The 115,092-nt window shown below is 31.2% G+C and carries 123 protein-coding genes (1 of these 123 only partly in view); 52 read left to right on the plus strand and 71 right to left on the minus strand.

Annotation, left to right across the window (positions count from 1 at the left end; all coding sequences use genetic code 11):
- Positions 1-134: 134 nt before the first annotated feature.
- The 3 genes from KAR67_RS03655 to KAR67_RS03665 form a co-directional block, all read right to left on the minus strand.
- Complete coding sequence (locus KAR67_RS03655) at positions 135-1,772, minus strand: methyl-accepting chemotaxis protein (RefSeq protein WP_192801058.1); 1,638 nt, start codon at positions 1,770-1,772, stop codon at positions 135-137.
- A gap of 66 nt (positions 1,773-1,838) precedes the next feature.
- On the minus strand, positions 1,839-2,606 hold the full coding sequence (locus tag KAR67_RS03660) for a hypothetical protein (protein ID WP_002778424.1): 768 nt from the start codon (positions 2,604-2,606) through the stop codon (positions 1,839-1,841).
- Positions 2,575-3,798 (minus strand): glycosyltransferase family 39 protein, encoded by a 1,224-nt coding sequence (locus KAR67_RS03665; RefSeq protein ID WP_002783096.1) that lies wholly within the window; start codon positions 3,796-3,798, stop codon positions 2,575-2,577. The genes KAR67_RS03660 and KAR67_RS03665 overlap by 32 nt, the downstream gene beginning before the upstream one ends.
- Before the next feature lie 280 nt (positions 3,799-4,078).
- On the opposite strand from KAR67_RS03665, the gene KAR67_RS03670 reads away from it, so the two are divergent.
- Positions 4,079-4,663 (plus strand): YigZ family protein, encoded by a 585-nt coding sequence (locus tag KAR67_RS03670; protein ID WP_002778421.1) that lies wholly within the window; start codon positions 4,079-4,081, stop codon positions 4,661-4,663.
- Between the two features lie 31 nt (positions 4,664-4,694).
- On the opposite strand, the gene KAR67_RS03675 is transcribed toward KAR67_RS03670, so the two are convergent.
- From KAR67_RS03675 to KAR67_RS03700, 6 genes are all read right to left on the minus strand, one after another.
- The gene (locus KAR67_RS03675; protein ID WP_002778419.1) at positions 4,695-5,072 is read right to left on the minus strand and encodes a hypothetical protein; all 378 of its coding nucleotides are present in this window, start codon (positions 5,070-5,072) and stop codon (positions 4,695-4,697) included.
- A 50-nt stretch (positions 5,073-5,122) separates the two neighbouring features.
- Positions 5,123-5,458, minus strand: coding sequence for a hypothetical protein (locus tag KAR67_RS03680; protein ID WP_004284883.1), 336 nt, complete (start codon positions 5,456-5,458; stop codon positions 5,123-5,125).
- The gene (locus tag KAR67_RS03685; protein ID WP_192801059.1) at positions 5,448-7,025 is read right to left on the minus strand and encodes an ABC-F family ATP-binding cassette domain-containing protein; all 1,578 of its coding nucleotides are present in this window, start codon (positions 7,023-7,025) and stop codon (positions 5,448-5,450) included. Before KAR67_RS03685 ends, KAR67_RS03680 begins: the two co-directional genes overlap by 11 nt.
- 129 nt (positions 7,026-7,154) lie before the next feature.
- Entirely contained in the window at positions 7,155-7,571 is a 417-nt protein-coding gene (locus tag KAR67_RS03690; RefSeq protein ID WP_057040052.1) for a hypothetical protein, read from the minus strand.
- A gap of 12 nt (positions 7,572-7,583) precedes the next feature.
- Positions 7,584-8,216, minus strand: coding sequence for a toxin-antitoxin system YwqK family antitoxin (locus tag KAR67_RS03695; RefSeq protein WP_002818736.1), 633 nt, complete (start codon positions 8,214-8,216; stop codon positions 7,584-7,586).
- Between the two features lie 8 nt (positions 8,217-8,224).
- On the minus strand, positions 8,225-8,452 hold the full coding sequence (locus tag KAR67_RS03700; RefSeq protein ID WP_002809842.1) for a superinfection immunity protein: 228 nt from the start codon (positions 8,450-8,452) through the stop codon (positions 8,225-8,227).
- Between the two features lie 168 nt (positions 8,453-8,620).
- Between KAR67_RS03700 and KAR67_RS03705 the strand changes: the two genes are divergently transcribed.
- Both KAR67_RS03705 and KAR67_RS03710 read left to right on the plus strand, forming a co-directional pair.
- A complete protein-coding gene (locus KAR67_RS03705; RefSeq protein WP_002778401.1) occupies positions 8,621-8,830 on the plus strand; it encodes a transcriptional regulator in 210 nt (69 codons plus the stop codon).
- 60 nt (positions 8,831-8,890) lie between these two features.
- A complete protein-coding gene (locus KAR67_RS03710) occupies positions 8,891-9,847 on the plus strand; it encodes a membrane protein (RefSeq protein WP_002778400.1) in 957 nt (318 codons plus the stop codon).
- A gap of 4 nt (positions 9,848-9,851) precedes the next feature.
- Here the strand turns inward: KAR67_RS03710 and KAR67_RS03715 are convergent, their stop codons facing one another.
- Both KAR67_RS03715 and KAR67_RS03720 read right to left on the minus strand, forming a co-directional pair.
- A complete protein-coding gene (locus tag KAR67_RS03715) occupies positions 9,852-10,424 on the minus strand; it encodes a YceI family protein (RefSeq protein WP_002789646.1) in 573 nt (190 codons plus the stop codon).
- Positions 10,425-10,498: 74 nt separating this feature from the next.
- On the minus strand, positions 10,499-10,861 hold the full coding sequence (locus tag KAR67_RS03720; protein WP_002778398.1) for an HIT family protein: 363 nt from the start codon (positions 10,859-10,861) through the stop codon (positions 10,499-10,501).
- Positions 10,862-10,970: 109 nt separating this feature from the next.
- Here KAR67_RS03720 and KAR67_RS03725 point away from each other — a divergent pair, with 109 nt between their 5' ends.
- Positions 10,971-11,651: a putative metalloprotease CJM1_0395 family protein gene (locus KAR67_RS03725; protein ID WP_002780736.1), complete on the plus strand. Its 681-nt coding sequence runs from the start codon at positions 10,971-10,973 to the stop codon at positions 11,649-11,651.
- Positions 11,652-11,669: 18 nt separating this feature from the next.
- Here KAR67_RS03725 and KAR67_RS03730 read toward each other — a convergent pair whose 3' ends face one another.
- The 7 genes from KAR67_RS03730 to lgt form a co-directional block, all read right to left on the minus strand.
- Positions 11,670-12,374 carry a tetratricopeptide repeat protein gene (locus KAR67_RS03730; RefSeq protein ID WP_002780734.1) on the minus strand — a complete coding sequence of 235 codons (705 nt, stop codon included), beginning with the start codon at positions 12,372-12,374 and terminating at the stop codon, positions 11,670-11,672.
- Positions 12,371-14,203 carry a dynamin family protein gene (locus tag KAR67_RS03735; protein ID WP_131235553.1) on the minus strand — a complete coding sequence of 611 codons (1,833 nt, stop codon included), beginning with the start codon at positions 14,201-14,203 and terminating at the stop codon, positions 12,371-12,373. The genes KAR67_RS03730 and KAR67_RS03735 overlap by 4 nt, the downstream gene beginning before the upstream one ends.
- Positions 14,193-16,379, minus strand: coding sequence for a dynamin family protein (locus KAR67_RS03740; RefSeq protein WP_002834028.1), 2,187 nt, complete (start codon positions 16,377-16,379; stop codon positions 14,193-14,195). The genes KAR67_RS03735 and KAR67_RS03740 overlap by 11 nt, the downstream gene beginning before the upstream one ends.
- Positions 16,380-16,406: 27 nt before the next feature.
- Positions 16,407-17,132 (minus strand): fumarate reductase iron-sulfur subunit, encoded by a 726-nt coding sequence (locus tag KAR67_RS03745; RefSeq protein WP_002778387.1) that lies wholly within the window; start codon positions 17,130-17,132, stop codon positions 16,407-16,409.
- Positions 17,125-19,116, minus strand: coding sequence for a fumarate reductase flavoprotein subunit (locus KAR67_RS03750; protein ID WP_002783123.1), 1,992 nt, complete (start codon positions 19,114-19,116; stop codon positions 17,125-17,127). Before KAR67_RS03750 ends, KAR67_RS03745 begins: the two co-directional genes overlap by 8 nt.
- Positions 19,100-19,885, minus strand: coding sequence for a fumarate reductase cytochrome b subunit (locus tag KAR67_RS03755; protein WP_002778384.1), 786 nt, complete (start codon positions 19,883-19,885; stop codon positions 19,100-19,102). Before KAR67_RS03755 ends, KAR67_RS03750 begins: the two co-directional genes overlap by 17 nt.
- 67 nt (positions 19,886-19,952) lie before the next feature.
- Positions 19,953-20,768 (minus strand): prolipoprotein diacylglyceryl transferase, encoded by an 816-nt coding sequence (gene lgt, locus KAR67_RS03760; RefSeq protein WP_002778382.1) that lies wholly within the window; start codon positions 20,766-20,768, stop codon positions 19,953-19,955.
- A 90-nt stretch (positions 20,769-20,858) separates the two neighbouring features.
- Between lgt and KAR67_RS03765 the strand changes: the two genes are divergently transcribed.
- A complete protein-coding gene (locus KAR67_RS03765; protein ID WP_002778381.1) occupies positions 20,859-21,764 on the plus strand; it encodes a hypothetical protein in 906 nt (301 codons plus the stop codon).
- A gap of 72 nt (positions 21,765-21,836) precedes the next feature.
- On the opposite strand, the gene KAR67_RS03770 is transcribed toward KAR67_RS03765, so the two are convergent.
- The 8 genes from KAR67_RS03770 to gatC form a co-directional block, all read right to left on the minus strand.
- Positions 21,837-22,628 carry a shikimate dehydrogenase gene (locus tag KAR67_RS03770; RefSeq protein ID WP_002780722.1) on the minus strand — a complete coding sequence of 264 codons (792 nt, stop codon included), beginning with the start codon at positions 22,626-22,628 and terminating at the stop codon, positions 21,837-21,839.
- Positions 22,625-23,452, minus strand: coding sequence for an SPOR domain-containing protein (locus tag KAR67_RS03775; RefSeq protein ID WP_002778371.1), 828 nt, complete (start codon positions 23,450-23,452; stop codon positions 22,625-22,627). Before KAR67_RS03775 ends, KAR67_RS03770 begins: the two co-directional genes overlap by 4 nt.
- A 12-nt stretch (positions 23,453-23,464) precedes the next feature.
- Positions 23,465-24,010, minus strand: a complete 546-nt coding sequence (locus KAR67_RS03780; protein WP_002778362.1) for a DUF1882 domain-containing protein — start codon at positions 24,008-24,010, stop codon at positions 23,465-23,467.
- Entirely contained in the window at positions 24,007-25,251 is a 1,245-nt protein-coding gene (locus KAR67_RS03785) for a serine hydroxymethyltransferase (protein WP_002778360.1), read from the minus strand. The genes KAR67_RS03780 and KAR67_RS03785 overlap by 4 nt, the downstream gene beginning before the upstream one ends.
- Complete coding sequence (gene lysS / locus KAR67_RS03790) at positions 25,248-26,756, minus strand: lysine--tRNA ligase (RefSeq protein ID WP_002778358.1); 1,509 nt, start codon at positions 26,754-26,756, stop codon at positions 25,248-25,250. The genes KAR67_RS03785 and lysS overlap by 4 nt, the downstream gene beginning before the upstream one ends.
- Entirely contained in the window at positions 26,756-27,226 is a 471-nt protein-coding gene (locus tag KAR67_RS03795; protein WP_002778353.1) for a Fur family transcriptional regulator, read from the minus strand. The genes lysS and KAR67_RS03795 overlap by 1 nt, the downstream gene beginning before the upstream one ends.
- A 3-nt stretch (positions 27,227-27,229) precedes the next feature.
- Positions 27,230-27,790 (minus strand): CvpA family protein, encoded by a 561-nt coding sequence (locus KAR67_RS03800; RefSeq protein ID WP_002778351.1) that lies wholly within the window; start codon positions 27,788-27,790, stop codon positions 27,230-27,232.
- Positions 27,791-27,870: 80 nt separating this feature from the next.
- A complete protein-coding gene (gene gatC / locus KAR67_RS03805) occupies positions 27,871-28,158 on the minus strand; it encodes an Asp-tRNA(Asn)/Glu-tRNA(Gln) amidotransferase subunit GatC (protein ID WP_002778349.1) in 288 nt (95 codons plus the stop codon).
- Positions 28,159-28,289: 131 nt separating this feature from the next.
- On the opposite strand from gatC, the gene KAR67_RS03810 reads away from it, so the two are divergent.
- The 7 genes from KAR67_RS03810 to KAR67_RS03840 all read left to right on the plus strand — a co-directional run bounded on the left by KAR67_RS03810 (position 28,290) and on the right by KAR67_RS03840 (position 34,447).
- On the plus strand, positions 28,290-28,868 hold the full coding sequence (locus tag KAR67_RS03810) for a hypothetical protein (protein WP_002778347.1): 579 nt from the start codon (positions 28,290-28,292) through the stop codon (positions 28,866-28,868).
- Complete coding sequence (locus KAR67_RS03815; protein WP_002778342.1) at positions 28,865-29,863, plus strand: hypothetical protein; 999 nt, start codon at positions 28,865-28,867, stop codon at positions 29,861-29,863. Before KAR67_RS03810 ends, KAR67_RS03815 begins: the two co-directional genes overlap by 4 nt.
- Positions 29,860-30,147: a hypothetical protein gene (locus tag KAR67_RS03820; protein WP_002812302.1), complete on the plus strand. Its 288-nt coding sequence runs from the start codon at positions 29,860-29,862 to the stop codon at positions 30,145-30,147. The genes KAR67_RS03815 and KAR67_RS03820 overlap by 4 nt, the downstream gene beginning before the upstream one ends.
- A complete protein-coding gene (locus KAR67_RS03825; protein ID WP_002778333.1) occupies positions 30,134-30,763 on the plus strand; it encodes a type III pantothenate kinase in 630 nt (209 codons plus the stop codon). The genes KAR67_RS03820 and KAR67_RS03825 overlap by 14 nt, the downstream gene beginning before the upstream one ends.
- 125 nt (positions 30,764-30,888) lie before the next feature.
- The gene (locus tag KAR67_RS03830) at positions 30,889-32,235 is read left to right on the plus strand and encodes an FAD-dependent oxidoreductase (RefSeq protein ID WP_002778331.1); all 1,347 of its coding nucleotides are present in this window, start codon (positions 30,889-30,891) and stop codon (positions 32,233-32,235) included.
- 51 nt (positions 32,236-32,286) lie between these two features.
- A complete protein-coding gene (gene pyk, locus KAR67_RS03835; protein WP_002812304.1) occupies positions 32,287-33,729 on the plus strand; it encodes a pyruvate kinase in 1,443 nt (480 codons plus the stop codon).
- Positions 33,730-33,820: 91 nt separating this feature from the next.
- On the plus strand, positions 33,821-34,447 hold the full coding sequence (locus KAR67_RS03840; RefSeq protein WP_002780711.1) for a hypothetical protein: 627 nt from the start codon (positions 33,821-33,823) through the stop codon (positions 34,445-34,447).
- Positions 34,448-34,475: 28 nt separating this feature from the next.
- Here the strand turns inward: KAR67_RS03840 and KAR67_RS03845 are convergent, their stop codons facing one another.
- Genes KAR67_RS03845 through der form a run of 5 tightly spaced genes read right to left on the minus strand, consistent with a single transcriptional unit; the run spans position 34,476 to position 41,015 of the window.
- Positions 34,476-36,938, minus strand: a complete 2,463-nt coding sequence (locus tag KAR67_RS03845; RefSeq protein ID WP_002778326.1) for a tetratricopeptide repeat protein — start codon at positions 36,936-36,938, stop codon at positions 34,476-34,478.
- 9 nt (positions 36,939-36,947) lie between these two features.
- Complete coding sequence (serS, locus tag KAR67_RS03850) at positions 36,948-38,183, minus strand: serine--tRNA ligase (protein WP_002785304.1); 1,236 nt, start codon at positions 38,181-38,183, stop codon at positions 36,948-36,950.
- A 9-nt stretch (positions 38,184-38,192) separates the two neighbouring features.
- Positions 38,193-39,152 (minus strand): tryptophan--tRNA ligase, encoded by a 960-nt coding sequence (trpS, locus tag KAR67_RS03855; RefSeq protein WP_002778324.1) that lies wholly within the window; start codon positions 39,150-39,152, stop codon positions 38,193-38,195.
- Positions 39,149-39,643 carry a shikimate kinase gene (locus KAR67_RS03860; RefSeq protein ID WP_002778323.1) on the minus strand — a complete coding sequence of 165 codons (495 nt, stop codon included), beginning with the start codon at positions 39,641-39,643 and terminating at the stop codon, positions 39,149-39,151. The genes trpS and KAR67_RS03860 overlap by 4 nt, the downstream gene beginning before the upstream one ends.
- Complete coding sequence (der, locus tag KAR67_RS03865) at positions 39,633-41,015, minus strand: ribosome biogenesis GTPase Der (RefSeq protein ID WP_002778322.1); 1,383 nt, start codon at positions 41,013-41,015, stop codon at positions 39,633-39,635. The genes KAR67_RS03860 and der overlap by 11 nt, the downstream gene beginning before the upstream one ends.
- A 115-nt stretch (positions 41,016-41,130) precedes the next feature.
- Here der and KAR67_RS03870 point away from each other — a divergent pair, with 115 nt between their 5' ends.
- The 8 genes from KAR67_RS03870 to KAR67_RS03905 all read left to right on the plus strand — a co-directional run bounded on the left by KAR67_RS03870 (position 41,131) and on the right by KAR67_RS03905 (position 46,851).
- The gene (locus KAR67_RS03870) at positions 41,131-42,063 is read left to right on the plus strand and encodes a DMT family transporter (protein WP_002778321.1); all 933 of its coding nucleotides are present in this window, start codon (positions 41,131-41,133) and stop codon (positions 42,061-42,063) included.
- Complete coding sequence (kdsA, locus tag KAR67_RS03875; RefSeq protein ID WP_002778320.1) at positions 42,060-42,872, plus strand: 3-deoxy-8-phosphooctulonate synthase; 813 nt, start codon at positions 42,060-42,062, stop codon at positions 42,870-42,872. Before KAR67_RS03870 ends, kdsA begins: the two co-directional genes overlap by 4 nt.
- 1 nt (position 42,873) lies before the next feature.
- The gene (gene ribE, locus KAR67_RS03880; protein WP_002778318.1) at positions 42,874-43,338 is read left to right on the plus strand and encodes a 6,7-dimethyl-8-ribityllumazine synthase; all 465 of its coding nucleotides are present in this window, start codon (positions 42,874-42,876) and stop codon (positions 43,336-43,338) included.
- Positions 43,338-43,736, plus strand: a complete 399-nt coding sequence (gene nusB / locus KAR67_RS03885) for a transcription antitermination factor NusB (RefSeq protein ID WP_002778316.1) — start codon at positions 43,338-43,340, stop codon at positions 43,734-43,736. Before ribE ends, nusB begins: the two co-directional genes overlap by 1 nt.
- Positions 43,733-44,572: an orotidine-5'-phosphate decarboxylase gene (gene pyrF / locus KAR67_RS03890; protein WP_002778314.1), complete on the plus strand. Its 840-nt coding sequence runs from the start codon at positions 43,733-43,735 to the stop codon at positions 44,570-44,572. The genes nusB and pyrF overlap by 4 nt, the downstream gene beginning before the upstream one ends.
- Complete coding sequence (locus KAR67_RS03895) at positions 44,569-45,348, plus strand: hypothetical protein (protein WP_002789672.1); 780 nt, start codon at positions 44,569-44,571, stop codon at positions 45,346-45,348. Before pyrF ends, KAR67_RS03895 begins: the two co-directional genes overlap by 4 nt.
- 61 nt (positions 45,349-45,409) lie before the next feature.
- Positions 45,410-46,303 (plus strand): protein-methionine-sulfoxide reductase catalytic subunit MsrP, encoded by an 894-nt coding sequence (gene msrP, locus KAR67_RS03900; RefSeq protein WP_002778311.1) that lies wholly within the window; start codon positions 45,410-45,412, stop codon positions 46,301-46,303.
- Positions 46,303-46,851 (plus strand): ferric reductase-like transmembrane domain-containing protein, encoded by a 549-nt coding sequence (locus KAR67_RS03905; RefSeq protein WP_002778309.1) that lies wholly within the window; start codon positions 46,303-46,305, stop codon positions 46,849-46,851. Before msrP ends, KAR67_RS03905 begins: the two co-directional genes overlap by 1 nt.
- Here the strand turns inward: KAR67_RS03905 and KAR67_RS03910 are convergent.
- The 8 genes from KAR67_RS03910 to rpsU all read right to left on the minus strand — a co-directional run bounded on the left by KAR67_RS03910 (position 46,848) and on the right by rpsU (position 53,491).
- Positions 46,848-48,560 carry an ATP-binding protein gene (locus tag KAR67_RS03910; protein WP_002778307.1) on the minus strand — a complete coding sequence of 571 codons (1,713 nt, stop codon included), beginning with the start codon at positions 48,558-48,560 and terminating at the stop codon, positions 46,848-46,850. The genes KAR67_RS03905 and KAR67_RS03910 overlap by 4 nt on opposite strands.
- Position 48,561: 1 nt before the next feature.
- A complete protein-coding gene (locus KAR67_RS03915) occupies positions 48,562-49,383 on the minus strand; it encodes a hypothetical protein (RefSeq protein WP_002787529.1) in 822 nt (273 codons plus the stop codon).
- Positions 49,380-49,862 carry a hypothetical protein gene (locus KAR67_RS03920; protein ID WP_002787526.1) on the minus strand — a complete coding sequence of 161 codons (483 nt, stop codon included), beginning with the start codon at positions 49,860-49,862 and terminating at the stop codon, positions 49,380-49,382. The genes KAR67_RS03915 and KAR67_RS03920 overlap by 4 nt, the downstream gene beginning before the upstream one ends.
- Positions 49,863-49,872: 10 nt before the next feature.
- Positions 49,873-50,364, minus strand: coding sequence for a YajQ family cyclic di-GMP-binding protein (locus tag KAR67_RS03925; RefSeq protein ID WP_002778301.1), 492 nt, complete (start codon positions 50,362-50,364; stop codon positions 49,873-49,875).
- A complete protein-coding gene (locus KAR67_RS03930) occupies positions 50,354-51,289 on the minus strand; it encodes a D-2-hydroxyacid dehydrogenase (RefSeq protein WP_192801060.1) in 936 nt (311 codons plus the stop codon). The genes KAR67_RS03925 and KAR67_RS03930 overlap by 11 nt, the downstream gene beginning before the upstream one ends.
- Before the next feature lie 2 nt (positions 51,290-51,291).
- The gene (locus tag KAR67_RS03935; protein WP_002778292.1) at positions 51,292-52,461 is read right to left on the minus strand and encodes a glutathionylspermidine synthase family protein; all 1,170 of its coding nucleotides are present in this window, start codon (positions 52,459-52,461) and stop codon (positions 51,292-51,294) included.
- 9 nt (positions 52,462-52,470) lie between these two features.
- Complete coding sequence (locus KAR67_RS03940; RefSeq protein ID WP_002778291.1) at positions 52,471-53,076, minus strand: UPF0323 family lipoprotein; 606 nt, start codon at positions 53,074-53,076, stop codon at positions 52,471-52,473.
- 202 nt (positions 53,077-53,278) lie between these two features.
- Positions 53,279-53,491 (minus strand): 30S ribosomal protein S21, encoded by a 213-nt coding sequence (gene rpsU / locus KAR67_RS03945; protein WP_002780697.1) that lies wholly within the window; start codon positions 53,489-53,491, stop codon positions 53,279-53,281.
- Positions 53,492-53,636: 145 nt separating this feature from the next.
- On the opposite strand from rpsU, the gene ccoG reads away from it, so the two are divergent.
- The 5 genes from ccoG to cmeC all read left to right on the plus strand — a co-directional run bounded on the left by ccoG (position 53,637) and on the right by cmeC (position 61,439).
- Positions 53,637-55,013 carry a cytochrome c oxidase accessory protein CcoG gene (gene ccoG / locus KAR67_RS03950; protein ID WP_032685501.1) on the plus strand — a complete coding sequence of 459 codons (1,377 nt, stop codon included), beginning with the start codon at positions 53,637-53,639 and terminating at the stop codon, positions 55,011-55,013.
- On the plus strand, positions 55,000-55,635 hold the full coding sequence (cmeR, locus tag KAR67_RS03955; RefSeq protein ID WP_002778289.1) for a multidrug efflux system transcriptional regulator CmeR: 636 nt from the start codon (positions 55,000-55,002) through the stop codon (positions 55,633-55,635). Before ccoG ends, cmeR begins: the two co-directional genes overlap by 14 nt.
- 107 nt (positions 55,636-55,742) lie before the next feature.
- Positions 55,743-56,846, plus strand: coding sequence for an efflux RND transporter periplasmic adaptor subunit (locus KAR67_RS03960; RefSeq protein WP_044601062.1), 1,104 nt, complete (start codon positions 55,743-55,745; stop codon positions 56,844-56,846).
- Positions 56,846-59,968 carry a multidrug efflux RND transporter permease subunit CmeB gene (gene cmeB / locus KAR67_RS03965; RefSeq protein ID WP_192801061.1) on the plus strand — a complete coding sequence of 1,041 codons (3,123 nt, stop codon included), beginning with the start codon at positions 56,846-56,848 and terminating at the stop codon, positions 59,966-59,968. The genes KAR67_RS03960 and cmeB overlap by 1 nt, the downstream gene beginning before the upstream one ends.
- On the plus strand, positions 59,961-61,439 hold the full coding sequence (cmeC, locus tag KAR67_RS03970; protein ID WP_002778278.1) for a multidrug efflux transporter outer membrane subunit CmeC: 1,479 nt from the start codon (positions 59,961-59,963) through the stop codon (positions 61,437-61,439). Before cmeB ends, cmeC begins: the two co-directional genes overlap by 8 nt.
- A 28-nt stretch (positions 61,440-61,467) precedes the next feature.
- Here the strand turns inward: cmeC and cmeU are convergent, their stop codons facing one another.
- Positions 61,468-61,719: a CmeU family protein gene (gene cmeU / locus KAR67_RS03975; protein WP_002778275.1), complete on the minus strand. Its 252-nt coding sequence runs from the start codon at positions 61,717-61,719 to the stop codon at positions 61,468-61,470.
- Between the two features lie 124 nt (positions 61,720-61,843).
- Here cmeU and KAR67_RS03980 point away from each other — a divergent pair, with 124 nt between their 5' ends.
- Positions 61,844-63,154: a coproporphyrinogen III oxidase family protein gene (locus KAR67_RS03980; protein ID WP_002778274.1), complete on the plus strand. Its 1,311-nt coding sequence runs from the start codon at positions 61,844-61,846 to the stop codon at positions 63,152-63,154.
- Between the two features lie 33 nt (positions 63,155-63,187).
- On the opposite strand, the gene hemJ is transcribed toward KAR67_RS03980, so the two are convergent.
- From hemJ to KAR67_RS04000, 4 genes are all read right to left on the minus strand, one after another.
- The gene (hemJ, locus tag KAR67_RS03985) at positions 63,188-63,640 is read right to left on the minus strand and encodes a protoporphyrinogen oxidase HemJ (RefSeq protein WP_002778272.1); all 453 of its coding nucleotides are present in this window, start codon (positions 63,638-63,640) and stop codon (positions 63,188-63,190) included.
- Positions 63,624-64,094, minus strand: a complete 471-nt coding sequence (gene lspA, locus KAR67_RS03990) for a signal peptidase II (protein WP_002778269.1) — start codon at positions 64,092-64,094, stop codon at positions 63,624-63,626. Before lspA ends, hemJ begins: the two co-directional genes overlap by 17 nt.
- Complete coding sequence (gene glmM, locus KAR67_RS03995; protein ID WP_002780681.1) at positions 64,087-65,424, minus strand: phosphoglucosamine mutase; 1,338 nt, start codon at positions 65,422-65,424, stop codon at positions 64,087-64,089. Before glmM ends, lspA begins: the two co-directional genes overlap by 8 nt.
- A 95-nt stretch (positions 65,425-65,519) precedes the next feature.
- The gene (locus tag KAR67_RS04000; protein ID WP_002778252.1) at positions 65,520-66,545 is read right to left on the minus strand and encodes a cytochrome-c peroxidase; all 1,026 of its coding nucleotides are present in this window, start codon (positions 66,543-66,545) and stop codon (positions 65,520-65,522) included.
- A 179-nt stretch (positions 66,546-66,724) separates the two neighbouring features.
- Here KAR67_RS04000 and plsY point away from each other — a divergent pair, with 179 nt between their 5' ends.
- The 5 genes from plsY to KAR67_RS04025 all read left to right on the plus strand — a co-directional run bounded on the left by plsY (position 66,725) and on the right by KAR67_RS04025 (position 70,208).
- A complete protein-coding gene (gene plsY / locus KAR67_RS04005) occupies positions 66,725-67,336 on the plus strand; it encodes a glycerol-3-phosphate 1-O-acyltransferase PlsY (protein WP_002778250.1) in 612 nt (203 codons plus the stop codon).
- Positions 67,321-67,638: a dihydroneopterin aldolase gene (locus tag KAR67_RS04010; RefSeq protein ID WP_002780678.1), complete on the plus strand. Its 318-nt coding sequence runs from the start codon at positions 67,321-67,323 to the stop codon at positions 67,636-67,638. The genes plsY and KAR67_RS04010 overlap by 16 nt, the downstream gene beginning before the upstream one ends.
- Before the next feature lie 78 nt (positions 67,639-67,716).
- The gene (gene hsrA / locus KAR67_RS04015) at positions 67,717-68,388 is read left to right on the plus strand and encodes a homeostatic response regulator transcription factor HsrA (RefSeq protein ID WP_002778246.1); all 672 of its coding nucleotides are present in this window, start codon (positions 67,717-67,719) and stop codon (positions 68,386-68,388) included.
- A 114-nt stretch (positions 68,389-68,502) separates the two neighbouring features.
- Complete coding sequence (locus KAR67_RS04020) at positions 68,503-68,748, plus strand: YfhL family 4Fe-4S dicluster ferredoxin (RefSeq protein ID WP_002778244.1); 246 nt, start codon at positions 68,503-68,505, stop codon at positions 68,746-68,748.
- Positions 68,748-70,208, plus strand: coding sequence for a Ppx/GppA phosphatase family protein (locus KAR67_RS04025; RefSeq protein ID WP_002783176.1), 1,461 nt, complete (start codon positions 68,748-68,750; stop codon positions 70,206-70,208). Before KAR67_RS04020 ends, KAR67_RS04025 begins: the two co-directional genes overlap by 1 nt.
- Here KAR67_RS04025 and KAR67_RS04030 read toward each other — a convergent pair.
- The 8 genes from KAR67_RS04030 to KAR67_RS04065 form a co-directional block, all read right to left on the minus strand.
- Positions 70,205-70,996: a hypothetical protein gene (locus tag KAR67_RS04030; RefSeq protein ID WP_002783178.1), complete on the minus strand. Its 792-nt coding sequence runs from the start codon at positions 70,994-70,996 to the stop codon at positions 70,205-70,207. The two genes, KAR67_RS04025 and KAR67_RS04030, sit on opposite strands and share 4 nt — an antisense overlap.
- On the minus strand, positions 70,996-71,304 hold the full coding sequence (gene fliN, locus KAR67_RS04035; protein ID WP_002778241.1) for a flagellar motor switch protein FliN: 309 nt from the start codon (positions 71,302-71,304) through the stop codon (positions 70,996-70,998). The genes KAR67_RS04030 and fliN overlap by 1 nt, the downstream gene beginning before the upstream one ends.
- Positions 71,304-71,726 (minus strand): chemotaxis protein CheX, encoded by a 423-nt coding sequence (locus KAR67_RS04040; RefSeq protein ID WP_002778240.1) that lies wholly within the window; start codon positions 71,724-71,726, stop codon positions 71,304-71,306. Before KAR67_RS04040 ends, fliN begins: the two co-directional genes overlap by 1 nt.
- 69 nt (positions 71,727-71,795) lie before the next feature.
- Positions 71,796-72,545, minus strand: a complete 750-nt coding sequence (gene trpA, locus KAR67_RS04045) for a tryptophan synthase subunit alpha (protein WP_002778239.1) — start codon at positions 72,543-72,545, stop codon at positions 71,796-71,798.
- The gene (gene trpB / locus KAR67_RS04050) at positions 72,538-73,716 is read right to left on the minus strand and encodes a tryptophan synthase subunit beta (protein WP_002778237.1); all 1,179 of its coding nucleotides are present in this window, start codon (positions 73,714-73,716) and stop codon (positions 72,538-72,540) included. The genes trpA and trpB overlap by 8 nt, the downstream gene beginning before the upstream one ends.
- Complete coding sequence (locus KAR67_RS04055; RefSeq protein WP_002778236.1) at positions 73,713-74,312, minus strand: phosphoribosylanthranilate isomerase; 600 nt, start codon at positions 74,310-74,312, stop codon at positions 73,713-73,715. Before KAR67_RS04055 ends, trpB begins: the two co-directional genes overlap by 4 nt.
- Positions 74,299-75,891: an anthranilate phosphoribosyltransferase gene (gene trpD, locus KAR67_RS04060; protein ID WP_002778234.1), complete on the minus strand. Its 1,593-nt coding sequence runs from the start codon at positions 75,889-75,891 to the stop codon at positions 74,299-74,301. Before trpD ends, KAR67_RS04055 begins: the two co-directional genes overlap by 14 nt.
- Position 75,892: 1 nt before the next feature.
- Positions 75,893-77,134, minus strand: coding sequence for an anthranilate synthase component I family protein (locus tag KAR67_RS04065; protein ID WP_002778232.1), 1,242 nt, complete (start codon positions 77,132-77,134; stop codon positions 75,893-75,895).
- 383 nt (positions 77,135-77,517) lie between these two features.
- Here KAR67_RS04065 and KAR67_RS04070 point away from each other — a divergent pair, with 383 nt between their 5' ends.
- The 9 genes from KAR67_RS04070 to motB all read left to right on the plus strand — a co-directional run bounded on the left by KAR67_RS04070 (position 77,518) and on the right by motB (position 87,715).
- Positions 77,518-78,303, plus strand: coding sequence for a sulfite exporter TauE/SafE family protein (locus KAR67_RS04070; protein WP_002778230.1), 786 nt, complete (start codon positions 77,518-77,520; stop codon positions 78,301-78,303).
- Between the two features lie 87 nt (positions 78,304-78,390).
- On the plus strand, positions 78,391-81,213 hold the full coding sequence (gene uvrA / locus KAR67_RS04075) for an excinuclease ABC subunit UvrA (protein ID WP_002778228.1): 2,823 nt from the start codon (positions 78,391-78,393) through the stop codon (positions 81,211-81,213).
- Between the two features lies 1 nt (position 81,214).
- Positions 81,215-81,748 carry a hypothetical protein gene (locus KAR67_RS04080; protein ID WP_134162879.1) on the plus strand — a complete coding sequence of 178 codons (534 nt, stop codon included), beginning with the start codon at positions 81,215-81,217 and terminating at the stop codon, positions 81,746-81,748.
- 21 nt (positions 81,749-81,769) lie between these two features.
- Positions 81,770-82,447 (plus strand): hypothetical protein, encoded by a 678-nt coding sequence (locus KAR67_RS04085; RefSeq protein WP_002778226.1) that lies wholly within the window; start codon positions 81,770-81,772, stop codon positions 82,445-82,447.
- Positions 82,448-82,459: 12 nt separating this feature from the next.
- Positions 82,460-83,050, plus strand: coding sequence for a hypothetical protein (locus KAR67_RS04090; RefSeq protein WP_002778225.1), 591 nt, complete (start codon positions 82,460-82,462; stop codon positions 83,048-83,050).
- On the plus strand, positions 83,043-83,486 hold the full coding sequence (locus KAR67_RS04095) for a YqaA family protein (protein ID WP_002778224.1): 444 nt from the start codon (positions 83,043-83,045) through the stop codon (positions 83,484-83,486). The genes KAR67_RS04090 and KAR67_RS04095 overlap by 8 nt, the downstream gene beginning before the upstream one ends.
- A gap of 63 nt (positions 83,487-83,549) precedes the next feature.
- Positions 83,550-86,189, plus strand: a complete 2,640-nt coding sequence (gene polA / locus KAR67_RS04100) for a DNA polymerase I (protein ID WP_002780668.1) — start codon at positions 83,550-83,552, stop codon at positions 86,187-86,189.
- Positions 86,190-86,204: 15 nt separating this feature from the next.
- Positions 86,205-86,981 (plus strand): flagellar motor stator protein MotA, encoded by a 777-nt coding sequence (motA, locus tag KAR67_RS04105; protein ID WP_002778220.1) that lies wholly within the window; start codon positions 86,205-86,207, stop codon positions 86,979-86,981.
- Positions 86,982-86,983: 2 nt separating this feature from the next.
- Positions 86,984-87,715, plus strand: a complete 732-nt coding sequence (gene motB, locus KAR67_RS04110; RefSeq protein WP_002778217.1) for a flagellar motor protein MotB — start codon at positions 86,984-86,986, stop codon at positions 87,713-87,715.
- A 14-nt stretch (positions 87,716-87,729) separates the two neighbouring features.
- Here the strand turns inward: motB and flhB are convergent, their stop codons facing one another.
- Both flhB and KAR67_RS04120 read right to left on the minus strand, forming a co-directional pair.
- Positions 87,730-88,818, minus strand: coding sequence for a flagellar biosynthesis protein FlhB (gene flhB / locus KAR67_RS04115; protein ID WP_002778215.1), 1,089 nt, complete (start codon positions 88,816-88,818; stop codon positions 87,730-87,732).
- A gap of 121 nt (positions 88,819-88,939) precedes the next feature.
- Entirely contained in the window at positions 88,940-89,536 is a 597-nt protein-coding gene (locus KAR67_RS04120; RefSeq protein ID WP_002778213.1) for a peroxiredoxin, read from the minus strand.
- Positions 89,537-89,791: 255 nt separating this feature from the next.
- Between KAR67_RS04120 and KAR67_RS04125 the strand changes: the two genes are divergently transcribed.
- The 6 genes from KAR67_RS04125 to KAR67_RS04150 all read left to right on the plus strand — a co-directional run bounded on the left by KAR67_RS04125 (position 89,792) and on the right by KAR67_RS04150 (position 93,081).
- On the plus strand, positions 89,792-90,076 hold the full coding sequence (locus tag KAR67_RS04125) for a 4Fe-4S binding protein (protein WP_002778210.1): 285 nt from the start codon (positions 89,792-89,794) through the stop codon (positions 90,074-90,076).
- Positions 90,077-90,176: 100 nt separating this feature from the next.
- Positions 90,177-90,590, plus strand: coding sequence for a nucleoside-diphosphate kinase (gene ndk / locus KAR67_RS04130; RefSeq protein ID WP_002837749.1), 414 nt, complete (start codon positions 90,177-90,179; stop codon positions 90,588-90,590).
- The gene (locus KAR67_RS04135) at positions 90,590-90,949 is read left to right on the plus strand and encodes a hypothetical protein (RefSeq protein WP_002778207.1); all 360 of its coding nucleotides are present in this window, start codon (positions 90,590-90,592) and stop codon (positions 90,947-90,949) included. Before ndk ends, KAR67_RS04135 begins: the two co-directional genes overlap by 1 nt.
- Positions 90,950-90,972: 23 nt before the next feature.
- Positions 90,973-91,119 (plus strand): 50S ribosomal protein L32, encoded by a 147-nt coding sequence (rpmF, locus tag KAR67_RS04140; RefSeq protein WP_002778205.1) that lies wholly within the window; start codon positions 90,973-90,975, stop codon positions 91,117-91,119.
- A 5-nt stretch (positions 91,120-91,124) separates the two neighbouring features.
- Positions 91,125-92,111 (plus strand): phosphate acyltransferase PlsX, encoded by a 987-nt coding sequence (gene plsX / locus KAR67_RS04145; protein WP_002786211.1) that lies wholly within the window; start codon positions 91,125-91,127, stop codon positions 92,109-92,111.
- Complete coding sequence (locus KAR67_RS04150; RefSeq protein WP_002778202.1) at positions 92,104-93,081, plus strand: beta-ketoacyl-ACP synthase III; 978 nt, start codon at positions 92,104-92,106, stop codon at positions 93,079-93,081. Before plsX ends, KAR67_RS04150 begins: the two co-directional genes overlap by 8 nt.
- 227 nt (positions 93,082-93,308) lie before the next feature.
- Here KAR67_RS04150 and serC read toward each other — a convergent pair whose 3' ends face one another.
- Together serC and xseA are read right to left on the minus strand one after the other, a co-directional pair.
- A complete protein-coding gene (gene serC / locus KAR67_RS04155) occupies positions 93,309-94,385 on the minus strand; it encodes a phosphoserine transaminase (protein ID WP_002778200.1) in 1,077 nt (358 codons plus the stop codon).
- A gap of 9 nt (positions 94,386-94,394) precedes the next feature.
- Positions 94,395-95,558: an exodeoxyribonuclease VII large subunit gene (gene xseA / locus KAR67_RS04160; RefSeq protein WP_002778198.1), complete on the minus strand. Its 1,164-nt coding sequence runs from the start codon at positions 95,556-95,558 to the stop codon at positions 94,395-94,397.
- Between the two features lie 172 nt (positions 95,559-95,730).
- On the opposite strand from xseA, the gene KAR67_RS04165 reads away from it, so the two are divergent.
- From KAR67_RS04165 to KAR67_RS04175, 3 genes are read left to right on the plus strand one after another with little or no spacing between them, the layout of a single operon-like run.
- Positions 95,731-96,696, plus strand: coding sequence for a tripartite tricarboxylate transporter substrate binding protein (locus KAR67_RS04165; RefSeq protein ID WP_002787974.1), 966 nt, complete (start codon positions 95,731-95,733; stop codon positions 96,694-96,696).
- A 4-nt stretch (positions 96,697-96,700) separates the two neighbouring features.
- On the plus strand, positions 96,701-97,144 hold the full coding sequence (locus tag KAR67_RS04170) for a tripartite tricarboxylate transporter TctB family protein (RefSeq protein ID WP_002785338.1): 444 nt from the start codon (positions 96,701-96,703) through the stop codon (positions 97,142-97,144).
- Positions 97,145-97,157: 13 nt separating this feature from the next.
- A complete protein-coding gene (locus KAR67_RS04175; RefSeq protein ID WP_002794034.1) occupies positions 97,158-98,651 on the plus strand; it encodes a tripartite tricarboxylate transporter permease in 1,494 nt (497 codons plus the stop codon).
- Here the strand turns inward: KAR67_RS04175 and ubiE are convergent.
- The 14 genes from ubiE to KAR67_RS04245 form a co-directional block, all read right to left on the minus strand.
- Complete coding sequence (gene ubiE, locus KAR67_RS04180) at positions 98,648-99,355, minus strand: bifunctional demethylmenaquinone methyltransferase/2-methoxy-6-polyprenyl-1,4-benzoquinol methylase UbiE (protein ID WP_002787978.1); 708 nt, start codon at positions 99,353-99,355, stop codon at positions 98,648-98,650. The genes KAR67_RS04175 and ubiE overlap by 4 nt on opposite strands.
- The gene (locus KAR67_RS04185) at positions 99,355-100,557 is read right to left on the minus strand and encodes a hypothetical protein (protein ID WP_002787980.1); all 1,203 of its coding nucleotides are present in this window, start codon (positions 100,555-100,557) and stop codon (positions 99,355-99,357) included. Before KAR67_RS04185 ends, ubiE begins: the two co-directional genes overlap by 1 nt.
- Positions 100,558-100,602: 45 nt before the next feature.
- The gene (gene perR, locus KAR67_RS04190; protein WP_002778185.1) at positions 100,603-101,013 is read right to left on the minus strand and encodes a peroxide-responsive transcriptional repressor PerR; all 411 of its coding nucleotides are present in this window, start codon (positions 101,011-101,013) and stop codon (positions 100,603-100,605) included.
- Positions 101,014-101,149: 136 nt separating this feature from the next.
- Positions 101,150-103,027, minus strand: coding sequence for a 1-deoxy-D-xylulose-5-phosphate synthase (gene dxs, locus KAR67_RS04195; protein WP_052777547.1), 1,878 nt, complete (start codon positions 103,025-103,027; stop codon positions 101,150-101,152).
- Positions 103,020-103,850, minus strand: coding sequence for a flagellar assembly protein FliH (fliH, locus tag KAR67_RS04200; RefSeq protein ID WP_002778181.1), 831 nt, complete (start codon positions 103,848-103,850; stop codon positions 103,020-103,022). The genes dxs and fliH overlap by 8 nt, the downstream gene beginning before the upstream one ends.
- Before the next feature lie 7 nt (positions 103,851-103,857).
- Positions 103,858-104,886 (minus strand): flagellar motor switch protein FliG, encoded by a 1,029-nt coding sequence (fliG, locus tag KAR67_RS04205; protein ID WP_002778179.1) that lies wholly within the window; start codon positions 104,884-104,886, stop codon positions 103,858-103,860.
- Positions 104,886-106,568 (minus strand): flagellar basal-body MS-ring/collar protein FliF, encoded by a 1,683-nt coding sequence (fliF, locus tag KAR67_RS04210; protein WP_002778177.1) that lies wholly within the window; start codon positions 106,566-106,568, stop codon positions 104,886-104,888. The genes fliG and fliF overlap by 1 nt, the downstream gene beginning before the upstream one ends.
- 83 nt (positions 106,569-106,651) lie before the next feature.
- A complete protein-coding gene (gene hisC, locus KAR67_RS04215) occupies positions 106,652-107,746 on the minus strand; it encodes a histidinol-phosphate transaminase (protein ID WP_002794043.1) in 1,095 nt (364 codons plus the stop codon).
- A complete protein-coding gene (gene pheA / locus KAR67_RS04220; protein ID WP_002810738.1) occupies positions 107,733-108,809 on the minus strand; it encodes a prephenate dehydratase in 1,077 nt (358 codons plus the stop codon). Before pheA ends, hisC begins: the two co-directional genes overlap by 14 nt.
- A complete protein-coding gene (locus KAR67_RS04225) occupies positions 108,797-109,564 on the minus strand; it encodes an HAD-IIA family hydrolase (protein WP_131235559.1) in 768 nt (255 codons plus the stop codon). The genes pheA and KAR67_RS04225 overlap by 13 nt, the downstream gene beginning before the upstream one ends.
- A gap of 1 nt (position 109,565) precedes the next feature.
- Complete coding sequence (gene lysA, locus KAR67_RS04230; RefSeq protein WP_131235560.1) at positions 109,566-110,774, minus strand: diaminopimelate decarboxylase; 1,209 nt, start codon at positions 110,772-110,774, stop codon at positions 109,566-109,568.
- A gap of 41 nt (positions 110,775-110,815) precedes the next feature.
- The gene (locus KAR67_RS04235) at positions 110,816-111,874 is read right to left on the minus strand and encodes an LptF/LptG family permease (protein ID WP_002778162.1); all 1,059 of its coding nucleotides are present in this window, start codon (positions 111,872-111,874) and stop codon (positions 110,816-110,818) included.
- Position 111,875: 1 nt separating this feature from the next.
- Positions 111,876-112,418 carry an aminoacyl-tRNA hydrolase gene (pth, locus tag KAR67_RS04240; protein WP_002778160.1) on the minus strand — a complete coding sequence of 181 codons (543 nt, stop codon included), beginning with the start codon at positions 112,416-112,418 and terminating at the stop codon, positions 111,876-111,878.
- Positions 112,415-112,951, minus strand: a complete 537-nt coding sequence (locus tag KAR67_RS04245; protein WP_002778158.1) for a 50S ribosomal protein L25/general stress protein Ctc — start codon at positions 112,949-112,951, stop codon at positions 112,415-112,417. The genes pth and KAR67_RS04245 overlap by 4 nt, the downstream gene beginning before the upstream one ends.
- A gap of 117 nt (positions 112,952-113,068) precedes the next feature.
- Here KAR67_RS04245 and KAR67_RS04250 point away from each other — a divergent pair, with 117 nt between their 5' ends.
- Genes KAR67_RS04250 through bioD form a run of 3 tightly spaced genes read left to right on the plus strand, consistent with a single transcriptional unit; the run spans position 113,069 to position 114,342 of the window.
- A complete protein-coding gene (locus tag KAR67_RS04250; RefSeq protein WP_060787475.1) occupies positions 113,069-113,410 on the plus strand; it encodes a multidrug efflux SMR transporter in 342 nt (113 codons plus the stop codon).
- 2 nt (positions 113,411-113,412) lie between these two features.
- Positions 113,413-113,727, plus strand: coding sequence for a multidrug efflux SMR transporter (locus tag KAR67_RS04255; protein ID WP_002857436.1), 315 nt, complete (start codon positions 113,413-113,415; stop codon positions 113,725-113,727).
- Between the two features lie 9 nt (positions 113,728-113,736).
- Positions 113,737-114,342, plus strand: coding sequence for an ATP-dependent dethiobiotin synthetase BioD (gene bioD / locus KAR67_RS04260; RefSeq protein WP_052804227.1), 606 nt, complete (start codon positions 113,737-113,739; stop codon positions 114,340-114,342).
- Here bioD and KAR67_RS04265 read toward each other — a convergent pair.
- On the minus strand, positions 114,329-115,092 hold the 3' portion of the coding sequence (locus KAR67_RS04265) for an adenosylmethionine--8-amino-7-oxononanoate transaminase (RefSeq protein ID WP_002876220.1). It continues 520 nt past the right edge of the window; only the last 764 of its 1,284 coding nucleotides appear in the window; its start codon lies off the right edge, out of view — the gene reads right to left on this strand; its stop codon occupies positions 114,329-114,331. The two genes, bioD and KAR67_RS04265, sit on opposite strands and share 14 nt — an antisense overlap.

A 115,092-nucleotide genomic window follows, 5' to 3' on the forward strand; every position in this document is an offset into this window, starting at 1 on the left:
TTTAGACTATAATTTAAAGATCTTAAGTCCTTTTCTGAAAAAGGAAATGAAAGTATAACCAATTAAGCTTAAAGGAGGATTAAATAAGGCTAGAAATTTAGCCTTATTTTTGGGTGGTTGGGGGTTATAGGTGCTTAGAGCTTGAAAATAGCTATTTCAGCTTGAAGATTATCCGAAATATTTTTTAGTTCTGTCATTGCATTTTTATTTTCACTAACCGCTTGTTGAGTTTTAGAAGAAATATCTGCCACTGTTATAATTTTTTCTTCAATTTCTTCCATTAATTTTACTTGAGCGGCTACCTCTTGATTTACCTCTTGTGCTTTAAAAAGACTGTCATTAGCTTGTTTGTAGATTAAATCCACACTATCTCTTACCTCTTCACTTAAACTTTTACCTTGAGAAATCAATGGTATAGACTCTTCTATAACGCCTACTGTTGCTATCGTTTCTTCTTGAATTTGTTTGTTAATTATAGCAATTTGATCTGTTGCCCCGCCTGTTTTTTCAGCCAATTTACGAATTTCATCAGCAACGACGGCAAAACCTCTACCTACATCTCCCGCTCTAGCAGCTTCTATGGCTGCGTTTAGAGCAAGTAAATTAGTTTGATCTGTAATCTCGCTAATAAGTTCTGTACTTGTTCCTATATTCTTAGCATGTTCGCTAAGCAAGGCAATTTGCTGAGAAACTCTAGAAGAATTGCTTGCGATATATTCCATTTGAGAAGCTGTATCCTCGGCATATTTTTTATTATTCTGACAAACTTGAGTGGTATTTTTTGAATTTTCTTCTGTTTCTAGAGCCATTTTGGAAACATTTTGTGTTTTTTGACTGATTTCTCGAATTTTAAGAGCAGATTCTCTAGAAGTTTCGCCTTGAAAAATCACTGCCTTTTCAGTTTCACTTATACGACCTACCACCAAATCAGCTTTGTGGTTTAACTCATTAGAAATAGTAATCATTTTTTGGACTATATTTCGTAATTGATTTTGCATTCTAGAAATAGAATAAAGTATACTTTGTTTATATTCTATATGAATTGGCTGTGTTAAATTTCCATTAGCAACTTCGGTGATAATTCTATTTACATCTCTTGGTTCACCACCTACGGATTTTTTAATATATCTCACTATCAAATAAGCAATAACCATAGAAATAATTAAAGCAATTATAATGATACTCATCATGATAAATTGAAAAGATTTACTTTCTAAAAGTGCTATTTGAGTTAATTCTTGATTGGCTAACTCTTGATAATCAATCAATTTATTTGTTTGAGCCAACCATAAAATAAATTCTGGTCTAGCAGAATCTAAAACCATTTTAGTTGCTGATTGAATATCATTTTCTTTCACCACTGCGTCAATAATCTTTTGATAAATTTGCACGGTATTTTTCTTAGTTTTTGCAATATCCTCCATCATAGAGCGTACATTTGAATCACCACCACCCTTAGCTACAATATCATTTAAAATAAGCTCAGCTTCTTCATAATCTTTTTCCAATTTTTGTATTTGAGCTAAAGTTTTTCTTAAGTCCTCCTGATCTTGTACTAAAACGACATCACGAATTAAAATTGATCTATCATGGATACTTCCCCTAAAATTAATCGCTTGACGAGAAATCAAAGCGTTTTCCCCTGTTGCTGTTGTAAGAGTTTTATCTAAAAAATTCACTTTAGCTATTGAAAAAACAGCTATAAACAGCATAATAAAAATAATCAAAGCAAAACTGAAATACAATCTTGCTGAAATTCCTAATCGATTCATTATTTTCTCCTTTGTTTAATATTTGCATTCAAATTATAGCAAATTTATATTAAAAATTAAAGCATTCTAAATTTTAGAACATTGAGAAAGTACACCATTTATCATTATCATTTGCTTGTTAAAATCTTGAAATTTAGGTATGTAAGCAAAACCACTAAGCGGATTGACTATAATGCAAATTTGATTTGCCTGTATTGAGCTTAAGCGTATGACACAGTCTTGATTAGTTTTAGCTAAATTTTTATCATAAACACCTTGAGAAGTTCGCAAAGGAGAATATAATCTTCCTCTTTCATCAAAAACTATCCTTGTAGAACCCCTACACGAACCTTTAAATTCTACTTTTTTTATACCAAATTTTTTAAAAATATTAAATCTTTGAGTAGTCTTACTATCGCTCTTATCAATAACTCCACTTTGTCCTGAATTCATTAATTTTTTGGGGTTTATAATATCTACAGCAATTTCACGATCAATATTGATTTCAGTTTTTCCTAAATTAGCGTTTCCATCACCATTTTTATCTAAAAATATCGTATAAGTTTGCTCATAATTTGTTGCTGCTGAATTGATAAAATATAATTGCCATCTACTTTTATACCACTCTCTTTTTGCCACTGCTAATTCCAAATCCCTAAAACTCTCTTGAGTCATTGCTAAAGTTCTTACATAGCGTATGTCATTAAGAATTTGCTTTGCACCTTGCATGAGTCTATCTTGTTTTAGATTGATTTGTGCTATGGAAATCACAAGGCCTAAGATTAAAACAACTAAAACTAGCTCAAAAAGCGTAAAAGCATCACTAGTATCTTTGGATTTGATAAATTTTTTCAAATTTTCCTAGCTTTATTGTAATATTTTTTTTATTTTTATCAAGCTGGTCTTTATTTTTAATACTTTTTAGATAAAAAGTATTACTATCTTCAATACCATAGAATTTCAATCTTGGCTGCAAAGATGTGCCAACTCTTAATTTAAAAATTTCTTGTTTTTTAAGCTCTTTGCTTAATTCTTTAGCAAGGTGATAGTTATTAGCAAAATTATATTTTGGATCAGAAACAAAATAATATAAAATTTGATTTCCTATGATAACAAAATAACAAAATAGTAAAAAAATGATAGAGCATTCTATAAAAATTTTATATCTTAATCTAAATTGCGGTAAACGCACCCTATAACTTGCCATCAAGGTTTTAATAAGTAGCGGAGTGCAAATCACACAAAATGGCAAAAAATCCTCCAAATAAAGCTTTTGCCTCAAAGAAAGCAAGGAACAAAAAATAAAGGTTACGCTCATTAAAAACCATAGTAAACTTTTTTGCTCTTTAAAAGTTAAACGATAAACTACATAAAAAAAATAAATAAAAACAAGCGGCGAAAAACAAGCGGCGAAAATTCCCAAAGTATCCAAAAAATATCCTCTTGGACGCCCACCTGTATCAAAACCATAAAAGCTTATGCTCAAACCAAAAAGTACAAGGGCCAAAGTCAATAAAAAAGAATTTCTTTTATAAATTCCAAAAAAGAAAAAGGTTAAAAATAAAATATTAAAAGACTTATCTACAAATAAAGCTAAAATCAAAAGCGGATAAAAAATCCATTTTTTTTCATATTCATACGCACAAATTATAGCTAGCGTTAAAAAAATCACTATAGAGGCTTCATTTACCAACAAAGCACTTGCAACCGTTCCTGGCAACAATACAAAAAGCAAAAGAGATAAGAAGCTATCAAAATGAGTTTTTGTATATTTTAAAGCCAAAATATAAAGTAAAATACAACTTAAAAAATGAAAAAATAAAATAGGAATTCTTAAACCAAAGTCATTTTGTCCAAAAACAAAAGTTCCAAAATGTGTGAGATAATAAAGCAAACTATGATTAAAAAAAAGAAAACTTCCTTTTTCTTCAAAATAAATTTTAGCCTCATCAACACTAATGCTAAGGGTTGAAATTCCATAAAGCAAAGCAAGTAAATCAAAAGCAAGTAAAAGAATAATAAGCTTATAATTTTTGATTTTTTCCATAAATTTGATTTTACAAAATTAAACTTAAAATATCAACTGATGCAAATTTCAAAAAATAATCCCATGCCTAATGTATAAAATAAAAATATTTTTATAAAAAGCCAACCTTGTAACACCCCATTTTATTTCTTTTATAACTTTTGAATGAATTCATAAATTTTTGACTTGTTTTTGACATTTCTTTCCTTAATTTTTGTAAAATTATAGTATATTTTTAAAAATTTTATTAATACATTATATTTTACCTTATTTAATCATAATACCAAATAAAAAGGCGAAAATGCAAACAATTGATCAAATTTTTCAAGCACAAATTGAAATTAAAAAATCTACTTTTTTATCCTATCTTTGCCCTTTTAAAGATTTTAAAAATTTGCTTGTAAATTTAAAAAAAGAACACCCCAAAGCCGTTCATTTTGTTTATGCTTATCGAACTTTAAATGAATACAATCAAATCATAGAAGATAAAAGTGATGATGGCGAGCCTAAGGGCACTTCAGGCATACCTTCTTTAAATGTTTTAAGAGGGTATGATCTTGTCAACACTGCAGTCATCACTGTAAGATATTTTGGTGGCACCAAACTTGGGACAGGAGGACTTGTAAGAGCTTATAGTGACGCGGCAAATGCAGCGATTAACAATGCCTCCTTGCTAACTTTTGAATTTAAAAAAAATATCAAAATTGCCATAGATTTTAAAAATCTCAATCGCTTCGAACATTTTTTAAGAACTCACTCTTTGGAATTTGAGCGAGACTTTAAAAATGAAAAAGTGATTTTAAGCTTAAATTTAAACGAAGAGGAAGAGCAAAAGTTTGAAATCTTTTGCGCCCAATTTACACCTTTTGAAATAGAGAAATTATAATCTATCTTAAAGCCTCGTTTGAGGCTTTAATTTAAATCGCGTTAAGTAAATCACCTAAAAGACTACTGTCTTTATTTTGTCCATTTGCATTTTGATTTAAAAGATCATTATGCACACTCGCACTTTGAGCTTTTAAAGAAAGTTCGCCCTCGTTTTGCCTAAAACGATAAGCATACATGCTTGACATTTGTGCGTATTGAGAGGAATTAGAATTTGAACTTTGGGTATTGTTTTGTAAATTTTCTTCCGTACTAGAAATACCCGAATTTTCCTCTAATTTACTTAATATATCCATAAAATCAGAATCAGAAGTCGAAGAATAATCTTCTACTTGCTTATCCACCTGCTTATACTGACCACTAATCGCATCATATTCATATGAGCTAATAGTTTTATAACTTACTTGCATAGCTTTCTCCTTTCAAAATATGCAAAAACTATACAAGCAAAAAGTGTTCCTTAATCACCATGAGTTGGTAAATGCTCCACATCAAGTTCATTATCTCTTATAAATTCTTCTTTTGCTCTCTTGCAATTTTCATCGCGTATTTTACGATATTCATTGCGTATGGTGATTTCTTTGTCGCTTAAAGGTCTATCTTCTAAAAAACTGATATGAAAATAAGTATCATCGCTTTTTGAATAAGTATTGTAAAAATCTATATAATCAAAATAATCCTTACCATTGTCAAATTCCACTACTTCTTCTATATAAATAGTAGGTCCAAAGCCTTTATGATTTTGGGTAAAATGTCCAAAGCCTGCGCTATACTGAATTCTAAATTTAGCCATCATTTTCTCCTAAAAATTCTTGGTAAGTTCCACGAAAATCAGTCAGTTCTCCATCTTTTAAGTGCCAAATACGATTAGCAAAAGCAGAAACCAGCTCCCTATCGTGACTTATACAAAGTGCAACACCCTTGAAATTATATAAAGCTTCACCAAGGGCTATGATACTCTCAAGATCCAAATGGTTATCAGGCTCATCCAAAAGTAAAAAATTTGGGCGCTCTAGCATCAAACGCGAAAGCATTAAACGATGTTTTTCCCCTCCGCTTAAGCTCGCTGCCATTTTCTCTTGATCACTACCACTAAAAAGCATTCTACCTAAACACTTTCGAATTTCATCCAAATCTTTGAATTTTTCACTCATAAGCCATTCGTAAAGTTTCAAATTTTCACAAATTAAATTACTTGTATCTTGGGGAAAATATCCAAGTTCTATAGTCGCTCCAAGGTGTATAGAACCGCTATCAGGAGCAATAGCATTGGCAATGATTTTAGCCAAAGTTGACTTGCCTACACCATTTGCACCAATTAAAGCAATTTTGTCATTTTTTTCGATTTTTAATTCTAAATTTGAAAACAATTCTTTATCATAAGCCTTACTAATACCCTTAAGCTCTAAAACTTCATTTCCTATTTCACGATTTGTTCTAAAAACTATACTTGGATCCCTGCGACTTGAAATTTTAATCTCTTCAAGCTCCAATTTCTCCAAAGCCTTTGCACGACTTGTAGCTTGTTTTGCCTTAGAAGCATTCGCACTAAAACGGCGGATAAAATTTTCTAATTCTTCTCTTTCTTTTAAAGTTTTATCGCGCTTAAGTTCAGCTTGTTTTGCCAAAAGCGTTGAAGCCATATACCAATCATCGTAATTTCCCGCAAAATCACGAATTTGTTTAAAATCCACATCCAAAATTCTTGTACAAATTTTATTTAAAAAATGCCTATCATGAGAAATCACCACCAAGGTTCCCTCATGTCTTAAAAGCTCATTTTCAAGCCAAGAAATCGCTTCTAAGTCAAGGTTATTTGTAGGCTCATCTAAAAAAAGTACATCTGCTCCTAAAAACAATACTTGCGCAAGCAAGACTTTAAATTTGTCTGCGCTTTGCAAGGTGCTCATCAAAGCATCAAAATCTTTGATTTTTAAAGAGCTTAAAATTTTCTCACAACGCGTTTCACAATCATAATTAGGATCCTCTTCAGCCGTTATTATCTCAAGCTCACCTAAACACTCATTGATCTCATCAGTAAATTCCTCGCTCATATAAAGCTTTTCTTTTTCTTTTAAGGCCTCATATAAACGCTTATTTGCACACATCACTGCATCTTTGATGGTGTAGTTTTCAAAAGCAAATTGATCTTGTCCTAAAACTGCAATTTTTAAACCTTCATCAAATACTATTTCACCACTATTTGACTCAATTTCTCCTGAAAGAATTTTTAAAAAAGTCGATTTTCCCGCACCATTAGCACCGATAAGTCCGTATCTTTGTCCTCGAACAAGTTTTAAATTAACATTTTCAAATAAAAGCTGATTTGCAAAACGCATAGTAAGATTTTTTACTTCAACCATGATTTTCCTTAAATTTTTTACTTATAAAAATTTTTAAGAAATTGTATCAAAAAAAGACTTGAAATTAATTGAGTATAAAATATTAGTAAGTCATGAAATTAATTCTATTGACTTACTTTAATAAAAATATTATTGGAAATCTCCATTGATATAAGTTATATCTGTAATTTTCACTTGATTTATGTTAGAAACCTTATAAACAACACTCCAAAGACCTTTTCTCTGTTCCCCTTTTAATGCAGCATTAATCGTAGCCATACAAGAATCAAAATTAAGATCAAAATTTGAAATGGAATTAATTTCGATCATATCAGTGTAATTTACCATTCCATCATGCTTGGTTATTTCTTTGAGGCCTTTTGCATAATCTTCATAATCAATCCCTTGGGCTTTAAGTCCGGATAATTCATAAAGATTTTTAAAAATTTCACTAGGAATTTTTTCTTTAAGATTTGAAACAACTGCCGTATTATCACATTTGTCTAATGAGTTGGCCTGAAGCAAGGCAAACCCCATTAAGAAAAATAAAATTACTTTTTTAAACATATCTAAACTCCTCTAATTTTTAGGTTTTGCTACTAAAATACCATTTTTATATTCTTCTTCTCTTACAATCTCCCCTTTTTTATATTCTCTAAAGACTCCATTTTTAAGTCCATTTTTATAATTTTCTTCGTCTTCTAAGGCGCCATTTTCATCATAACGCTTTTGTACTCCATCAAATTTACCTTTATTATCAAAATTATAATCACACATTAAAGTTCCATTTTCATAATATTCCTTGTAATTACCTTCAAATTCTGGCATACCATCTTCATTATAGCCAAGTAGTTTTCCCTTTGCTCTCATATTTCCATTCTCATAATAGCTTGCAAAATCACCATATCCGCGATTATCTTTAAAATGCACCTCCTCAAGTAATTGCCCATTTCTAGAATATTCCCTGCTAATTCCATCTTTTTTTCCATTTTTATAATTTTCTTCAGCTCTTAGCTGACCATTGTCATAAAAAGCTCTTTTTAACCCATGTATTCTTGAATCTTTATTATAGGGAATTTCTTCTTTTAAATTTCCATTTGGATATTTGTTTTGCTGAACTCTAGCCACATCGCTAGGTTGTCCAGGAAAATCACTTCCACAACCACTTAACAACATCGCAATTAAACTACAAATGCTTAAAAATTTTGTCATTTTTTCTCCTATTTCTCATTTTTTTCTTTAATAATAATAGTTTGCTTAAAACTTCCCGTAAAAGACCATATTAAACAAACAAGCCAAACAATAATAGTCCAACCAAAAAACAAATTTAGCAAAGAAATTATCAGCCAATTAGAATACTTTCTGCTCAAACCAATAATAGCGGGCAACATGTATAATACAAACAATAATATTGTTACAAAAATAGACCCGCCACTTGCACCTTCCATGTAATTCTCCTTAAATAAAAATTTTATAAAAACTATTATTCCATACTATAACTTAATTAATATTGAAATATTAAATATATTTTATATAAAAGATTGAATATTTCAAGTGTTTTTAATAAAGAAATTTTAATGTAAAATTTTTTAAAGGCTAAATTTTTGAGGTAAAAAATGACAAAAAAGAGCAAGCGTGATATGGCATATGAACTAGACATTGATGTTAGCACTTTATATAATTGGAGAAAATACAAACCCAATTTATATCGTATTGTTATGCTTGGCTTTAAATTTGATGAACTTTTAGAAAATAGCAAAAAAACTCATGAAGAATTGCTTCATATAGAACAAACCATACAAGATGAAATTGCTAAATTTAAATAAAATCCGCTTTTAAGCTTTTTTCTATACAATTATCACTTTTATTAAAATCAAGGATTTGAAATGTTTTTATTAGATTTTTTAATATCATTGAGTTTTATTTTTGAAATTTCAGCTCTTGTGCTATCCTTTTACTTTAAAAATTCAAAAATTTTCTTTTTGACTTTAGTATTACTAGGAGCTAAGTTGCCTTATTTTTATACAAGTTTTTTTCAAGCTAATTTATTTGTGGCTTTGTTTTTACCTATGATTTTTACTCTATTTTGCCTTGGAAAACATCATGTTTTAATTTTAAATAAAAAAAATATCGCCTCAATTACAACCCTTATTTTTATAGGCATTTTAAGCATCATTTTACCTAGAAATACTACTTTCAATAGCGCTGGTTTAGAATTCCATTTTATTACATTAAATTTTTTTAAACCTGTGAGTGAATTAGGATTTTTATTTTTTTTAGTCGGCTTAATACTCATTTTTATCAAAACTTTTAAAACTAAAGAATATTATCTTCTTATCGCATTTTTTGCTGCATATTTTCAGTTTTTATTCCAAGAAGGAACAGGAATAAGATATTTTGAATTTGCAAGTTTGGTTTTTTGTTTTTATCTTTTAAATTACGCTTATAGGTTAGCTTTTTTTGACACCTTAACAAAGCTACCCAATGAAAAAAGCCTTACACGCTTTACAAAAGGAAAAAACAACTATATCATTGCCTTGCTTCATTTTAATGAACTAAAAGATACTAAAGAAAGCTATACCAAACTCATTTTAAAACAAATTGCAAAAATTTTAAAACGCTTTAGAGCAAAAATTTTTATCGTAGAAAATGATTTTATTTTAATTTTTAATGATAAAAATCAAGCTTTAAATCATCTTGCTTTTTTAGAATCCACCTTGAAAAACACGGAATTTAATTTAGAAAATGAAAATTTTAAACCGGATTTTAAATTGATTTGGCAAGAAAGTGAAGAAAATTTGGATAAAAATTTACAAAGTCTAAGAGCAAGACTCTTAGACTAAAAAATTATTTTTCGTTCGCTTCAACTTCGATATTTAAATTAATATCATCACTTAAAGTAATAGTTGAAGTACCTGGCGCAAAGTTAAAATCAGAGCGTTTGATTTTACCATTTAAAGAAAAACCTACTTTTTCTTTTCCATCTTTACCCTTAGCTGTACCGCCGATTTCAGTATCTAAAACCACATCTTTAGAAACGCCTGTTATGGTTAAAGTTCCTGTCATTTTACCCTTTTCGTTATCGATTTTTTCATATTTTTTCATTACAAAAGTCATATTAGGGAATTGTTTTGCTTTGAAAAAATCATTTTGTTGTAAGTGATTATCTCTTGTTTGATTGTCTGTATTTACAGATGCTACTTTAATTGTTGCTTCAAGTTTTTTAAATTCAAAACTTGCAGGATCAAAGTCAATTACCGCATCATAATCTTGAAAATTTCCTTTTACATTGCTAATTTGCAAATGTTTAATTTTAAAACCTACATCAGTGTGAGTTTTATCTAAAGTATATTCTTTAGCAAATAAACCTGCACTCAACAAAGAAGCTGCAACAAGAGAGCTTAATAAAATCTTTTTCATTTTTTTCCTTTTTTTGTATTTTTATGTAAAAAGAATTCTAATAAACAAAAAACAATCAACCATTAATGATAATTTTAGTCCATTTTATTTTTAAGAAAAATCACAAATTCATCAAAACTAGGCAAATTTAAGTCTTTTAATTCTCTTTGCTGCTTGCCCCACATACATTCTGGAAAAAAAGCATCCTCTTTAAATCTCGCCATTATATGAAAATGTACCCTTGGAACATAGTTTGCAAAAGAAGCAATATTGATTTTTTCAGGTTTGTAAAATTCTATCATAGCCTTTTCACATCGCAAAATTTTGTCAAAAATTTCTTTTTGAAGTTCATAGGGACAATCGCTAAATTCTTTATAAACTTGCTTGGTAAAAATTTTAATCCATGGCACTTGAGCTTCCTCTTTTTCGATATAAATCAAGTCATTCTCATAAATCATTAATCTTCCTTTAAAATTGTATTGATTGTTATTTTACAAAATTTATCAAAATTTTAAGTCAAAATGCGTTAATATTGTCTAAAATATACAAAAAAATAAAGGAGGAAAAATGCAAATTGGCTTAAATTACAACTATGCTAGCAATTCCTCTTATTATGATAAAACACAAAAAAATAATGCCGAACAAGAAAATACAGAAAATACAAACTCACAAAATAAAGACTCAAAACAAAACAATGAACAAACTCAAATGATAAATGGCGTTGAACTTACCATACAACAAGTACAACAAGTGCGTGAGCTTCAAAGTATAGACAGAAATGTAAAAGCTCACGAAGCAGCACATCAAGCCGCTGGAGGTGGTTTAGCTGGAGCTGCAAGCTTTAGCTACACAAGAGGACCTGATAATCAAATGTATGCCACAGCAGGTGAAGTTCCTATAAGAATGCAAAAAGGAAGGACACCTGAAGAAACTATCGCCAATGCGCGTCAAGTCGTTGCAGCAGCCATGGCGCCTGCTGATCCTAGTCCGCAAGATTATAAAGTCGCTGCAAATGCTCTAAAAATGGAATTTGAAGCAAGAGCTGAAGCAACAAAACTTAAAGCGCAAGAAGCACAAGAGAAAAAAGAAGAAAACGAAGAAAAGCAAGAAAATCTTGATATAAATAATCAAGATTCTAAAGATAATTTCGAAGAAACACAAGCAAACAAAGACTTTAAAAATTTCATTGGCAAAATTTATCAACAAAATTCACAAAATAATCCAATCAATTTTAGTTTAGTTTCTTAAAATATTTTTGATGACATTTTAATAAATTTCTATATCTTGAGAATTTAGCTTTCTATAAGCAGCACAAGCTTCTTGGTGTTTTTTATCGCAAGCCATACCTAAATATCTCTTAGCCTTTTTCAAATCTTTTTTCTCAAGCTCATAATAACGTCCGATCAAATAACAAGCCTCTGCAAAACCTAAAGTACAAGATTTAGAATAAAAAGCCAAAGCTGATTTAAGATTTTGCCTTACAAGCTCTCCTCTTTCATACAAAAAGCCTAATTTATAGCAAGCTCTAGCGTCTTTTAAATCGCAAGATCTTTTATAAAAATGCGTAGCCATTTGACCATCTTTTTCATCTTCATAAACCAAACCCATATGATTACAACTTGAAGATTCACCTAAATTACAAGCCTTGTTAAATGCCAAAAGGGATTCATTAACATAACCTAGATCTTGTAAGGTTAAGGCCATATTAGAACAAGCCTTAGCCAAACCGAGTTTGCAGGATTTATCATAAAATTTATACGCTTTATCAAAATCTCTTGCAACTCCTTGAGCATTTTCATTCATATAGGCTAAAGAAAAGCAAGCTCTAGCATTGTCTTTTTCGCAAAGTCTTTCAAAAATTTCATATGCTTTTACAAATTTATTTCCCTCATAAAGCCTTAAAGCATTATCTAAATCATTCACAGCAAAAAGAGTGTGAAAAAATAAAGATAAAATGAAAAATATCCTCATAAATTTTCCTTCAATACACTTCTGACTTCTAAAATTTGCTCTTTGCGTTTTTGTAATTCTACTTTTTTTAAGTCTAAAATTTTATTTTTTTCTTGAATTATATTTGTATTTTGTTCTAAAAAATGATTAGATATTTTTACTAAAATCGGTTTATTGATAAGCAAAGCTTCAAATTCATAAGCATTAAGCTCAGTTAAAACCCTTTCATAAATTTCACTCTTTTTAGGATAAAAAAGCGTAAATTCGGAACTATCTAGCTCATAAAGAACTCGACTTTCATTGATTTTTCTACTGAAAAATGCCAAGCTTAATTTTGTAGCGTTTGCATAATTTGCAAAAGCTTTGAGATTTAACTTTTCAAAAAATAAATCCAACTCTAGCAAACTTTTAAATAAAAGCTCTTTAAAGTCTTTTAAAAAGTACTCATCGCTTGCATTGCAAAAAACCCTAAGTTCGCTAAAATTTTTATCGCTTTGCAAGATATTATCTTTTTGTATATTTGAAAATTCAGCTTTAAAAAGCAAAATGTCTTTTTCTAAATTGTCTATAAAATCTTTCAATTTTTGTTTTATTTTTTCAAATGATTCGTAAATTTCATTTTTGATTTTTTTAAATTCTTTATTCATTATATCGCTGTTGTAAAACATTGCCAAAAAAGCATCATCGCTCGAAATAAAAGGAGCTTTATAATCGTATTTTACATACAAATCTTTTTTCAAAAATCCCTTGGCTTCTTTATAAAAATGAGCCTCTTTTTCTTTAATGCAATTAAAAATTTCACTCGCAATTCTTTCGCCAATGCTTTTAAGCTTATTTAAAATTTGATGATTTAAAATTTGAACTTCTTTTATAAAATCATCAAAAGAAGAATTTAATTTCTCTTGATAAATTTGAAATTGATTTGCAAGCTTATCAAAAATATCCACAAAAAGCCTATTTTCATCCTCTAAAACTTGACATAAATGAAGCATTTTTCTCTTTGTAAATTTTTGTTTTAAGGCTTTCTCATCTAAGTTATCTAAAAAATCTAACAAAAGATTAAAATTAGATTCTTCATATTTTGTTTTATCTTTTGCTTCCTTGCAAGAAATGGCAATTAATTCTTTAAAATATTTAGAAAAAACTGTTTTGGCATAATTTAACACATTTTCTAATTCTTGAGCGCTAAGCTTATCTTTTTGATTTAACACACAAATGCTATTTTCACCCAAAAGCTCCAAATTTGCCTTTATAACATCTTCTTCGCTCTTTTTTCCTGCATTATCGATCAAACTTAACCAAATTGCCGCGTGGATATTTTGGAGCTCCTTTAGGGTGGTTAAAGTATCATCTTCATTAGCATTAAGCCCTGGAGTGTCCACTAGGGTGATTTTTTTAAGCAAAGGTATGGGTGCAAAAATATGCAAACTTTTTGTTTCTTTTACATTATTTCTTTGATCTGTGTATTTTGCCAACTCCTCTATATGAGTGATTTCATCACTTCCATCTTGAAATTCAACTCTTAAAAAATACTCATCCGCATAACGCAAAAAAGTGGGTTTAAAAGTAACAGGCACTACTCCAGTAGGCAAGCATTCTTTTTTTAGGATTAAATTCAAAAGGGTTGATTTTCCACTTGAAAATTGTCCTATGATAGCAATATTAATATTTTTATCTAAAGAAAAACTCAATTCTTCAAGCTCTTGAATAAGATTATAGCTTGGGTGCATGAAAGGCTCATTTAGTTTTTTACACAACATTTTAATTTGCCCTTCAAAACTTTTATCAAAATCTATATTATAGGCATCTTCATAAGCCTTTATAAAATGATTTAAAATATTAATTTGCATTCATAAGCTCCACTTCAAGCTGTTGTAATTTTGCAATTTTTTCCAAATTTCCCTCATAAGAAAATAAAATGTCAGCATTTTGATTTTTAAGATTATTGATTAAATGTTCAATACTCGCTAACTTTTCTTTTTGCAATACTTCATAATTTTTCATTCTTTCATTCAAGAAAGCAAAAAAGGCGCCATTGATATCCAAATCCTTTAATATAGCACCTATATTAAAACTTTCAAAAGTGCTAAAAATCACTTCTGTTAATTTTGTTTCAAGCTCAAATAAATCGACTTTGGTAGAGATAATTTGCTCGATTTGCAGTCTTAACAATGCAAATTTTTCATCACTAAAAATATTTTCTATCTTTTTAGAAATTTCATCTTTAAAGCCTTCAAATCCATTGTCAAAATCATCTTTTAAGAAATCATATTTTAAAGCCAAACTTGTTTTTAATTCCTCTATTTTTTTAATATTTTCAAATTTAACTTCTCTTAAAATATCATTAATACCATCTTTAACCGTGATATCTATCATATTTAAAATACGATTAATGTTAATTTTTTGGGCTTTATCTTTTAGATATTTAATCTCATCAATCAAACGCTCTTTGAGCTTTTTAGCCAATAATAAAACAAGATTATCCACCCCATTTTCAAAATTTTCAAGATTTAAAATCGAATTTGAAATCTCTTCTTTTGCCTCCTTAAGCGCTTCTTCTTTAGCCTTAAATTCCAATAAAAGTTTATCATTTTCTTCGCTTAAGCCTTGCCCGTCTTCTTTTATAAGCTTGTTTTGTATTTCATATTCATTTAAAATATTTCTAAGCTCTAAAAGCAATTCTTTTTTATAGGCTTGTAAAATAATTTTACTTTTTTCTCCAGAATAAAGCTCATTAAAAAGATATTCCTCAAATTCTTTCATGCCACTTTTCTTAAAGCTTTCTTCAGAAGATAAACCCTTGTAAAAATCACTTGCCATTTTTGCGCTTACACATAAAAAATCTATCTTTTCTATCAAATGCGTGTCAAAATTTTCAAGTCTAGCCTTAAGACTTTCTTTGGTGTAATTTATCACTTCATCTAAATCTTTTTGGCTTAACAAATCCGCCTTGGTAAGGACAATTAAAAATTTGCTAAGCCGAGAATTCAATAAACAATGGATTAAAAATTCAGCATCTTTTTGTGTTAAAGCTTGAGAAGCATTCATAAGATGGATTAAAAAATCGCTTTCTTTAAGATACTCATTAGTTAGAATTTCTCTTTGCACGACTATATCATCAAGTCCTGGAGTATCCACTATAGAGATATTGTTTTTTAAAAATTCCAAATTGCTTTTGATTTCTATCTTCTTAATAAGAGCAGAAATTTGGTTTTTAGCAGAACTAAACTCTTTAAGCTCCTTTAGATTGATTTTTTGTGTTAAAGCCTTATCTTGAACATATTCTTTAATATCGATTTTTAAAGCAAGCTCATCGATGAATTCTTTAAGCTCCTTGCTAAATTTGGAACTTTTTAATATATTATCCCATTCTTGAGTATCCCAAAAATAAATCACGGCCTCTTGAGTATTGCCATAGCTTAATAAAGTCAAATTCGCGGTTTCAGGGATATTAGAAACCCCCAAAAAATCCTCTTTTAAAAGCGCATTAAGCAAGCTTGATTTTCCTGAATTCATAACACCTGTTATAGCTATATTAAATTCTAATTTTTGAAATTTCTCTAAAGTCTTTTGAAGTCTTATTTTGCTATTTTCATCAAAACTCAATTGACTAAGTTCCATATTGATATGATTAAGCTCATTAAAACCACTTTGAAACAAAGCTTTTTTATCGATACTTTGAACTTGAATATTTTGTATATATTCTAAAATTTCAGCATTGTTTGAAATTTTTTGCAAAATTCGCAAGGCTTTTAATAAATCTTGTTTAGGTATAAAACCCTCCCTAAACATATTTAAAACACAAATTTGAGCTTTTTGAATGCTAAAAATATCTACTCTTAAATCAATTTTTTTACAAATATTGCTAAATTCTTTTAAGAGAAAATATCTTTCATAATTATCCTTATTAACACTCAATATAATAGCAAGTTCGGAAACATCAAGAATATTTTTATCTTTAAAGCTTGCATTAAAATCTAAAAGCTGGAGTTCATTTTGCCAGAGTTTTTGGAGTAATTCTTTCATAATTTTCCCCTTTTTAAGGGGAAAATATTATTTATTTCTTTGAGCAACAAGTTGTCTTCTCATATAAGCAATTTTGCTTTGTAAAGGTAAATTTTTAGGACAATTATCTTCGCAAGCTAATAAAGACATACATCCAAAAACACCATCATCATCGCCCACTAATTCATAGAAATCTTCAACTGTTCTATGATCGTGCGGATCTTGTAAATATCTAGCTGTTCTTAAAAGCCCTGTTGCTGCGATAAAATTCGGGCGCATAAGCTTAGTTGCACACGAAGCCACACAAATTCCGCACTCAATACAACGATCAAGCTCAAAAGTTTCCTCTGCTACTTCAGGTTCTATGCGTTCTTCAATTTTTGAAATATCGGTTTCTTTTTCATTATGTACCCAACTTTCAACGCGCTTACACATATCCTCAAACCACTCGCCTGTATTGACACTCAAATCCTTAATATGTCTAAATGCAGGCATAGGCATAAGCTCGATAACTCCATCAGAATAATCTTTTGTTAAAGTCTTACAAGCAAGCTTTGGCACACCATTAATCATCATTGCACAAGATCCACAAATCCCTGCACGACAAACAAAGTCAAAACTCAAATCCGCATCCATTTTTTCGCGGATTAAAGTCAAGCACACAAAAACTGTCATAAAAGGAGTTTCTTCAAGCTCGTAAGTTACAAAATGAGGTTTTGAAATTTTGCTTAAAGGATTATATTTAAACGCCTTTATCGTTAATTTTCTACTCATAATCCACTCCTATTCTTTGATTTAGCGCTTTATATTTTGGTTGTAATTCATAAGGCATTAAAGCGTGCTGAATTTCGTGACGATTTTTACCTTCAGCTTCCATTTTTTCGCGGATTGCATCAACTTCAGCTTGACGCTTTTCACTTAAAGGATTTTCTATGATATTACCTTTAGCACCATACCCACGGAATGCAGGTGGCATTTCCATTTTCATAATATCAAGTTCATCGTATTCAACACGAGGCAAGCTTTCGCCCTCTACCCAGTAAGTTAAAGTTCTCTTCATCCAGTTCAAATCATCTCTTTTTGGATAATCCTCTCTATAGTGCGCCCCACGACTTTCAGTTCTTAATAACGCTCCATAAGCTACGCAAAGTGCAACTTTAAGCATTCTTGGAACTCTATAAGCTTCTTCTAGCTCAGGGTTTGCACAATCAAGCTCTTTACAATGTACTTTTACATTTTGAGATTCTTTATAAAGTTTTTCAAGCTCATCAACAGCTTCTTTTAAGCCTTCACCTGTTCTAAAGATTGCTACTTTATCCCACATGATTTCTTTCATTCTATTTTTGATTTCAAAAACAGAATATTTACCTTCTTTATCTACTAAAGATTTTAAATATTGGTATTCTTTTGTTAAAAAGTCTTTTACTATATTTGTATCGATAACTTCACCATTATTTTTACAATAATCTGCAAAATAATCCCCTATAATCATACCTGCAACAACGGTTTCAGCACAGCTATTTCCTCCCAAGCGGTTAAATCCGTGCATATCCCAACACGCTGCCTCGCCACAAGCAAAAAGACCATCTAACCATTGACTCTCGCCTGTAGGTTTTGTTCTAATGCCACCCATAGAATAATGCTGCATAGGTAAAACTGGAGCCCAACCTTTTGGACCTTCATCAGCAGGATCAATACCATTGAAAGTTTTGCAAATATCTTGCACATCACGAAGATTTTTTTCTACATGTGCACGGCCAAGTATGGAAATATCAAGCCACAAATGATCGCCATAAGGACTTTTTACACCCTTACCTTTTCTAATATGCTCCATCATTCTACGACTTACCACATCACGGCTTGCAAGTTCTTTTTTCTCTGGTTCATAATCAGGCATGAAACGATATCCATCCACATCACGTAAAATTCCACCATCTCCACGACACCCTTCAGTAAGTAAAATTCCACTTGGGACAATAGGCGTTGGGTGAAATTGCACAGCTTCCATATTTGAAAGTCTACAAAGTCCTGTTTCAAGAGCTATAGCTGCACCTGTTCCTTCGCAGATAACCGCATTTGTGGTTTGCTTATAAATTCTACCATAACCACCCGTTGCTATCATTGTTCCTCTTGCAATATAAGCAATCAGTTGCCCATTAGTTAAATCTCTTGCAATTACACCTAAGCATTTTTTGCCATCATGGATAACTCTAACCGCTTCCATTCTATCGATAATTTTTACCTGATGTTTGATAGCTTCATTAGCTACGCCATAAAGCATACAGTGGCCTGTAGCATCAGCTATATAACAAGTTCTCCATTTTTTAGTTCCACCAAAGTCACGAGCATTGATGAGTCCATGAGCCTCTTCTCTTTCTTCGATTACAGTTTTTTGTGCGTTAATAACAACTGTTCTTGGTCCTTTAGTTACCCTAGTCCAAGGAACCCCCCAAGAAGCAAGTTCGCGAACGGCTTTTGGAGCAGTTTGTGCAAACATTCTTGCTACTTCTTGATCACAACCCCAGTCGCTTCCTTTTACTGTATCTGCAAAGTGTAAATCTTCGTTATCACCTTCACCTTTAGCACCATTTCCTAAAGAAGCTTGCATACCTCCTTGCACCGCAGCAGAGTGCGAACGCTTTACCGGACAAATACTTAAAAGTGTTACACTTTGACCACTTTTTGCCACCTCTATTGCAGCTCTAAGGCCTGCCAAACCTCCGCCTATTACTAAAGCATCACTATATTGAATATTCATAATTTGCTCCATTATAAGTTTTTACCATTGCAGTTGTTTGACTTTGATAGTTTTCAAATCCAATTTTCGCAAATGCTGCAAGACTTAAAACTCCTAAAACCAAGAAGAAAATGCTGATTATCCATTTTGCCATCTTGAGTTTTTTACGACTCTTGCGAATATCTTTAACATCTTTTGCTTCAAACCAGCCCCATTTTACACAAAGTCTATAAAGCCCTATACTACCATGCAATTCCACACAGATTAAAAGTGCGATATAAAAAAGCCACATAAAATGATTGATCACCCTATCACCTGACATATCAGCAGAAATTTTATCTCCATTTGTGATAACAAAAATCAAGTGCGCAGAGCCTAAGAAAAACATTACAAAACCTGTAAATGCTTGAACAAGCCATAATGAAGTATCACCATGATTCATTTTTTTAGCATGAGTTCTAAGAATTTGGTATTGGCGAAAATTAATAGGAAATTTTCTCATAGCCAATAAAGCATGCACAAAAAACACCACCAAAACACAGGCAGCTAAAAACGAGGTAATATAACTCATCATTGGATCGTTATAAATGAATTTTAATTCCAAAAAATGGACAACGGAATTAAAAAAATCCTTACTCACCAAGATAGTAGATACAAAAACCATATGTACCCACATGAAAAGACCTAGAAAAAGCCCAGAAGCACTTTGGATAAAATCTAACTTTGCAGGCATTTTACTTTTTTTGCCATCAATGCTCTTACCCAAATACCCTTCGATAAGCTCACTCATCTTCACTCCTTTATAGAAAGAAATTTAAAAAATCTCTTCATTATAGTACAATAGCCTTTAATACACATTAAATATTTACTTTTTTAAACTTTATGCAAATATAAAATAACAAGGCTGCTACAAACATAAGCAAACTCAAAATTTGTCCCATGCTCATACCCCAAAAAATAAAGCCTAAACCAAAATCTGGTTCACGATAAAATTCACATACAAAACGCGCCAAAGAATAAACACAAGCATAAACAAGAATAAGTTCACCTTGAAATTTTTGTTTCATTTTTACCAGATAAATAACAATAAAAACCACAACTCCCTCTAAAAAGGCTTCATAAAGTTGTGATGGATGTCTTAAAACTCCCTCCACATAAATACCCCAAGATACATCGGTAATGCGTCCAAAAAGCTCTTGGTTTAAAAAATTTCCTATACGACCAAAAACATAAGCTAAAGGTACACTCAAAGCCACCAAATCAAGAAATTTCCAAGGATTTTCTTTGTATTTTTTACAAAATAAAAAAGTAGCTATCAAAAATCCTATAATCGCACCATGATAACTCATACCACGAATGCCTACAAATTCACCATTTGCATAAGGATTGAAAATTTGCCAAGGATGAGTAATATAATACATAGTGTGTGCATCATAAATTAAAATATATCCAAGTCTTGCTCCTAAAATCACGCCAATTTCCACCCAAATAAAATAACTATCTAAGCGTTTTTCATCGATATCTAGCTTAAATTTTCTTACAAAAAATTTCGCTAAAAGTAAGGCTAAAAGTAAGGCTAAAACATACATAATTCCATACCAATGTACTTTAAACCCTAAAACACTAAAAGCCACAACATCAAAATTTGAATAAATATTTTGCCAAAATTCCATACTTTTTCCATTATTTATTTTGTAAAAATATAGCAAAAAAACTTTAACTTGCTATAATTAAACATAATTTCTTATCTTAAAGGTTAAAAAATGAAAAAATATTTCTTATTTATTATTGCTTTATTTTTAGCTGCTTGCAGTGGTGCTAGCAATAATTTTGTGCATGTTTCAATGCCTAATTTCAAACCTCAAACTCCTACAAAAGTAGAGCCTATAGATTCTGGGGTTTCAATCATGCTAGAACCTATAAATATAGAACAAAATAATAATTATTCAGATTATTTTGAAAACTCTGTACTTAAAATTCGCATTGACAAGGAAGTGGCTCTTTTAAAAGAAAATTTAGAAGAACAATTTAAAACCATAGCACAGCTTAAGGGCTATAAAATAGTAACTTCAAATCCTGATTACACTCTTAAAAGTTTGATAAATGTTCTTATAGAAGAAAAAAATATACAAAAATCAAATAATTTTATGAGTGGAGAGTCTGTTAAATCTAATTTAGGAATTAAATTTCAAGGAAAAATTGATTTTATTGATCAGCACAACCCTCAAAATTCGACCAATCTAACAAGCCATACCAAACTTGACTCCTTGGTGGATTTAAATTACCCTATTAAAACCAAAGATGGAATAAATATGTTTAAAACTACTATTTCAACAGTACCCACACAACTCAATAAAGGTCTAGAAAAACCAGCTTTTGAAATAGATAAAAGTTTTTTACATTTTTATAAAAATACTTTAAATACACTCTATAATAATCTTCCAAAAGCCACAGATATAGGAAAAACTGTACCAAATAGCAATACTGATTCTAGCGGCTTTAATCATTTTGATACCAACACAATATTTGAAGAAAATTTACCTCAAGAACAAAATTTGGATAATAGCTCGCAAGATATTTCTTTTCAAGAGCAAACATCTTCAAATTCAAATATACAATATGAAAATAACACAAACAAAAATCAAGATGGGGTTATCATTTTTGAATGATTAGCCTAAATAGTAAATAATACTTTGATTTCTCTTATTATATTTGATATTTTCTAAGAGAAATCAAAAAAATCAAAACTCTAACTTCAGAGCTTCTTGCATGGCATTTTTAATCTTTTCTCTTTTATCTTTGACATCAAAAAAAAGCTCAAAGGCAAAAACAGCTTGCCATAAAAGCATATCAAACCCATCTTTTACTTTTAAGTTATGCTCTTTGCATAATTTTAAAAAAGAGGTTTCTTTGCCATAAATGACATCAAAGGCAAATTTTGCTCTGCTTAAAATTTTATCTAAAAGTATTTTATCGCAAGGTAGATCATCATCTTTTAAGCCTGCCGAAGTTGAATTAACCACCAAATCAAAATCAAAATCATCCAAGGCATTATAAAGACTGGTTTTATATAAAGTAAAATCCTTAAATCTTTTTTCGCTACGATTTGCCACACAAACCTCTACTCCTTTTTGCTTTAAAGCAAATGCTAGAGCAAGCGCAGTCCCTCCAGCTCCTAAAATCAAAGCTTTATTAATACTTTCAAATTCTTTAATAGCTTCTAAAAAACCTAAGGCATCAGTATTGTAAGCATAAATTTTTCCATCTTTTAAACATAAGGTATTTGCAGAGCCAATATTACTAGCAAGCTCATCTTTAACATCAGCCATTTCCAAAGCTGCTTCTTTAAATGGCAAAGTGATATTTGCTCCTTGAAGTTTTAATTTAAAAAAATCCTGTCTTAATTGATGATAATCTTGTAGATGATAGCGTGTATAAATACCATCAAGCTTGAGAACTTGAATGGCATTGTTATGAATTCTAGGCGACTTAGAATGCGAAATGGGATCGCCGATCACAGCTAAAAATTTCATTTTAAAGTGAAAGAAAATGCGTCTTTAGCTACTTCTTTTCTAATTTTAGCTAATTCTGCTGCAACATTTGCTTTCTCAAAAGGTCCTATTAAAACCTTAGTGATTTCTTTTCCACCTACTGTAGTTTTATAAAGCTTATATTCATAGCCTTTTTGTTTTACAGCTGCTAGCTCTCTTGATTTTTGATCTAAATTGCTCACTGAAAATATCTGAACATAAATCCCAGAAGCTAGACCATTTGGATGAACAGGTTTAGCATCTACATTTTTAAACAAATCATTAGCATTGGCTTTTGGCTCTTGTTTAGGTGTTTGTTTTGCAGGTTCTTTTTTTACGACAGTCTGTTTTGCTTCTTCTTTTGGCTTACTTTCTTGTTTTACTTCCTGCTTAGGAGGTGTAGTATTTAAAGGTGCCACTTTTTCAGAATTTGTCGTATTTGGCTCAGCAGGCACTTCTTGATCAGGCATAGTTAAATTGATATTATCATTTGCATTAGGAGCTGGTGCTAAAGAATTATCATTTTGCTCCCCTTGAATCTGTCTTCTTAAAGCTTCAAATTGATCTTCAGCTGAAGTATTTTCAGTAATTGGCATACTCTCAAAAGAATCAGTATTATTATCTTGCGTTATATTTAAGGGTTCACTTGGTAAAATACTTTGATTTTCAGTATTTTCTTCACCACTATTAATGAGTTTCATAACTATCATAATCACTAGAAATAAAATTATCAAAGCAATGACGCGTAAGAGAATTTTTTTCATTTTTTCACTTTTATTACTTTTTTCCAAAATAATATCATCAAATTCATTTTTATTATTTTCCATAATATTCCTTTCTTACATATGTTTAGACCAAGAACTGCCTCGTTCTTTTTGATAAACTTCATAGGGTAGTATTAATATATTAAACTCTCTAGGAATATCCATACTTGGAAACACCTTCCATTCAACTGGCATTTTACTTGCAAACATCATTGAAAGTTTAGACGCTAAAGAATAACCTTCGTTTAACGCAGTGTGACCTTTGTGAATATAAAGATGTAAATGACCTGGAGTCTTTGTTTTGTAAGCTGTAAAATTTATAAAACCTTCTTCACGCAAAATAAGCTGCGCACGATGATAAAATCTTTCAGCATTAAAACCATTATAATCAAAAACAATATTTTCTACTTTATTGTCTTTGGTGATCAAATCATGAGCAACAACAATTTTCTTCGCTGCATGTTCTCTCATGATATTTAAATTTAAAGGAGCATCAATCCTTTCAAATTTATCAAAAAATAAACGACCTCGATGTGTTATTTTTTTCATAATCTTATCGCGTCGTATATAATAATGGTCGCTAATTATTTTAATCAGCGACAGATCCATAGGTGAAATCAAAACATTGCCTTTTCATAGATTATAAAATTACTTGCAAGGGTTTTGAGTTTTTCCTTAATTTCTTTTTGCAAATGAGTATTTTGAATATCATCTAAAATATCAGCTATATAGTTAGCAACTATTTGAATTTCATTTTCTTTAAAACCTCTAGCCGTAAGGGCAGGCGTTCCTAATCTTAATCCACTTGTTACAAATGGGCTTCTAGTTTCGCCAGGCACGGTATTTTTATTTGCTGTAATTCCTGCATTACCCAAAGCCAAATCCGCATCTTTTCCGCTAAATTCACGCTCTAAAAAGCTCATCAATACAAGATGATTATCTGTTCCATCACTTACAAGCTTATACTTTCTATCCATTAAAACTTTAGCTAAAGCTTGCGCATTGCTTCTTACTTGCTTAGCATAAATTTTCCATTCTTCACTAAGATTAAATTTAAATCCCACGGCTTTAGCTGCAATAACATGCATCAATGGTCCACCTTGGATACCTGGAAAAATAGCTGAATTAATTTTTTTAGCAAGCTCTTCATCATTAGTCATGATGATACCGCCTCTTGGACCACGTAAGGTTTTGTGGGTTGTAGAGCTTACTACATGAGCATGAGGAAATGGACTTGGATGCTCACCTGCTACAACAAGTCCAGCAATGTGTGCAATGTCTGCAAAAAGATAAGCTCCAACTTCATCCGCAATCTCTCTAAATTTTGAAAAGTCAATAATACGAGCATAAGCACTCGCACCGCACACGATAAGCTTTGGTTTTACAATATGAGCAATTTCCCTAACTTTTTCATAGTTTATCCTTCCATCAAGCTCTACACCATAAAAAAAGCTCTCATACATTTTTCCCGATGAGCTTACTTTTGCACCATGTGTTAAATGTCCACCATGACTTAAATCCATTCCTAAAATTTTATCACCTGGATTTAAAAGTGCAGCATAAACGCCTTGATTAGCTTGAGAACCTGAATTAGGTTGCACATTTGCAAAACTACAATTAAAAAGTTTTTTACATCTTTCTATAGCTAAATTTTCGATTTCATCTACAAATTCACAGCCTCCATAATATCTCTTACCTGGATAACCTTCTGCATATTTGTTAGTTAAAACACTTCCCATTACTTCCATTACTTCAGGCAAAGTGAAATTCTCACTTGCTATCATTTCAAGACCTTCGCACTGGCGCACTAACTCTTGGTTAGTTAAATCAAAAATTTCCTTATCAAACTGCTCTAAACTCATTCTTTATCCTCCTTTAATTCTGATTTCAATGGCCTCATAGCTGGAAACAATATCACATCTCGAATAGATTTTTTATTTGTTAAAAGCATCACCAATCTATCTATTCCTATACCTTGTCCTGCTGTTGGTGGCATACCATATCCTAGAGCATTTACAAAATCTTCATCCATTTCACACGCTTCTTCATCACCTGCATTTTTAGCCTCAATTTGTTTTAAAAATCTTTCATATTGATCTAAAGGATCATTTAATTCGTTAAAACCATTGGCTAATTCTCTACCACACACAAAAAGCTCAAAGCGCTCTGCTATCTCAGAATTTTTGTCACTACGACGAGAAAGTGGGCTAATAGATATTGGAAAATCTGTGATAAAAGTAGGATCAATAAGTTTACTTTCTACATAATTATCGAAAAGCTCGGCTTGCAAATGCCCTAAGTCAAGCTTATCATTTGCTTCAAAGCCATCTTTTTTTAATTTCTCTAAAATCTTATCTTTATTTTCAATAATTTCATCGCTTAAAGCACCATACTTTTTAAGCGCATCTTTATAAGTAATTCTCTCAAAAGGTTTGGAAAAATCGATTTTTTGTCCATCAAATTCTATGATTTTTCCTAATTGCAATTTTTCTAAAAGCAAGGCAAAAAGTTCTTCAGTAAGATCCATTAAATCTTTATAATTATGATAAGCCCAATAAAACTCAATTGTAGTAAATTCAGGGTTATGAGTAAGATCCATTCCTTCATTTCTAAAACAACGATTGATTTCAAAAACTGCCTCAAAACCACCCACTACAAGTCTTTTTAAATAAAGCTCAGGTGCAATTCTTAAAAATCTCTCAACCCCTAAAGAATTATGAAAAGTTACAAAAGGTTTAGCATTTGCACCACCTGCAATGGGGTGCATCATAGGAGTTTCAACCTCTAAAAAGCCTTTTTCTTCAAAAAAATGACGAATCAAACTTACAACTTTAGAACGAGTCAGAAAATCTTTTCTAACCTCTGCATTCATAATCATATCTACATAACGCTTACGATATCTTTGTTCTATATCTGTAAGTCCATGGTATTTTTCAGGCAAAGGTACTATTGATTTAGTTGCTAAAGTGATCTCACTTGCGTGCAAGCTAAACTCTCCCGTTTTAGTAACAAAAGGGAAGCCTTTTGCAAGGATGATATCACCCACTTCAAGATTTTTTTTGAATAAATTAAATTTTTCCTCACCTAAAGAATCTTTACTAAAATAAATTTGCAAATTCTCATTCTCATCTTCTATATTAGCAAATATAGATTTACCAGCAATTCTAAGAAGCTTTAAGCGTCCAGAAATGACAGAAGAGATACTTTCATCGCGTTTATTTTCAGTATCAAAAATATAGCTAAATTTCTTTTTAAAATCTGCTAGAGAAAGTTCTTTAACTAAAAAATGTGGATAAGGATTTACTCCTGCGTTTTTAAGCTCATTAGCCTTTTGAATTCTTTGTTGTTCTAAAATATTGTCAAACATTAAATTTTTACCTTAGCTTTTTGATTACAATTATTACACACACCATAAAGTTGCATTAAATGTCCCGTAAGTTTAAATCCATGCTCTTTAGCAATCAAGGCTTGCTGTCTTTCAATGATAGGATTTTCAAATTCTATAATTTTTCCACAATTTTTACAAATCATATGATCATGGTGTGGTTTATTGGCAAGCTCGTATTTTTTTCCAGCCGAACCAAATGATATAGAAGTAACCATTTCTGCTTCTTCAAGCAAATTTAAAGTCCTATAAACCGTAGCAATACCTACATTCAAATCCGGTTCTGCTTGTTTAATCTCCATATATAAACTTTCAGGAGTATAATGTGTATCACTATGATATAAGGTTTTGAGTAAGATTTCTCTTTGTTTGGTATATTTAAGACCACCTTGTCGTAAAATTTTCTTAAATCTTTCTAGTAATACATCGTATTCTACATTCTCAATCAACATATTTTATTCTCCTTGAGTAGTACTTAAATCATCTCTAATATCTTGCAAATTTTGATCAATTTGACCCAAACTACTTGTTGTTAGAGACTGATTCATTATAAATGATCCTATATTTTTAAGAGGAGTTAAAGTAAAACTATTTTGGGCAAATTGATTTAATTTATCATTTAAAAAATCAATACGCGCCACACAAAAAACTAAAATTGCAAAAATTAAAAATACTTTTGCACCTCCAAAAATAAACCCTCCCAAACGATCTAAAAATCCCAAACCGCTTAATTTAACCAATTTAGAAATAAAATTGCCAAGCACGAGACAAATTATCCAAAAAATAATTAAAATTGCTAAAAATCCTGCAAAATTAGCCAAACTTTGATTTTCTATCTTATAGAAAGTATTTTGAATAAATTCTGCAGCTTGCGAAGCGTATTTTGAAGCAATAAAAACACCACCGATAATCCCGAGCAAACCAAATACTTCTTTAATCAAACCACTTACAATACCCTTAAGACCTAAAAGTAGAGTAAAACCTAAAATAAAAGCATCAAACCAGTAAAATTCCATATTTTAATTCACCTTACCAAAGCATTTAAAAATCACTTAAAATTATAAATTATATAAACAAGAACTAAACACTAGATTAATCACTCAATGATTTTAGGAACAATGAAAAAATGATCATTGCTTTTTGGGGCATGATTTAAAACCGTTTCTACTACATTGCTACTATTAACACTATCACTTCTAAAAGGTGCTCCACCTTTAATGGTGCTGATTGTAACTTCTGAAGAACTTAAATCTAATTCATTTAACTTCTCAACAAAATTCACAATCTCACTAAGTTCGCAAATCACTTCACTTCTTTTTTCTTCTTCAATTTGTAAAGCACTTAGTTTTTCAAGCTTGCTAAGCAATTTTTCATCTATTTGCATCTTAAACCTTACTAAAATAAAGTCAATTTTTAAAATTATATCATAAAAAGCTTTAAATTGTTTAGGATATTTTGTAATTTATATGATACAATACTGCAGTTTTTTAAAATTAAAAATTACAAGGATAAATTTTGGGATTAAAAGATAATTTAAAAGCCGTAAAAGCAGAAATCAATACCGAAGAACAATTCATTGAAAATTTTATCAAAGGTGAGAGATTTATAAAAAAATATAAATTATATATATTTGCACTTATAGCAATTTTGATTATTTGGTTTACTATAAGCTTTATCAGTGGTAAAATCGAACAATACAATATCGAAGAAAGCAATAAAATTTACACAAGTTTATTAAACAACCCAAACGATCAAGCACTTCTTGAACAACTTAAAAATAAAAATGCTAATCTTTATGCAATTTTTCTAATGAAAGAATTAGCAAAAGATATCAACAATACCGAGATTAAAAGTCAGTTGCAAAGCTTAAGTAGCAATTCTGATGCAAATCATTTGCTTAAAAATATTATTTCTCTTCCTCTAGGAGAAAAATCGATATTTTTAAAAAATTACGATAAAATTTTACAAGCTTATAGACTTTTAGGAGAGGGAAAAATCGAACAAGCTAATATTTTACTTTCTCAAATTAAAGATGACTCAGCCCTAAGCCAGATTGCTAAAAATCTAAAACACTATCAAGGCATTTCCCGATGAGACAGTTTTTTTTAATCTCATTTTGTCTTATTTTTCTTTGCGCTTGTGGAACTAAAAGACAATACTTTGAACCTTCACAAACCGATGGAAAGCTAAGTTCTAACGATAGCTTAAAATCTAGTATTGTGGATTGGAATACAATTTCGGCAAAACTCAAAAACAATCAAGTAATTTTAAAAAATGATGCAATAATTGAAGATTTTAAACTAGATAAGGGCTATATACTTTTAGCATATCAAGAGGGTGAATTTATCGAAGCAGATGATAATGGAAATTTAAAAATTTACAATAGTTCTCATGATGAAGTTTATTCTTACAAATTTGATGCTGCAGTTCTTGGAGTAGCTTTACATGGAGATGATTTAGCACTTGTTTTAGCAAACAATAGCATTGTTTTAGCCAATCGCTCCCTAGGTATAAAATTCAGCCAAAACCTAACACCTGCACCCGCACAAGATAGTCGCGTTGCAAATCCTATCTTTTTAGACAATATCATTATTTATCCAACTTTAGATGGGAAAATTACAATCGTATCAAAAAATACTTTTGAAGTTGTCAAAGATGTTGTGATTTCAGCAGAAAGTTTTTTTAACAATGTCATTCACCTTGATATAAATGATGATAAAATGATAGCTGCAACAGCTAAAAAAGTTATAGTAGTAAGCCCTGCTAGAACTCTTTACTTGGATGCTGATATTAAAGATATTGCACTAGATAGCAATGCGCTATTTATATTAGAAAAAAATGGCAACATCATAAAAACAGACTATAATCTAAGAAAAATCACAGAGAAAAAATTTGATTTTGCTATCTTTACAAAAGTTAGCATACACAATGACCATCTTTACGCTTTTGAGAAAACAGGCTATTTAATCAAATGTGATCTCAATCTTGAAAATATTCAAATCTTTGAACTTCCAAACGCAGTTGAAAAAATATCTTTTATGGGCAATGGAAAGTTTTATTATGGAGATAAAATTTTAGATTTATTATGAATATTTTAAATGAAGCAATGAAGGTTTTAAAGCTGAATTTAAAACCTTTTGATTTAACAAATTTAACAAAAAAGAAAACTTATCTTTGTGCTTTGAATGATGAAAATTTACTTTTAATATACACAGGAAAAGCAAGATTTATCAACAAAGATGCTATATTTATAAACAACTTAGCCAATGATTTTGATCTAAAATACAAATATTTTTTTGCTAAAAGCCCTCTGTGCTCAAAGGCAAAACATTACCTTGAAGAAAAAGGATTTCATATTCATGCTATTTTGTGATATTGGCAATTCCAATGCTAGTTTTTTAGATGATAATAAATTTTTTACCCTTAATATAGAACAATTTTTAGAATTTAAAAGTGAACAAAAAATTTTTTATATCAATGTTAATGAGCACATTAAAGAACATTTAAAAGCACGCAAAAACTTTATAAATCTTGAGCCTTATTTTGTATTTGATACCATTTATCAAGGCTTGGGTGTAGATCGAATCGCAGCTTGTTACACTATAGAAGATGGAGTTGTGGTAGATGCTGGCAGTGCAATTACGGTAGATATAGTATCAAATTCCATACATTTAGGAGGTTTCATCTTACCGGGTATTGCTAATTATAGAAAAATTTATGCTCATATTTCTCCTAGATTAAAACATGAGTTTAATACCCAAATCAGTCTTGATGCCTTCCCGCAAAAAACAAGCGATGCTCTAAGTTATGGAGTGTTTAAAAGTATTTATTTGCTTATAAAAGATGCTGCGCAAAATAAAAAACTTTATTTTACAGGTGGAGATGGGCAGTTTTTAGCAAATTATTTTGATTATGCTATTTACGATAAACTTCTCATCTTTAGAGGAATGAAGAAGATTATACAAGAAAATCCGAATCTACTTTTTTAATTTGTAATGTTACAAAAATTCTCATTCTGTATATTCTTCAATCAAATTTAACTTTTTATAAAATAAATTGGATTACACTTTTATTTAGAAAAATTAACTTTACTAGAAGCAAAAAAAGGAAAAAAATGACTCAACAAGAATTCGATGTAATTGTCATCGGAGCAGGAATTTCTGGAGCAGCTCTATTTTACGAGCTTGCAAGATATACTGATATTAAAAATATTGCTTTAATAGAAAAATATCATGCTCCTGCAACATTAAATTCTAAAGGAACAAGCAATTCTCAAACTATTCATTGTGGAGATATCGAAACAAACTATACTCTAGAAAAAGCTAAAAAAGTTAAAAGAACTGCTGATATGATAGTAAAATACGGGCTTTTGCAAAATGCTCAAAATCAATTTATGTTTTCTCATCAAAAAATGGCCTTGGCTGTTGGTGATTCAGAATGCGAATACATGAAAAAACGCCATGAAGAATTTGGCGAACTTTATCCTTATATGAAATTTTTTAATAAAGATAAAATTAAACAAATTGAGCCTAAAGTAGCTCTTGGAGAAAATGGCAGAGATGATAGACCTGAAAATATCTGTGCTATGGGAGTCGAAGCTGGAGAAGTTTTTACTACAGTAGATTTTGGAAAAATGAGTGCAAGTTTGGTTGAACAAGGACAAAAACAAGGCAAAAATACCTTTGTAGCTTTCAATCAAGAAATTGTTCATATAGAGAAAAAAGATGATATTTTTATCTTGAAAACAAACACTTATCAAGAATACCGTTCTAAGGCTGTAGTTGTAAATGCTGGTGCACATTCTTTGTATCTAGCACATAAAATGAATTTGGGTATGGATAAATCTTGTTGGCCTGTAGCGGGAAGCTTTTATTTAACCAAACAAAAACTACTCAATGGTAAAGTCTATATGGTACAAAATCCAAAACTACCTTTTGCAGCTCTTCATGGAGATCCTGACTTGCTTGCAGATATGAATACTCGTTTTGGCCCTACTGCCCTAGTTATTCCAAAACTTGAACGCTACCATGGTTTAAAATCTGTCCCTGAATTCTTTGAAGCCTTAAAACTTGACAAAACCGTCTTAAAGGTTACTTTTAGTATGTTTAAAGATCCAACGATTAGAAATTATATACTTTATAACTATCTTTTTGAATTACCTTTTATTGATAAAGGTTTATTTGTAAAAGATGCCAAAAAAATAGTCCCTAGCTTAAAAACAAGTGATATTTATTATGCAAAAGGCTTTGGGGGAGTGCGTCCTCAAGTCATTGATAAAACTAGAGGAGAATTAATGCTAGGTGAAGCAAGCATTACCGAAACTCCCGGAATTATTTTTAATATGACTCCAAGTCCTGGAGCAACAAGCTGTTTAGGCAATGCTGAAAGAGATGCTAAGCTTATGTGCGAGTATTTAGGAGCTAAATTTGATGAGGATAAATTTGCTTCAGAATTATTGTAGTCTTTTTGTTTCCAAAGTTTGATTATAATTAAACAAAAAAAGGAGAACAGCGTGCTAAAAAAAACTAAAATTGTAGCTACAGTTGGGCCAGCAAGCGAAAAGGAAGATGTTTTACGCCAGATGATAATCAATGGCGTAAATGTTTTTCGTTTAAATTTCTCTCATGGAACACATGAATACCACAAAAACAATCTTGAAACCATACGCAAAGTTTCAAGAGAACTTAACACTCGCGTAGGAATTTTACAAGATATAAGCGGGCCAAAAATTCGCACAGGAGAGCTGAAAACTCCTTTTGAGCTTAAAAAAGGTGATAGACTTGATTTTTATTATGAAAAAATCATAGGCGAACAAATTGCTCCAAATCATTATAAACTTAGCATCAATCAAAGCGAAATTTTAAATATGCTAAAATTAGACGAATATGTCTATTTATATGATGGTTCAATCAGGGCAAAAGTGACTGCTAAAGATAGTGAAAAAATTGAAACTCTCATAGAAAATGATGGTTTTTTAAATTCAAACAAGGGTATTAATTTTCCAAATACTAAAATCAATATTGATGTTATCACACAAAAAGATAAAAAAGACTTACTTTGGGGTATAGAAAATAAAGTAGATTTCCTAGCTATTTCTTTTGTTCAAAATGCTCATGATATTGATGAAGTTCGTGAAATTTTAGCTCAAAATAATGCTAAAATTTCTATATTTGCAAAAATAGAAAAATTTGACGCAGTTGAAAATATAGATGAAATTATAGCATCTAGTGATGGTATAATGGTCGCGCGTGGAGATCTTGGTATAGAAGTTCCTTACTATAAAGTACCTAATATACAAAAAGCAATTATTCACAAAGCCAATAATGCTTCAAAACCTGTTATAACAGCTACACAAATGCTTTTTTCTCTTGCAAAAAGCAAAACTGCTACAAGAGCCGAAATTTCAGATGTTGCTAATGCTGTTTTAGATGGGACAGATGCTGTAATGCTTAGCGAAGAAAGTGCAGTAGGTATAGATCCAGCCAATGCAGTTGATGTCATGTGTCAAACCATCATAGAAACTGAAAAGCGCTATCCTTATAACAAATTTAATGAATTTGAAAATCTTGACAATACAGATAAAATCATGCGCTCTTCAGCCCATCTTGCAACAGATCTTAATGCTGATGCTATTTTTTCCTTGACTAGTAGTGGAAAATCCGCTATTAAAATTTCAAGATATCGTCCAGATATGGAGATTATAGCAGTGGCTCATTCTGAAAAAACATTGAATTCTTTAAGTATAGTTTGGGGTGTCAATCCTGCCATTTTGGTTAATAAAAGCGAGGATTTAACGGATTTACTTAGAGATTCTGTAAAATCTAGCGTTGAAAAAGGTTTTATGAATAAAGAGAAGTGCTATTTGCTCACTGCAGGCTTTCCAACTGGAGTAGAAGGCACAAGCAATCTTATACGCATACTTGCAAAAGAGCAAATTGCTTACTATCTTAAATAGACTTAAATTTTTAAGTCTATTTAAATCCACTTCTAAAATTTAATTAAAAATAGTCGATATACAATTAGCCTCATTATAAAAAGGAGCAGAAATGCAAATCAATACTTTTTCAAATGTCGCTAGTATGGCACAAGCTCAAGTTAGCAATAAGAAGGCAGATGGTAACGCTACAGAGAATACAAAAGACACAAATGTTCAAAGTGCCAATTCAAATCAAGATATCCTAGACAAACTCAATGCACTTGGCGGTAAGGGTATTAGTCAAATTTATCTTGTGCAATTTCAGCAACAAACCATGAGTACTGTTTTAAACACAAGCAATGCTCAAGCTGGAATTAATGATCTTTTGGGAGGCAATGATTTAAATTCTGTAAAGTCTATGCTTTCAGATATTGACTTTGCGTCTTTAGGTTATAATGGAAAAAATCCACTTACAATGAATACTGATGAACTCAATCAGCTCATCAGTGAAGAGGGATTTTTTGGTATTGACAATACAGCAAATCGCATTGCTGATTTTGTCATCAAAGGTGCTGGAAACGATGTTGAAAAGCTTAAAAAGGGACTAGAAGGTATAAAACAAGGGTTTGAGCAAGCAGAAAAAATTTGGGGCGGAGAGCTTCCTCAAATCAGCCAAGATACAATCGAAGCTACAATAAAAAAAGTTAGCGATCGTATCGATGAACTTGGTGGAAAAACTTTAGACCTTAAAGCATGACAAAGGTGTTTGGACTATACCAAGCACCTTATTGATTTTTAATATCAAAAGTAAAAAATTCACTCTTAAAATCATTAGGCAAAGTTCTATACTGCGTCATTGCCGCTTCGTAATTACCTACTTCTTGATAAAGCAAACCTAAAGCTACCTTACTTTCTTTATTATTCTTATCTGTGAGTTTTGAAAGTTGCAAAAGAGCAATGGCTGAGTTTGGATTATTCGCACCCACAGCAGCTACAGAAGCTAAAAACAAAGTCCTAGAATCCTTTGCTCCATATTCATCGATTAGAGTATTATACAAAGCATAAGATTCCTCATACTGCTGCGCAAAAATATCCAAATAAGCTAAAGTTTGTATCATACCCTCATCTTTAACCTTAGAGGTATTAATCAAGGTTTTAAATTTTTGTCTTTCTAAATTTAACAATCCTGCAATATGCATTAAATTAACATACAATTCCCTAGCAATATTTGAACCTCCAAAAACACTGCGGTAATCAACTTGCAAATTCTTAAAATGAATTTGGGCATTTTGAGCATATTCTTTAATATTCAAATTCGAATTTAAAGAATTAAAATACAAAATATTTGCCACAATATCTTGCGGAAGTTCTGATCTTAATTTGGCAATTCTTACATCTACTTGATTGTTAAGATTATTATTTTTTGCAATAATAGTTTCAAAAATAAGATTTAAGGGTGTTTTTTGTCCATTCTCATCCAAATAAGGCAACATAGAAATATAATCACCATTAGCTAAAAATAGCATATTTTTTTGCATATTGGCTTTAAAATTTGAATCTGCTGCAATATTATCAAGAATTTCATGATAAAGTTTGGTTGTATCATTATCACTTAATTTTCCGCAAAACATCGCAAAAGCACCGGCTAAATAATTTTTAGGATTTAAATGATAAGAGCTAGAAAAATGCTTATAAGCAAGTTCATAATTTTGCATTTGTGCATAAGTTAAAGCAAGATTGTATTGTAAAATACTATGTTCAGGATAATCTTCCAATAAAGCTTGGAATTCTTTATTTGCAAGTCTTAATTTTTGATTTAATGCATCATTGATAATGTTAGAAATTTTTACATTAGTTGAAGATAAGGCTTGACTCCTAGCCAAATAGCTTTGACCATCTGAACTATCATCTACAAAATTTGTAATATTGGCTTTTTTTATATAAAGTGATGCTTGTTTTGAGTCAAAAACTTGATAAGGCGCAAAATAAAAAAGTAAATCAAACTGATCTTTTTGTTTTTTTAGGATGTCATTGGAAAAATTTCTCTGCGCTATGGCTATATTGAAGAGTTCTTTATTTAAACGAACTTTGATCTTATATCTATCTAAAATTTTATACTTATCTTCATCATTTCTATATGTATCCTGCAAACGCAATAACATATCTTGAAAATCTCCTGTTTTAATATCAACTAAAGTTAAAGCTGAAAGACTTTGATTGAAATCTCTTTCGATCTTCATTGCAGTATTTAAGGCTATTTTAGCCTTATCGTATTCTCCCATTCTTGCATATAAAAGTCCCAAAGAAAGGCTAGGTTCAAAACTTCCTTGAGTATTTAATTGTTGAACAGATTTTGCATCAAAATCCATCTTTGCATAAATTTTAGCGGATAAATATTTAGCTACATCTGTGTAAGGTTCCGAATTTACGCGTTGAAGCATTTGCAAAGCTTCGGGATAATAACCCTTATAATAATTAATTAAAGCCAAATAATAATCATACAATTTAGATTTTCCTTCTTTAGGAAGATAAACTTGCGCTAAATCTATATAATATTTAAATTTTTCCTTATCATTAAGCTTTAAAGCGCAAACAGCAGCATTAATAGCTGCCACACTTTGATTTTCTCCATTAGCTATTGCCTTTTTAAAACTATCAAAGGCTTCATCAAATTTACCCTCATTCATTTGAGAAACCCCTAGGTTATAATTAGACAAAGATTCATTATAAACGGCAATTTGCTCATAAACCTTCAAAGCTTGCTCCACTTCACCCTTTAAATAAAGCGCATTTGCCTTTTGTATCATCCCATCAACTCTTGTCATATCATTATAATTATAGGATTCATCAGGCATAACCACAGGCTGTTCAATAGGCTTTGATGCGATAATATCGGGCTTAACCTTCCCTTCATTAAAAGTTAAATAAAATAAAGTAAATACCAAAATACAAATGATTCCCAAAGACAAGCCCACAAGAGACATAAATTTACGATCTTTATACCACGGAGTAGGCTCATCTTCTTTCACCTCTTCAAAAGTCGATGATTCCTCCGGTGCGCTTTCTCTTGTAAATTTAAAACCGCCATCACTATTTTCCCTAGGCAATTCCTCTGGTAAAGATGCAAATTCTTCATCCTCAGGAGCCTGACCTTCCTGCCCTTTAAATTCACCCAAACTTTCATCAAGTCTTGGTTCATTTAAAGTATCTTCGGGTTTTTCAAGAACTATATCTTCTTTATCTGCCATTTATACTCTTTAAAAATATTTTTTCAATACATCAGGAATTTGAATTCTACCCTCTTTATCTTGATAATTTTCCATAATAGCAACCAAAGTTCTACCTACTGCTAAAGAAGAGCCATTTAAAGTATGAACTAATTCATTTTTCCCTTTTTCATTTTTATAGCGAATTTTTGCACGCCTTGCTTGAAAATCACGACAATTAGAAACAGAACTGATTTCGCGATATTTATTTTGCGATGGTATCCATACCTCAAGATCTATAGTCTTTGCCGCGCTAAAACCTAGATCTCCGGTACAAAGCATCAAATGTCTATGAGCTAAACCTAAAGAGCTGAGTAAATCACTTGCACATTCTACCATTTCATTAAAAATACTGTCACTTTGTTCAGGTTTGGTAATGCTCACAAGCTCTACTTTTTCAAATTGATGCTGACGGATAATGCCTCTTGTGTCACGCCCTGCACTTCCTGCTTCTTTTCTAAAACAAGCACTATAGCAAGTCATTTTAATAGGCAAACTTTCACTCGTTAAAATTTCTCCACTATAAAGATTTGTCACAGGAATTTCAGAAGTTGAGATTAAATACAAATCCTCATCCTCTATCTTATACATATCATCTTTAAATTTAGGAAGCTGTCCTGTGCCAAACATCGTAGGACTATTTACCAAAAAAGGCACATTTACAAATTCAAACCCACGACTTCGGTTAAAATCTATCATATAATTTACCAAAGCACGGCTTAGCAAAGCTCCTTCATTTTTAAGCACACAAAAACGGCTTTGTGAAATTTTTACCCCTCGCACAAAATCAAGCCAGTTTAAACTCTCTCCTAAATCATGGTGTTCTTTTGGAGTAAAATCAAATTGAGGGGGTGTTAAAACTTTTTTTATTTCAACATTTTCTTCCTCATCTTCACCCACAGGAACGCATTCATCAGGGATATTTGGAATAGCATGAGCAATGGTTTCTAACTCATTTTCCAAAGCATTTACTTTTGCATTTTGCTCATTGATTTTAATTTTATTTTCACTGAGTTTTGCCTTCAAACTTTCCTTATCTTCTGCAGTGGCTAGTTCTTTACTGAATTTATTCTGAAAAGCTTGAAATTCTTCCAAACTCGCTTTTTCTTTTTTCAAATTTGTAAAAAGCTCGGCAAGATTTTTTAATATATTTTCATCTACTTTTTTATTTTGTAGCTTTTTAGCAACCTCATCGAAATTATTTTGTAAATTTTTCAAATCAAGCATTTTTACTCCTTAAAGTCCTATTTTTTCATAAATTTTTTGCATTTTTTCTTGAGCAATTTTCCTAGCCTTGCTTGCACCCAATTCTAAAATTTCTTTTAAATGCGAAGGTTTTTCTAACAACTCATCGTATTTCATTCTTGCTTCTTTGAAGTATTCATTGACAAGATCATTTAAGTACATTTTAAAATGTCCATAACCCTCACCACCTTTTTCATAGCGAGCCTGCAATTCTTTTTGCTCTACTTCATTTAAAAATAATTTTGCGATTTTAAAAACATTACAATTTTGATAATCCTTAGGATCTTCTAAGGCTGTACTGTCTGTGACTATGGAAGAAATTTGCTTTTTTAAAGCCTTTTGACTAGCAAATATATCTATGGTATTTTGATAAGATTTACTCATTTTGGCCCCATCAGTTCCTACGACTACAGCTACCTCTTCATTTATCTTGGCTTCGGGCAAGGTAAAAATTTCACCCCATTCATTATTTACTTTTAAGGCAATATCGCGAGCTATTTCAACATGCTGAATTTGATCCTTACCTACTGGCACAAGTTGAGTATCGAAAAGCAAAATATCTGCTGCCATTAAAACAGGATAAGAAAAAAGTCCATGTGACGCACTCAAACCCTTAGCCACCTTATCTTTGTAACTATGAGCGCGCTCTAATAAACCCATAGGAGTAAATTGAGATAAAATCCAATAAAGCTCCATTACTTCTTTTACATCGCTTTGCAACCAAAAAACACTTTTTTGCGGATCTATACCAAGACTTAAAAAAGCCGCAGCGGCTTTGAGTGAATTTTGCTCTAATTTCTTTCCATCTTGACTTGAAGTCATAGCATGATAATTTGCTATAAACATAAACATTTCACTTTTTTCTTGAGCCTCCACCATTTGCCTTATAGCACCAAAATAATTACCTATGTGCAAATCTCCACTTGGCTGAAGTCCTGTTAATACTCTCATTTTATCACCTTTTTTATTTCTATCACAAGCTCATCAATGCTTTTATTTTCAACATCTAAAATCAAATTCGCTTTTTGCTCGTATTTATTTAGACGCTCATTATATAATCTTTTTGCTTGAACTTCATCATAAAATAAAGGTCTTTTAGCAATTTCATTCTCGCTTAAACGCTTTTTTAGATATTCAAAACTTGCTTTTAAATAAATACAAAAACCTATTTTATCAAAATCCAAAACATGTATAAAACCTCCGCCACTAGCTATAGAAGCTCCATTACAAGAGCAAAGAAAATTTGCTACTTTTTGCTCTTCTTGTCTAAAAAAAGCCTCGCCCTTTTCTTTAAAAATTTCACTGATTTTTTGATCAAATTTCATCTCAATCAAACCATCACTATCTAAAAAAACAAGATCTAAATCCTTAGCCAAAGCTCTAGCTATAGTACTTTTTCCACTACCCATAAAACCAATAAAAATAATATTTTTAACTTTCATCATTTTCCTTGCTTCCTTTTTTGCGCGAAGCAATGACTAAAGGAACACCTTCAAAGTTAAATTCTTTTCTGATTTGATTTTGTAAATAACGCTTATAACTAAAATGCAAAGCCTTAGGTCTATTCATAATAAGTGCGATTTTAGGAGGTGCTAAATCATACTGCACTGCATAATAAATTTTTACCAATTTTCCATAATCATGCGGTAAAGGATGAGCCTTAGTCGCACTTGCGATTAAATCATTAAGTTTTGAGGTTGGAATTTTTTGTGTAAAATTAGTAAAGACTTCTAAAATTTTTTCTAATAAAACATGTACTCTTTTTCCACTCAAAGCAGAAACACTGACAACGGGCGCATAAGCTAAAAATTTAAAGCGATCAAGTTTTAATTCCTTTACCACTTTATCAAATTCAAATTCAGTTTTATCCCATTTATTTAATACAATAATCACGCCCAAATAATGCTTTGCTGCAAGTCCAGCTATCCTTTCATCAAGCTCGTTAAAACCTTCATTGGCATCTAAAACCAAAAGTGCGATTTGAGAATTAGATAAAATCTTTTCTGTGCGGTTTAATGCAAAACGCTCAAGCCCTTGAATTTTACCTCGCTTTCTAATACCTGCAGTATCAACAAATTCTATCACTTTATCCTTATAAACTATGCTTTCATTAACAGGATCAATTGTCGTTCCCGCAATAGAACTCACCACACTGCGCTCTTGTTTTACCAAAGCATTTAAAAGGCTTGACTTTCCGACATTAACACGCCCTACTATACCCACTCTGATATAATTTTGATCGAGTTCTTTAAACTGAAATTCTTTTCCCTCTTCATAATGTTCTAAAAAATCTTCTAAATTTTCTTCCTCATCAGGGATTAAAAATTGTTCATCTAAAAAGTTCTCAAGCCAATTATAAAGCTCATCTAGCCCTATATTATGAGTAACAGAAAGATTAAAAACCTCTTTTACACCAAAATTAGCAAATTCCCACGATCTTTCTTCATCTTTTTTATTATCCACTTTGTTGATTACTAGAGCAATAGGCTTTCCTAATTTTTTTAAAGAATGAAAAAATTGCCTATCTTCATCATCGGGACTTAGTTTTCCATCAACCAAATAAAGGATAATATCACTTTGTTTTGCAATTTTTAGAGTGTTTTTTTTAACATTTTTAAAAAGCTCATTGCTTTCATCAAGACCACCACTATCAATCAATAGGGCTTTTTTAGAATTTATAAAAACTTCTGTTTTATTGGTATCTCTTGTAGTACCTGAAATTTCACTTGTAATAGCTATTCTTTGCCTTGCCATTCTGTTAAATAAACTTGATTTTCCAACATTTGGCTTACCTATAAGTATGATGCTTTGCATTTGTTTACCTAATAAAAATTTTTAATGTATATTTTTTTAAAAAATTATATAAAATTTGCCTTAATATTAAGCAAAAAAAGACTAGAATTAACCATAATTTAATCAAGGAAAAAAGATGCTAAAAGTCATCAAACATAATTTAGGAATTTATTTTATGATTTTAGCGTGCTTAGATTTTGCACTTATGGGAGCTTGTGCGAAAATTCTTAGCAAAGAAATGAGTTCGATTGAAATTATGTTTTTTAGAAATATCATCGGCGTATTGTTTATAGTTTATCTACTAAAACGCTCAAAAGTTCACAAAGAAGGAGGACATTTTTGGCTTTTAGTCTTTCGCGGGGTAACAGGAACACTTTCGCTTTATATGTTTTTTTACAATGTTTCAAATATTACCCTAGGGGGTGCTTTTGCTTTTCAAAAAACTGCTCCAATTTTCATCACTTTAATAGCTTTTATTATTTTTAAAGAAAATATCGGAGCCAAGGGATGGCTGGGGATTTTAATCGCATTTAGCGGGGTGCTTTTAATTGCGCAACCTTGGGCGGATAGTTCAACTCATTCGGGTTTTGATTTAAAAAATTCTATCATAGGTGTTATGAGTGGATTTTTAGCAGCCTTGGCTCTTACAAGTGTAAGAGAGCTTAGAAAATTTTACACTACAGAACAAATTGCATTTTCTTTTATCCTTTTGGGGGCTTTAATGCCTTTAATCTCTATGATAGGTGCTGAATTTTTTGAGCCAAAACATCTTGATTCTTTGCATTTGGATTTTATTTTAGCACCTTTTGTCATGCCTAGCCTTACAGCTTGGCTTATCATTGCTGTCATGGGAGCCTTGGGCACTATTTATCAAATTCATGTAACCAAAGCTTATGGCATAGCCAAACAAGCAGGTGTTGTAGCAGGTGTAAGCTATCTTGATGTAGTCTTTAGTATGGTAGTGGGTATAATTTTGGGTGATGATTTACCAAGTGCTATGGTTTTTTTAGGTATAATAGGCATTATTTTTGGTGGAATAATTTTGGTTAAAAACAAAGGAAAAAAATGAAAAAAATGATACTCATTGCCGGTCCTTGCGTCATTGAAAATAAGGATTTGGTTTTTAAAGTAGCACAGAATTTACAAGAATTTAATGAAAATGAAAATATAGAATTTTATTTTAAATCAAGCTTTGACAAAGCAAATCGTACAAGTATTAATTCTTTTAGAGGCCCTGGTCTTGAAGAAGGATTGAAAGTTTTACAAAGTGTAAAAAATGAATTCGGTATGAAAATCTTAACTGACATACACGAAAGCACGCAAGCAGCACCCGTAAGCGAGGTGGTTGATGTTTTACAAATTCCTGCTTTTTTATGCAGACAAACTGATCTGCTAGTCGCAGCAGCCAAAACAAAGGCGAAAGTAAATATTAAAAAAGGGCAATTTCTTAACCCAAGCGATATTAAATACAGTGTCAAAAAAGTACTTCAAACACGCGGTATAGAAGAAGAAGGCTATGAAGTAGCTGATAAAAATGGTATTTTTGTAGCTGAAAGAGGAGCTAGCTTTGGCTATGGAAATTTAGTCGTGGATATGAGATCTTTGGTTATCATGCGTGAATTTGCTCCTGTTATATTTGACGCTACTCATAGTGTGCAAATGCCAGGAGCTGCAGGGGGAAGTAGTGGAGGAAAAAGCGAATTTGTAGAGCCTTTAGCAAGAGCAGCAGCAGCTGTAGGAGTAGATGGCTTTTTCTTTGAAACACATACTAATCCTTGCGAAGCTTTATGCGATGGGCCTAATATGCTTGATCTTAATCGTCTTAAAGCTTGTGTAAAAACACTTTTAGAAATTCAAAATATCATTGAAGGAAAATAATATGACTATCATTGAAGGAAAATTAAATTTAGACTCAAATACCAAAATTGCTATCATCAATGCAAGATTTAATCACATCATCACCGATCGCCTTGTAGAAGGTGCAAGAGATGCTTTTTTAAGACATGGTGGCAAAGAAGAAAATCTTAGCCTTATACTTGTTCCAGGCGCTTTTGAACTTCCTTTTGCTTTAAAAAAAGCTATAGAAAGTAAAAAATTTGATGCGATTTGTTGTGTGGGTGCGGTCATTCGTGGCTCAACTCCGCATTTTGATTATGTTTCGGCAGAAACCACTAAGGGCATTGCCAATGTAAGTTTAAACCACAATATCCCTGTAAGCTTTGGAGTTTTAACAACTGATACTATAGAACAAGCCATAGAAAGAGCGGGAAGCAAAGCAGGAAATAAAGGCTTTGAAGCAATGACAACTGTTATTGAAATGCTAAATTTAAGCAAGGAATTTTAATGGCAACGCGTCACCAAGTAAGACAAAGTGTGATTTCTTTGCTTTATGCCCTAGAAATGAATGAAAAAAATGAAAATTTTATTGATGAATTTCTCAATGAAAAAAAAATCCGCAACGAGCAAAAAAATTTCACACTGAGTTTATACGAAGGAATTATAAAAAATCTTGATGATATAGATAAGAATTTAAACCCCTACCTTAACGAAAATGAAATTGAAAAATTAGGACATATCGAAAGAGCCATACTGCGACTTGGTGCCTATGAATTGCTTTTTACAGACACGCCTAATGCCATAGTGATTAATGAAGCTATAGAACTTGCTAAAGAACTTGCTAATGATAATTCTCCAAAATTTATCAATGGGGTTTTAGATACTCTTGTTAAGGCAAAACAATGAAACTCTGCGTAGCTCTTGATCTTGCCACCAAAGAAGAGTGCTTAAGGCTTGCTAAAGAATTAAAAGGTTTAGATCTTTGGCTAAAAGTGGGTTTAAGAGCCTATTTAAGAGATGGCTTTAAATTCATAGAAGAACTTAAAAAAATCGATGAATATAAAATTTTTCTCGATCTTAAAATTCATGATATTCCTAATACCATGGCAGATGCTTGCGAGGAAATTTCAAAACTTGGCGTTGATATGATTAATATCCATGCAAGTGCTGGAAAAGTCGCTATGCAAGAAGTGATGTCTAGACTCAATCGCTTCAATAAAAGACCCTTGGTGTTAGCAGTTTCAGCACTTACTAGCTTTGATGAAGAAAATTTTTACAGCATTTATAAGCAAAACATCGATGAAGCTGTGATTCATTTTTCAAAAATGTCTTATCAAAATGGACTTGATGGTATGGTATGTTCGGTTTTTGAAAGTAAAAAAATTAAAGAACATACAAATTCAAATTTCTTAACCCTCACTCCTGGAATTCGTCCTTTTGGGGAAGCAAGTGATGATCAAAAACGCGTTGCTAATCTTACAATGGCTAGAGAAAATTTAAGTGATTATATCGTTGTGGGAAGACCTATATATAAAAATGAAAATCCTAGAGCTGTATGTGAAAAAATTTTAGACAAAATACACAGAAAAAATATAAGCGAAAATGATATAGAGCAAAATTATGAAGCAATGCAGCAAAAAGAATGGGATATGTGCAATCATTTTGAAGAATGGATCAAAACTCAGCCTGATAAAGAACAAGCTTTGAAAGAATTTTATACTAAGTGCGGGATAAAATATTGAATTATCAGCAATTAGAATGTGATTATTTTAATCTTTATAATCAATTTATTAGCGTAGATTTTCAAATTTCATTATTTGAAAAAAATCATAAAAGCTTGATTAAAGATTTTATATTTTTTTATCATCAAATTTTAAAACAAAAAGACTTAAATTTTTTACTCGGAGTGAGAAACAAAATTGCTCTTAAAGTTCATAATTATATGCAAGAATACTCCACTTCTCCAAAAGATTTGAGTCTTATTTGCTTAAGAGAACACAAACATATTGAATTTTTTCAGAGATTTTATAAAGCCTTGGCTTATTTTGTAGCCTTTAGAAAAAAACTTGATGAAGAGCAAAAAATTAAAAATTTGATTTCAAATATCAATGACTGTTTTGGCTGTCATTTTATCAATTCTGACTTTAACAATTTACAAAATTTTCAAAAAAATGATTTCTTTACACTGCCTGAAAAATGTCTTCAATATTTTCATCTTGCTATGATTCATCTTTGTTTTATGGTTTTAAATCCTTTAAATTTTAAGGATTCTAATCGACACCTTGATAAAGCAATTAACTATCTTATCGATGGAGCTTTTGAAATTTATGAGCTCATCTTTAAAGAATATTTTCTATTATTTCCAAAGGATGAAGAGCTTAAAGATGAACTTAAAAAAATAAAAAATTTAGAATTTAAAATTCTAATGCAAGAAGTTTCAAGAGTTAAACTACTCAATCATTATAAAGAATTTTGTGAAGAAATATTTTACAATATAGAGCTTGAAAAAATCATATAAAATTAATCCTATATTAACATTGTTATAGTTTAATAATAAAAATTTTTAATAAGGAAAAATTATGATTGTAACGCCTGAGAAACTTTATAAACAAAGAAGAGATTTTTTTAAACTTGGAGCAGGAGCTTTAATCGGCTCTTCTTTAATTGTTTCCAAACTTTCTGCTTTAAATTTTATAAATGATACAAATGCAAATAAACTTGAAATTAGCAATGAAGAACTTGCAACAAACTATATCAATTTTTATGAATTTTCAACGGATAAAAGAAAGGCAGTATCTTTAGCGCAAAATTTTAATACTCAAAATTGGAAAATCGATATAAGCGGGGAAATAGAAAAGCCTTTCACTCTTAGCATGGAGGATATTTTAAAATTTCCTTTAGAAGAAAGAATTTATCGTTTTCGCTGTGTTGAAACTTGGTCTATGGTAGTGCCTTGGGTAGGTTTTGAACTACGCCGTTTAATCGATATGGCAAAACCAACTAGCGAGGCAAAATTCATTAAATTTACCACTCTTTTGGATAAAAACCAATTCCCCGATCAAGATGCTTTGTTTCCAACTGTTGAGTATCCTTATGTGGAAGGCTTACGTATGGATGAGGCTATGCATCCACTCACTCTACTTGCAGTGGGTATGTATAAAAAGGCTTTAAAACCACAAAATGGAGCACCAATCCGCCTTGTTGTACCTTGGAAATATGGATTTAAAAGTATTAAATCCATAGTTAAAATCGAATTTGTAAAAGAGCAGCCTATTGGCACTTGGGAAAAATATGCTCCAAATGAATATGGCTTTTATGCCAATGTCAACCCTAATGTATCCCATCCTAGATGGTCGCAAGCTAACGAAAGGGCTTTAGGAGACTTTTTTACCAAACCTACTTTAATGTTTAATGGCTATGAAAAAGAAGTAGCAAGTCTTTATGCGGGCATGGATTTAAAGGCAAATTATTAATGCGCACTAAATACTTTAAATTTCTTGCCTATTTTGCTTTTTTAGCAAGCTTGATTTATGGCTTTTATCATATATTAAAAGCCTTTGATTTTGTCAAAGAGGCTTATATTTATACAGGAGTTTTTGCTTTATTTTTTTTAAATTTAAGCCTTTTGTTTTCTTTATGCAAATTTAAAAAAACCAAAAGCTATCCTAAGCTACTAGGAATATTTGCTGCATTTTGGGCATTTTTACATTTTTTAAATTATTTTATCTTTGATAGAAATGCAAATTTTTTAAGACTTTTTGATGATATCTCTCATCGTTTATTGGAAGCGAGTGGTTTTTTTGCTTTTATCATCATCTTTTTTATGTTTTTAAGCTCTTTTAGATTTTTTAAAAGAATTGAAAAGATAAGAAAGTTAGGTTATGTATGCTTGGTTTTAGCAAGTTATCATTATTTTTTAAGCCCTAAAGTTCCTATGTTTTGGGAATGGAGTGCTTTGATGCTTAGCCTTGTTTATTTTATGATACGCTATTTAAAATTTTTCAAATTTAAAAAAGCTTAAAAACCGACAATTTTGCTTTTATCAAAACTAGAATTTAATTCTTTTTGTATACTCTCTATAAAATCTTGCATTTTAAATACTCCATCTTCAGTCACAGCTACCTTCAAAGCAGTATTTTTAACAACCATTAAAATTTGCGCTCCACTTAATTCGTAATTTGCTAAAAGATTAACATCAAATGCTTTTTCAAAGGATGCTTTTCTAGGTAAAAATTTCTCCCACATTTTAAGCCTATCTTTAAAATCAGGCTTTTTAAATTCAATCTTATAATCAAATCTTCTCGAAAAAGCACTGTCTAAACTTTCTAAAAAGTTAGTTGTAGCAATGATAACACCATTAAAACGCTCAATTTGCTCTAAAAAAATATTTTGCATTTGATTATGCATCTTATCACTTCCGCTACTGCTTTCAACCCTTGTGCTTAAAAACTGATCAGCTTCATTTAAAAGCAATATAGGACTTTGTTTGCAAGTTTGAACTATGTTTTTGTAAGTATCAAAAATTTTCCTTACATTTTGTTCGCTCTCACCCACCCATTTACTTAAAATTTTAGAACAATCAAAGCTAAGCACTGTTTTTTTCATCGATTTTGCCATAGCTAGGGCTGACATCGTTTTCCCCGTTCCAGCAGGTCCATAAAAAATAATCTTTGCTTCTATATTTTTATTGCTCTTTATCCCCCAAGAATTTAGCCTTTCAAGTACTTTTTTATCTTGTTGTTTTAAGATATTTTCCAAAAGCTCTTTAGTATTTTGAGGCATGATAATATCATTTATATCTATACTTGGCTCTATAAGCTCAAAAATATCTTGCTCTTTTAAAACATTTTCGATTTTAATTTTTTTATTTTGTTTTGGCTCGAAATTTATAATTCTTTGTAAAATTTCATCTGTAATAAAAAAACTCTTAGAAATATCACCAAAGGCATTTAAGTATTCATCATATTCTATTAAATTAAGAAGAGGAGCATTTTCTTGCAATAAACTTTTATTTTTATGCTTTTCTAAATCATTTTCACTGACTAAAGAAAGTAAAGAATTCATCTCTCTAGATACTGAGTTTTCATTGCTTAGTGTATATTCTTCTTTAAGAAGAGCTAGAAAAATAATCTGCTCTTTATACTCAAGACTATACTCTTTAAAAATATCTGCTAAAATATTATAAAATTTACTTTTCTTAAGTCTTTCTTTAATATGTTTTTCATAAAGCTTGATTTGTGCTTTAAGTTCGTCACTATATGTGCTTGAACGTATAAAACTCAATCTCTCATACAGTTCAACTCGCATAAATTCATCTTTTAAATATTCTAAATACTCTCCATAAGCTTCTTTTTTATCCAAATTTAAACGAGGCTTGGCTTCTAAAAATTCTAAAAAATACTCACTTAAACTCAACTCGCTTTGCAATAAACTAAGAATTAAATTTTGGCTTTTATTGCTTTCTATATTTTTAAAAAAGCCAGAATTTTGATTTACAAAACCTCTTTCAATAAGCCTTTTTAAATCCTCTAAAGTATCTAAATACGAATATTTTTCACTACCAAAAATTCCTGTCAATAAAGTAAAAGCATTGATAGAAGATATGGAAATGACATAATTTTTACAAAGTTCTCTCAAAATCAAAGCTTCATTCTTTGAACACTTTAATTCTTTATAAATTTGACTTTCTTCTATATTTTTAAGACTTAAAAATTCCTTTAGCCTGACCATTTTATTTTCTAAATTCCTTTATCTCATTCTCGTTAAAATCAACACAAATATTTTCATTCAAATAATGATTTTCATAAGGAAGATAGCACAATCTTAAACCCAAATTTGTAATTAAAAAGTTATTATTAAAAAAAACTTGCTCCATATCATCAAAACATTCATCGCAAACAAGATTCAGTTTTTGATGCAAGAGTTCTTTAAATTTCAAATTATCCACATCATAAAGCTCATTTAAACTTAAAAAAACTTTTTTATCCATATCGAAAACAAAATTATTAAGCTCTAAAATTGCGCGATTATCCTCTTCATAAAAATAATACCATTCTTCAAAACTAAGCTTTCCATCTTTTAGTACGATAGGCTTTTGGCGAATTTGTTCAAAACTAACAATGTCGTTATACATAGGACGAAATTGTCTGATCTCATCTTGATGGGCTAAAAAATCAAGACTGCGTTTGATTCTTATATTGTTTTGCTCTTTGATAAGTTCAAGAGTTGTTGTTCCTAGTTTATTTCCTTGAATTTTTTTATTATCAAATACCAGTTCTTTAGAAGAAGAAATTTTATATTTTTTTTCTCCATCCTCCCATGAATTTGCTGTTTGAAACAAAGCTATCTCGATATTTGTATCAAGATCGCTCAGTATTAAAAAACTAGAACTAGTTTGATTAACATCCCTATCAAAAATGGGTACAAAAGGAGCATTATCATAAACTATAGCAAAAACCTGCTTATCTTTTAAGTCATAAAAATAAATTTCACCCTTATAAATTTGCGCACAAACCAAACTCACAAAAAAGCATAACAACAGCCCTATTTTCAAATTTTATCCTTAAAATTCATTAAAACAATTTTTATACGCGAAATTCTATCAACAAAACTGATTTTATTATCACAAATTTCATAGAAAATTTCATAATTTGCGCTGTTTAAATTCTGATTGAATCCGCATTGAGTTTTTTGCATATTCTTACCATTCCACAAAGGCTTTGCTTCCAAAATATCTTTTAATATATCTTCATAATAGGCATTTTTAAAAAATTTTTGATTAAATACCATTTTGCTATAGCACACCGAATTTAAACAAATATCCTCTCTGATTTTAAGTTTAAAAAAAGCTTGTCCAAGTTTATAAACTTCTAAATTTAAAGCCTTATTTTCTTTTTTTAAAAAGCCAAAATCGTTGATTTTAATAGTTGGTGTGCTAAATACAACCTTCATTTTTTGGCTAGAATAATCTTGATTTTTTAAAGCACAAGCACTAAAAAACAAAATTAAAAAAAAGATAAAAATTTTTCTCAACACTCTTAACCTATTTTAAATTTTTAAAACTAAGATTTAATTCTAAATTAAGCTCTTTAACCATTTTCATCACAGCTTGCAAATCATCAATTTGCTTTGCAACTACACGAATTTCATCTCCTCGTATAGAAGAGCTTACTTTTAGCTTACTATCTTTAATAGCCTTATTGATTTTCTTAGCATTTTCACTATCAATGCTATCATTGGCTTTTAAATTTAAACGAAACATCGCTCCACTTTCGCGCGAAAGCTCTTTAATAGCACTTGAATTAATACCTCTTTTGATAAGTTTTGAAATCACAATATCTTTTAGAACATCAAGCTTTGCCTCACTTGAAGAATGAAGTTTAAAAACACCATCTTTCTCGCTAAATTCAATTTCACACTTAATACCTTTTAAATCATAGCGAGAATCAAGCTCTTTTTTTGCTTGCTCAAAAGCATTTTTAAGCTCTTGTTTATCCAAAGCCGCTGAAATATCAAAACTATGTTCACTTGCCATTTTCTATCCATTCTTTTAAATTATCATAAACCATAGACATCAATTTTTCCACCGCTTCTTTGCTTGCCCAAGCCACATGTGGAGTAATGATGAGATTTTCTTTATTTTTGATATTTAAGAGAGGATGATTTTTTATCATAGGTTCACTCTCTAAAACATCAAGTCCTACGCGTATATTTTTTTCATCCATTATTTTTGCCAAATCATTCTCATTAATGATTCCGCCCCTGCCTACATTGACCAAAATCGCATTATCTTTTAAAAGTTTTAACTTCTCATAAGTAAGCAAATTTTTCGTTTTTTCATTTAAAGGAGCGTGAATGCTAACAATATCGCAAGTTCTTAAAAGCTCTTCCAAATTTAAGCATTCAAATTCGGCATTTTGATTGAGTCCGCTTGTTGAATAATAACAAATTTTAGCCCCAAAAGCACTAGAAATTTTAGCCACTTCTTTACCTATACTGCCCAGTCCTATAATACCGTGCTTTTTTCCTTCCATTGAATTTAAAATTCTACCAAAATCTGTAAAGATAGGGCTATCGCACCATTTGCCCTCTTTGCTCCATTTATCATAGTAAGGAATATGATTTAAAAAAGCAAAAATAAATGCAAAAGTATGCTGAACTACGCTCATAGTAGAATATCCAGCAGCATTTTTAACGATAATGCCCTTTTCTTTAGCATATTCAACATCGATATTATTTACACCCGTAGCTGTTTCTAAAATAAGCTTTAAATTAAGGCAAGCATCCATAACTTCTTTATCAATAACAACTTTATTTGTCATAACCACATCCGTATCTTTTAAACGCTCTATGGTTTCTTTTCTATCTGTTAAAGCATAACTTTGAAATTCTCCAAAATTCTTAAAAATACTTAAATCATAATCCCCTAAAGTTGCCGCATCTAAACAAACAATTTTCATTTCTAATCCTTTATAATATGTCCTACAAATTTAGAATAATTATCAAGCACAAGTCCTCCTTTTCTAAATCCTAAGCCACACCCTTCATAAGCAAAGAAAACACCTGCTTGATAGTATTCGTTTTCACATGAATTAAACTCTACATATTCTTGATAAATAGCCTTATTATTCCCATAAGGACCTACATTCTCATGTAAAATTTTACCTTCTTTGATTATACTAATATTTGCCCCTTCTCTACCAAAAACAGGTTTTTTCACATAATCTTTTCCCTCTAAAGGAACATCTCGTGTTTCTAAAAGTAATGGATGATTTGGGAAAAGTTCCCATAAAATTTTTAAAATTCCCTTAGATTGAAATAAAAGCGTATAAGCAGGATTTAAAATAATAGCTTTTTGATTTCTCATGATTTGCGTTAAAAGCATGGCTAGTTCGCCCTCTTCTATGGCTATATCTTCCCAAGGAACGAGCTTAAACCAATATTCATAATTTACACCCTCTTTAAAAATTCCCTCTTCGCTAAATTCTACCTCATCTACAAAAGAAAAATCTGTTTCAAATCCTGCTTCATTTGCAATATGAGCAAGTAATTTTGTAGTGATTTCTTCCTCTTTACTTCCTGCCACACTTGAAAAAAGAATTTTCCATCCTTGATAATATTCTTCAAAGCCTTGAGTATCCTCTTCAAGGGTAATCAATCTTTTAAAATTATCCATCAAGCTTTCATAAATGCTATTAAATTGCTTACTTTCATCCATGCCATTTTGCTTTAAAATCGCCCATTGTAAAATCGCACTTTCAAAAAGAGCAGTGGGGGTATCTGCATTAAATTCTATAAGCTTTATAGGCTTGCCATCAAGTCCACCCGCTAAATCAAAACGGCCATATAAATGCCAATGAACCTCATTTTCCCAACTCATTTTAATAGCATCAACAAGATTAAAAGGGATTCCAAGCTCATCAAAACGATTATTATCTATAACATTTTGTGCTGCAGCTACAAACATATCATAAAGCTCATTGACTGCCTCATAATAAGCATTGGCTTCATTTTCACTTACACATACTAATTTATCACTTATATAATCACTTCCATCTTCATCTGTATGCCAAGAAAAACCTATATTTTCTAAATAATCTTTTTGAAGTTTGTCTACTTGTAGTAATTGCATTATTTATCCTTAAGAGCCAAAAGAAGAACTAGAACTTGTGGCTTTAGAGCCTCCACCAAAAAAACCTGATTTTGAAGCACTTGAGGCAGAGCCTGCTGTGCCTGCCTTGTTAAAACTATTAACACTTCTTTGATAAGCACTTTGATTTGAAAAAGCGCCTCGTTGTTGATTGGCAAAATTTTGATTATTAAAGAGCTTAGAGCCTATCCAGCTACCCAAAATTGCACCCGCAGCACTTGCAAGTAAGGTCTCTCCTAAGCTTAATCCTCCACTGCTGATTTGACCGCCCTCTTTAGTCAAATTTGAAGTTCCATTATCAATCTTAGCTGCTTCTTCTTTGATGAGCGCATCCATTTCCTCTTTGCTTAGCACTCTTTCTGTGCCATTGATATCTTTTAAAACAACTCTAGTTTCATCACTTGGAAATTGATCTTTGATTTTATATTGACCTGGGGCGATTTCTTCAATGATAACAAAGGCTCCTTGAGTGTTTGCTGCTTGATTTAAAGTATCACTATTATCATTGCTACTTCCACATCCTACCAAAGCTCCACCTGCAACAGCTGCAAGGCCGCTTATCATACCGATTTGAATAATTTTTTTAATTTTTTTCATAGTCTTGATCCTCAAATGAGATTTAGAATTTATTTTTTGATAAAATTCTAACAAAAAATAATCAATTAAATCTTACAAAAATGAAAATATTTTAAAGAAATAAAATGCAATCTTAATATATATAAAATAAAACTAGGATTTTAAAAAAGGTAATTTTGCAAAGAAATCTTAAATTAAGAAAAAAGCCCTTTCGGGCTTTGGGTTAAAGTCTTGACTCGTAGCGTCTAAGCATATAAAGTCTTTTAAGCATTTTTTTGCGAGCTGAAATTTTTTGTTTTTTACGAATTTCAGTCATAGGCTCAAAAAATCTTCTCGCTCTTACTTCAGTAACAACTAGATTTCTATCTACTTGTTTTTTGAACTTACGATACGCTTCGTCAAAAGACTCGTTAGGATGTACCTTAATTCCTGGCACTATCCTCACCACCTTTCTGTGTAAATTTTTGTTGTGAATTATGATTATAGAATATTTCTTATTAATCCAAACTTAGAAAGCATTTAAAAATTGTTTTAGTTTTTTGGGCTATAATCGTAATTACTAATTTTTTACGAGGTTTTTCATGGAAAATCACATCACCAACTATACTAAAAAGCGTTATTTTGTATATCTAATTGCAACAATTGTAATATTTTGTTTACCTTTTATTACAATTAATGGCAACCATTTCTTTTTATTGAGCTTTGTTCATTCTAAGTTGAATCTATTTTTTATTTCATTTTCAACTCAAGAATTATATCTTATGCCTTTTTTGCTTATTTTTCTTTTTTTATTTATATTTTTTATAACCACTTTAGGAGGAAGAGTTTGGTGTGCTTGGAGCTGTCCTCAAACTATTTTTAGAGTGATTTATAGAGATATTATCCAGACTAAACTTTTAAAAATTCGTAAAAATATTAACAATAAACAAAAAGAATATGAAGGATATTATTTTAAAAAAATCATAGGGGTGATTTTATTTTATTTCATATCTTTAGTAGCTGTAAGTAATTTGCTTTGGTATTTTGTTCCGCCTGAAGATTTTTTTGCTTATATACAAAATCCAGGAGAACACTTACTTTTATTGGGTGTTTTATTTTGCGCAAGTTTGTTTTTAACTTTAGATATTACCTATTTAGCAGAAAAATTTTGTATTTATGTATGTCCTTACGCAAGAGTTCAATCTGTAATGTTTGACCGCGATACCATGCAAGTTATTTATGATGAAAAACGCGGGGGAGTGATTTATGATGGACATACCAAACTTTACAAAAAACCGCCTGAGGGTGAATGTATAGGTTGTGAAGCCTGTGTAAGCATTTGTCCTACTCATATAGATATACGCAAAGGTATGCAACTTGAATGTATCAATTGTTTAGAATGTGCTGATGCCTGTTCTAAAGTGCAAAGCAAATTTAATAGACCAAGTTTGATTAATTGGACCAGTGTAAAGGCCATAGAAACACGCAAAAAAGTAAATTATCTCCGCTTTAGAACCATTGCTTATTTTATTGTTCTTGTGATTGCTTTAATTGCTTTAATGATTATGGGTAGTAAAAAAGAAAATATGCTTTTAAATATCAATCGTAGCAGTGAACTTTATCAAATTTCGCATACTAATAATGGTTTAGAAATTTCAAATGCTTATACTTTTTTGTTTCAAAATACTGATTCTAAAGCTCATGAATATTATTTTGAAGCTAGCCTAGAAGGCATTGATAATGGCATAGAAATCATTCGTCCAAGTAAAGCTTTTACATTAAAAGCAGGAGAGCAAGCTAAGAAAATTGTTGTAATAAAAGCTACTAAAAAGCTAGCAGATAATGATCAAAAAGATGTGATTTTTCCACTTCACATCAAGGCCTATGCCAAAGATAATGATGAGATTGTCATTTTTAGAGAAAGTATTTTTGTTTATCCTAAAAGCACAATTTTAAAGGGGTATAATGAATCCAAATAAAACACCTTCTAAAAAAGTTTTAGCAAGAAGAGAAAAGATTAAAAATGTTGCTTTTGATCTATTTTTAACCAAGGGCTTTCAAGAAACCAGTTTAAGCGATATTATCAAACTATCGGGCGGTTCGTATTCTAATATTTATGATAGTTTTAATAGTAAAGAAGGTTTATTTTTTGAAATTTTAGATGATGTTTGCAAAAAACATTTTGACCTAATAGCCTCTCAAACTCAAACTATTAAAGATAAAAATTTAAAAGAATTTTTAACCTCTTTTGGACTTACTTTTGTTGATATTTTCAATCAAGTCCAAACCGTCGCCTTTGGCAAAATTATTTTCTCTCAAGTTTATGATAAACATAAGCATGTTGAAAATTGGATTGAAAACAATCAGAAAATTTTCTCCTATAACATACTTATAGAACTTTTTAAAAAGCAAGATAGCAGCTATATTTCAAATAATGCCCAAAAACTTGCCATGCTTTTTTGCGCCATGTTAAGAGAACCTTATCATAGTTTAAATGTTTTAGCCGATACTCCTTTAATGAACAAACAAGAACAAAAAGAACATGTGGAATTTATTGTCAATATATTTTTAAAAGGAATTGAAAATAAAACCTCAATTTAATTAAGTAAATATAAAAATTATTAACCAAATTTGAACTATAATATGTCTTAAAAATTGTGCAATAAATATTACAATATATTTAAATTAAAAATTTTAAGGCAAAAATCATGAATTTGTTTCAAAAAAATACCCTTTTACTCTTAAGTGCTTTATTTTTATTTTCTGCTTGTAGCAAAGAAGAAGCACCTCAAAAACAAACACCCCCTCAATCCGTTAGTACAATGAGCGCTAAAGCCGAAAATTTACCGCTTAACTTTACTTATCCTGCAAAACTTGTTAGTGATTATGATGTTATCATCAAACCTCAAGTAAGCGGTGTTATCGTGGAGAAACTTTTCAAAGCGGGTGATTTAATTAAAAAAGGACAAATACTTTTCATTATCGAACAAGATAAATTTAAAGCAAGTGTAAATTCAGCTTATGGAAAAGCTTTAATGGCTAGAGCAAATTTTGACAATGCCAGCAAAGATTATAACCGTTCAAAAACTCTTTATAATAAAGGAGCAATCTCTCAAAAAGAATATGATAGCGCCTTAGCAAATTTTAACAACACAAAAGCAAATCTCACCAGTGCTAGAGCAGACTTAGAAAATGCACGCATTGATTTAGCTTATACTGAAATTAAAGCTCCTTTTGATGGTATTGTAGGAGATGCTTTGATTAATATAGGAGATTATGTTAGCTCCTCTTCAACTGAACTCGTAAGAATTACAAACCTCAATCCAATCTATGCTGATTTTTACATTTCAGATACGGATAAACTCAATATCGTTCGCAATACTCAAGATGGAAAATGGGATTTAAGCAATATCTATGCAAATTTAAATCTTAATGGAGAAACCGTTCAAGGCAAACTTTATTTTATTGATTCTGTTATAGATGCTAATAGTGGAACAGTAAAAGCCAAAGCTATATTTGACAACAACAACTCAACACTTTTACCAGGTGCTTTTGCAACAATTACTTCAGAAGGTTTTATACAAAAAAATGGCTTTAAAGTGCCTCAAATAGCTGTTAAACAAAATCAAAATGATGTTTATGTTCTTCTTGTTAAAAATGGAAAAGTAGAAAAATCTTCTGTACATATAAGCTACCAAAACAATGAATATGCCATTATTGACAAAGGATTACAAAATGGCGATAAAATCATTTTAGATAACTTTAAAAAAATTCAAGTTGGTAGCGAAGTTAAAGAAATTGGAGCACAATAATGTTTTCTAAATTTTTTATCGAAAGACCTGTTTTTGCTTCCGTTGTAGCCATTATCATCTCTTTGGCTGGAGCTATAGGTCTTACAAATTTACCTATAGAACAATATCCTTCTTTAACCCCTCCTACAGTTAAAGTAAGTGCAACTTACACAGGAGCTGATGCACAAACCATTGCTTCAACAGTTGCAAGTCCTATCGAAGATGCAATCAATGGCGCAGATAATATGATTTACATGGATTCAACTTCAAGTTCTTCAGGAACTATGAGTTTGACTGTTTATTTTGATATCGGTACAGATCCTGATCAAGCCACCATAGATGTTAATAATAGAATTTCAGCCGCAACTGCAAAAATGCCAGATGCAGTTAAAAAACTTGGAGTAACAGTTAGAAAAACTTCCTCAGCAACACTTGCTGCAATTTCTATGTATTCAAGTGATGGCTCAATGAGTGCAGTAGATGTATATAACTATATCACTTTAAATGTTTTAGATGAGTTAAAAAGGGTTCCAGGAGTTGGAGATGCAAACGCTATAGGAAATCGTAATTATTCTTTAAGAATTTGGCTCAAGCCTGATTTATTAAATAAATTTGGAATCACAGCTACTGATGTAATTTCTGCGGTTAATGACCAAAATGCCCAATACGCAACTGGTAAAATTGGCGAAGAACCTGTAACCCAAAAATCCCCTTATGTTTATTCAATCACTATGCAAGGAAGACTACAAAATCCTAGTGAATTTGAAAACATTATTTTAAGAACAAATAATGATGGATCATTTTTAAGACTTAAAGATGTAGCTGATGTGGAAATAGGATCACAACAATACAGCTCACAAGGACGATTAAATGGCAATGATGCAGTTCCAATTATGATCAATCTTCAATCAGGAGCAAATGCACTCAATACAGCAAAACTTGTTCAAGCTAAAATGCAAGAACTTTCAAAAAATTTCCCAAAAGGTTTAACATATAATATTCCTTACGATATAACAAAATTTGTAATAGAATCAATCAAAGAAGTTATAAAAACCTTTGTTGAAGCGTTGATTTTGGTTATTATTGTTATGTATATGTTCTTAAAGAATTTCCGTGCAACGCTTATTCCTATGATAGCTGTACCTGTTTCATTGTTAGGAACTTTTGCTGGACTTTATGTTTTAGGCTTTAGTATTAACCTGCTTACACTTTTTGCCTTGATTTTAGCTATAGGGATCGTTGTAGATGATGCGATTATAGTTGTAGAAAATATTGATAGGATTTTACATGAAAATGAGCAAATAAGCGTAAAAGATGCTGCTATCCAAGCGATGCAAGAAGTTAGCTCTCCGGTTATTTCAATTGTTCTTGTGCTTTGTGCTGTTTTTGTACCAGTTTCTTTTATATCAGGTTTTGTTGGAGAGATTCAAAGACAATTTGCTCTTACCTTAGCTATATCTGTAACCATATCAGGTTTTGTAGCTCTTACTTTAACACCTTCTTTATGTGCACTCTTTTTAAGACGCAATGAAAGCAAGCCTTTTTATATCGTTCAAAAATTTAATGATTTCTTTGACTGGAGCACTTCTATATTTAGTGCAGGCGTTGCTTATATGCTTAAAAGAACCATTCGTTTTGTTTTAATTTTTTGTATTATGCTTGGAGCAATTTTTTATCTTAATAAAGCAGTACCAAATTCTTTAGTTCCTGAAGAAGATCAAGGTTTAATGATAGGTATTATCAACCTTCCTTCAGCTTCAGCACTCCATAGAACAATCTCAGAAGTTGATCACATAAATCAAGAAGTTTTAAAAACTAATGGAGTTAAAGATGCAATGGCTATGATAGGATTTGATCTTTTTACAAGTTCACTCAAAGAAAATGCCGCTGCAATGTTTATAGGCTTGAAAGATTGGAAAGATAGAAATGTGAGTGCTGATGAAATCGCCATGGAGCTTAATAAAAAATTTGCTTTTGATCGCAATGCTTCAAGTATATTTATAGGCTTACCTCCTATACCTGGATTAAGTATCACAGGCGGTTTTGAAATGTATGTTCAAAACAAAAGCGGAAAAAGCTACGATCAAATTCAAGAAGATGTAAATAAACTTGTAGCAGCAGCCAATCAAAGAGAGGAATTATATGGGGTTCGAACTACTCTTGATACGAGCTTTCCTCAATATAAACTCATCATTGATAGAGATAAACTAAAGCATTTTAATTTAAATATGCAAGATGTTTTCAGTACAATGAATGCAACCATTGGAACATATTATGTTAATGATTTTTCTATGCTAGGTAAAAATTTCCAAGTAAATATCCGCGCAAAAGGTGATTTTAGAAATACACAAGATACATTAAAAAATATTTTTGTAAGATCAAATGATGGAAAAATGATACCACTTGATTCTTTCTTAACTTTACAAAGAAGTTCAGGGCCTGATGATGTAAAACGATTCAACCTTTTCCCAGCAGCACAAGTTCAAGGTCAACCCGCACCAGGTTATACTTCAGGTCAAGCTATAGAAGCGATTGCTCAAGTAGCAAAAGAAACTTTAGGGGATGATTATTCGATAGCTTGGAGTGGATCAGCTTATCAAGAAGTTTCTAGTAAAGGAACAGCAAGTTATGCTTTTGCTTTAGGTATGATATTTGTCTTTTTAATTCTAGCTGCTCAATATGAAAGATGGCTTATACCTTTAGCTGTTGTTACAGCTGTACCTTTTGCCGTTTTTGGTTCGTTTTTACTTGTATACTTAAGAGGATTTACTAATGATATATATTTTCAAACAGGACTTTTGCTCTTGATTGGACTTTCAGCTAAAAATGCTATCTTAATCGTAGAATTTGCAATGGAAGAGCGCTTTAAAAAAGGTAAAGGAGTTTTTGAAGCAGCTGTTGCAGCAGCAAAACTTCGTTTTCGTCCTATCATAATGACTTCTTTAGCTTTTACTTTTGGGGTCTTGCCAATGATTTTCGCAACAGGAGCAGGAAGTGCTTCAAGACACTCTTTAGGAACAGGGCTTATTGGTGGAATGATCGCAGCATCAACTTTAGCGATATTCTTTGTGCCTTTATTTTTCTATCTTTTAGAAAATTTTAATGAATGGCTAGATAAGAAAAGGGGTAAAGTTCATGAATAAAATAATTTCAATAAGTGTTATAGCAAGCTTAAGCCTTTTTATTTCAGCTTGTTCTTTAAGTCCAAATTTAAATATCCCAGAAGCAAATTATAGTCTTGATAATAAACTGGGCGCCCTATCTTGGGAAAAAGAAAACAATCATACTCTTTCTAAAGAATGGTGGAAAGAATTTGATGATGAGAAATTAAATCACGTAGTTGATTTAGCTCTTCAGAACAATAATGATTTAAAACTTGCTTTTATTCATATGGAACAAGCTGCTGCCCAATTAGGCATAGATTTTAGTGATTTATTACCAAAATTAGATGGTAGCGCTAGTGCAAATCGTGCAAAAACACCTACAAATGCTCCAAACAACCGCACTGGGGGAGTAAGCTATGGCAATGATTTTAAAATGGGACTGGATTTAAGCTATGAAATTGATCTTTGGGGAAGATACCGCGATACTTATCGCGCTTCAAGATCAGGCTTTAAAGCCAGTCAGTATGATTATGAAGCTGCGAGACTTTCTATAGTTTCAAGCGTGGTTCAGACTTATTTTAATTTTGTAAATGCAAATGAAAATGAAAAAGCTTTAAAAGATGCTTATGAATCTGCACAAGAAATTTATCAAATTAATTATGAAAAATTTCAAGTAGGAGCAGTAGGAGAATACGAAATCGCGCAATCAAGAGCAAATTTAGAAAGTACTGCTTTACAATACAATGAAGCAAAATTAAATAAAGAAAACTATCTTAAAGCTTTAAAAATTCTAACTTCAAATGATTTAAACGATATTCTTTATCAAGATCAAGCTTATCAGGTTTTTAAACTCAAAGATTTTGATATACCGAGCGGAATTTCAAGCACTATACTCTTGCAGCGTCCTGATATTGGATCTTCTTTAGAAAAACTTACTCAACAAAATTATCTAGTAGGAGTAGCTCGCACAGCTTTCTTGCCTAATCTTTCTTTAACAGGCTTATTAGGATTTGAAAGCGGGGATTTAAATACACTTGTGGAAGCGGGCTCTAGGACTTGGAGTATAGGTGGGAATTTCGTAATGCCAATTTTCCACTGGGGAGAAATTTATCAAAATGTGAATTTAGCAAAACTCAACAAAGATGAAGCTTTTGTAAATTATCAAAATACCTTAGTTGCAGCTTTTGGAGAAATTCGCTATGCTTTAATTGCAAGAAAGACTATTCGCTTGCAATACAATAACGCACAAGCAAGCGAATTATCCTACAAAAGAATTTATGAAATAAGTAAAGAGCGTTATGATGTGGGCGAAATGTCTTTGCAAGACTATCTACAAGCGCGTCAAGACTGGTTAAATGCTACAGTTGCTTTTAATAATACCAAATATTCTTATGCTAATTCTATAGTCAATGTTATCAAAGCTTTTGGTGGCGGATTTGAACAAGGTGAAAATATCAGCAAAAATATAGAAGAAGAATCAAAAACTTTAGATATGTCCTTTAGAGAGTAAAACTTACTCTCTAAATTAGAGCTTATTTTTAAAAATCTCTATTTAAATCAGAATCACTAACCTCATATGCTTTATAAATAGCTGGTAATAATTTTCTCATCGCATAATCTAAATGATAAAATTGCTTATAAACTTCCTCTGCATTTAAGTCCTTAGCATTACTAAAGTCAAATACTTCAGTATTGCCAACTTTTGAAATATTCTTATCAAAATAAGAATAAAATTCCGCCCTTTGTTTAAACAATGCGTTTAAATTTTCTACTACTTTTGTTTTATCCATAAGCCATCCTTTCTAATTATTTTGAAAGTTATAGCATTTTTTTGCTAAAAATAAAAAAAATTTACACTTGATTTAATAAAAAATTGATAAAGTTATATTATATTTTCTACTTTAAGGTGGGTTAATGAATTTATTTCAAAATTTGGCTTTAAAATATTCTCATGCTATGATGGAAAAATCTCTACATAAAAGTTTCAATGTCGAACTTTTGAAAAATCCTCAAGAAAAACAAGCCAAAAAAGATAAAACTTATATGCTTTATGCTCACATACCCTTTTGTCATACCTTTTGTCCTTATTGTAGTTTTCATAAATACTATTATGATGAGGAATTGGCTAAAATTTATTTTGAAAATTTAAGAAAAGAGCTTATGCTTATAAAAGATAAAGGTTTTGATTTTAGCTCAATGTATGTAGGGGGCGGAACAACATTGATTAATGAAAATGAATTACTAAAAACTCTAGAACTTTGTAAAAAACTTTTCAATATCAAAGAAATTTCTTGCGAAAGCGATCCTAATCATATAATTCCTGAAAAACTCTCTATGTTTAAAGGTATAATCGATCGTTTAAGCTGTGGAATTCAAAGTTTTGATGATGAAATTTTAAAAAAAATAGCAAGATATAATAAATTTGGTTCTTCTAAACAATTACAAGAAAAAATTTCAAAAGCTTTGGGAATTTTGCCAATTTTTAGCCTTGATTTAATTTTTAATTTCCCCTCACAAACAGAAGAACAGCTTTTAAATGATTTAAAAATCGCTAAAAATTTAGCTCCTCAACAAATCACAACCTATCCTTTAATGAAATCCAATCTAACCAAAGACAATATAGCCAAAAGTCTTGGTGTTGAAACTAAAGATAATGAATTTAAATACTATCAAATGATACGAAATTTTTTCAAGGATTATCAGCAAAATAATGGCTGGAGTTTTTCTTTAGAAAAAAATCAACTCAATGATGAATATGTAAGCTCTCACCATGAATATTTAGGCGTTGGAAGTGGAGCTTTTAGCTTTTTAGATGGGGAGTTGCTTATCAATGCTTTTGATTTAAATGATTATGCAAAGATGATACAAGAAAAACAAAATGCCAATATAGCAAAAGCGAGTTTTACACGAAAAGAGATTATCAAATACATATTTTTAACTGAAATGTTTGCAGGGAAAATACAAATTGATAAATTCAATCAAACCCTTAATTGTGATCTTGAAAAAGAACTCTTCAAAGAACTTTTAGGACTTAAAATAAGCAATGCTATCAAAAAAGAAAATGGCGCCTTAATCACAAGTGAATTTGGACAGTATCTCTTTGTGGTCTTAATGAAGGATTTTTACACAGGAATGGATCTTGTGCGCGCGGTATTTAGAGATAGTAAGCGCTTAAAAAATAAAGATTTTATCAATATAATGAAAGAAAATATAAGTTCTATTTAATTTCTTTTTTTTGAAATTAAATAGAAATGAAAATTAAAACGGACGAATCACCATCATTAAAGCAATGATAATAAACATTAAAGTAGGAAATTCATTATAAATTCTAAAATATCTTCCGCTTTTTGTAGAAGTATCATTCGCCAAAGCTTTTAAGCAAAAATAATTATGTATATGAAAAATGATTAAAAGCGTAGCACAGGTAAGTTTTGCATGCATAAAGCCAGAACCCACCATCAAAACTTCTTTATGAGCATGTAACATTAAACTCCCACTAATAACCGTTGCTATCATCGCTGGATTTTGTATACCAAAATAAAGTCTTCTTTCTTGTATCTTTACAACATCAACAAAACCTTTATTGTTTTTATTTTCTGCATGATATACAAACAAACGAGGCAAATAAAAAAGTCCTGCCATCCAAGAAACAAATGCTAAATAATGCACCCATTTAATCCAAGAATAATACTCATTAATCCATTCTGTCATTTTTTTCCTTTTTTATAAAAATTTCTTTTATTAAGATTAAGGCAACGCTTATGTTTATCATCACATCTGCTACATTAAAAATAGCAAAATGAAACCATTTATGCCAAAAAAACATATCCACTACTCCCCCGTGTATAAAACGGTCAAGCAAATTCGAACACCCCGCCCCTAGCATCATACCAAAAGCCACTAAATGTTCTCTTAAGAATTGTTTTTGCCACAAAAGGTATATAACAAGCGCCAATATCAAGGCTAAATGTAAATATTTTAAATAATGCTCTAAAAAACTAAACATAGAAAAAGCAACTCCTGTGTTTAGAGCATAAGTTAAATCCAAATACTCACTTTGCCAACGCAAACCCGATAAAGTTAAAGATTTTACCCACTGATCAAAAGCAAAAACTGCAATAAAAACTAAAATGAAGATCAAGATAGTTTTATATCTTTTAACCATTTAATGCTTTCTTGAAAAATTCAACTACATTTTTCATTTCTTTTTCTAAAATTTTAGCATCTTTAGCTTCTAGTAAAAGTCTGATCAAATTTTCTGTTCCAGAATAGCGAAATAACACATTAATATTTTTATTTTCCAAATCTTGTTTTAATTCCTTCAAACCTTTAATTTTATCCAAATCTTTTTTTTCTGAAATTTTAAGATTGGTTAAAAGTTGAGGATAAGGTTTGATTTGTCCTAAAATAGTACTTGCGGACTTTTTCTTGCAAAGCATCAAAGCACTAAATTGCAAAGCTGCTATAAGACCATCGCCTGTTTTTGCATAATCGCTAAAAATAATATGCCCACTTTGCTCTCCGCCAAAGTTTCCACCCCTAACTTTTAATTTCTCAAGTACATATTTATCGCCTACATTACAAGTATCGAGCTCTATACCATGTCCATTTAAAAATTCTTTCAAAGCCCCATTGCTCATGATAGTAGCTACCACACTGGATTTTAATTTGCCCTGTTCTTTTAAGAAAAGAGCTAAAACTCCAAGCAGGCTATCTCCATTTGCTACTTCACCCTTTTCATCTACCACTACCAAACGATCCGCATCTCCATCAAAAGCAAAACCAACATCTGCACGCAAACGCTTTACTTCAGCGGCTAAATTTGAAGGATACAAGGCTCCACAATTTTCATTGATATTAAGCCCATTAGGTTTATCACTCATCACTATAACTTCAGCTCCCAGTTCTTTAAAAACAGTCGGAGCTACCTTATAAGCCGCTCCATGAGCTACATCTAAAACTACACGCAATGATTTTAGAGTTAAATCCTTAGGGAAGGAATTCTTAATAGAAACAATATATCTTCCTATAACATCATCAATTCTTTTAGCCTGGCCAATTTTCTCCATATCAACTTTAGAGCTTTGGATAAGCTTATCATCATAATAAATTTCTTCAATCTTTTTTTCTATATCTTCGCTAAGCTTATTCCCATGTGCATCAAAAAATTTAATCCCGTTATCATAATAAGGATTGTGTGAAGCTGAAATCATAATACCCGCATCACAACGCATATCTTCAGTTAAAAATGCAATTGCAGGTGTTGGCATAGGGCCTATTTGTATCACATTATATCCTATAGAAGTAAGACCTGAAACAATAGCATTTTCTATCATATAACCACTTCTTCTTGTATCTTTACCTACTAAAATATTATTTGTAACACTCTTATCTTTAAAATAAATTCCAGCGGCCATAGCAAGACGCATAGCTAAAAAACTATCTAAAAATTCGCCCGCTTTTCCACGAACGCCATCTGTCCCAAAAAGTTTCATCATTAAACCTTTCTCAATGAAATTCTAGAAATTATAGCAAAGCTAGGATAAAGAAATTTAAACAAACCCTAAAAAGATTTAGGGTTTGATAAGCCTTATAGTTCAGGCTTTGGAGTTTTTTCTGTAGAAACAGGGAGTTGAGGATAAACCACTGCTGGTTTAGTTCCAGTTAAAGATTTTAAGAAAGTTTCTATACTTTTTGCCTCTTTATCAGAAATTTGAATGCCAAGTTGCACACTACCCATTTCTTTAATTGCATCGGTTAATTTCCATATCGCACCATTGTGGAAATATGGAGCTGTCTCAACTACATTTCTTAAAGTTGGAGTTTTAACCATGCCATTTTCATCTCCTTTAAAATCACCCAAATTTGCAAATTTATACTTACCTGCAACCTCAAATGCTTGCATATTTCCACCTAAATTCACACCATTATGACAAGCTACACAACCTTTGTCAATGAAAAGTTTTAAACCTTTTTGCTCCTCTTTAGTTAAAGCTTTTTCATCTCCATTTAAGAAATTATCAAAGCGAGATGGAGTGATTAAAGTTCTTTCAAAATTTGCTATCGCATCAGCAATATTGTCAAAATTCACACCGCTTTTGCCATAAATTTTCTTAAATTCTTTAACATATTCAGGTAAAGAAGCGATTTTTTCTACAGCTAATTTTGCTGGAGTTGCCATTTCAGCTTCAGATTCAATAGGTCCTTTGGCCTGATCCGCTAAAGTTCCTGCACGCCCATCCCAAAATTGAGTCGTGTTTAAAACAGCATTATATACAGTTGGGGAATTTAAATGATGAGGGTTTGCAGTCCATTTATGTCCCACTGCCGCACTAATACCATCAGCTCCACCAAGTCCTAGATTGTGACAGGTATTACATGAAATAATTCCACTTTTTGAAAGGCGAGGCTCAAAATAAAGTTTTTTACCAAGCTCAACTTTATCAAGAGTAAATTCAGTAGCCTTTACTCCATTTGCTTTCAAAATCTCATCCACGCCTTTTTGATCTTTTGGTAAGGCAACTAAACCTGAATTTTTAGCCTCTTCTATAAGACTTTGAGCATTTAAACTTGAAAAAGCAACTAATGATGCAATCAATAACGATTTGACTTTCATTTACAAACTCCTTTACTTTTAGATATAAACTTAAACTAAAATAATATAGCTTTATTACTTAAATATTTATAAAAATTATTAAATAATATTAATAATTAATTAATACAAAATATATCCTATTTTTTTGATTTATTTATTTTTTTTGCATATAATGCTTCAATTATTTCTTAAGGTTAATAATGGAAAATTTAATCATTTATGCAATTGCTTATCTTTTAGGCTCTATTCCTTTTGGTTTAATTTTAGCCAAGCAATTTGCTCAAATCAATATACAAAATCAAGGCTCAAAAAGTATAGGCGCAACCAATGTATTAAGGGTTGTTAAAGAAAAAGATCCAGCTTTAGCTAAAAAACTTGCAATCGCTACTATTGTTTTAGACTTTGCAAAAGCAACTATACCCTTACTCGTACTTAAATTTTTAAATTATGATTTAAATTTACTTTGGACTGTCGCAGTTTTAACGGTATTTGGACATTGCTTTTCCATCTATCTTTTATTTGAAGGCGGCAAAGGGGTTGCAACTGGAGCGGGTGCTATGATAGTACTTTTACCTTTGGAACTCATAACAGCATTTATAGTTTGGTTTATCGTGGGTAAAATTTTTAAAATTTCATCCTTAGCGTCTTTATTGGCTTTATTAGTTTTTATAGGAAGTTCTTTTATCTTTAATTATGATATGCAAACTATAAAAACGCATGCACCTGTATTTATTATAGCTTTTATAATCATTTATAAACACTTACCCAATATCAAAAGATTGGTTTTTAAAGAAGAATGCAAAGTCATATAAATATCAAAATGCAGTTTAAATGCATTATAGGAATATTAAAATTTGAACGCAAGAAAAAACAAAAGGTTTGTATTTATCTTACAGCTAAAGCAAATGATTTTTTAGATTATGCCAAGGTATCAAAAAAAATCAAAAAATACTATAAAAAAGAACAATTTCTTACCCTAGAAGAATCTTTAGAATTTGTTTGTGCGAAATTACATAGAAAATTTCCGCAAATTTACTATATTAAAATCAAAACTTATAAACCTGAAATAATCAAAAATGCAAGAGTTGGTGTAAAATTAAAAAAATTTTATTAAATTTTGTTTAAAGATATCTAAACATTTACTTAAACTATGTTATACTTTTTTAAAAATTTCTTAATGAAGGATATAATGATGAGGATTTTAGTTATAGAGGATGAGATTAGCCTTAATAAAACTATTATAGATAATCTTAATGAATTTGGTTATCAAACTGACTCTTCAGAAAATTTCAAAGACGGTGAATATTTTATCGGTATAAGACACTACGACTTAGTACTTGCAAGCTGGAATTTGCCTGATGGCGATGGTGCAGAACTTGTCAATACAATTAAGCATAAGTCTCCAAGAACTTCTGTGATGATCATGTCTGCAAAAGCAGATAAAGATACAGAAATTAAAGCACTCAAAGCTGGAGCAGATGATTTTGTAAAAAAACCTTTAGATTTTGATATTTTATTGGCCAGAATAGAAGCAAGACTTAGACTTGGTGGTACAAATGTAATCAAAATAGAAGATTTAGTTATTGACCCTGATGAAGAGAAAATAACCTATAAAGGCCAAGATATAGAACTTAAAGGAAAGCCTTTTGAAGTTTTAACTCATTTAGCAAGACATTCAGATCAAATTGTATCTAAAGAACAACTTTTAGATGCTATTTGGGAAGAACCTGAACTTGTTACGCCTAATGTAATTGAAGTAGCGATCAATCAAATACGCCAAAAAATGGACAAACCTTTAAATATCTCTACTATAGAAACTGTTAGACGCAGAGGATATCGCTTCTGTTTTCCTAAAAAATCCTAAGCATTTTGCACCCTTTGGTGCAAAATTTTTATCTTTATATTTATTTTTTATATTTTATTTAAGTTTTGTTATTGTATAAACTAAAAATTATTTTTAAAATTTTGAAAGGTGATAATGGCTCTTTTGATTACTAAAGATTGCGTATGTTGTGATGCTTGTAGAGAAGAGTGTCCGGATGAGGCTATTTATGAACATAGTCCTATCTATGTGATTGATGCTGATCTTTGTTCAGAGTGTGTTAATGATTTTTCAGAACCTGCTTGTATAGTGGCATGTCCTTATGAATGTATCATACCTGATCCTGATAATGTTGAAAGCATAGAAGAGTTAAAATTAAAAAATCGTAATAGAGAATTTTAATGGCAAAAAAAACCGCTGTTGTAGACTTAGGATCAAATTCCATTAGAATGGTGGTTTTTGAAAAAACTTCGAGATATAGTTTTTATACTACTTGTGAATACAAACGCAAAGTTAGACTTGGAGAAAATGCTTATAACAATGGCAAAATTCTTCAAGAAGACTCTATGCAAAGGGCTGAAAATGCTCTAGCTTTTTTTAAACAATGTGCGCTCAAACACAAATGTAAAAAAATATTCATTATAGGTACTTCAGCTTTAAGAGATGCTCCAAATTCTAAAGATTTTATTAAAAGAATTAAAGATAAGCTAAACTTAAATATTCGATGTATTGATGGAAAAAACGAAAGTTATCTTGGCGGTCTTGCAACCTTAAATTTATTAAGTCCTTTTAAAGATGGCACCACACTTGACATAGGTGGAGGTTCAAGCGAACTTTGTCTTATAAAAAACAATAAAATCATCTCTTGTATTTCATTAGACTTAGGAACGGTTAGATTAAAAGAATTGTTCTATGATAAAGGTAAAGCAGATGCTTTAGATGATTTTATCAAACCCATTTTAGAACAAATCCCTTCTGAATTTTGCAATCAAAATCTCATTGCAATAGGTGGAAGTTTAAGAGCCATTTCAAATTCCATTATGCAAAAAAACTCTTATCCCTTAAAAAATATACATGATTTTAGATATATGCTCGAAGATGAAAAAGAGCATATCTTGAAGATTTTTAACTCTAAAGCAGATGCATTGATTAATTTTGGTATCAAAAAAGATCGTTTTGATACTATTAAAGAGGGTATTTTTATCTTTCTAAAAATAGCAGAAAAACTCAAAGCCAAACAAATCATTACTAGCGGGGTAGGCATTCGCGAGGGTGTGTACTTGCAAGATTTGCTACGCCCTAAACACACTTTTCCTGTAAATTTTAACCCTAGTTTAAAATCTCTACAAGATAGATTTCTTCAAGGAAATATAAACAACAAAACACCTTATTTTTCTATACAAATTTTTAAAGTCTTACAGGGTCTTCATAAAATCCATGAAAAATATCAACAAAGCCTATTAAATGCCGCAAAACTTTGTCATTTGGGTGAATATTTGAATTTTTACTTTGCTAATGAACACTCTGCATATTTTATTTTAAATGGATTAAATTATGGCTTTTCACACCAAGAAAAAGTGTTGATTGCAACTCTTATTAAATTAAATGGCAAGAAGGTAAATCCTTATAATCTTGAGCCCTATAGACAGCTTTTGCCAAACACGCATATCATTTCTTGGTTGAATTTTATTCTTAGCTTAGCTAAAATACTAAGCACAAATGAAAATAAAATCGAAATTGCTTTTGTCAACAATACACTTTATATTTATAGTGAGTCAAAAATTCTTGATCTACCTAAAGATGAACTGAAAAAAATCACCAAACCAGCCACGATAGCCTTAGCTATCAATCAAAAGCCTTAAGATTTTTTATTCTTTTGGCGTTGCTCTATAAGACTTTGGATACGCTTTTTATTCTCTTCAAAGAAAGAATCAAAATTTTTTTCAGATTTTTCTGTAACCTTTGGCTCATAATCTGGAATTTCAATCTCTTCTAATACAATATTAGAATTGCCCACTATCATAGTATAACGCTTGCTTGCGTATTCAAAAACTATCAATTGATTATTTTTATCTAAAAATCTTTGAAATACCATACGAAAATCTCTAGTAACACCCGTATTTTTAAAAGCTAAAGTTCTCTTAAGCCACCAAAGCACTATAAGCAAGACAAATAAAACCAGCATTACTAAAATGTAATTTGTATAATCATAGCCTTCTAAGCTTGTCTTTTTAGAATTTAAAATCGGCTCTTCATTTGTACTTAAATTGCTTTGTTCAGGATTTATGCTTTCTTTACCTTGCTGAACCGCTCTTATCCTAACTCCAAATTTATCATTAATAGAGCTTAATTCTAAGGAGATTGGCTCTTTGTTCTGTAGCATGATATATGTATTATTATCTTTAGAACTGATACTGATCTTATCCACAAGTCCTGAATTTAAACTTTTGAGTTCTTCTTTGCTGTATTTTAAATCACTCAAGGTTAAAAGAGTAAGATTTTTTTCTTTTTTCTGAGAAATTTTACCCCCATAAGCACTATCAAAAGATAGCATTAAATCTACTCTATCATTTCTATCGTAAATATTATAACTGATTAATTCTACAGCAAAAAGGGGCAGTGCGAGTATGCTTAATAATAAAACTTTCATTAAATTTCTTTTTTGAAATATTGAAGTACGGTTTTAGAATCTAGAATTTCATTAATTCTAATTGCTAAATTTTTCTCATAAACCATAACTTCGCCCTTACCAAAGATGCGCTTATTGATATACAATTCAACACTTTCCCCAGCAGGTTTTTCAAGATCGATAACCGAACCTACTTCAAGTTTTAAAAGTTCGGCTACACTCATATTGGTAGTGCCAAGCTCACTAACAAAATCTACTGTGATATCTAAGATATCTTCATAAGACTGCAAAAGTCCGTGACGATCTCCAAAATCAATGTCACTGCCCATTATTTACAATATCCTATTCTAAAATAATGATTTTCAAAGCTATAAGTTAAAGATTCATCTAATATAATAGATGAAAAATCAACCCTACCTAAATACTCTGGTATGCCAAGTTTATACTCATCATCTCCCTTAGCATCATTGAGTAAATTTTTTGCATAACCTATGATTTGATTGGCGCATTCTTTACTTAAATCACACCAATCATCTTCTTTAAATTTTTCATCACGAACTAAAACATTAGCAATTGTTTGTAGAAATTCTTTTGGAAAAAATAAATAAAAATGATATTCTCTACCACTTTTTTCCATTACAGGAATACTGGCTCCATAAAGTTCACCTACTATATCTTCAGCCTTTTCGATATGAAGTCTTAGGATATGTTCAAAAAAATGTGTTATTGAATATTCAAGAACTTTCAACATAATATCACCTTTATAAAAAACTTAATTAAAAATTATAGTAAATATAAAATAAAAATATGTTTTAAAAAATTATTTTTCAAAAATTTCTTCTACACCTTTTAAAATTTGATTTACATCATTGCTTGCAAAAAGCTTTACTATATTCGTTCCTACTATCACTCCATCGGCTAGTTTACGCATATTTCTTACATCTGTGTTATTTTTTACCCCAAAACCAACATAAATAGGCAGTTGTGTGAAAGATCGGATTTCTTGTATTTTTTCTTGCAAAAGTTTATTATCCGCACTTTGTCCTCCTGTTATGCCTACACTAGCAAGTAAATAAATAAAACCCTTAGCATTTTTTACAAGTTCTTTAACACGCTCTTTAGGAGTTGTAATGCTTACAAGAGTAATCAAAGCTATGTCATACTTTTGACATTCTTTATACAAAGGCTTACTTTCTTCATAACTTAGCTCAGGAACTATCAAAGCAGAAATTCCCAAAGCCTTGGCTTTTTTAACAAAATTTTCTAAGCCGTAGGAAAAAATTAAATTATAATACACCATAAAAACAAGGGCTTTTTTTGTTTTTATTTTGGCTAAAAGCTCAAATATTTTATGAATGTCTGCGCCTTGTTCTAAGGCAATTTTTGCAGCATTGGCGATGATCTCACCATCAGCAATAGGATCACTATATGCGATTCCTAATTCCAAAACATCGATCGAACTTTCATCCAAACGCTTTAAAAACTCTTCACTAATTTTTAAATTTGGATAGCCTAAAACCATATAAGCTACATTTGCCTTATCCTTGTAAAATTTTGTAAAATCAACCATAAATTGTTCCTTTTTTATATTCTCTAATCGTTTGCATATCTTTATCGCCTCTACCTGATAAATTAACCACTATCACGCTCTTTTTGTTTAACTTAGGACAAAGTTTTTCCAAAAATGCCAAAGCATGAGAACTCTCAATAGCAGGGATAATCCCCTCTTCCTTACAAAGCATTTTTAAAGCCATCATGCATTCTTCATCGGTAATGGCATAATATTTTGCCCTACCGCTTTGAGATAAAAAAGCATGCAAAGGACCAATTCCTGGATAATCAAGTCCTGCAGAAACACTATGCACAGGTAAGATGTTTCCTAATTCATCTTGCAAAACCTTCGTTTTCATACCATGGATAATACCTGTTTTTCCCTTGGTTAAAGTTGCTGCATGATAAAGGGTGTCAACACCCAATCCCCCTGCTTCAATTCCAATAAGATTTACACTCTCATCTTTGATAAATTCGTAAAAAATTCCACCCGCATTACTTCCACCTCCTACTGCAGCGATGATATAATCTACTTTTTTACCTAATTTTTTAAGTTGACTTTTGCATTCTTTTCCTATAACACTTTGAAAATGTGTAACCATTTTAGGATAAGGATAAGGCCCTACAGCACTTCCAACTACATAAAAAAGATTTTTAATATCCCCCACCCAAGCTTGGATAGCAGCAGTTGTAGCTTCTTTTAAGGTTTTAAGTCCACTTTGTATAGCATTAACCTTAGCTCCTAAAAGCTCCATTTTATAAACATTTAAAGCTTGTCGTTGCACATCAGTCGCTCCCATGTAAATTTCACACTCAAGTCCTAAAAGTGCTGCAGCAGTAGCAGTTGCTAATCCATGCTGCCCTGCCCCTGTTTCGGCAATGATTTTTTTCTTACCCATTTTTTTTGCTAAAAGTGCTTGAGCTATAGCATTGTTGATTTTATGTGCTCCTGTATGGTTTAAATCTTCACGCTTAAGATAAATTTCATGTCCGTATTTTTTACTTAAATTTCGAGCAAAATAAAGCGGAGTGGGGCGTCCTACATAAGTAGCTAAAAGGCCTTGAAGCTCTTTTTTAAAGGCTTTATCTTGTGCAAATTTTAAAAAAGCATCTTCAAGCTCATTTAAAGCAAACATCGCACTCTCAGGCAAAAACTGCCCACCAAATTCACCATAATACGCCTTTTTCATTTTCTCATCTCCTTTAAAATATACTTGATTTTTTCCACATCTTTTAAATGATTTTCCTTTTCTATCTTTGAATTTAAGTCTATGATTTTTGGTTTTAAACTTAAAGCTTCATTGATATTATGAGTTCCTATGCCTCCTGCTAAGGCAAAATCTTTTTTAAAGTCTTTCAAAAGATCCCAGTTAAAACTTTCCCCATTGCCTCCATGAAATTTTCCCTTAGTATCAAATAAAATTAAATCCGCATAAATATTTTCTTCCAATTCCAAACGATCCCCTACACTTAAAACCTGCCAAACAAAAACTCCACTTTCTTTTAAGGTTTTAAACTCAAATTCACTGATTTTTCTATGAATTTGCACTCCATCAAGCTTTGCTTGTTTGATTGCTTTTAAAATAAATTCCAAATTTTCATCGACAAAAACTCCTACACTCTTTTTAAATCCCGCATGGATGATATCGCTTAAATTCATTGCTTGTTCTAAACTAAGCTGTCTAGGGCTTTTTGCAAAAATAAGCCCCATGAAATCGACATTTAATTCAGCGATTTCCTTGGCATTATTTTCATCCTTAATGCCACAAATTTTAAGCTTTGTCATTTAGACTCCTAAAATACTCCATCACCTTGCCAGAATATATAGCCTCTAAAATAATATCTTTTGCTTTTAAAGGTGTTGAAACTTTGTTGGCTGTATAAAGTGCGAACATAGAATTTAAAACCACGATATCAAATTTAGCCCCTTGTATTTTTCCACTTAAGATATCTTTTAAATCCTTAGCATTTTCATAAGCATTGCCACCCATAATCTCACTATGAAAAGCTCGCTTAAAACCAAATTGTTCGGGTGTAACGCCGTATTCATAAATTTCACCCTCTCTTACTTCAAAAATCTTTGTTTCATCGCAAATACTGATCTCATCCATGCCATCATTGCCACGCACCACCAAAGCTCTTTTTCGTCCTAGTGATCTTAAAACTTCAGCCAAAAGCTTATGCACAGGTGCATGATAATTTCCCATCATTTGATATTTAAGCTTTAAATTAGGATGAAGTAAAGGTCCTAAAACATTAAATACAGTTCTTATGCCAAGCTTTGCCCTAAGCTCTCTTAGCTCACCTACTAAAGGATGAAAATACGGGGCATGAAAAAAGGCTAAATTTTTATTTTGCAAATCATTTAAAGCACATTCTAAATTATCAGGAATTTTTACATCTAAAGCATCTAAAACATCGGTGCTTCCACTTGAACTAGAAATCGCTCTGTTTCCATGTTTTGCTACTTTTACCCCCAAAGCTGCTAAAATAAAAGCACTTGCTGTTGAAACATTGATACTTTTAAAATTATCTCCTCCAGTACCACATATATCTATCATATCGCTTTCATCACTAAAGGTTTTAGAATAACGCAAAATTTCACGCACAAGACTGCTTAATGATTTTTGATTGAGGGATTTTTCACTGATTAAAACAAGTAAAGCAGCCGCTTGTAAAGGCTCATAATCCCTGCTCATAATAATCTTGCAAATTTCTGAAAAATCTTCACTTTCTAAATAATGATTTTCACTCATTTTTTGCAAATAAAATCCAAGAGTATGTTTTTTATCCTGAACTGCTTTTTCTTGATTTAAAAAATTAGCAAAAATTTTGATTCCGTATTCGCTAAAATAACTTTCAGGATGAAACTGCACGCCAAAATAAGGTAAAGTTTTATGTTTTATAGCCATGATAACATTATCATCACTCAAAGCCAAAATTTCAAAATCATCGGGCAAATTTTTAACTTCTAAAGAGTGATAACGCATCACACTTACCTCATCTTCAAAATCTTTAAAAATTGTATCTTTATTATAAATTTTAATTAAGGAATTTTTTGCATGCATAGGGTTTTGCAATTTAGCAATTTCGGCCTTAAAACTAAAACCCAAAGCTTGATGTCCTAAGCAAATTCCAAGCGTAGGGATGTTGAGTCGTGATTTAAAAATTTCAAGACACACTCCACTATCTTTTGGGTGTTTTGGACCAGGACTTAAAATGATATAGTTTGGATTTAAAGCTTTGATTTCATCAAGAGTGATTTTATCGTTTCGAACAACTAAAATTTCACCCTTGTATACATTTTCGAGCATGGATTTGATATTGAAAACAAAAGAATCATAATTATCAATTAAAAGTATCATCTTAACTCCTTTTAGCCATTTTTTCAAAACTTACTAATAAAGCTTTACGCTTAGCGCAAATTTCTTCATATTCTTTTTGTGGATCACTTTGTAAAACTATACCCGCTCCACTTGCTATAAAAGCTTTATTTTCTTTAAAAAAAGCCGATCTTATGATAATAGCTAAAACCACATCTTCATTAAAATTTAAAAACCCAACAGCGCCTCCATAAACTCCTCTGTCTAAATTTTCAAGCTCATTGATAATTTCTAAAGCTCTAATCTTTGGGGCACCACTTAAAGTTCCTGCTGGAAAAACCGCTCCTATAATATCAAAAATATTGGCTTGCTTATCCATCGTCGCATAAACTTCACTGACTATATGCATGACAAATTTATTTCTTGTTATACTAAAAAGATTTTCAACTCGCGTATTTGTACCGAATTTAGATGCATCATTTCTAGCTAAATCAACAAGCATTTTATGCTCACTCAATTCTTTTTCATCGCTTAAAAGATCTTTTTCTAATTTTAAAATATCTGAATTTTCATCCAAATTTCGAGTACCTGCTATAGGAGCTAAAAAAATTTCTTTGTTTTTTATTTTCAGTAAAAACTCTGGAGAAGAACCTAACACAACCCCATATTGAGTCGGAAAATAAAACATATAAGCACTAGGATTTAACTCACTTAAAGTTTCATAAAATTCAAAACTATCAAAATTATGCTCTATGCAAAGCTGCTTGCTTAAAACCACTTGAAAAATATCTCCGCTTAAAAGATATTCCTTGGCTTTTTCCACACTTTGGATAAAATCTCTTTTTTCTTCTTGAAAATCCTGCAAGATTTTATATTCGCAAACTTTTTTATCGAAAACAAAATCTTCTTTTAAAAAATCAAAATACTTATTTTCTCCGTATTTAAAAAACATTTTGCTAGTTTTTTCATAAACCAAATAAGCTTTAGCATTGGCAAATAAAAAATTTGGAAAATCATAATTTTTATTTTCATTTGAGGGTAAATTCTCAAACAAAGAAATAAAATTTGCACTAAAAACACCAAAAAATCCAGAATATTTGCAAATTTGCTCCCTTGAAGCATTTTCATAAAATTTCGCCTTTAATTCGCTAAGAGTGATATCCTTAGCATCATAAAAATCGCAATCAATACCTATAATAACCCTAGTAGAATCTTCAGCAAAGTAAGAAGAAGGAAATTCTTTTAAAATTTGCCTATAATATAAATTTGCTTTCATTTCAAGCATAATACAACCTTTATAAAAAATAAAATAAAAAAATATTGAGAAGTTAAAAAAGAAGCTTAGAAGCGCCAAAAACGAAGAGTGTGTGTTGATACTAAAATTAAAGAATTATTTAAAAAATCGTTTTTATTCATCTTCTACCTTTCAAAAAATTAAGCCTCATTTTAAACTATGATGACTTTTATTAATTTTAGAGAAAAAAACATAAAATTATCCTTTAATATTTATTTCATTTTCAAAAAAATAAATCCATGTAACTCTGTGGAAAATATTTTGTCAAAATAAGCCTTGTAAAACATTATAAAAAATTTTAAAACTAAGATAAGCTTGATAAGATAAAATTACTCCTTATTTAATCAACAAACGATATAAATTTAGGAAAAAGTATGAATTTTACAGATTTGCCTTATATCTTTATAGGTATATTTTCAGGTATTACTTCAGGACTTTTTGGCATAGGTGGGGGAATGATTATCGTGCCCTCAATGTTTGCTTTAGGAGCAAGTGCTCATCATGCTATTGGAATTTCTGTATTACAGATGATCTTTGCGGCCATTTTTGGTTCTTATATTAATTATAAAAAAAAGAATTTAAATCTCAAAGATGGTATTGTTATAGGACTGGGCGGTCTTTTGGGGGCAAGTTTTAGTGGAATTTTATTACAAGCCTTAAGCGATGTAGCTCTTACTGCTATATTTTTAGGAGTAAGTTGTGTATTTTTTATCAAATATGCCTTTGGCATCAAAGAAAGTGTTGTAAAAAGCCATAAAAGCGTATGGGTTAAAAATGGAATTTTATTTATAGCGGGAGCTTTTACGGGAATTTTTGCTATTTCTTTAGGTATAGGCGGAGGGCTTTTAATCGCTCCAATTTTAGCTTATTTCTTAGGCTATGATAGCAAAAAAGTGGTTTCGCTTTCTTTATTTTTTGTTATTTTTGCTTCAATCTCTGGTATCATCTCTTTTGCAAATTCAGGTGTAATTGACGCTGAAGTTATCCACAAAGGTGTTTTAGTAGGTTTTGCTTCTATGATAGGTGTTTTTATAGGTATAAAAATCATAGAAAAAATGCATATTTCAGCTCATAGAAAAATTTTACTTTGCGTATATGCTTTATCCATACTTGCAACCACTCTTTCTCTGCTTAGAAAACTTGGAATTTTAGCATTTTAATCCATTAAAATGCTAAAAAATTTAAAAACATAATTTTTATATTTTTATGTTAAAATGTTAAATTTATTTAATGCTTAGGAAAAACTTATGAATGATACGATAAAAATCATTGGCGCAAAGGAAAATAATCTTAAAAATATTCATCTTGAAATTCCAAAAAATAAACTCATTGTTTTTACAGGATTAAGCGGTAGTGGAAAATCAACCCTTGCTTTTGGCACACTCTATGCCGAAGGTCAACGCCGTTATATAGAAAGTTTGAGTGCTTATGCAAGACAATTTTTAGACAAGGTAGGCAAACCCGATGTGGATAAAATCGAAGGTTTAACCCCTGCTATTGCGATTGATCAAAAAACCACTTCTAAAAATCCGCGTTCTACAGTCGGAACCATCACTGAAATTTATGATTATTTAAGACTTTTATATGCAAGAGTGGGCATTCAGCATTGCCATCAATGCGGACAAAAAATCTCATCTATGAGTGCAAGTGATATAGTAGGAGAAATTTTAAAATTTCCAAAAGGAGCTAAAATCATCATCTACGCTCCTTTGGTGCGTGAAAAAAAAGGAACTTATGCGGATTTACTTGAAAATTTGCGCAATAAAGGCTATGTAAGAGCGCAAATTGATGGGGTTTTAGTAAGACTTGATGAAGATATAGAACTTTCAAAAACTAAAAAACATACGATAAAACTCGTCATTGATAGACTCGAAATACAAGAAGATCTACTTTCTCGCCTTGCAAGCGATATAGAAAAAGGTTTGGAAGAAAGCTTTGGAGAAATCGAGATAGAAGTCTTAAATCCCGATGAAGTAGGACTTAATAAGCACTATCACTTTAGCGAACACTCCGCTTGCTTTGCTTGTAAAATTTCCTTTGTTCCTCTTGAGCCTTTAAGTTTTTCTTTTAACTCTCCAAAAGGGGCTTGTGAAGCCTGTGATGGACTTGGAATTCGCTATACCCTAGATATGAAAAAAATCATCGATGAAAGCCTAAGTCTTGAAAATGGCGCGGTAAAAATAATGTATGGATTTAACAAAAGCTATTATTATAAATTTTTAATTGCTTTTTGCGAGCAAAATGAAATTCCTATTAAACTCCCTTTTGCTGAACTTAGCGAAGAACAAAAACGCCTTGTGCTATACGGAAATGCAAAAACCATTGACTTTTTTTGGAAAAGAAATCGCCTCAAACGCACCTTTGAAGGTGTGGTAAAAATGGCTTATGAAATGCTAAAAGATGAAAAAGACTTAGCAGAATACATGAGTGAAAAAATTTGCAAAGATTGTGCAGGTCATCGTTTAAAACCTGAAAGTTTAGCCGTAAAAATAGCCTCTAAAGGACTAGGCGAAATTTTAGATATGAGTATAGAAGATAGCACTAGCTTTTTTGCAAATAAGAAAAATTTCTCTTATTTAAGCGAGCAAGAAAGACTTATCTCTGAACCCATATTAAAAGAAATCAACGAAAGACTTTTCTTTTTATATGATGTAGGACTAGGCTATTTATCTTTAGGACGCGATGCAAGGACGATTAGCGGAGGTGAGGCACAAAGAATTCGCATCGCTTCACAAATTGGCAGTGGTTTAAGTGGGGTGATGTATGTTTTAGATGAACCTAGTATCGGACTTCATGAAAGAGATACAGCAAAACTCATTAAAACCTTAAGAAATTTACAACAAAAAGGCAATACTCTAATTGTCGTAGAGCACGATAAAATGACTATAGAAGAAGCTGATTTTATCGTAGATATTGGCCCAAAAGCAGGAAAATTTGGAGGCGAAGTGGTATTTGCTGGAACTTATAAAGAACTTTTAAAAAGCAAAAGTGAAACCGCACTTTATATGAACGGCAAGAAGCAAATTTCACAGCTTCAAAACAGAGAACAAAAAGAATGGCTAGAACTTAAAAATGTAAATATCAATAATATCAAAGATCTAAGCGTTTCTTTTCCTTTGCAAAATTTAGTCGCGATCACAGGTGTTTCAGGATCTGGAAAAAGCTCTCTCATACTTCAAACCTTACTGCCTTTTGCACAAGAAGAATTAAACCGCGCCAAAAAAGTAAAGAAATTAGGTGGGGTGCAGATTGAAGGGCTTGAAAAACTAGATAAGGTTATTTATCTTGATCAAAGTCCTATAGGACGAACCCCGCGATCAAATCCTGCTACTTATACAGGTGCCATGGATGAAATTCGCAATCTTTTTGCTGCTACCAAAGAAGCTAAAATGCGAGGCTATAAAGCGGGGCGTTTTTCTTTTAATGTTAAGGGTGGAAGATGTGAGAAATGCAGTGGCGATGGAGAGATTAAAATAGAAATGCACTTCTTGCCCGATGTAATGGTGGTTTGCGATACTTGCCATGGCAAACGCTATAATGATGCCACACTAGAGATTAAATACAAAGGTAAAAATATCAGTGAAATTTTAAATATGAGCGTTTTAGAAGCAAGTGAATTTTTTGCAGCTGTGCCAAAAATCAAACAAAAACTTGATACCTTAGTAAAAGTCGGACTTGATTATCTTACCCTAGGACAAAATGCAACGACTTTAAGTGGGGGTGAAGCGCAAAGGATAAAACTTGCAAAAGAATTAAGCCGCAGTGACACAGGAAAAACGCTTTACATACTTGATGAGCCGACCACAGGGCTACATTTTGAAGATGTCAATAAACTCATTTTAGTTTTACAACACTTAGTCGATCTTAAAAATTCTGTTTTTGTGATAGAGCATAATTTAGATGTGATTAAAAATGCTGATTATATTATCGATATGGGTCCAGAAGGCGGAGTAAAGGGTGGAAAAATCATTAGTACAGGAAGCGTGGAAAAAGTTGCAAAAGATCATAAGAAAACAAAATCTTATACAGGATATTATTTGGATTTAGAGCTTAAAAACGCAAAGAGTTAAAATGACACAGGAACAAAAAATATCATTTTTTAAGATTAAAAGATTAAGTATTTATATATTTTTTTGTGCTTTATATAATTTTTTTTACTTTTTTTCTTATGAAAATGTGGGAAGTTTACATTGTGAATTTCTTTGTATCAGCGGTAGATTTTTATGCTTTTTTTCTTGGATTTATATAGTTCTTGCTTTTATTTTTATGGTGGCAAGAATTTATTTTTTATTTTCTTCTAAGAAAATTTTAATTTATTTTTTGCTTGCCATTATAAGCCTTGGCTCATCTTTTTTTCTTTTGGAAAATAAAATTTTATTTTTAGGGCTTTTAGCTTTATTTTTCGTTTTTTATTTTTTATTTTCACTCACTCTTGCTTCGCTTTTTAAAGAAGTGAAAATGTCCTTTTATTTTGTGTTTTTATGTATGCTTTTAGCATTTTTATTTTTTGAGAAATTAAGCTTTTTATTTGTCTTTCTTGCTTTACATTTTTTAACTTTTGCTTATGCTTTTGATAGGTATGAAACTTTAAAAAAGCTGTATTGAGTTCAATTTTAAAGGAAAAAAATGTCAAATTTAAACTTTCATCAAATGTTTGAAATTCAAAGACAAAATGATTTTAAAAGTATCAAAAAGCTTGCGTGGGTAGTTTTTATAAGTTTTTTACTTTGTGTTTGTTTTCAGTTTTTACCCATTATTCTTGATTTTGCCTATGATTTAAAATTGTTGAAATTTAATTCTAACACTAATATTTTAGCTATGGTTTTTAATGCAATTTTTTTAATTTCTTATTTGATTATGATTTTAAAACTTTATTTTGTAAGTCAAAGTAAGGTTTTATTGATCAGTTTTTTTATAGCTGCATTTACTCAATTTATCGCTTTATTAAGCTTGAATTATCTTATTGCTAGTCCTGTTGTTGATAAGATATTACGTATTTTTCTATATGGCTTTTCTTTTTTATGTCTTGCAATAGCCATTTTTTGTACTTTTATATTTTTTAAGACTTTAAAAACTTTATGTGAAAATAAGATTTATTTTAAACTTTGTTTTATTTTCAAAAGTGCGATTTTGATAATTATCTATATACTTATGTTTGTTCTAATTTATAGCGAGCATTCTCTTGCTTTAATTATCGCTTATTTTATGATTTTTTTCTTTGCAGGCTTATTATTTACCATTTATTACGCACTATTTGCTTTCGCGCTTAGTAAAAACCAAAATATCAAATTATCCCAAACTTAAAGCTTATATCCAATGAAAAAGAAAATATTTAAATTTAGTATTTTATTTACCATTTTTATAAGTCTAAGCCAGAGTACTTTGGTTTTTATTTTTAATCATTATTTAATTATTGATTATAGTGCTTATGAAACACTGCCACAAAGCTTTGCAATGCTAAATTTAGCCGATCAAAAACTTTATCATTTAACGCAAAATTTACGCTTTTTACATTCTATTTTAGCTTTTTTATTAATAATATCATTTTTCTTTGTGCATTTATTTTTCTTTTATATTTCCAGAAAAGAAAAATTTATACCTTATTCCTTTTTTTGTTTTGTGCTTATGGTAATAAGTGCTATTGCTAATTTACTTGAAGGTATAGAGCAAAAAGAAAGTATTTTTTGGTATTACAAGGCATTTCTTGATGTTGGTGTTTGTTTAATTTATCTTTTGTTTTTAGATAAATTTTTTCAAAGTCACCTTTTTAAAATCTTTTTTGTATGTGCTTGCTTGTGTACAATTTTAACAAAATTTAAATTTATGGATTTTACCACGCCTTTTGTTTTGCCTATTTATCTTTTTATTTTATTGATTTTAATGCGTAAAAAGAGCTTTAATGTTTGATTTTTTATATAATGATATTAGCTACTTAGGGCTTTTTATCGTATGTTTTCTTTCAAGCACGCTTTTGCCTCTTGCAAGTGAAGCCTTTGTTGTAGCTTTTATAAAACTTGATTTTAATGCTCATTTGGTTTTATTTATAGCTACTTTAGGCAATACCCTAGGAAGCTTAAGCACCTATGCTCTAGCCTATCTTGGCAAAGAAAAAATTTTAGAAAAATATTTTTCCAAATCTTTAAAAAAGCTTGATAAATTCAATGCAAATTTTACTAAATTTGGAAGTCTTTATGCTTTTTTAACCTTTTTACCCTTAATAGGAGATATCTTTGCTTTAGGCCTTGGTTTTGCAAAATACCCTTTCATCAAAGCTTGTTTTTTCATAAGTCTTGGCAAATTAAGCCGCTATATTTTTATAATTTTTATCGCTAATTCTTTATAAAAATCATCAATCTTTAAAGTGAATTTTGGGATAATAATTTAAAACCCACTAAGAAAGACAACCATGAAAACTTTAACTATTATCGATACTTTTGGCTTCTTTTTTCGTCTTTATTATGCACTCAAAGGATTTAAAAATTCTCAAGGACAAGCTAGTGGAATGATTAGCGGTTTTGCTAATTTTATCTATAGTCTTAAAAACGAATATAAAAGCGATTATATTATTTTTGCACTAGATTCTAAGGGCAAGACATTTCGTAGCGATATTGATCCAAATTATAAAAAAAATCGCACCCCGCCCCCACCCGAACTTTTGGAACAAATTCCAATTTGTATAGAAATGATAGAAAAAATGGGCTTTATGAGTGCCTCTTACGAGGGTTATGAGGCAGATGATATCATCGCTTCAGTGGTTAAAACTTGTAAAGATAAAGATATTTTTGTACGCATTATAACACAGGATAAAGATCTTTATCAGCTTATAAAAGATGGTAAAACAAGTATTTATAGCCCTATTTCAAAAAATGACTATGATGAAGAAGCTTGCTTTGAGAAATACGGTGTCAAACCTTATCAAATTAAAGATTTTTTAGCCTTATGTGGAGATAGCTCGGATAATATCCCAGGAGTTAAAGGCATAGGAGCAAAAGGTGCTAAAACATTGCTTGATGAGTTTGGAAGTATCGAAGGCATTTATGAAAATTTGACTCTAGTACGCAATGAAAGAAGTCGTAAATTGCTTCTAGAAGGTAAAGAAAATGCTTTTCTTAGTAAAAAACTTGCTTCTTTGTATGAGGATTTAGAAGTAAGCAACTTGTTAGAAAAAGCTGATTTTCCTCAAGATGAGCCTCTTTTAAAAATTCTTGAAATTTTAGAGCATTATGAACTCAATGTCTTACTTAAAAAACTTCGCCAAAACCCCGATAATAAAGATAAAAATTTAGGCTTTAAAGCCACTCTTATCCAAGATGAAGACAAACTCTTTGAAATTTTAAATTCTCTTGAACAAGAAAGTATCATAGCTTTTGATACTGAAACCACAAGCATTGATACCAAAGAAGCAAAAATTGTAGGATTTAGTTTTTGTATGAGTGAAAATGAAGCCTTTTATGTACCTCTTACTCATAATTATTTAGGTGTGGGTAAGCAAGTATCATTACAAAGCGCTAAAAAAGCTATAGAGCTTATTTTTAAACATTTTATCATAGGGCATAATCTTAAATATGATTTTAAAATCATAGAAAATAATTTTAAACTCTCTTTGCCGCAAAAATATGCTGATACTATGATTTTAGCATGGCTTAAAAACCCTTCCTTAAGAGTCAATATGGATGATTTGGCTCTAAGACTTTTTAATTATGAAACCTTACATTTTGAAAGTCTTGTAAAAAAAGGAGAAAATTTTGCAAGCGTAGAGCTTGAAAAAGCTTGCAAGTATGCAGCTGAAGATGCTTATATCACTTTAAGATTTTATCTTTATTTTTTAAAAAATCTTGAACCTCATTTGCTTGATCTTGCTAAAAATTATGAATTTGATTTTATTAAAATTATTATGATGATGGAAGAAAATGGCATAAAACTCGATACGCATGCTCTTGAAATTCTCATGAAAAAATTTGAATCTGAAATTAAAATTTTAAGCGAAGAAATCTATGCTTTATGTGAAGATAGATTCAATCTTAATTCCCCAAAACAAGTAGGCGATATACTTTTTGAAAAACTCAAGCTTCCAAGTGGAAAAAAAGGTAAGACAGGGTATTCTACCGATGAAAAAGTCTTAAATGAACTTCTCGATAAACATCCTGTTATTTCTAAAATTTTAGATTATAGAGAACTGGCCAAGCTTTATTCGACTTATTGCGAGCCCTTGTTAAAACTTGCTTTAAAAGATGAAAATTCAAGAATTTATTCGAGCTTTTTACAAACAGGTACTGCTACAGGCCGTCTTTCATCTAAAGATCCCAATTTACAAAATATCCCCGCGCATGGACAATATGCAAAAGATTATAAATCCTGCTTTATAGCCAAAGAGGGATTTAGTTTTATCAGCCTTGATTATTCTCAAATCGAACTTAGAATGCTAGCGCACTTTAGCGAAGATGAAAAACTTTTAAATGCTTTTAAAAACGATGAGGATATACATGCAAGAACCGCTATAATGATATTTGGCGAGAGTAATTATGAAACAAGAAGTATAGCAAAAAGTATTAATTTTGGCTTGATTTATGGTATGGGTTATAAAACCTTAAGCAAAAATCTAAAAATTGAAGCCAACTTAGCTAAAACCTATATAGAAAAATATTTTGAAAATTTTACTAGCATTAAAAGTTATTTCGAAAAAGTAAAAAATGAAGCCAAGGCTAATGGTTTTATTAGCACCTTAAGCGGACGTAAACGCTATTTTGACTTTGAAAATGCTAAACCCATGCAAGTGGCTATGTATGAAAGAGAGAGTATAAATTCGATTTTACAAGGATCAGCTGCAGATATTATAAAATTTGCCATGCTAGAAATTGCTAAAATTTTAAATCAAGATAAAAGGCTTATCTTGCAAATTCACGATGAACTTATCTTTGAAGTTAAAGATGAATTATGTGAAAATTTTGTGAAAAAAACTAGTGATATTATGGAAAATATAGTAAAATTAAAGGTAAAATTAAAAACAAGCTCAAGTATCGCCAAAAAATGGGGCGATTTAAAATAATCAAGGAGTGATTTAATGGATCTTTCAACCATATTAGGAATGGTTCTTGCAGTAACTAGTATCTCAGTAGGAGATATACTCGAGGGAGGAAATCCTCTGCATGTTATCCACCTTTCTTCTTTTCTAATCGTTATGCCAACGGCAGCTTTTTGTGCCATGACTTCAACTCATAAAAAAATTGTAAAAGCAGCCTATAAAGAACTTAAAATCGTTTTTAAAGGTTCAGGTGTAAATCTACCTGAAAGAATAGCTCAGCTTATCGAATTCGCAATTATTGCACGCCGAGATGGTCTTTTGGCTTTAGAATCAAGAACAAATGAAATTGAAAATGAATTTTTAAGAAATGCTATGATGATGCTAGTAGATGGAAAAAGTTTTGAAGAAATTCATGAAAGTATGGAAATTCAAACCGAACAACTTGAAGAACACTATAAAGAATGTGCAGAATACTGGATAATCTTTGGTGAAACTTGTCCTACTATGGGACTTGTTGGAGCGGTTTTTGGGTTGATTTTAGCACTGAAACTTCTAGATAATCCTCAAGCAATGGCAGCAGGTATTTCAGGTGCTTTTACGGCTACGGTTACAGGTATTTTCGGTGCATATGCACTTTTTGCTCCTTGGGGAAGAAAGATGAAAGCTAATGGTATGGATCTTGTAAAAGAGCAAATTGTCATTACTGAAGCTATAAAAGGAATTGCAGAAGGTGCTAATCCTAGAGATTTAGAAGCTAAACTTTTTAACTTCTTAAGTCACGATGATCCAAGAATTTCACAATTTGACAAAGGTTAAAAATGGCTAAAAAACATAAATGCCCAGAATGTCCAGCAGGTGAAAAATGGGCTGTGCCTTATGCAGACTTTCTAAGTTTGCTTTTGGCGCTTTTTATTGCTCTTTGGGCAATTTCTAAAACAAATCCAGCTAAAGTAGAAGCACTGAAAACCGAATTTGTAAAAATCTTTGATTATACTGCAACCCAAACCGTGCAACAAGAAACACAAGATACTTATAAATATAAGGGTTCTCAAGAAGAAAAAGAAGATGAATTGAGCAAACTTAAACAAATGGCCGTAAATCAACAAGAAGTTATTAAAAAACTTCAAGCCGCTCTTGATCAATCCGAAAATCAAGAAATACTTAACCTACCTTCCAAGGTTGAATTTGAAAGAGGAAGTGCACAAATAGTATCTGCAGATATTCAAGATTATCTTAAACGCATTGCTCAGCTTATTTCATACTTACCTCCTCAAATAGAAATTGAAATCAGAGGTTATACTGACAATAGTGACTCAGCCTTAAGAAGCTATGATCTAGGCTATACAAGAGCAGAAAATGTTTTAAAATATCTTATAGAAGGCGGAGTTAGCACCAAAAATATAAACCTTAAAAGCTATGGATTAAATAGTCCCATCAATGGAAATCCACAAGCTTTAGAAAACAATAGAGTGCAAATTTATTTTAAAGTAGATATTAAGGATAATGACGCAAAACAATCAGTGCTTGATCTTATAGAAAAAAGCAAATAATAAAATTTATTTGCTTAATTATTTTTCTTGACCTGTCCTGCTAAACGACTTTTATTGTTAGTATTGTAAACAAATCCAAGTACCTCTGCTACAGCTTTAAACATTTCTCTAGGAATAAGATCATTAATATCACAAGCCTTATAAAGCTCTCTCGCTAAAGGCGGATTTTCATAAACAACTACATTATTATCATAAGCAACCTGTTTTATACGAAGTGCCAAAAAATCTACTCCTTTAGCCACAACTCTAGGAGCTTGTTCTTTTGTTGTATCATAACGAATCGCTACAGCATAATGCGTCGGGTTTGTAATAACCACATCCGCCCCTGCAACATCTTGAACCATACGGCGGCGTGCTGCTTCCATTTGTAAGCGACGAATCCTCCCTTTTACCTGAGGATCTCCCTCCATTTGCTTGTATTCATCTTTAATTTCTTGCTTGCTCATTCGCAAGCCTTTAAAATACTGAAAACGCACCAAAAAAATATCCAAAACAGCAATCACTAAAAATGCTATGATTACAATAGCTGCCAAAATAATAGCCCTATCCCTAAGCCAAATGAGTTGTCCAATGATATTATAACGCTCAACCAAAGGTAATTCTTGCATAAATTTTAAAAGCACTATAAAAGCTACAGTAAATACTACGCCTACCTTAAGCACGATCTTAACACTCTCGACAAGCTTTTTTAAAGAAAATAAATTTTTTAAGCCTTTTAATGGATTGATTTTTCCTAAATTAGGCATTATAGGTTTGGTCGTAAAAATAAAACCAAACTGCATAACATTACCTAAAATACCTGCGATCATAATACTCAAAACTATAGGTGCTAGCAAAATCAAAACTTCAAAAATGCTTTTAATCATAATGGCTTGGATAATACGCAAATCAAATTCAACACCTATAAAACTTTGATAATATCTATATAGATTAGTAATTCTTTCACCGATAAAACCCATCATAAAAAGTGTAATCACAAAACCAACTATTAAAGTAACAATAGCTGCTGCGTCTTGGGATTTGGGGACATTGCCTTCTTTTCTTGCGTCTTCTATTTTCTTGGACGTGGGTTCTTCAGTTTTTTCTTGATCTTCGCCTGCCATAATTAGCCTAAATTTAAGTTTATAAAATTAGATAAAATTATATAAAAAAATGATGAATTTTAATTAAAGTTAAGAGAAGAAATTTTATCAAGAAGAAAAGCCCTTTTTTAAGGGCTTGTTATTATAGTTTATCTTCGTTTTTATCAAGATACTCAGCAACACCTTTAGGGTTAGCTTTCATACCAGCATCACCTTTGTTCCAGCCTGCAGGGCAAACTTCACCGTGTTCATTAGTGAAAAGCATAGTATCTACCATTCTGATCATTTCATCAATATTTCTTCCAAGTGGTAAGTCATTAACTACAGCGTGGCGAACTGTTCCATCTGCATCAAGCAAGAAAGAACCACGAAGAGCAACTGCTTCTGCATAAAGTACATCAAAATTTCTAGCAATTTGTTTAGTTAAATCTGCAACAAGTGGGAATTTAACTTGACCAATACCCCCTTGATTTACTGGAGTGTTTTTCCATGCAAAATGTGAAAATTCATTGTCGCCTGAAATTCCAATTACTTCAATACCACGATTTTTAAATTCTTGATATCTTTTATCAAAAGCAATTATTTCTGAAGGACAAACAAAAGTAAAATCTTTTGGATAGAAAAATACTACCGCACCTTTTGGGCCTATATTTTTATAAAGATTAAAATCTTCAACGATTTCGTTATTTCCTAATACTGCTGGAGCAGTAAAGTCTAAAGCTTTTTTTGTAACTATCATGTTTTTCTCCTAATTAATAAATTTTATTGATAGCGAAATTATATCGTTTAAATCCTTTAAAGATTTTTAAATGATAATAAATTTTTGAAAATATTTTTTATAGTATTTTATATTATATTATAAATGATAATCAAAATCTAAAAATTATCAAATATATATATTTTTTGATTATCAAAATTATAGTTTTTTAAGAATACTTTGATAAAATGCTTAGTTGAAAAAAGTAAATTTCATATTAATCAAAAAGGAGACAAAATGGCTGTAAAAATTACAGATAGTTGTATTGCTTGTGGTTCTTGTATTGATGAGTGTCCAGTTAGCGCAATCGTTGACGATGCAAACAATCCAGAGGGCGAAGATAGATATTATGTCTATGCGGATAAATGTGTTGAATGTGTAGGACACAATGATCAACCAGCTTGTGCAAGCGCATGCCCAACTGATGGCTGTATAGTATGGAGTGAAATTGCTTCAGGGCAACCAAGTCGTGATAATATCGGTAGCGATATGAGAGATGGAACTACCCCAGTTTTTGCATAATTCTACAAAGGCTAGTTAAAAAGCTAGCCTCTTTTTAACTTTTTTTAAACAAATTCAAGTATAATTTTAAGCTTTATAAAAACCAAGGAGTATAATCAAAATGGAAAAAACCCTATCGATTATCAAACCTGATGCCGTAAAAAAAGGTGTTATAGGTAAAATTTTAGATCGTTTCGAAAGTAATGGATTAAGAATTGCTGCTATGAAAAAAGTTCAACTTAGCAAAGAACAAGCTGAAGCTTTTTATGCTGTTCACAAAGAAAGACCTTTTTTTAAAGATTTGGTTAAATTTATGATCAGCGGCCCTGTTGTGGTTTCTGTTTTAGAAGGCGAAGGTGCTGTTCTTAAAAATAGAGATTTAATGGGAGCAACAAACCCAAAAGAAGCACAACCTGGCACCATTAGAGCAGATTTTGCTGAAAGCATTGACGCAAACGCTGTTCATGGAAGCGATAGCTTAGAAAATGCAAAAATTGAAATTGAATTTTTCTTTAAATCTAACGAAATTTGCTAATGAAAATAGCCTTTTCTAGGATTAACAATACTAACTATCCTTTTAAACTCAATCTTGAAAATGTTGTTTTTGAAGGAAATTTAGTAAAAGTAAATCCTAAACTTGTTAAAATAAATGCCACAATGCAAGGTTTTGTTTATAGACCTTGTGATAGCTGTGGTGAAGAACTTGAGCTTGAAATAAAAGAAAATTTGGATCTTTTTGCAAGTGATGGTATTTTTAAAGATAATACGAATGAATTAAGCAATACCATTGAATTTTTTGATGGTCATATTGATTTAATAGAAGTTGCAGTTAGTGAGCTTGAAGCTTATTTGAGTGATTATTTTTATTGTAATAATTGCAAAAATAAAAGCTAACAAATTTTAAAAAAGGAGATAAAATGGCAGTACCTAAGAGAAGAGTGAGTAAAACTCGTGCAGCAAAACGCAGAACTCACTATAAAGTAAGTCTTCCTATGCCTATAAAAGACAAAGATGGAAGCTACAAAATGCCTCATCGTGCAAATCCAAATACTAAGGAATACTAAAATCAATGATTGACATTGCTATAGATGCAATGGGCGGAGATTTTGGAGAAAAGCCCATTATAGAAGGCGTTATCGAGGCTTTAAAAGAAAGGCCTTTTAATGCTATCTTAGTGGGAAATCCCAATATTTTAAGACCTCTAATACCTAAAAATTTAGAACAATACATTCAATATGAGAATGCCAATGAAGTTTTCTCTATGAATGAAAATGCAACAGATGCCCTAAAAAGAAAAGAAACTACGATTTATAAAACCATCGAACTTGTCAAAAATGGAAAAGCAAAAGCCGCTGTTTCAGCAGGACATAGTGGTGCAAGTATGTCTTTAGCAACTTTAAGATTGGGCAGACTCAAAGGAGTATTACGGCCCGCAATTGCAACCTTAATGCCAAATACTACAAGTAAAACTTTGTTTTTAGATGTGGGTGCAAATACCGACTGTAAAGCCGAAAATTTATTTCAATTTGCTATAATGGGCGATGCTTATGCAAAAGAAATTATGAAAATTTCAAAACCTCGCCTGGCTTTATTGTCTAATGGCGAAGAAGAGTGTAAAGGCAATGAACTTACTAAAGAGGCTCATCAGCTTATGAAACAAATTCCTAGTTTTGTTGGAAATGCTGAAGGTAGAGATATTTTTAATGGTGAAGTTGATGTCTTAGTTTGTGATGGATTTGATGGCAACGTAATCCTAAAAGCCTGTGAAGGCGTAGCTACAGCAATTATCCACATTTTAAAAAATGAAATCAAGCAATCTTTGATATCAAAAATAGGCGCATTGCTAATGAAACCTTCATTTAAAAGACTTAAAAAACATATTGATTGGCAAGAATATGGCGGCGCCCCACTGCTTGGTGTCAACGGCTGCGTTATTATAAGTCATGGAAAAAGCGATGCTAGAGCAATCAAAAATGCTATTTTTCAGGCTATTAACTTTAGTGAATCAAATATCAATCAAATAATAGAAAAGGAGCTTGAGAAATACAATGCCTAAAGCGAGTTTAAAAAGTATAGCTTCTTATATACCTGAACAAATTTTAAGTAATCACGATCTTGAAAAGATTATTGATACAACAGATGAGTGGATCACAAGACGCACAGGTATAAAAGAAAGACGCATTGCAAGCAAAGATGAAAGCACAAGTGATTTAGGCACCAAAGCAGCTATAAAAGCTATAGAAAGAGCGAATTTAAAACCACAAGATATTGATGCGATACTAGTAGCTACCTTAAGCCCTGATTATTTTACCATGCCTTCAACTGCTTGTAAAATCGCAGCAAATTTAGGACTTAATGGAATCAGTGCTTTTGATATTTCAGCAGCCTGCTCAGGTTTTATCTATCTTTTAGAGCAAGCTAAGGCTCTTGTAGAAAGTGGTTTGAAAAAAAATGTTTTAATCATAGGAGCCGAAAAGGCAAGCTCTATCATGGATTATACCGATAGGAGTATTTGTATACTTTTTGGCGATGGTGCAGGTGCTGGAGTAGTAAGTCTTGATGAGAACAATCCTATAATCGATGTACATACAGCAAGCAATGGAAATTATGGTGATTTACTAATGACAGAACGCTCTCAAGAATCAAAAGAAGCTTCAAGCCTAGCAATGAAAATGAAAGGTAATGAAGTCTTTAAAATAGCGGTGCAAACTTTAAGCAATGATGTCGTTGAAATTTTATCTAAAAATCAAATTTTGCCTGAACAAATTGATCTTTTTATCCCACACCAAGCAAATTTACGCATCATTAAAGCTGTGCAAGAAAGACTGAATTTAAGCGATGAAAAATGCGTTGTAACTGTGCACAAATATGGCAATACCTCAGCTGCTTCTATCCCTATGGCGATGAATGATGCCTATGAAGAGGGTCGTCTTAAAAAAGGGAATTTGATCCTGCTTGATGCTTTTGGCGGTGGTTTTACTTGGGGTTCTGCCTTACTTAAATTTGGTGGTGAGAATTTCTCCTAAAACCTTAAATTTACATTTTAACACTGTGTAAAATTTACCTTAAAAAAGATTTGAACCAAATCTAATTAAACTTTCTATATCTTAATACTAGATATTTTATTGGATTAAATTTATTTTGAAAATTTACATATTTCTATTTTTACTTTTTTGGGATTTTTTATTTAAAACTTGAGTAAATTTTCTACCACCTTTGAGTGAATTTTATGCAAAGTGGCAGAAGGATTAGTTTAGTTATATTTTTTAGCAAATTCTTTCATAAATTCACACAGGGTTTTAACCTGATCTAAAGTAACAGCATTATAAATACTTGCGCGAATTCCTCCTAAAATTCTATGACCTTTAAGTCCTAGCATACCCACTTCTTCAGCTTCTTTTACAAATATTGGTTCAAGTTCTGAATTTTTAGCGATATTAAAGCTTACATTCATCAAGGATCTATCTTTTTTATCAGCATGTCCCTTGTAAAATCCTTCACTTGAATCAATACACTCATAAAGCATCGCAGCTTTTTGAGAATTTTTAGCATCGATAGCATCTAGTCCACCTTGATCTAAAAGCCATTTCATTTCAAGATTAAACATATAAATTGCAAAAGTCGGAGGAGTATTAAACAAAGATTGATTTTGTGCATGTATGGAGTATTTTAACATACTTGGCAAGTTTTTATTTTGAGATCTTTCTAGCATATCTTTGCGTATAAAAAGACAGCTGATGCCCGAAATTCCTGCATTTTTTTGTACTCCGCCATAAAAAAGCGCAATATTTGAAAAATCAACTTTTCTTGAGAAAAAATCACTCGAAGCATCGACGATTAAAGGGGCTTTGGTTTTAGGATAGTTTTTAAATTGTGTGCCATAAATAGTATTATTTGAGCAAATATAGGCATAATCGGCATTATCACTAAACTCAACTTGAGGTATGTGATCAAACTTACTTTCTTCACTACTAGCAACAACCTTGACATTTACCCCTAAAATTTGAGCTTCTTTTATAGCTTTTTGAGTCCAAACTCCTGTATTTGCATACTCACAAACCCCGCCTAAAGATAAATTCATAGGTATCATAGCAAATTGCAAACTCGCACCACCTTGCAAAAATAAAACCTCATAGTCATCATTTAAACCATAAAGTTCTTTTGCTTTTTGCATTGCTCCAAAATGCACTTCTTCAAATACTTTTGAACGGTGAGAAATTTCCATGATAGAATAGCCCTTGCCCTGATAATCACAAAGCTCATTTTTGGCATATTCTAAAAGCTCCAAAGGTAAAGTAGATGGACCTGCGCTAAAATTAATTTTTCTCATTATTTTTCCTTATAGAATTTTTGCTTCTTTTTGTAAAGTTTGAGAACTCAAAGTGATGATATCTTCACTTTTTAGCTCTTCTAAATTTGCTATTTTACCATTTTTTTTAATGGAAATTAGGTTTTTGCTTTTTTTAAAAAAATTTTCATGCTGAAAAAAAGCATTTTGGAGTTTTTGCAGTTCTAATTCAGCTTTTTGAATTTTGCTTTCTATTATGATTTTTGCTTGCTTAAGCAAAAATGCAAGCTGTTTTTCTTTTGCCTCTATCATAGTTTCTAAAGATTTTGCTTTAAAAAATTTGTGTAGATTGCTGAGTAAATTTTCACAATATTCTAATTTACTTTCCCAAAGCTTTGTCAATTTTTCTTCCAAAAGGTCAAGTCCTTGTTCTAAATCAAGTCTAGAATAAAGCAAAGTATCGATAGCAGCTGATGGAGTGGGTGCTCTAAAATCAGCTACAAAATCACTGATCACATAATCAATCTCATGACCAATTGCCGAAATAATAGGTGTTTTAGCTTTAAAAATTTCCCTTGCTAAGCCCTCATCATTAAAACAAAAAAGATCCTCTCTGCTACCACCCCCTCTAGCGATAATGATAACATCTAATCCTATCTCATCAGCTTTTTTTAAAGCTTGAATCAAAGAATAAGCTGCGCCACTTCCTTGCGTAAGTGCGTTAAAAACATAAATTTTAGCTAGAAAATATTCTTTTTGATTGATAAGTTTTAACATATCTTGCAAGGCCGCTGAAGTCTTTGAAGTGATGATTCCGATTTTTTTAGGGAATTGAGGCAAGGTTTTTTTATACTCACTATTAAACAATCCTTCTTTTTGCAAGCGCTCTTTTAATGCTAGAAATTGAGCCTCTAAATCTCCCATTCCCGCTTTTTTCATACTACTTGCAATAAATTGATAACGCCCACTTTCAGCATACAAACTCACACTTCCAACAAGCTCTAAAAAATCACCCACCTTAGGCTGAAAATCAACTTTTAAATTTGCACCCTTAAACATAGCACAAGCTATACTTGATTTTTCATCTTTTAGATCAAAATACCAATGTCCTGATCCGTGCATGGTGATTTTTGAAAGCTCTCCGCTTAAAACAATATCATTAAGATGTGTTTCCAATAAAGCCTTGGCTTTTAAATTTAATTCGCTTACTTTCATGATTTTCCATATATAAAGTATTACAAAAAGTATCAATTTAACTATATTTTGTATAATAAAGTTACATTTTTTTAAGAATTTTAATCTTTATCTTATAAAAATAGTAAATTTTATAAAAAAGATTATATATAATACTTATATATTTCAAACTTAAAAATTAAAGGATTTTATCATGAAATTAAAAATTTTTTGTTCTGTTTTGATTTTTGGTTTTTCGTTAACTTTTGCTAAAGAACCTAACCGTCCCGAGTGTATTGCCCCAGCTCAACCTGGAGGCGGTTTTGATCTAACATGTAAGCTAATTCAAGTAGGTATGCTTAAAGCTAACATTATTTCAACTCCTATGAGAGTTACCTATATGCCCGGAGGAGTAGGTGTTGTAGCTTATAACACTATGGTTAATAATAGATCTAAAGATGGTAATGTTGTTGTAGCTTTTTCAAGTGGGACATTACTGAATATAGCCACAGGAAAACATGGAAAATATAATGAAAATAATGTCAAATGGCTTGCTTCAGCGGGTGTAGATTACGGAATGATAGCCGTCAAATCAGACTCTCCTTATAAAAATTTAGAAGATCTAATAAATGCCTTGCATAAAGACCCAAATTCTATTAGTATAGGTGCGGGAGGTTCAATAGGAGGACAAGACTGGATGCAAACAGCATTACTTGCAAAAACTATTAATATCGATGTAAAAAAGATACGCTATGTGGCTTTTGAAGGAGGAGGAGATGCTTTAACTTCTCTTTTAGGAAATCATATTGATGTGATTAGCGCAGGCATAGCTGAACTTGTACCTCAAATCGAAACAGGAACTATTAGAGTATTGGCTATCTTTTCCCCAAAGAGACTTCCGGGCACTTTAGCAAATATTCCAACCGCTAAAGAATTGGGCTATGAGGTAGAATGGCCAGTAATTAGAGCTTACTATATGGGGGCAAAAGTTTCAGACGAAGCTTATAATTGGTGGCTTGATGCATTTGATAAATTTCAACAAACCCAAGAATATAAAGATCAATTAAAACAAAGATCTCTATTTGAATTCGATAAAAAAGGTAAAGAGTTAGAAGATTTTGTCAAAAAACAAACTGATCAATACAGAATTTTAGCCAAAGAATTCGATCTTATAAAGTAAAATCATGTCAAGTATAAGAATTGTCGCTGGAATTTTATTGGTTATAAGTTTAATTGGAATTTACATAGGGTGGAATATACATTCAGATTTTAATTATGAGCCCTTAGGACCGCGTCCTTTTCCAGTAGGTACTTTAATTTTAATCGCCCTTTGTTCTATATTTCTTGTTTTTTTCTCTGAAGATACTAAGGTTAAATGGGGTGATTTTATTCTTTGGAAAAAGCTCATCGTTTTAACTTTAGCTTTTTTAATTTATGCGCTTTTTTTTAAGTTTTTAGGCTTTATAATTTGCACAATCTTTTTAATTTTTACAATAACTTTACTTTTTGGGGCAACTTTAATTAAAGCTATTGTTTTTTCTATCTCAAGTAGTATTATTTTATACTATCTCTTTAATACTTTATTGCAAATTACTTTGCCGTTTGGTTTTATATTTGATAATTTTTAATTAAAGGAAATTTATGGATACTTGGATGTATTTAATGCAAGGATTTAGCATAGCCTTAGATCCTTATAATATTCTTATAGCCTTAATCGGTTGTTTTATAGGTACTATTGTAGGTATGCTTCCAGGACTTGGACCCATTAATGGAGTAGCCATTTTACTTCCTCTAGCTTTTGCAATGAATTTACCTGCAGAATCCGCAATTATTTTACTTGCAACGGTTTATATGGGTTGTGAATATGGAGGTAGAATTTCTTCCATACTACTTGGAATACCCGGAGATGCAGCAGCTATTATGACAACCTTAGATGGACATCCTTTGGCTAAAAAAGGTCAAGCAGGAAAAGCTCTTAGCATCTCAGCTCTTAGTTCTTTTATTGGTTCATTTATAGCAATTTGCGGTATTATACTTTTTGCTCCACTTATTGCACAATGGTCGTTAAAATTTGGTCCTGCTGAATATTTTGCTCTTATTGTCTTTGGTTTAGCAACTTTAGGAAGTATGTTAGCCCAAAAACCTATAAGATCTTTTCTATCAGCTTTGATAGGACTTTTTTTAACCACTATAGGTATAGATGGAAATACAGGTGTTTATCGCTTTACTTTTGATAGTCCACATTTATATGATGGAATTTCTTTTGTTGTTTTAGTAATGGGACTTTTTTCTGTTAGTGAAATTTTTCTAATGTTAGAGCATACTCAAACAAGTCAAAACATCATCAATAAAACAGGTAAGATTTTGGTAAATATCAAAGAATTCTTCTTTTGCTTTTGGACCATTATAAGATCCTCTATTATAGGATTTTTTGTAGGAGTTTTACCGGGTGCTGGAGCAACTATAGCTAGCGCCATTACTTATATGAGTGAGAAAAAAATAGCCGGTGAAAAGGGTAAATTCGGCCAAGGAGATTTAAAAGGTGTGGCAGCCCCTGAAGCAGCTAATAATGCTTCAGCCTGTGGTTCTTTTATCCCAATGTTAACACTTGGTCTTCCAGGTTCAGGAACAACTGCGGTTATGATGGGCGCATTAACACTTTATAATATTACTCCAGGTCCTACAATGTTTACTGATCAAGTAAATATAGTGTGGGGACTTATAGCTTCCTTGTTATTTGCAAATGTAATTTTACTTTTAATGAATTTGCCCTTGGTAGGAATTTTCGTAAAAATTTTAAGCATACCTATGTGGAGCTTGGCTCCAATTATAGCAATTGTTTCAATTATAGGTGTTTATTCTATCAATAGTACTGATTTTGATATCATTTTAATCTTAATTATTGGTATTTTAGGCTATTTTTTAAGAAAACTTGAATTTCCAATGGCTCCACTTATACTCGGTTTTGTATTAGGAGAACAATTAGAAACCAATCTAAGAAGAGCTTTATCTATCAGCAATGGAGATTTTTCAATACTTTGGAGTGGGATCATAGCTCAAAGTTTACTGATAGGAGCTGTGCTAATTATACTAATACCCCTTTTAATAAAAAAGCTAAGAAAGTCTAAATTTTAGACTTTCTTAGCTATAAACATAGAACTTACGCCGAAACTAAAACTTTTAAATTCAAGCATTTCAAAACCTACCTGTTTAAGTTCGGCGATAAATTCCTCTTTACTTAAAAAACCTTCTATAGAATTAGGCAAGTATTCGTATGCACTTTTATTTTTGCTTATCATTCCTCCCAAGCTTGGTAAAATATTTTTAAGATAAAAATCCCTACAAGAGGCTACAAAACCTCCTTTTTCTCTTTTAGTAAATTCTAAAACTACAAAAATTCCATCTTGTTTAAGCACTCTTGAAAATTCTCTCAAGGCTTTTTTTCTCTCCACTACATTGCGTATCCCATAGCTTATACTTACGATATCAACACTTTCACTTTGCAAAGGCAATTCTTGCGCTCCAGCTTCTATAAATTCGATATTTGGGAATTTTTGTTTTGCTATATTTAACATACCCTCACTTGGATCAATACCTTTGATGTGGGCTATATTTTTATTTAATTTTTTCGCACTTTCTTGCCAAATTTCTATCATATCTCCTGTGCCACAAGCCACGTCAACTATGTTTAAATTATCCTTTTGGTAAAGCTTTAAAACTCTTTTACAAGCAAATTTACGCCAACTTACATCAACACCAAAACTCAAAATTCTATTAGCCTTATCATAGGTCGGAGCTATTTCATTAAACATTTTTATGATTTTATCTTGCTTTTGCATTAATATCCTTTATAAATTTTCAATTTCTTACTTGCTTTATGGATTAATTTTCCAAGTTTTTCTTTTTTCTTGGTTAATTTTAAAAGCGTCTTTTTTTCAAGATCGCAAATAAAATATTTATTATATAGTTTGCTCAAAATTTTCAAATTATATAAATTATGAAAATATTCTAAAAAAACTGAGAGTCCTAAAAAATTTTCTTCAAAAGTTTCGATTTCAAAATTTTTCAATAAATTTTTCTTAAACAATACAAGTCTTTTTCTTAACTGCATGGCAATCATTTGCTTAAAAAAATATTTTTCTTGCTCGCTCTTATAGAATGAATCTTCTTTGATAAAAAAATCAAAATCACTCAATAAATTTTGTAAATCTTCACTACCTAAAAATAAAAGTAAATTTTCATCTAGCTCATTATTTGCCAAAATACAATAAGATTGCTTTACCAAATCTTCAAATCTAAGAGCTAAATTTTTATTTAACTCCTCATCAAAAATTTCTTCTGTACTCATTAAGATAATGTAAATCTTTCTCGCATAAGAAAAAAACTCACAAAAAACCTCTCTTTGCCGGTTTTCTAAAGCTAAATTCCAATACAATTTTAATTTTCTAAATAGATAAAATAAAAAAATTCTATATCCATCAAAAGCTAAAATAGAACTTGGAAAATCTAGAGTAAAATTTTGATTTTTTTCTATAATTTTAAAACATTTTTCTATATCTATTTCTAAATTATTAAAACCATAAAGTATTATATTTTTAGAATCCAAAACCCCGCAAAGCTCTCTTTGAATTCTAAATTCTTTAGGTGGTGTGAAAAGATTTGCCATCTCTAAAGTCGGAAAAAAAACCTTTAAAACATACAAATTAAAATCCTCATATACATCAATAAGGCTTTTAAAAGAACAAAGTTTAAATTCATAGCGTTTTTTCTTGATGCTTTTTTCTATGAGTTTTTTACGAGCTTTTTCATAATCCTTTTTAGAAATCTTTTCTTCTTGATTTTGCTCTAAAATCGGGTTATTTAATCGGGTTATTTTATAAAAATTTCCATTTAAATTTTGAAATTTTACATCATAAAAATATGTTATCTTAGTATAGAATGTTTCAATTTCATAAATTTCAAAAACAATTCCATCTTTTTGTAATTTTTCTAAAAGAGTAGCATCAGGAAGTAAAAAAGTCTTCTGAATTTCATGAACCATTAAAATAACCCTTAAATTCTTTGGGTTATTTTAACTTTATTTTGCTTAATGGCACTTTTTACAAGTGCTAACATGAGCACAAACTGCTAAATGATCGATGATATTTCCCATTTTTTTCTCTAATTTTTCTTGATATTCATCAAGTTCAGCATCTTGAAAACTCATATCTTCGATATTGCCACATTTGTTGCAAATTATATGTATATGTCTTTCTTCATAGATATCATAACAAGTTTTTTGATTTGCTACATTGATTTCTACAACTAAGCCTTGTTCTTGTAAAGTGTTAAGATTTTTATAAACTGTAGCAAGAGAAATGGAAGGGTATTCTTTTTTGATTTCCTCATAAAGCTCTTCGATATTTGGATGTTCATGTCTTTTTAAAATTTTTAAAACACACAATCTTTGTGGGGTTGCCTTCAATTCATGTTTTTTAAGTATTTGTAACAATTCCATTCTTTTATCCTAGTTCTTTTTAACTAGGAATAATAATAAATTTTTTATTAAAAAAAGTTTATATCAAATGATATTTTTTATTAGATAATAAGAAGCTATGAAATTTTAAACATTTTTTTGTTGTTTTGGTTCAAATTTAAAGGATGTTATCGACCCAATTTATTTTTACCCTTTGCACCAAACCATCAATGTCAAGTTTTAAAGCTTTTTCCACTTCATTGGTTTTGCCGTGCTCAATAAAACTATCTTCATATTCAAAAGAAACAATTTTAATTTTTAAATCATTCTCCTGTACAAAGCTCTCTAATAAACTCGCTACGCCACCTATTCTTGCATTTTCGCTAAAAACAAACCAAATTTGACTCTGTTTTGCTAACTCTTTTAAAAGTAGTTTATCTAAGGGTTTAGCAAAAATCAAATCAATCAAATTAGCATTTTGCCCCTCATCTTGCAATTTTCTTAAAACCTTCCAAGCCTTACCCACCCCTTGTCCATAACCTAAAAAAGCGATATTGCTTTGATTTTTTACAAGCCATTGCGCCTTTCCAAGTTCTATCTTGGTAGGGTTAAATTCCTCATCTAAAATAAAAGATCCTCTAGGATAACGAAAAGCCAAACATCCCTCATGGGTATAAGCATACTCCATAATATTTTTCATCATAAGCTCATCTCTTGGAGCTATAAGGGTTAAATTAGGCAAGGGAGCTAAAAAACTTACATCAAAAGCTCCTTGGTGGGTTTCTCCATCTTCTCCTACTATACCTGCCCTATCCATAGCAAAAACCACATTTAAATTCATAATCGCACAATCATGGATAACTTGATCGTAAGCGCGTTGTAAAAAAGTGCTGTATATAGCAATAAAAGGTTTAAATCCTTCTTTAGCCATAGCCGCCATAGAAGTAACAGCGTGCTGCTCAGCAATACCCACATCCCAAAAACGATTTGGATATTTTTCTATAAGCTTATCAAGACCTGTTCCACTTGGCATAGCCGCCGTAACTCCAACAATATTTTCATATTTTGAGACTAAATCAAGCAAATTCTTAGAAAAAATTTCAGTAGCAGATTTTTTAGTATCACTTTTTTTAACACTCTCTCCACTATCTACATCAAAAGCACTGACCCCATGCCATTTAGCATTTTTTCCTTCGGCTAAACTATAACCTTTTCCTTTTAAAGTTTGCGCATGAACAATACAAGGTTTTTGCATAGCCTTTGCTTGTTTTAATGCAGAAATAACCTCACTTAAATTATGTCCATCAATAGGTCCTATATATTCAAGACCCAATTCTTCAAATAAGAGTCCTGGGGTTATTAATTTAAAGCTTTCTTCAAAACGCTTAGCCATATAAGTAGCAGAATCAGGTAATGCATCTAACATTTTAGCCACGCGTTTTTTGAAATTTTGATAAAACTGCGTTGCCATGGCTTGAGAGAGGTATTTTGAAATTGCACCTATGGGTTTTGAAATACTCATTTCATTATCATTTAAGATAACTACACAAGGAAATTTAGAATCTCCTAATTCATTCAAGGCCTCATAAGCCATACCTGCACTTAGAGCTCCATCGCCTATCAAAGCTACAGGAGTGCGTTTTTCGCCTTTTAGTGCTATGGCCTTACAGGCTCCTACAGCTAAAGAAATAGAAGTACTTGAGTGTCCTGCTACAAAATAATCCCCATCATTAGGCTTGGTATACCCACTAAGCCCACCAAATTGACGCAAAGACTCAAAAACATTTTCTTTTCCACTTAAAAGCTTATGTGTGTAAGATTGATGGGATACATCAAATATAAGAGGATCTATCCCATTATCAAATACCGTGTGCATAGCTATAGTAAGCTCAACTGCTCCCAAATTGGAGCTTAAATGCCCTCCATTTTTACTTACTACATCAATAATTTTTTTTCTAATGCGAGCCGCTAAATCTTCAAGCTGGGTTAAATTTAGCTTTTCTAACTCTTCTTTAGTATAAGCAAATTGATAATCTTTTTTAATTATTTCATTCATTATTAACCATTTTTTTGATTTTAATAAGACGCGCATTCAAATTGGATTCTATATTGCCACTATCGCTTAAAATGATAACACTACCCTTGCTAATAGCATCATCAAGAGTGATTTTAATATGAGAATTCTCACTAAAATGCTCTTTTAGATAATTATAATCTATAGAATTTACTTTTATTTCAATAGAACCTGCTCCTTTAAGCTCATTGATGAGATCTTTAGCTAAAGCATAAGCAATTTTGCTTGAGTTATTTTCAAGCTCTTTTAAAATAACCTCTTTGGCAATATCTATAGCTGTATCAGCAAGTTCTTTTTCATTTTTTTCAATAAAAGCATTAAGATTTACACAAGCTTCTTCTAACTTTGAAACACTTTTTAAATACTTATCGCGCAAGTCATTTAATTCTTTTTCAAATTCAGCTCTAGCCTGTTCATAACCCTCTTTAGAAAATTTTTCCTTAGCGCTTTCAAGCTCTGAATTTAAGCGGTTATTAAACTCATTTTCTTGACTTTCAATTTGCATTTGAAGCTTAATGATATTGCTTGACATTTCATCTGTTTTTTTAAGCAAATCCTCAACAAAACTAGGTTGAAATGCAGGAGTTTGCACCTCTTGTACTACTTGAGAGGGTGCGGGGGTTTGACTTTCTTCGACAGGACTTTCATCTTTTGAAGATGTAGTTATATTTTCTTCATTTGAAATCTGTGAATGCTGCTTCTCTTCTGCATGGTTATCAAATTCTGAAATTACCTTAAAACGATATCCTTCAACAACATGTTGATCAGAAGTTCCTCCTGAAATAACATTACTACGATTAACCATCACTCACCTACTCTATCATTTCATCAGCATCGCCTGTTTGTACAAGTCCTTGCTCTGCAAGTTTTTGCACCACTTCAACCACTTTTCTTTGGGCATCTTCAACATCTTTAACACGCACCGCACCTAAAAAGCCCATTTCTTCAAGGAAGGCTTCACTTGCACGCGTAGACATATTGGCTAAGAATTTTTGCTTTAATTCTTCGCTTGCACCCTTTAAACCTATCATTAAATCGCGCTTATCTGCAACTTTTAAAATTTCTCTTATAGCTTGAGTGCTAAGTTTTTGTATATCATCAAAAGTAAACATCAATTCTTTAATCGTTTCAGCCAAACGTTCATCGCTTTGTTCGATGTAAGTAATGGTAGATTTGCTTGCTTTTTGTCCTAAGCGATTAAGTACTTCTGCAACTGCTCTTGGGCCTCCCACTTCAACCTTATAAGAAGTAAGACTTTCGAGTTTGCTTTCAAGTACTGCAGACACTCTTTTAATGATACTTGGAGAAATATCACCTAGATTTGCCATTCTTATAACAACCTCAGCTCTTAACTCATCACTAAAATACTCTAAGGTTTCAGCTGCATGAATTGAATCCATATGAGCTAAAATAAGTGCAATGGTTTGCGGGTGTTCCTTAGTGATGAAGTCAGCAAGTTGTTGAGGTTTAATCTGAGCCAAATAAGCAAAGTTTTGGTTATTCTCCATACTTTTGGTAAGTTTTTCAAGAATTTTATTGGCAATTTCTGGACCAAAAGTACGGAAAAGTATTTCTTTAGCGTATTCCAAACCACCGCTTTTAATGTATTGATTAGATTGAAGCAGGGTATAAAATTCTTCCAAAACCGCAGTAGCTACAGCGCGGTCAACATTTTTTGCCGTAGCAATATAGCGTGAAATTTCGGTAATAACATCAATTTCCATATGTGAAAAAACTGAAGTCGTTGCATCCTCGCCAAGTTGTATGAGAAATATCGCTACCTTTTCAGGCATCGATAAATCATCATAAAGCATTTTTTGTTCTTCGCTAAGTTTTATCATCACATATCCTTTTCGCCGAATTCGGTATCATTTTGGATTAAGTTTTGCAAAAGTGCTGCAATTTCTTCGCTTTTATCACTTACTAAGCCTCTTAATTTTTCAAGTAAAACTTCATATTGGATAGAATCCTCATTGAAATTCTCCCCAAAACCAAGCTGCTCTTCAACCTTTTTCCTAGCTGCATTAAATTTCTCTAACGCATCCTCAGCATCATCTAAAACAGCATTTGGACCTTGCTGCACTTCCTCTTGTGCTGCAACATCTTCAAGCATTTTTTGCGTAAATGGAGCAATAACTTTTTTGTAAAAAATAAAAAGCAAAATAGCCGCAATAATATATTTAACCGGTGGGATAAATGGCTCGATAAAACGGCCATAGAAAGTTTTAACCTTGCTTTCTACTCTAATAGACTCACGATGGAAAGGTAAATTCTGCACGACTACACTATCCCCTCTATTAGCACTATAATTAATAGTATTTTTAACTATGCTTTCTACACTTGCAAGCTCTTCTTTACTTAAAGGAACATATTCACTTTTTACATCTCCATTTTCATCCACAACATCTTGATATTTTCCATCTATTGTTACTGCTGCTGAAGTACGCACAACGGTTGCAAATTGTTTTTTGGTATTTGTGATAGTTTTTGAAAGCTCATTGTTTGTAGTAACTTGATTTTTCTTATAGGTATCAATTTGTCCTTTATTATCAAGTCCTTCTACTGGACCTATATTTGAAACCGCACCTGGCACACCTTGAATTTCAGGCTCTTTTCTGCCTGTTCTTTCTTCATTAAGAGTTTGCTCACTTCGAACTATAGGGTTTGGATCATAAATTTCACTTTGGGATTCTTGCTTAGAAAAGTCAAAATCTATATTGACACTTACCCTTACTTTATCTGTGCCTCCTGCATAAGGAGCTAGGGTTTCTATGATTTTATCTTCTAAAGCTCTTTCTTGATCGCTTTTATATTTAATTTGAGCACGAACCAAATCATCTTCATAAGCTTCTTGCTCATCTAAAGGCACACCACTTTGATCACTAATTCTTACATTTTCTTTGGTTAATTTCGGAATAGCAGCTGAAACTATATTTTTAATCCCATCGATTTGTTTTCTAGTAAGTTTTAATCCCTCGCGCACATTTACAACGACTGAAGCTGTAGGAGGAATTTGTCTTTCGGTAAAAACACTGTCTTTTGGAAAGGCTATATGCACTACCGCACTGCGTATAGGCTCTAGGGTTTCAATCGTTCTTGCAAGCTCTCCTTCTATAGCTCTTTGATACTTTACTCTTTGTTCTTCATTTGTAGCTCCAAAACTTTGCGTATCAAAAGCTTCAAAACCCACGCGACTATCTTTTATCAATCCTTCGCTAGCGATAAACATTCTTTGACGATATACCTGATCTTGTGGAACTAAAATTTTACTTTCGCTTTCTAGTATATAAGGTACATTATTTTGTTCAAGTTTAGCTACAATAGCTGCAGAAGAACTTGGATCAACATTATCAACTAAAACAGCATAGCCATTATTAGCACCACTGCCACTTCCACGAAATAGTGCCAAAAATACCAAAAATCCAACAACCACAACGATAGAAGCTGCGATAACTATACGTTGCTTTCGAGTCAAATTTTGATAAAGCTGTCCAATTTGGTGAAGCATATTTTTAAAATCCATTAATTCTCATCCCTTAGTTTGGTGAATCTTACCCATTTTATTCTAAATACCATAAAAATTATCCTTGATTTGAAAAATCAAGACTATTTTAAAATTCCTTCAAATTCTGTAAAAAATCTTTCATTTTCATAAGGCGTTCCTATGGTAATTCTCATAGCATTTAAACCATAACTTTTTAAATTTCTTACTATTATACCCTTTTTAAGCAATTTTTCAGACAAATCTGTGCTATTTTTTTCCTCAAAAAAATAAGTGATAAAATTTGTATAGCTTTCGATAAATTTAATATGATGCTTTTTGGCAAATTCCTTATAAAGCTCCATTTGAGAAAAATTATTTTCCAAAGTTTTTTTAGCAAATTCTTCATCATGTAAAGCCGCAACCGCTGCTTTTAATGCTAAATTGCTTACATTAAAAGGGGCACGAAGTTTATAAAATGCACTAATAATTTCTGCATTTGCTATACCATAACCTATACGCAACCCACCCAATCCATAAAGTTTAGAAAAAGTTCCTAAATAAAGCACATTTTTAAATTCTTGCACAAGATCACAAGGCTTTAGATACTTATTTTGATCCTTAAAACTTGCAAATTCATTATAAGCTGCATCAATTATTACTAAACAATTCTCATCAATACCGCGTATAAACTCAAACACCTCGTTTGTATCTAAGCACTCGCCCAAAGGATTGTTAGGCAAACATAAGAATATGATCTCAATCTCATCCTTATGTGCTTCATAAAGTGTTTTAAATTCAGATAAATCATGAGTGATACTTTGAGTTTTATAGCATTTTGCACCGCATTGCTTAGCATAAATTTCATACATAGCAAAGCTTACCCCTGCTTGCAAAAAAGCATTTTGAGGGTTAAGTTTAGAATGTATAGCAAATTCAATAACCTGATCGCTGCCCGCACCAATGATGATATTTTCATTTTTTACACTGTATTTTTGTGCTAACTCACCTTTTAGCTCTACCATACTATCATCTGGATAAAGATTTGCTTTAAAAGCATTTTCTTGCAAAACTTTAACCGCTTTAGGTGGAGCACCAAAAGGGTTTTCATTGCTTGCTAATTTTATCACTTCTTTTACGCCATATTCTCTAGCGATAACTTCAATATCCTTGCCCGGCTCATAATTGCTTAAATGATTTAAAAAGTCATTGAATTTCATTCTTTTCTCCTGATAAATAAGATCCAAGCCAAACTACCTCATCTGCGTTTTTCAAAGCGCGTTGAACATTTTCATCATCAATATGCCCTTCAAAATCTATATAAAAACTATGTAAAAATTCTTTTGATTTTACGGGACGAGATTCGAGTTTGGTAAGATTGATATTTTCTTTTTTAAATTGCTCCAGTAAAGAACTAAGACCGCCAGGCTTATGTGCAGTGTGAGCTAAAATAGAAGTTTTGCAATTTGGCATTTTTGGATTTTTAATATCACTTAAAATCAAAAATCTTGTACGATTTGCCGCATTATCTTCTATCTTATCAAAAAGTACAGGCACATTGTAAAGCTTTGCAGCTATTTTAGAACAAATTGCAGCCGAGTACTTATCTTGAGAGGCTAAATAAGCAGCATTTGCTGTGGATTTTGAAGGCACAAATTCTATATTGCTTAATTCGTGGCTTTCTAAAAATTTGCGACATTGATTATAACCTTGTGGGTGGGAATAAATGCGTTTTATCTCTTTTAAATTTTCATTAATTCCTACAAAAGAATGATGAATATCCATATAAATTTCACCAAAAATTTTAAGCTCATTATACTTACCTAAGCAATCTAAAGTTACACCTACAGCGCCTTCTGTATTATTTTCTATAGGAACAACGCCGTATTTTGCTTCTTTATTGCTAAGCTCTTTAAAAACATCTTCGATATTAGCCAAGGCTATATAACGACTCATCGCACCAAAACGACTTCTTGCTGCTTGATGTGTATAAGTTCCTTCAGGCCCTAAATAAGCAACAATTTGAGGCATTTCTAAATTCCTTGAAACAGCAAAAATTTCTTGATAAATTGCCTCTATGGCATTTTGATCCAAAAGTCCTAAATTTGCATTTTTTAAGCGATTGATAATCGCTCTTTCACGTTCAGGACGATAAATCGCTCCACCACTTGTTTGCTTGATCTCTCCTATACTTTTAACATAAGTCATTCTTTCATTTAAAAGTTCTAAAATTTTATCATCAACCGCATCGATTTTATTTCTAAATTCTTCTAAATTTGGCATTTTAGCTCCTTTAAAAACTCAAAAACACTAGGATAAACTCCATCAAGCAAATCCGTATCAAGCTCTTTTGTGTCGCTTATCTTTCCGCTTAAAACCAGCAAGGTTTTCATGCCAAGTTCTTTTGCCTTAAGCAAGTCTCCTCTAAAATCATCACTAATGATTTTAATATCTTCAAAATCGATTTTTGAATTTTGTTTTCTTATCAAATTTAAAGCTTCTTTATAAAAAGCAATGCTAGGCTTACCCACAACCTCGTATTCAAAATCAATAGCATTTTTAAGCATAGCCATAATGCTACCTACACCAGGATAAGGCCTACCATCTTTTTTATAAATGCTAGTTTCGTGCATAGCTATAAACCTAACTTCTCTTCTAGCAAATTCTATCATACTAGCAAAATCTTTAAATTTAAAATCATCATAACTAGCTACAAGCACAGCACTAGGATTTACAAAATCGAGTTCAAAACCAAGATTTTCAAGACTTTTTACAAACTCATCTGCACCAAAAGCCGCAACTTTACAAGGTTTTAAAAGGTGTTTTAAAACGCTAAAAGGATCAATATAAGCATTTTCTTTTATAGCCAATCCTTTTTGCTGTAATTTTTCTAAAAAATCAAGTTTTTTTGTATTGTTAGTAATGATAAGATAAGGAAGATTTTTTGCATTTAAAAAATCGATCAATTCTTTAGCGCCATGGATTAAAGATTTATCATGATCAGAAATTAAAGTCCCTTGAACATCTAAAAAAAACATTTTAAGCCTTTAAAAATTTCTCTTCTAAAGCGATTTGATTTTCAAAATTTTCTCTTTGACGGATCAATCTTACCTGTCCTTCTTCAAGGGCTAATTCGCAAACTTTATTACGAGTATTGTAGTTACTACTCATACTAAAACCATAAGCTCCAGTATTTTTAATAACCATTATATCACCACTTTGAGTGCTAGGCAAAGACCTTGCCTTGGCAAAAAAATCTCCACTTTCACAAATTCCACCCACAACATCGCAAGGACTTTCTTCTCCTTGATTATAAGGCAGTAAAATTTCATGATAAGCTTCATACAAACTTGGGCGAATTAAATCATTCATAGCCCCATCTACTATAACAAAACGCTTTGTTTTATTGTGTTTTTCATAAAGCACAGAGCATACAAATTCTCCACTATTGGCAACCAAAAATCTTCCTGGCTCCATTCCTATAGTTACATCCAGTCCGTGTAGTTGAGCAAGTATTCCTTGTGCATAATCATAAAGATCAGGCTCTACATCTTCTTTTTCATACCTTACTCCAAGTCCACCGCCTATATCAAAAAATTTAAGATCGATTTGCAAGGCTTTTAACTCTCTTACAAGTTTTGCGACAATGGCTGCTGCTTCATGAATAGGAGAAATATCTAAAAGTTGCGAACCTATATGAAAATGCACTCCAATAGGCTCTAAATGGGGTGAATTTTTAGCATAAAGATACATTTTTCTTGCAAGGTCAATTTCTACGCCGAATTTATTTTCATTTAAACCTGTAGAAATATAAGGATGAGTTTTAGCATTTACATTTGGATTGACACGGATACTTATCCTTGCCTTTAAATTTAACTCTTTAGCTACACTTTCTAAAAGCATCATTTCAGCTTCGCTTTCAAGATTGATATATAAAATATCGTATTCTAAAGCAAGTCTTAATTCTTCTTGAGTTTTTCCTACGCCACTAAAAATTATCTTATAAGATTTTGCACCTGCTTTTAAAGCGCGTTTAACCTCTCCTATGCTTACACAATCAAACCCGCTGTCAAGCTTTACAAGCATTTGTAAAAGACTTAAATTTGAGTTTGCTTTTACCGCATAAAAAATTTGAGATTTTCTAGCTTTAAAAGCATTTTTAAGCTTTAAAAAACGCTCTTTAATAAAATCAAAATCATAAATATAAAAAGGGGTTTGAAATTCATCTTTGAGTTTTTTATAATCCATTTTTCACCTTTATTTTTAATTTTACTATATTAAAGCTTAATTTATCGGTGCTTGTAAAACATAAAACCACCTAAAAAAATTAACAAAACAATAGGCATAACAATGCCTAATTCACTTAAAATCACACCATTTTCGCTCAATCTTGATAGCAAAAATAACATACCCCAAGTAAGCAAAGTGACTACAAAAGCTACAAAAGCTACAAAAGCTAAATTAAAAAATCTTGCAATAACTGGGAAAAAATAATACATAATAAGCATTAAAAAGGGTGCAAAAAACGGCATAAATACAAGCTTATAAAGACTAATTTTAAGCGATTCTATGCTGATATTTTGTGTTTTAAAAAGCTCCAAACTTTCAAGTATATCTAAGATAGAATAATCACTATCACTAGCTACCCCTTCGATGATCTTAGGCTTAAAACCTTCAAGAGTATTAAGCTCTTTAAATTCGCTGATATTTAACCCCTTATTGCCAAGCTCATATTCTTTAGGAAGTAAGGTTAAATTTCCTTCTTTTAAAATCCAATTTTTCTTTTCAAAAATACCGCTCTTAGCTTCGATAAAAGAACTTAAATTTAAATCCTTAATATTAAAAATTTTAATATTTTGTGCGGTACTTTGTCCATTATTAACCTTAGAAATATAAATAAATTCGTTATTAAATTTTAAAAAAACTTCACCGCTTTGTTTTAGCATAGTGCCATTTTTTAGAATATTTCTTTTATAATCATTTGCATAAGCAAAAGGAGTAAAATTTAACCCCACATACACAAAACAAAAAAATAAAGCCCACAAAAAAGGAAATATTATGACCAAATTTTTACTAAGCCCTAAAGCATAAAGGCTTACAAATTCATTAGCCCTTATCATAGAAACCAAAGAAAGCACCAAAGCAAAGATTAAAGAAACAGGCAAGACATAAGTAACAGCAGAAAAAGCCAAAAAAATCACATAAAGCAAGCTAAGATTTGCTGCATCGGGTAAATCATTGAAATTTAAAAGCAAATCAATACCACAATAAAAACCCAGTAAAGACAGAAAGATAATAAAAAAATTCTTAAGATAAATTCCTGAAATAAAACGAAAAAATATCCACATCTTAAGCCTTTAAGCTATACTTTGAAGATATGGCTGATAAATCATCATTGCGGATAAGCTCAAGTAAAGCTTTTTTAGAATGCTCTAAAACCTTACTTAAAATTAACTCTTCTTCGGCTCTAAATTTACCTAAAACATGAGAAATAACATTCTCACCCTTGCCCACTCCTATACGCACTCTTTCATAATCACTTCCGCATAGATTATCTATGCTTTTAAGTCCATTATGTCCTCCGCTAGAACCGCCTCTTTTAAAACGCAAAGCGCCTAAATTGATATCGATATCATCATGAACGACTATGATTCTTTCACATTTGTAAAAATCATTTACCGCTTTTACGCTTAATCCAGAATTATTCATATAAGTATGAGGTTTAAGAAGTAAAGAAGAGCCCATTTTGAAAAGCTCTCCTTTGAATTTTGAGTTTGTGAGATTTGTGAAATTGCCTTCTTTTAAAAGCAAGTCAATAAGCATAAAGCCGACATTATGGCGAGTATCTTCATACTCTTTGCCTATATTGCCAAGCCCTACGACTAAGATCATCTAGCTTTTTCTACGCCCACTACCGCTACTCTATCAGCATCTATCATAGTTACTCCCGCAGGAACTACAATATCACGAACAAGTAAAGCATCACCCACATCAAGCTTACTTACATCAAGTTCGAAGAAATTTGGTAAATTTTCAGCTGCACATTTTACTTTTAATCTTCTTTTTGATTGGATTAAAACACCTTTATTTTTAAGACCTATAGCTGTTCCTGTGATTTTAACTGGAACCATGTATTTAGAAATCACACCTTTTTGTGCAACTTTTAAATCCACATGTTTAAGTTCTGCAGTCACAGGATCTTTTTGATAATCCACTACAACAACATTTAAAGTTTGCGAACCTACTTTTACATCAAAAGCTAAAGTTGTTTTTTTGCGAACTTCTTTGATAAAATCATTTACTTTGAAAGCAGCATTGATGTTTTCTAATCCTTTTCCATAGATGTTTGCGATTAGATAACCATCTCTTTTTAAAGCTTTAGCCGCTTTTCTACCGATACTCTCTCTAACGATACCTTCTAACATCTTTTTCCTTTCTTAAAAAATAAGCTTATAATTGTATCTAATCTTGGCTTAGGTAAAAGTAAATTTATGGTAGTTTTTTATTTACTTTGTTTTGGTTATAATTGCCGCGCAAAAAATATTAAGGAGCGCATAATGAATACCAATATCGCGTGGTTTATGGTTATTTTTGGTGGGCTTATAGAATGCTTTTGGGTAAGTGGACTTAAATATTCTACAGAAATTTGGCAGTATATTTTAACAGCCATTGGGGTTTGTATTTCTTTTACTTGCTTTTTAAAAGCTTGTGAAAGACTTGAAGTAAGTATTACTTATAGTGTTTTTGTAGGCATTGGCACTATTGGGGTGGTTTTAAACGAAATGTTTATTTTTAACGAAGCTGTTTCTATAATTAAACTTGTGCTTATAGCAATTTTACTTTTAAGTATTATAGCCCTTAAATGGGTAAGCAAGGAAGCTTAGTTATGGAATGGTTTTATTTGTTTTTAGCTACTGCCTGTGAAATTTTTGGCGTGGTGATCATGAAAGAACTTGTAAGCACTAAAAACAAGCTTTACCTTTTAGCTTTGATAGTGTGTTTTGGATTTTCTTTTACTTTTTTAAGCTTAAGTATGCAAAATATCGCTATGAGCGTTGCTTATGCTATATGGACAGGAGCTGGAACCGCTGGTGGGGTAATGATAGGAGTGCTTTTTTATAAAGAAAGTAAAAGTTTTTTAAAACTTTTTTTAATCACTGTGATTATTGCTTGTACAGTAGGTTTAAAATTTCTTTCTTAAGGATTTTTTGTGCAAATTTATGTGAGTGGAATACATACTGATGTAGGAAAAACACATTTTAGTGCAGCTTTTTGTGCGAATTTTAACTATGATTATTTTAAACTCATTCAAGCAGGAACTCCAACAGATAGCGAGTTTATTGCAAAATTTAGCCCAAAAACAAAGATTTTTAAAGAAGGTATTTTTTTGCAAACTCCAGCTTCTCCTCATCTTGGAAAAATCAAAGAAAAGCTTGATTATAAAGCCTTAGATATCATTTTACCAAAAAGCAAAAACCTACTTATTGAGCTTGCGGGTGGGCTTTTTTCTCCTATGGATGAAAATTACACTATGATTGATTTTGTGAATATTTTCAAACACCCTACGATTTTGGTAGCAAAACACTATCTTGGAAGCATTAATCATATCTTGCTTAGCATTGAAGCTTTAAAGCAAAGAAATATCAATCTTTTAGCCCTTGTAATGATGGGTAAAAAAGATATCTTACAAGATGATTTTATAAAAAATTATGCAAAAATTCCTATAATCAATCTTGATTTTTTTGATGAAAATAGCATTTTAAATAAAGATTTTAAAGAGCAAATGCAAGAAATTTTACAACTTAAAATTCCTTAAAAATCTGCTCTAAACTCTCTAGTATATAAACGATTTGTTCTTTTGTGATGATGTAAGGAGGCATAAAATAAATCGTATTTGCTAAAGGTCTTAAAAGCAAACCTTTTTCTAAGGCTTTTTGAAATACAAAAAGTCCTACGCGTTTATACTTGGTGCTTAAAATATCAAAAGCACTGATCATCCCGCAAGTTCTAAAATTACCCAAAAAGTCAAATTTTTCAAGTCTTGAAAATTCTTTTTTGATAAACTCGCTTAAAATTTGATTTTTTACTAAAATATTTTCATCCTCAAAGATATCTAAAACCGCATTTGCTGCCGCGCAAGCTAAGGTATTTCCCGTATAGCTATGAGAATGTAAAAAAGCCTTTTGGCTTTCATAAGTATCATAAAAAGCATTATAAATTTCATCTCTTGTAAGCACTACAGAAAGTGGCATAAATCCACCCGTTATCCCTTTTGAAAGACAGATAAAATCGGGGCTTTGTTTGCATTGATGTAAGGCAAACAAAGTTCCTGTGCGTCCAAAGCCCACTGCAATTTCATCAAAAATCACTTGCACTCCAAATTGATGGCAAAGCTTTATGGCCTCATCAATGAACCCTGCTTCATACATATGCATATTTCCCGCACATTGCACCAAAGGTTCAAGTATAAAAGCGCAAATTTCACTTGCATTTTTTTCTAAAATATCTTTTAAAATTTCAAGCTCTTGAGTGTAATCTTTACTTTGTGGCACAGGCGTGCTTAAAC

The sequence above is a fragment of the Campylobacter sp. JH32 genome (assembly GCF_017846535.1).
GTDB classification, from domain to species: Bacteria; Campylobacterota; Campylobacteria; order Campylobacterales; family Campylobacteraceae; genus Campylobacter_D; species Campylobacter_D coli.

Coding starts and splice junctions, on each gene's coding strand:
- KAR67_RS03655 (WP_192801058.1), bottom strand. CDS start 1,772: ATGAATCGATTAGGAATTTCAGCAAGATTGTATTTCAGTTTTGCTTTG.
- KAR67_RS03665 (WP_002783096.1), bottom strand. CDS start 3,798: ATGGAAAAAATCAAAAATTATAAGCTTATTATTCTTTTACTTGCTTTT.
- KAR67_RS03670 (WP_002778421.1), top strand. CDS start 4,079: ATGCAAACAATTGATCAAATTTTTCAAGCACAAATTGAAATTAAAAAA.
- KAR67_RS03675 (WP_002778419.1), bottom strand. CDS start 5,072: ATGCAAGTAAGTTATAAAACTATTAGCTCATATGAATATGATGCGATT.
- KAR67_RS03680 (WP_004284883.1), bottom strand. CDS start 5,458: ATGATGGCTAAATTTAGAATTCAGTATAGCGCAGGCTTTGGACATTTT.
- KAR67_RS03685 (WP_192801059.1), bottom strand. CDS start 7,025: ATGGTTGAAGTAAAAAATCTTACTATGCGTTTTGCAAATCAGCTTTTA.
- KAR67_RS03690 (WP_057040052.1), bottom strand. CDS start 7,571: ATGTTTAAAAAAGTAATTTTATTTTTCTTAATGGGGTTTGCCTTGCTT.
- KAR67_RS03695 (WP_002818736.1), bottom strand. CDS start 8,216: ATGACAAAATTTTTAAGCATTTGTAGTTTAATTGCGATGTTGTTAAGT.
- KAR67_RS03700 (WP_002809842.1), bottom strand. CDS start 8,452: ATGGAAGGTGCAAGTGGCGGGTCTATTTTTGTAACAATATTATTGTTT.
- KAR67_RS03705 (WP_002778401.1), top strand. CDS start 8,621: ATGACAAAAAAGAGCAAGCGTGATATGGCATATGAACTAGACATTGAT.
- KAR67_RS03710 (WP_002778400.1), top strand. CDS start 8,891: ATGTTTTTATTAGATTTTTTAATATCATTGAGTTTTATTTTTGAAATT.
- KAR67_RS03715 (WP_002789646.1), bottom strand. CDS start 10,424: ATGAAAAAGATTTTATTAAGCTCTCTTGTTGCAGCTTCTTTGTTGAGT.
- KAR67_RS03720 (WP_002778398.1), bottom strand. CDS start 10,861: ATGATTTATGAGAATGACTTGATTTATATCGAAAAAGAGGAAGCTCAA.
- KAR67_RS03725 (WP_002780736.1), top strand. CDS start 10,971: ATGCAAATTGGCTTAAATTACAACTATGCTAGCAATTCCTCTTATTAT.
- KAR67_RS03730 (WP_002780734.1), bottom strand. CDS start 12,374: ATGAGGATATTTTTCATTTTATCTTTATTTTTTCACACTCTTTTTGCT.
- KAR67_RS03735 (WP_131235553.1), bottom strand. CDS start 14,203: ATGCAAATTAATATTTTAAATCATTTTATAAAGGCTTATGAAGATGCC.
- KAR67_RS03740 (WP_002834028.1), bottom strand. CDS start 16,379: ATGAAAGAATTACTCCAAAAACTCTGGCAAAATGAACTCCAGCTTTTA.
- KAR67_RS03745 (WP_002778387.1), bottom strand. CDS start 17,132: ATGAGTAGAAAATTAACGATAAAGGCGTTTAAATATAATCCTTTAAGC.
- KAR67_RS03750 (WP_002783123.1), bottom strand. CDS start 19,116: ATGAATATTCAATATAGTGATGCTTTAGTAATAGGCGGAGGTTTGGCA.
- KAR67_RS03755 (WP_002778384.1), bottom strand. CDS start 19,885: ATGAGTGAGCTTATCGAAGGGTATTTGGGTAAGAGCATTGATGGCAAA.
- lgt (WP_002778382.1), bottom strand. CDS start 20,768: ATGGAATTTTGGCAAAATATTTATTCAAATTTTGATGTTGTGGCTTTT.
- KAR67_RS03765 (WP_002778381.1), top strand. CDS start 20,859: ATGAAAAAATATTTCTTATTTATTATTGCTTTATTTTTAGCTGCTTGC.
- KAR67_RS03770 (WP_002780722.1), bottom strand. CDS start 22,628: ATGAAATTTTTAGCTGTGATCGGCGATCCCATTTCGCATTCTAAGTCG.
- KAR67_RS03775 (WP_002778371.1), bottom strand. CDS start 23,452: ATGGAAAATAATAAAAATGAATTTGATGATATTATTTTGGAAAAAAGT.
- KAR67_RS03785 (WP_002778360.1), bottom strand. CDS start 25,251: ATGAGTTTAGAGCAGTTTGATAAGGAAATTTTTGATTTAACTAACCAA.
- lysS (WP_002778358.1), bottom strand. CDS start 26,756: ATGTTTGACAATATTTTAGAACAACAAAGAATTCAAAAGGCTAATGAG.
- KAR67_RS03795 (WP_002778353.1), bottom strand. CDS start 27,226: ATGTTGATTGAGAATGTAGAATACGATGTATTACTAGAAAGATTTAAG.
- KAR67_RS03800 (WP_002778351.1), bottom strand. CDS start 27,790: ATGGAATTTTACTGGTTTGATGCTTTTATTTTAGGTTTTACTCTACTT.
- gatC (WP_002778349.1), bottom strand. CDS start 28,158: ATGCAAATAGATGAAAAATTGCTTAGCAAGCTTGAAAAACTAAGTGCT.
- KAR67_RS03815 (WP_002778342.1), top strand. CDS start 28,865: ATGAGACAGTTTTTTTTAATCTCATTTTGTCTTATTTTTCTTTGCGCT.
- KAR67_RS03820 (WP_002812302.1), top strand. CDS start 29,860: ATGAATATTTTAAATGAAGCAATGAAGGTTTTAAAGCTGAATTTAAAA.
- KAR67_RS03825 (WP_002778333.1), top strand. CDS start 30,134: ATGCTATTTTGTGATATTGGCAATTCCAATGCTAGTTTTTTAGATGAT.
- KAR67_RS03830 (WP_002778331.1), top strand. CDS start 30,889: ATGACTCAACAAGAATTCGATGTAATTGTCATCGGAGCAGGAATTTCT.
- KAR67_RS03840 (WP_002780711.1), top strand. CDS start 33,821: ATGCAAATCAATACTTTTTCAAATGTCGCTAGTATGGCACAAGCTCAA.
- KAR67_RS03845 (WP_002778326.1), bottom strand. CDS start 36,938: ATGGCAGATAAAGAAGATATAGTTCTTGAAAAACCCGAAGATACTTTA.
- serS (WP_002785304.1), bottom strand. CDS start 38,183: ATGCTTGATTTGAAAAATTTACAAAATAATTTCGATGAGGTTGCTAAA.
- trpS (WP_002778324.1), bottom strand. CDS start 39,152: ATGAGAGTATTAACAGGACTTCAGCCAAGTGGAGATTTGCACATAGGT.
- KAR67_RS03860 (WP_002778323.1), bottom strand. CDS start 39,643: ATGAAAGTTAAAAATATTATTTTTATTGGTTTTATGGGTAGTGGAAAA.
- der (WP_002778322.1), bottom strand. CDS start 41,015: ATGCAAAGCATCATACTTATAGGTAAGCCAAATGTTGGAAAATCAAGT.
- KAR67_RS03870 (WP_002778321.1), top strand. CDS start 41,131: ATGCTAAAAGTCATCAAACATAATTTAGGAATTTATTTTATGATTTTA.
- kdsA (WP_002778320.1), top strand. CDS start 42,060: ATGAAAAAAATGATACTCATTGCCGGTCCTTGCGTCATTGAAAATAAG.
- ribE (WP_002778318.1), top strand. CDS start 42,874: ATGACTATCATTGAAGGAAAATTAAATTTAGACTCAAATACCAAAATT.
- nusB (WP_002778316.1), top strand. CDS start 43,338: ATGGCAACGCGTCACCAAGTAAGACAAAGTGTGATTTCTTTGCTTTAT.
- pyrF (WP_002778314.1), top strand. CDS start 43,733: ATGAAACTCTGCGTAGCTCTTGATCTTGCCACCAAAGAAGAGTGCTTA.
- msrP (WP_002778311.1), top strand. CDS start 45,410: ATGATTGTAACGCCTGAGAAACTTTATAAACAAAGAAGAGATTTTTTT.
- KAR67_RS03905 (WP_002778309.1), top strand. CDS start 46,303: ATGCGCACTAAATACTTTAAATTTCTTGCCTATTTTGCTTTTTTAGCA.
- KAR67_RS03910 (WP_002778307.1), bottom strand. CDS start 48,560: ATGGTCAGGCTAAAGGAATTTTTAAGTCTTAAAAATATAGAAGAAAGT.
- KAR67_RS03925 (WP_002778301.1), bottom strand. CDS start 50,364: ATGGCAAGTGAACATAGTTTTGATATTTCAGCGGCTTTGGATAAACAA.
- KAR67_RS03930 (WP_192801060.1), bottom strand. CDS start 51,289: ATGAAAATTGTTTGTTTAGATGCGGCAACTTTAGGGGATTATGATTTA.
- KAR67_RS03935 (WP_002778292.1), bottom strand. CDS start 52,461: ATGCAATTACTACAAGTAGACAAACTTCAAAAAGATTATTTAGAAAAT.
- KAR67_RS03940 (WP_002778291.1), bottom strand. CDS start 53,076: ATGAAAAAAATTAAAAAAATTATTCAAATCGGTATGATAAGCGGCCTT.
- ccoG (WP_032685501.1), top strand. CDS start 53,637: ATGGAAAATCACATCACCAACTATACTAAAAAGCGTTATTTTGTATAT.
- cmeR (WP_002778289.1), top strand. CDS start 55,000: ATGAATCCAAATAAAACACCTTCTAAAAAAGTTTTAGCAAGAAGAGAA.
- KAR67_RS03960 (WP_044601062.1), top strand. CDS start 55,743: ATGAATTTGTTTCAAAAAAATACCCTTTTACTCTTAAGTGCTTTATTT.
- cmeB (WP_192801061.1), top strand. CDS start 56,846: ATGTTTTCTAAATTTTTTATCGAAAGACCTGTTTTTGCTTCCGTTGTA.
- cmeC (WP_002778278.1), top strand. CDS start 59,961: ATGAATAAAATAATTTCAATAAGTGTTATAGCAAGCTTAAGCCTTTTT.
- cmeU (WP_002778275.1), bottom strand. CDS start 61,719: ATGGATAAAACAAAAGTAGTAGAAAATTTAAACGCATTGTTTAAACAA.
- KAR67_RS03980 (WP_002778274.1), top strand. CDS start 61,844: ATGAATTTATTTCAAAATTTGGCTTTAAAATATTCTCATGCTATGATG.
- hemJ (WP_002778272.1), bottom strand. CDS start 63,640: ATGACAGAATGGATTAATGAGTATTATTCTTGGATTAAATGGGTGCAT.
- lspA (WP_002778269.1), bottom strand. CDS start 64,094: ATGGTTAAAAGATATAAAACTATCTTGATCTTCATTTTAGTTTTTATT.
- glmM (WP_002780681.1), bottom strand. CDS start 65,424: ATGAAACTTTTTGGGACAGATGGCGTTCGTGGAAAAGCGGGCGAATTT.
- KAR67_RS04000 (WP_002778252.1), bottom strand. CDS start 66,545: ATGAAAGTCAAATCGTTATTGATTGCATCATTAGTTGCTTTTTCAAGT.
- plsY (WP_002778250.1), top strand. CDS start 66,725: ATGGAAAATTTAATCATTTATGCAATTGCTTATCTTTTAGGCTCTATT.
- KAR67_RS04010 (WP_002780678.1), top strand. CDS start 67,321: ATGCAAAGTCATATAAATATCAAAATGCAGTTTAAATGCATTATAGGA.
- hsrA (WP_002778246.1), top strand. CDS start 67,717: ATGAGGATTTTAGTTATAGAGGATGAGATTAGCCTTAATAAAACTATT.
- KAR67_RS04020 (WP_002778244.1), top strand. CDS start 68,503: ATGGCTCTTTTGATTACTAAAGATTGCGTATGTTGTGATGCTTGTAGA.
- KAR67_RS04025 (WP_002783176.1), top strand. CDS start 68,748: ATGGCAAAAAAAACCGCTGTTGTAGACTTAGGATCAAATTCCATTAGA.
- KAR67_RS04030 (WP_002783178.1), bottom strand. CDS start 70,996: ATGAAAGTTTTATTATTAAGCATACTCGCACTGCCCCTTTTTGCTGTA.
- fliN (WP_002778241.1), bottom strand. CDS start 71,304: ATGGGCAGTGACATTGATTTTGGAGATCGTCACGGACTTTTGCAGTCT.
- KAR67_RS04040 (WP_002778240.1), bottom strand. CDS start 71,726: ATGTTGAAAGTTCTTGAATATTCAATAACACATTTTTTTGAACATATC.
- trpA (WP_002778239.1), bottom strand. CDS start 72,545: ATGGTTGATTTTACAAAATTTTACAAGGATAAGGCAAATGTAGCTTAT.
- trpB (WP_002778237.1), bottom strand. CDS start 73,716: ATGAAAAAGGCGTATTATGGTGAATTTGGTGGGCAGTTTTTGCCTGAG.
- KAR67_RS04055 (WP_002778236.1), bottom strand. CDS start 74,312: ATGACAAAGCTTAAAATTTGTGGCATTAAGGATGAAAATAATGCCAAG.
- trpD (WP_002778234.1), bottom strand. CDS start 75,891: ATGATACTTTTAATTGATAATTATGATTCTTTTGTTTTCAATATCAAA.
- KAR67_RS04065 (WP_002778232.1), bottom strand. CDS start 77,134: ATGCTTGAAATGAAAGCAAATTTATATTATAGGCAAATTTTAAAAGAA.
- KAR67_RS04070 (WP_002778230.1), top strand. CDS start 77,518: ATGAATTTTACAGATTTGCCTTATATCTTTATAGGTATATTTTCAGGT.
- uvrA (WP_002778228.1), top strand. CDS start 78,391: ATGAATGATACGATAAAAATCATTGGCGCAAAGGAAAATAATCTTAAA.
- KAR67_RS04080 (WP_134162879.1), top strand. CDS start 81,215: ATGACACAGGAACAAAAAATATCATTTTTTAAGATTAAAAGATTAAGT.
- KAR67_RS04085 (WP_002778226.1), top strand. CDS start 81,770: ATGTCAAATTTAAACTTTCATCAAATGTTTGAAATTCAAAGACAAAAT.
- KAR67_RS04090 (WP_002778225.1), top strand. CDS start 82,460: ATGAAAAAGAAAATATTTAAATTTAGTATTTTATTTACCATTTTTATA.
- KAR67_RS04095 (WP_002778224.1), top strand. CDS start 83,043: ATGTTTGATTTTTTATATAATGATATTAGCTACTTAGGGCTTTTTATC.
- polA (WP_002780668.1), top strand. CDS start 83,550: ATGAAAACTTTAACTATTATCGATACTTTTGGCTTCTTTTTTCGTCTT.
- motA (WP_002778220.1), top strand. CDS start 86,205: ATGGATCTTTCAACCATATTAGGAATGGTTCTTGCAGTAACTAGTATC.
- motB (WP_002778217.1), top strand. CDS start 86,984: ATGGCTAAAAAACATAAATGCCCAGAATGTCCAGCAGGTGAAAAATGG.
- flhB (WP_002778215.1), bottom strand. CDS start 88,818: ATGGCAGGCGAAGATCAAGAAAAAACTGAAGAACCCACGTCCAAGAAA.
- KAR67_RS04120 (WP_002778213.1), bottom strand. CDS start 89,536: ATGATAGTTACAAAAAAAGCTTTAGACTTTACTGCTCCAGCAGTATTA.
- KAR67_RS04125 (WP_002778210.1), top strand. CDS start 89,792: ATGGCTGTAAAAATTACAGATAGTTGTATTGCTTGTGGTTCTTGTATT.
- ndk (WP_002837749.1), top strand. CDS start 90,177: ATGGAAAAAACCCTATCGATTATCAAACCTGATGCCGTAAAAAAAGGT.
- KAR67_RS04135 (WP_002778207.1), top strand. CDS start 90,590: ATGAAAATAGCCTTTTCTAGGATTAACAATACTAACTATCCTTTTAAA.
- rpmF (WP_002778205.1), top strand. CDS start 90,973: ATGGCAGTACCTAAGAGAAGAGTGAGTAAAACTCGTGCAGCAAAACGC.
- plsX (WP_002786211.1), top strand. CDS start 91,125: ATGATTGACATTGCTATAGATGCAATGGGCGGAGATTTTGGAGAAAAG.
- KAR67_RS04150 (WP_002778202.1), top strand. CDS start 92,104: ATGCCTAAAGCGAGTTTAAAAAGTATAGCTTCTTATATACCTGAACAA.
- serC (WP_002778200.1), bottom strand. CDS start 94,385: ATGAGAAAAATTAATTTTAGCGCAGGTCCATCTACTTTACCTTTGGAG.
- xseA (WP_002778198.1), bottom strand. CDS start 95,558: ATGAAAGTAAGCGAATTAAATTTAAAAGCCAAGGCTTTATTGGAAACA.
- KAR67_RS04165 (WP_002787974.1), top strand. CDS start 95,731: ATGAAATTAAAAATTTTTTGTTCTGTTTTGATTTTTGGTTTTTCGTTA.
- KAR67_RS04170 (WP_002785338.1), top strand. CDS start 96,701: ATGTCAAGTATAAGAATTGTCGCTGGAATTTTATTGGTTATAAGTTTA.
- KAR67_RS04175 (WP_002794034.1), top strand. CDS start 97,158: ATGGATACTTGGATGTATTTAATGCAAGGATTTAGCATAGCCTTAGAT.
- ubiE (WP_002787978.1), bottom strand. CDS start 99,355: ATGCAAAAGCAAGATAAAATCATAAAAATGTTTAATGAAATAGCTCCG.
- KAR67_RS04185 (WP_002787980.1), bottom strand. CDS start 100,557: ATGGTTCATGAAATTCAGAAGACTTTTTTACTTCCTGATGCTACTCTT.
- perR (WP_002778185.1), bottom strand. CDS start 101,013: ATGGAATTGTTACAAATACTTAAAAAACATGAATTGAAGGCAACCCCA.
- dxs (WP_052777547.1), bottom strand. CDS start 103,027: ATGAATGAAATAATTAAAAAAGATTATCAATTTGCTTATACTAAAGAA.
- fliH (WP_002778181.1), bottom strand. CDS start 103,850: ATGGTTAATCGTAGTAATGTTATTTCAGGAGGAACTTCTGATCAACAT.
- fliG (WP_002778179.1), bottom strand. CDS start 104,886: ATGATAAAACTTAGCGAAGAACAAAAAATGCTTTATGATGATTTATCG.
- fliF (WP_002778177.1), bottom strand. CDS start 106,568: ATGGATTTTAAAAATATGCTTCACCAAATTGGACAGCTTTATCAAAAT.
- hisC (WP_002794043.1), bottom strand. CDS start 107,746: ATGAAATTCAATGACTTTTTAAATCATTTAAGCAATTATGAGCCGGGC.
- pheA (WP_002810738.1), bottom strand. CDS start 108,809: ATGCCAAATTTAGAAGAATTTAGAAATAAAATCGATGCGGTTGATGAT.
- KAR67_RS04225 (WP_131235559.1), bottom strand. CDS start 109,564: ATGTTTTTTTTAGATGTTCAAGGGACTTTAATTTCTGATCATGATAAA.
- lysA (WP_131235560.1), bottom strand. CDS start 110,774: ATGGATTATAAAAAACTCAAAGATGAATTTCAAACCCCTTTTTATATT.
- KAR67_RS04235 (WP_002778162.1), bottom strand. CDS start 111,874: ATGTGGATATTTTTTCGTTTTATTTCAGGAATTTATCTTAAGAATTTT.
- pth (WP_002778160.1), bottom strand. CDS start 112,418: ATGATCTTAGTCGTAGGGCTTGGCAATATAGGCAAAGAGTATGAAGAT.
- KAR67_RS04245 (WP_002778158.1), bottom strand. CDS start 112,951: ATGTTAGAAGGTATCGTTAGAGAGAGTATCGGTAGAAAAGCGGCTAAA.
- KAR67_RS04255 (WP_002857436.1), top strand. CDS start 113,413: ATGGAATGGTTTTATTTGTTTTTAGCTACTGCCTGTGAAATTTTTGGC.